The sequence below is a fragment of the Sagittula sp. SSi028 genome, assembly GCF_048553715.1.
GTDB lineage: Bacteria > Pseudomonadota > Alphaproteobacteria > Rhodobacterales > Rhodobacteraceae > Sagittula.
Genome location: NZ_JBLZNC010000007.1, coordinates 54,731 through 165,946 on the forward strand (window position 1 = coordinate 54,731; position 111,216 = coordinate 165,946).

Sequence of the window (111,216 nt, forward strand, 5' to 3'; positions counted from 1 at the left end):
ATGCCAGATCGGTGACGCCGGTTTCGGTCGCAACCAGCAGACCTTCGTGCACCAGCGAGATGGTGTAGCCGTCCGCATCGCGGCGCGACACTTCGCGCAGACCCACGGTGCCGCCCACGCCGGGCATATTGATGATCGGCATGTCCACGCCAAGGTAGGGCTCGATGTTGCCCGCCACCAGACGCATCAGCGTGTCGGACCCGCCACCGGGCGACCACGGCACGATGAATTCGACGGCGCGATCAGGATAATCCTGTGCGGCGGCAGGTGTGGCAATCGCCGTCGCAGCGGCAAAGAGGGCAGCGAGCCCGGTGCGGAATGTCATGGAATATCTCCCTGTAAGGAAAGGCGGTACGCCGCCCTGTTTGTGATTTCAAAACGCTACCACAAGAGTTTCCTACACAAAGCGCGAATTATTTGCCTTTAAAGTAAGATTTGCTTAACTTATGGTGATGGACACGCGACAACTCGAAACCTTTCTTGCGGTGGTGCAGCACGGTGGATTTGCCGCAGCGGCCCGCGCTGTGCATCTGACGCCCTCTGCGGTCAGCCAGCAGATCTCGGCTTTAGAGGCGGAGATGGGCGCCGAATTGTTCGACCGTTCCCGCCGTCCGCCCGCCCTGACCACGAAGGGGTCAGAGGTGCTGCGCGCGGCCACCGCCATCACCCGCATCGCCCGCGAGACAAAGGCCACCGTCGCCGGGGGCGAGGTGCGCGGTACGCTGGCCTTTGGCACGCTGCGCACCGGCGCCAGCAGCATCGTTCCGCGCGCCTTGGCCGATGTGAAATCGGGCTACCCCGAGCTCGATTTTCGCCTGCGCATCGGCATGTCCGAGGAACTGATGTCCGAGGTCGCATCAGGGCAGCTTGACGGGGCGCTGGTGGCCGATCACGTGGCGGTCCCGCCCAGCCTGCGCTGGACGCCGGTTGTGTCCGAGCCGCTGGTGGTGGTCATGCCGCCGGGCGTGTCGGGCAAGACGCTTGAGCAACTGGTGCGCCATGTGCCCTACATCCGCTACCGCACGCGTGTCCCCTTAGCGCGCCAGATCGATACAGAGATTGCACGGCTCGGCGTGACCCCGCGACAGGTCGTATCCGTCAACACAATGACGGCCGTGGTGGGCTGCGTGCGGGCGGGGCTGGGATTTGCAATCATTCCGTATGTGGCGTTGCAGGATGCGTTGACCTCATCGCTGGGATGGTTTCCCTTTGGCGCGCCGCCGCTGCATCGCAGGCTGGGCGTGGTCCAGCGCCCCGATTCTCGCCGCGCGGAGGTGCTCGCAACGCTCAGCGAAGCGTTGCACCGCGCGGGCCAACCCATTGACGACAACGACTGAAAGACCGCGCCATGACAAAAACCACCGCGACCACGCTGGATGATCTTGCGGCGCGCGCCATATCGCTCGCCGCTGAAGGACGGCGCACATTTATCGCCATCGCAGGCGCGCCCGGATCGGGAAAAAGCACCACGGTGGAGCGTCTCGCCCAACGCATACAGGCGCAAATGCCCGATGCGACCGCGATCCTGCCGATGGACGGCTTTCACTATGACGATGCGGTCCTGCACGCGCGCGGGCGCCATCCGTGGAAAGGCGCGCCCGATACCTTCGACACAGGCGGATTGCTCAGCGTTTTGCGCAGGTTGCGCGACGCGAATGAGGGCTCGGTCGCCGTTCCGGTTTTTGACCGCGATCTTGAAATTTCACGCGGGTCTGCCCGGCTGATTGCGCGCGACACCCCCATCATTCTGGTCGAAGGGAACTACCTGCTGCTGAACCAGCACCCGTGGACCGACCTGCACCCGATGTTCGATCTGACCGTGATGATCGACGTGCCGGAGGCAGAGCTTGCCCGCCGTTTGCGCGCCCGCTGGAACGGCTACGGCCTGAGCGCGGCAGACATCCAGACCAAGCTGGAACACAACGACCTGCCCAACGGACGTTTGGTTGCCACCCAAAGCATCCCCGCCGATCTGACACTGACCCAAAAATAAACCCCGCCCCGGCTGAACCGGAACGGGGCGATACCTAATCTGGCGGCAGATTATTCCGCAGGCGCCTCACCAAAGGTCGCAAGGTAGGCGATCACGTTGGTGCGCTCTTCCTCTTTGCGCAGACCGGCAAAGGCCATCTTTGTCCCCTTCGCGTAATCACGCGGCTTTTCCAGAAACGCTGCAAGCTCTTCGGGGGTCCAAGTCTTGCCCTCTGCGTTCATCTCCTGGAACACGTTGGAGTAGCGAAAATCCTCGACCGCGCCGACGGGGCCATTCACGATGCCGTTCAACACCGGGCCCACGCGGTTCTTGGCGTCTTCACCGACCTGATGGCAGGCTTTGCATTTGTTGAACACACGCTCGCCTGCCTCGGCGTCACCGGGCACGGCGTGGCTTTCGGCCAGACCCATCACGGGGAGGACGGCCAGAAAGCTGGCGGCGATTGCTTGCTTGATCATGACGTACCTTTCGGTTTCCTGTTTCTTCCGCACCTGTGGGACCGTCCGGCCGCCACGATTGCGCTGTCCTTGCACATCTAATGGCGCGGCGCGGAAAATCCACCGATGCACCTGCGCGACCAAACGGCAGGCTCGGACCAGACAATAAACCACGCGCCCGATTTGTCCGGTGGTTAGAACGTCGCAGGGGCGGCGCGGCATTTTACGGATGCGGCGCAGGTGTCCAGCCGCTAGGCTGCATGCACCCGCAAGATGGATTGGATGCCGATGATGTTGACCCGTGTTGTGTTCTGTCTGTGTCTGTGGATCTGCGCTCTGCCCGCCCATGCGCAAAACCGCGCAGCGGTTGAGGCGCAGTATCAGAACTGGCTTACCCAAACGGTCTGGCCGCGTGCGCGCCGCGCCGGTGTCTCGCAAGGCACGTTTCGCAACGCCTTTGACGGGGTGCGGCTGAACTGGGATCTGCCTGATCTGGTGCCCCCCGGTGCAGCCCCGCCCAAACAACAGCGCCAACGGCAGGCGGAATTCGGCAATCCTGCCAAGTATTTCAGCCGTGGCGGGCTGGATGGCGCGACCACGCAGGGGCGCCGCATGGCCGCGCGCCATGCGCAGGCCTTGGCACGCGCAGAACAGACCTATGGCGTGCCGGGGCGGATCATTCTGGGCATCTGGGGCCGTGAAAGCGCCTATGGCGCGGCGCCGATCCCGCACAACGCCTTTGAGGTACTGGGCACCAAGGGCTTCATGTCCACCCGCGCCCCTTATTTCACCGATGAGCTGATCGCCCTGCTGCAAATCGCCGAGGCCCGACACGCCCCCGCCGGTCAAATGCGCAGCAGCTGGGCGGGCGCATTGGGGCAGCCGCAGTTCATGCCCTCGAACTTTCTGAAATACGCCGCCGATGGCAATGGCGACGGACGGGCCGACATCTGGCAGTCCGAGGCCGACACCATCGCGTCGATTGCCCGCTACCTGCAGGCCCATGGCTGGCAAAGCGGGCGGGACTGGGGGTTCGAGGTCGAGGTCCCGAGTTCCGTCAGCTGCGCCATGGAAGGTCCCGACGGCATGCGCCCCATCGCGGATTGGGTCAAAATGGGCATCACCCGTGTGGGCGGAAAGACCTTTCCGGCGGCGGAATTGCGGGCCAAGGGGTCCCTGCTTATGCCCGCAGGTCGCTATGGTCCGGCCTTTATCGTCACGCCGAATTTCTATGTACTCAAGGATTACAACACCAGCGATCTCTATGCGCTGTTTGTTGGCCACGTGGGCGACCGCATCCAATACGGGATGGGTGATTTCAACGGATCTTGGCGGCAAACGGGCGCGCTGTTGCGGTCAGACGTGGCGCAGATGCAGCGCGCGCTGGAACGGATGGGCCATGACGTGGGCGGCGCGGACGGTTTGGCGGGGTTCAAAACCCGCCGGTCCATCGGCAAATGGCAACAGGCCAGCGGCCAGCCCGCCACCTGCTGGCCCACACCAGAGATGAGAAAGACGCTGCGATAGCTTGCACTTAGGGCGGCTTGGGGTTTGACTGCCTCCCATTCGGGAGGAAAAGCATGACAGAATCATCTATTGACAGCCAGTGGAACGGGCCGGTCCTGACCCTGACGATCAACGGCCCCCAAAGCCGCAATTCGATCAGCGGACCACAGTTTGACGCATTGCGCGCGACGGTTATCGACGCGCCTTTGCAGGGCGCGCGGGCCATCGTGATCACCGGCGCGGCGGGCTATTTCTGCTCCGGCGGCAACATCCATAAGCTCAAGGAAAGCGCTGCGCGCCCCCGTGCGCAGTCCGCTGCCGGTACGGATGCGCTGAACGCCATGATACGCGCGGTGCATGATGCGCCGGTGCCGGTGATCTGCGCGATGGAGGGGGGCGCGGCTGGTGCCGGGGCGTCGCTGGCGCTGGCCTGCGATATGATCGTCGCGGCGGAGGGGGCCTCGCTCGTGATTGCCTATGTCAAGGTGGGCCTGTCCCCCGATGGCGGCGCGACCCATTTCCTGCGCAGCGCCCTGCCCCGCCAACTGGCGATGGAGATGTGTCTGCTCGGGCGTCCGATGCCGGTGGAACGGCTGCATCAATTCGGCGTGGTCAACGAAGTGGTGGCCAAGGGCGCGGCATTGGCGCAGGCCACTGACTTGGCCGCCCGTCTCGCCCGCGGTCCTGCACAGGCCATCGCCACCATCAAACACGAGGTCAACACAGCCCCCCGCAACGATCTGCTGACCCATCTCGCGCTGGAGGCGGACGGCATCAACCGCGCGCGCTACGGCGCTGAAGCGGCCGAGGGGCTGGCGGCCTTTCTGGAAAAACGCAAACCGGACTTCCCCAGCGCATAATCTTGCATAATTTCCCTCACAGGTATTTTCGCCGGACAGCTTGTCCAAGCGTCGCTCTGCAATAGAACATGCTATGGACAAGCATTCCCTTGCAGAGAGCGCTCTGCCACAGGTAGTTTTGGCCCAAGGGAGACAGCCGAAAGGTCGGAGAATATGCAGGATTTCGGAGAGGCCTTCGCGCTTGCCTTTGGGCTGGTGCTGCGTCCTTCGGGCGATCTTCTGGAGATCGTCGGCCTGTCGTTGCAGGTCAGCCTGTCCGCCTGTCTGCTTGCTTGCCTGATCGGCCTGCCTTTGGGGGCCTGTCTGGCGGTCAGCCGGTTTCGCGGGCGCGGCGCGGCCTTGGTGTTGCTCAACGCGCTGATGGGATTGCCGCCGGTGGTGGTGGGGCTGCTGGTGTACCTCGCATTGTCGCGGGCAGGTCCGCTGGGGTTTCTTGGACTTCTCTATACCCCCGGCGCGATGATCCTTGCACAGACCATTCTGATCACGCCCATCGTAGCGGCCCTGTCGCGGCAGGTTCTGGAAACCCTGCATGCCGAATACGCCGACCAGTTCCGGTCGCTGTGCCTGACCCCGTGGCAAACCATGTCAGCGCTTTTGTGGGATGCGCGCGCCGCGCTTGTGACCGTCGCCTTGGCCGGGTTCGGGCGCGCTGTGGCCGAGGTCGGCGCGGTCATGATCGTTGGCGGCAATATCGACCATCTGACCCGCGTAATGACCACAGCCATTGCGCTGGAAACCTCCAAGGGGGAGTTGGCGCTCGCGCTCGCGCTGGGTGTGGTTTTGATGTTCATCGCGCTGGCCGTGAATGCCGCCGTCCAGTTGCTGCGACTGCGCGACACCACGCCGGAGGCCGCGCATGCGTGATCTCGGGATGCTCAGTGGCGTGGTCCAGCGGGGCAGCCCGCCTTTGCGGATGCGCGGTGTCGGCCTGACCCTTGGCGGTCGGCGGGTGCTACAGGATCTTGACCTTACGCTTGATACGCCCGGCATCACCGTGCTGATGGGGCCGAACGGCACGGGCAAAACGCAGGCGCTGCGGGTGATGCACGGACTGCAGGCCCCCGATCGCGGGCAGGTCCACTGGGGTGATACCCCCGCCGCGCAAGCCACAGCGCGCCAAGCGCTGGTGTTCCAGAAACCCGTCCTGCTGCGCCGCTCGGTCGCCGCCAATATTGATTTTGTCCTGAAGGCGCGGGGACGCGACCGCAGCCTTGGGCCCGCGCTGTTGGAACACGTAGGCCTTGCGGACAAGGCCCGCCAACCGGCGCGCGCCCTGTCCGGCGGAGAGGCACAGCGCCTTGCATTGGCGCGCGCGCTGGCCCTGTCGCCAGAGGCGCTGTTGCTGGATGAACCGACCGCCAGCCTTGATCCCGCATCGGTCATGGCCATCGAAGGCATCATCGCGCAGGCCAGTGCCAGCGGCGTGAAGGTCATCCTTGTGACCCATGACATCGGGCAGGCCCGACGACTGGCCGATGATGTGGTGTTCCTGCATCGCGGTCAGGTCATGGAACACAGCCCCGCCATTCAGTTTTTTCCCCGTCCCAGCAGCGCTGCGGCGCGGGATTTCATCAACGGCAGGATTGTCGTGTGACCCACTAACCGATTGGGAGACATCATGAAGCTTGTACAATTGACGCTGGCAGCCCTGCTGGCGACGCCCTCTGTTTGCCTTGCGGCAGAGGGGTCGATTATCGTGCAATCCACCACCTCGACCGCCAATTCCGGTCTGTATGACCACCTGCTGCCCGCCTTCACCGACGCCACCGGCATCACCGTGAATGTCGTGGCTGTCGGCACGGGTCAGGCAATCAAAAACGCGGCGAATTGTGATGGCGATCTGCTGCTGGTGCACGCCAAACCCGCCGAGGAAAGCTTTGTCGCGGATGGCTTTGGCACCCAGCGGACGGATCTGATGTACAACGATTTCGTCATTGTCGGCCCCGCCGATGACCCCGCAGGGATCGCAGGCAGCACGGATGTCACAGCGGCCCTGTCGACGTTGGCGGAAAGCGGCGCGCTCTTTGCCTCGCGCGGGGATGACAGCGGCACCCACAAGAAAGAGCTGGCGTTGTGGCAAGACGCGGGCGTCGACCCCGCTGCGGGGTCCGGCACATGGTACCGCGAGACCGGATCGGGCATGGGGGCTACGCTGAACGCCGGGCTGGGCATGGGCGCCTATGTGATGACCGACCGCGCCACTTGGATCAGCTTTGGCAACAAACAGGACTACCAGATCGCGGTGCAGGGCGATGACGCGATGTTCAACCAATACGGCGTCATTCCGGTCAACCCCGAGGCCTGCCCGCAGGTGAATTTCGACGCAGCCAGCGTCTTTGCCGATTGGCTGCTGTCACCGCCGGGCCAAGAGGCCATCGCCGCCTATCAGGTGGACGGACAACAGCTGTTCTTTCCCAACGCGCCCGAACAAGGTAGCTAGGTCGGCGGGCATGCCGGTCCCGACCGGGGTTAAGGAGGGCCAATGGCAGAGCATGAATTCCTGACAGTTCCGGAACTGGCCGAGCTGTTGCGCCTGAAGGATCGCAAGATCTACGACCTCGCCGCCACGGGCGAGGTCCCCTGCACCCGCGCCACGGGCAAGCTGTTGTTTCCGGTGGCAGGCATTCGGGCGTGGTTGGACACACATTCCAGCGGCGCGGTGTCGAAACCGCCGCGCCCTGCGGTGATGTTGGGCAGCCACGATCCCCTGCTGGATTGGGCGATCCGTGAATCCCGCTGTGGCCTTGCCACATACTTCGACGGCTCCTCTGACGGGATTGCCCGCTTTCGCCGCCGTGAAGGGGTGGCTGCGGGGCTGCATCTTCTCGACCCGGAGGGCCGCGAATGGAACACGCCGCGCGTGGCGCGGGATTGCGCGGGGCAGAACGCCGTTCTGGTGCGTTTTGCCACGCGGGCGCGGGGATTGGTTCTGGGCCGCGATGCGACGGGGATCACAGGCATGGGTGATCTTGCCGGACGGCGGATCGTGCCCCGACAGCCCGAATCCGGCAGCGACGTGCTGTTCGCACAGCTTGCCCGTGACGCGGGACTGTCGCTCGACAGCCTTGAACACACAGACATCGCGCGCACGGAAACCGAAGCGGTTCAGGCGCTGGCACGGGGCGAGGCCTGCGCCACGCTGGGACTGGAATCCGTGGCCCGCGATTTTGGTCTGCCCTTCGTCCCGCTGATCGAGGAACGCTATGATCTGATCGTAAACCGTCGCGCGTGGTTCGACACCCCATTGCAACGTCTGATGGTTTTCTGCCAATCAGAGGCCATGCAGGCACGGGCGGACCGGATGGGTGGATACGACCTGACCGGCTTGGGCACCGTGCGCTGGAACGCCTGAGGAGACCCCCAATGTTGCTTGCTTCGCCACAGGCCACGCGCTGGCTGGACGACGACACCCACCGTTTGTTTCTGGCCGAAGACGCCCGCCGTCAATTTGCGTTTTTCCGCCACAGCCTGCGCGCCGATGGCGGGTTTCATCAACTTGATGTCGATGGCACACCCCGTCCAACACAGGTGCAGGAACTGCACGCCACCACACGGATGATCCATTCCTTTGCCTTGGGCAAGCTGGCCGGTCTGGACAAGGGCGACGATATGATCGCCCACGGGCTGAGCTATCTGGGCGCGGGGCATCACGACGCGCAATATGGCGGCTATATCTGGGCGCGCGATGGCAAGGACATCAGCGACGGGCGCAAACTGGCCTATGGGCATGTCTTTGTCCTGCTCGCCGCTGCCAGCGCCCATGCCGCAGGGCATTCCACCGCTTTGGGTCTGTTGGATCAAGCCGATCAGGTGCTGACCCAACGGTTCTGGGAGGAAGACCACGGGCTGTTCGCGGACGAATGGAACCGCGACTGGACCCCGTTTTCCAGCTATCGCGGCATGAATGCCAATATGCACGGGGTGGAGGCCCTGCTTGCCGCGTTCGAGGCGACAGGCCGCAAGCATTTTCTTAAACGCGCAGGGCGCATCCTTTCGTTTTTTATGGACACCATCGCCCCACAGTATGATTGGCGCATTCCGGAACATTACACGGCGGACTGGCAGGTCGACCCCGCCTATGCGGGTGACCCGATGTTCCGACCGGCAGGCCACACGCCGGGACATTCGGTGGAATGGGCGCGGCTGTGGCTGCAATACGGGGCGCTGACCGGAACCGATGTCGAGGACGGCGCGCGCAAGATCGTGTATCGCGCCTTGCACGATGCATGGGACGAAAGCCGCGGCGGCGGTCTGATCTACACCTTGGACTTTGATGGCCAGCCCGCGATCCGAGACCGATACTGGTGGCCCGTGACTGAGGCCATCGGCGTTCTGGCCGCTTTGTTGAAAACCGGCGGCACCGCAGAGGACGAGGCATGGTACCACAAGATGTGGCAGTTTGCCGACGCGCATCTGATTGACCACAACCAAGGCGGCTGGTTCCCCGAGCTGGATGACGACAACCGCCCGAAGGCGCGGCAATTCGCGGGCAAGCCCGACATCTACCACGCGCTGCAGGCGGATATTCTGCCGCTCTTGCCGGAGCGGGCGAATATCTACGACGGTTTGCGGGCGCTCATTCCTCCCAAGCTGTGAGACGACGGTCGATGGTCTTGCGCGACACGCCCAAGCGTCGCGCAGCCTCGGCCCGGTTGCCCTCGCACAGGTCCAGAACATGCAGGATGTGGCGCTGCATCACCTGCTCCAGATTCTCGACAGCCCGCGCGCCAGTCACCTTTGAGTCGCCGGCAAATTCCGCTGGAAACCCGCCAAGGATCACCGAGCGTTCGATCAGGTTCTTGAGCTCGCGCACATTGCCGGGCCAGTGATAGCGGCTGAGCTTCAGCAAGGTATCTGCGGAAAGCTCCAACATCGGCAGGCCCAGCGTCGTCGACGACTGCTGCATGAACAGGGCGGAGAGTTCGGTGATATCCTCTAGCCGGTCCTTCAGGTCAGGCATATGGATGCGCACCACGTTCATGCGGTGATACAGATCGGCGCGGAAACGCCCCTTGGCCACGGCGGCGTCGAGATCGGCGTTGGTTGCAAACAGCAAACGCAGGTTCAGCGGGAATTCCCGCTCGGCCCCGATGGGCCGCACCCGCTGGTCTTCGAGCACACGCAGCAGCGCCGCCTGCACGACCTCAGGCATCTGCGCCACCTCGTCCAGAAACAGCGTCCCCCCGTCCGCGAGTAAGAACAGCCCCGGTTTCAGATCATCGCCCGGCCCGTTCACGCCGAACAGTTCCTGTGCGATGGTATCAGGCGCGATGGCCGCACAGTTGACAGGCACAAAGGGGCGTTCGGCACGATCAGACAGCCCATGCAGGGTGCGCGCGGCCAACTCCTTGCCCGTGCCGGACGCGCCGGTGAACAAGACCGGCGTCGGCAGGGGGGCGAGCGTTTTAAGCAGGCCGCGCACCTCTGTCAGCGCGGGCGATGTGCCCAGCAGCTTGCCCTGACCGTCGTGGTTCAGTTCGTGCCGCAGCAGCGTATTGTCCCGCCGCAGGTATTTGCGATCCAGCGTGCGCGCCACAGAGCCAAGGATCTGGTTGGCGCGAAACGGCTTGAGCACAAAATCCGAAACCCCCGCGCGCAACGCCGCAATGGCCGTTTCCAGATCGGCATAGGCGGTAATCAGGATGGTTTCCGCCATAAAGCCCAGCCGCCGCTGCTCTGCGACCCATTCCAGACCGGTCTTGCGCGGCATCACGTTGTCGAGGATCACCAGATCGAAATGGCATTCGTCCAGCTTGGCCGAGGCCTCGTCAGGTGAGGCGGCCAGTTCGACACGTTTGACCCGCGGCTGCAGCGTTTTGAACAGGAAGTTGCGCATGCCCGGCTCGTCATCGACGACCAGAACCTGCGCGCCTGCCAAATCGCTGCCGTAGTCCTCTGCCATCAGTCGATCCGGACGCTGCGATCATCCGCATGGGTTTGCGCCGTCGACAGGTTCAGCGCATTCAGACCGAACCAAGCCCCTGTCCCGATCACCGCCGCCGCCAGAATCCCAAGCAACACTGCCTTCATCTCTCACCTTCCTTTGTGGCCTGTTTCGGCCAACTCACCAAAAGTCGCGAAGGCCACAGCCCCACTGCATTGTCACAGCGGGGCGGTGGCGATCTGCCCGTCAGACGCCACAGCAAGCCCCTTGATGGGACCGCCGTGCCCTTTGGTTGGCATATTCCTGCGCGGTGGCGGGACAGGCCAACCAAAGCAAAACCATCGCCCGCCTGAGCGTGGCGGATCACTCCGCCGGTGTGTGGGACTTCAGCGCCTCGGGTGGGGCGGATGCCTCGCCCGCGGCCACCTTCTTTTCGTACCAGATCGAATGGTGCTGCACAGCCCAGTTCTCGTCCACCTGACCCGACCCCATGGCATCAAAGGCCCCTTCCATACCGACCGAGCCGATGTAGATATGGGCGATGATGATGGCCATCATGACAAAAGCGATGATCGCATGCCACAACTGGGCAAGCTGCATCTCTTCTTGCGGGGCAAGGTTCACCGGCAGCGGGTCCATCCCCAACAAGGACGGCACGCCGAGATCATTTGCCAGCAGGAACGATTTGGCAAACAGCGGCAGCTCCATCGGAAACAGCAGCGACAGGCCCGACACCGACACCGACGTCCCGAACAGCACCACCGACCAGAAGATGATCTTCTGGCCTGCGTTGAATTTCTCCGCAGGCGGGTGATTGTCACCCACGATGCCGCCGTATTGCTTGAACCAGATCAGGTCGAGCTTGTTGGGAATGTTGTGCCAGACCCACATAACGAACATCAAAACGATGCCCAGCATAAAGGCCCAGCTGACGTTGTTGTGGATGTATTTCGATCCGGTCAGCAGCCACGAATTCGCCTCATGGCCCATCAACGGGATCAGGAATTTCCGGCCGAACAGGGTGAACAGGCCGGTAAAGCCCAGCAGCACAAAGGACGAGGCCGTCATCCAATGCACCACACGTTCCAGCAGTTTGAACCGCTCGACCGTATGGCCGGTCTTGCCACCCTCGATCATGACCCGTCCACGCAGCACAAAGAACACCGCCAGCAGGCCGATGGTGCCCAACAACAGCCATCCGCCATAGGTGCGCAGCGGCCCCGCCCGGAATGTCAGCCACGGCATGCCGCCGTCCTGGATCATGACCTGGCCGACTTCGGTATTGGTGCTGACACGGGCATCGGGCAGTTTGTCATAGCGGATGGCACGCCACAGGTCCGAATCCGAGGCATTGCCCAGCGGCGACATCTCGCGCGGGGGCACGGCATCGCCGCCTGTGTTGCTGGACCGAAAGCTGTCGTCGATCTTTTGCCCTTCTTGACGGCGCAGAATATCCTCAAGCGTTTGCGCCCCGCCCGTTGCCTCCCGCGCGGCAGCCAGATCCAGCGCATCCTGCGGCGGGGCAGAAGGCGGTGCCAGCATGAATGAAAGCCCGGCCAGCACGGCCATGATCAGCAGGAGGCCCCAGACCCCGCGCGACCTTCCCTTGGAACGGTCTGTCATGTCGATCCCCACGAATTGCGTCACGGACCTGCGCCCGATTGGCGGTCCGTCAGTTTGGATGCAGGCCCTGCGGCCCACATGAAACATGATGTAGGCCGGGGATAATCCCCGGCCTACGGGAGCGTTACTGCCCCTTTTGGTCGTAGGCGGTGCCCCAGCCCCATGCGCCGGAGCCAAAGCCGCGCGCCACAACGCGTTCACGGTAGATGCCCGACACCACGTCGCCATCGCCCGCAAGAAGCGCCTTGGTAGAACACATCTCGGCACAGATCGGCAGTTTGCCTTCCGCGATGCGGTTACGGCCATACTTCTGGAACTCCTCTTGCGAGGTGTTCTCTTCGGGGCCACCGGCGCAAAAGGTGCATTTGTCCATCTTGCCGCGCGACCCGAAGTTGCCCGCCTGCGGATACTGCGGCGCACCAAAGGGGCACGCGTAAAAGCAGTAGCCGCAGCCGATGCACAGATCCTTGGAGTGCAGCACCACACCGTCATCGGTCTGGTAGAAACAATCCACCGGACAGACCGCCATGCAGGGCGCATCCGAGCAATGCATGCAGGCGACAGAGATCGAGCGTTCGCCCGGCTTGCCGTCCTGAATGGTCACCACGCGGCGGCGGTTGATGCCCCAAGGCACCTCGTGTTCATTCTTGCAGGCGGTGACGCAGGCGTTGCATTCAATGCAGCGTTCGGCGTCACAGAGAAACTTTGCTCTAGCCATATCAATCTCTCCTTATGCCGGCATGATCTTGCAGAGGGTGGCCTTGGTCTCTTGCATCTGAGTGACCGAGTCGTAGCCGTAGGTCTGCGCCGTATTGGTGGATTCCCCCAAAACGATGGGGTCCGCCCCTTCGGGGTATTTGGACCGCAGATCCTCGCCCTGAAAATGGCCGCCAAAGTGGAAGGGCATAAAGGCCACGCCTTCGCCCACACGTTCAGTGACCAGTGCCTTGACCTTGATCTTGCCGCCTTCGGGGCCTTCGACCCAGACCATACTCGCGTCGCGCACACCCAGATTGTTGGCATCACGGGTGTTGATTTCGATGAACATGTCCTGCTGCAACTCGGCCAGCCACGGGTTGGACCGGGTTTCATCGCCGCCGCCCTCGTATTCCACCAGACGGCCCGACGTCAGCACAATCGGATAGTCCTTGGAAAAGTCCTGCTTCTGGATCGACGCATACATCGTCGGCAGGCGGTAGAACTTGCGGTCGTCATAGGTCGGATAGTCTTCGACCAGATCGCGGCGGTTCGTGTACAGCGGCTCGCGGTGGACAGGGACCGGATCGGGGAAGGTCCAGACCACACAGCGTGCCTTGGCGTTGCCATAGGGCGCACAGCCGTGTTCGATCGCCACCCTCTGGATGCCGCCGGAAATATCCGTCTTCCAGTTGGTGTTCGGACCGGCCACGGCATCGATGGCCTCGCGTTCCTCTGCCGTCAGGTCGCCATCCCATCCCAGATCCATCAGCATTTGCATGGTGAACTCGGGGTAGCCGTCCTGCAGCTCTGCGCCGGGGTTCGACACCCCCTCGGCCAACAGGTTTTCCCCATTGCGTTCAACACCATAGCGCGCGCGGAACGGCAGACCGCCATCCTTTACGGGCAGATTGATGTTGTACAGGTTGGGCGAACCGGGGTGGTTCATCTCTGGCGTGCCCCAGCACGGCCATGGCAGACCGTAATAGTCCCCATCCGCCGGCCCACCATTGGCGCGCAGCGTGGTGCGGTCAAAGGTATGCTGGTTTTCCATGTGCATCTTCAGGCGTTCCGGCGACTGGCCGGTGTAGCCCACAGTCCACATGCCGCGGTTGTATTCGCGGGTTGTGTCCTCGATGTTCGGGGTCACCCCATCATCTTCGATGGCGATGTTGCGGAACAGGCGGTCGTGGAAGCCGAACTTTTTGGCAAACAGGCCGATGATCTCGTGATCGGGCTTGGATTCAAAGATCGGATCAACAACCTTCTGACGCCACTGGATCGACCGGTTCGACGCGGTGACCGATCCGGTGGTTTCAAACTGCGTACAGGCCGGCAGCAGATAGACGCCATCGGTGCGGTCATGCAGCACGGCAGAAACCGTGGGATACGGGTCGACAACGACCAGCATATCCAGCATTTCCATCGCCTTCTTCATCTCGACCATACGGGTCTGAGAGTTCGGCGCATGGCCCCAAAGCACCATCGCCCGCACATTGTTCGGCTGGTCGATGTTGTCCGCGTCTTCAAGGATACCGTCGATCCAACGCGACACCGGAATACCGGTCTCGTACATCAGATCCTTGTCCTTCCCATTGGCGCCTTTCATCTTGGCGAACTGACCGTTGAGCCAGTCAAAATCCTCGCCCCAAACGCGGCACCAGTGCTCCCACGATCCTTTGGCCAGACCGTAATAGCCCGCCAGCGTGTGCGACAGAACGCCAAGGTCGGTGGCCCCTTGCACGTTGTCGTGGCCACGGAAAATGTTGGTGCCGCCGCCCTCGACGCCCATGTTTCCCAGAGCCAGCTGAAGGATACAGTACGCGCGGGTGTTGTTGTTGCCGGTGGTGTGCTGCGTGCCACCCATACACCAGATCACGGTGCCGGGTCGGTTGTTGGCCAGCGTCCGCGCCACGCGGTGCATCTGCGATTCCGGCACACCGGTCACGCGCTCGACTTCGGCGGGGTTCCACTTAGCCACTTCCTCGCGGATCTGGTCCATGCCCCAGACACGGGTGCGGATGAATTCCTCATCCTCCCAACCGTTTTCAAAGATGTGCCACAGCAGACCCCAGACCACCGCCACGTCAGAGCCGGGGCGGATACGAACGAATTCATCCGCATGCGCCGCTGTCCGGGTAAAGCGCGGGTCGCAGACGATCATCGGTGCGTTGTTTTGCTCTTTCGCGCGCAAAACATGCAGCAAGGACACCGGGTGCGCCTCGGCTGGGTTGCCGCCGATGATAAAGATCGCACGGCTGTTGTGGATGTCATTGTAGCTGTTGGTCATGGCGCCGTAGCCCCATGTGTTCGCAACGCCCGCAACGGTGGTCGAGTGACAGATCCGCGCCTGATGGTCGACGTTGTTGGTGCCCCAATAGCGCGCGAATTTCTGGAACAGGTAGGCCTGTTCGTTGTTATGCTTGGCCGATCCCAGCCAATAGACAGAATCCGGTCCGCTTTCGTCGCGGATCGACATCATGCGGTCGCCGATCTCGGTGATGGCCTCTTCCCAAGAGATGCGCACCCATTCCCCGTCGACTTTCTTCATCGGGTATTTCAGGCGGCGTTCGCCGTGGGTGTGTTCACGCACCGATGCGCCCTTGGCGCAGTGGGAGCCAAGGTTGAACGGGCTGTCCCAGCCGGGCTCCTGCCCGGTCCAGACGCCGTTTTGCACCTCGGCCATGACGGTACATCCGACGGAACAATGGGTGCAGACCGATTTCTTGATTTCGACGTTGCCGGTGGCCGCTGTTGCGGCGGCTGCGGGCTGAACAGTGCCACCTGTCGCGGCAATCGCTGCCATTCCCCCGATCGCCAGACCCGATCCGCGCAAGAACCCGCGGCGGTCAACCGAGGTCTTGGAAACCTCGGACAGGATCGAAGTCCGCTGGGGGCGTCGCGCAACCCCGTTGGTCTTTTTCCTAAGCATGTGTCTCTCTCCCTTGCGCATCCGGACAGGGGTCCGGACTAGCTTGGTTGGCTCTTGACGTCGGGCAGTCGGGCCTCACGCAACCAGTCGCCTGTCGTCGGTTATCAGGTCCGCGTTGCTGCGGGCTCTGGGCTTTTTTGGCGCGCTCAGAAGCGTGCGGAGTCGAGATACGCGCGGGTGTGCGCGGTGTCCTGCATCCGGCTGGATGACAGATCGGGTGTGGCGGCTTCGGCCTGCGTTCCGGTGGTGGCAACCGCCACGGCAGCCGCAGGGGCCGCTGTGCCCGCCAGTTTCAGAAAGTCGCGGCGCGTGGCCTCTTTGTCCGACATTCTGCTCTCCCTTTGATGGATGTGCCTGCGGCACCTCCGGTTCCGACCCCTGCGGGCCGCTCGATGCGCAAGGGGGCGCCCCCTTGCAGGTTCAGCTCAGGTCAGGCGGAAGGCCTCCGCCTCGATCTCCATAAAGCTGCGGCCGATGCTGCCGACGGGGGCGTAGAACACCGACCCTTTCGCGGCTTCGAGATCGGCAAAGAAATGCCCCGCCCAAGGTGCGATATGCTTGGCAAAGAATTCCTTCTGCTGCGCCAGATCGGCCGCAGGGCCAAACCGGCCCACGATCAGGGCGCCCATCATCTCCATCAGCGAGGCTATATTGTCTTCGGGTTCGAACACCGTGTCGGCGCGGGCCAGACCACGGCGGGTCATGTCCAGACGCAACGCCGCCAGCGGCTTTTCGTTCAAAAATCCGGTCATGTAATAGGACGCGTAGGGCAGCAGTTCGCCCCGACCCAAACCGATGAAAAGCTTGTTATATTCGCTTTGGACGGTTTTGGGCTTTGTCACCTTGGCCATTTTGGCCAGCGTTGTGATCGCCTGCCCCAGATCGGTGGCGTCACCGGACAGGCTGGCGGTCTGCGCCAACAGCATCTCGTCGGGCGGGGCGGCAAGGATCAGGCCGAGGAAATTATAAAGATCCGCGCGCAGGCGGTCCTCTTCGGCGATTGTCGGGGCGGGTGCTGCGGTCATGCGCGTCCTTCCGTGTCCTCGAACCGGAACCGCATGCGCCGTGCGCCGGACGGCATGGGCGGTTCGTCGTCCTGTGGGGTATCACTTAGCGGAGTTTCTTCTGCGTCAATGGTTTGCGCCGCATCCGCCGTCATTTGGGTCGGTGGCTCGGGCAGGTCTTCGTCGGTGGCGGGTTCGCACGATGCCTGCTCTGCCTTGGCCTCTGCCGCGCGGGCGGCCTCGGCTGCCTTGTCGAACATGCCTTTGCCGACCTGATAGACGGTTTGCATACCTTCGACGACCAGCGCCGCGTCGGTGTAATCCTCGCCGTATTCCACCAGCCCGTCGAGATTGGCCAGAACGGGGTTGAGCCGCCACAACCGGCGCAAGGCCCGTGTTTTCAACCGCTGCGGCAGAGCGGTGCGCAAAAGCGCTTGCACCTCTTCGGGGCTGTCCATCTCGTCAGGGTCGCGCAGCCCTGCCTCGGCCAACAGCTCCGCGTCGTCGCGTTCGGCAAGCGCTTGCTCCGCCTCGGCAAGGCGCGCGTCCTCGGCAGCTTGCGCCTCTTGCAGCTGCTCCTCGGCGACGGCGGCCTTGCGGCGTTCCCAGAAACCGCCGCTCATTGCATCCGTCTCCGCTTCAGCGCGGGCGAGGCATAGATATCGCCCGCCTTATGAATGCGTGGATCGCCGATGCCGTCCTCGTGCAAATCAACGCGCGCATTGCGGCGCTTGCGTTTGACGAACACCTCTTCCTCGTAGAATTCCTCGATGAAGCTGCGCACCCACGCCACCAGCCCCTCGGGCATCGGCACCTTTTCCACCAGCTCGTCGCCGCTGTCGGTGTAATCCTGCGCCTCGTAGGGAGAGGCGGTCACGCGCAGAATTTCATAAGGGTGCTCGCCCGTCACCGGACGCATGATCACATAGATGCTGGGCACCGCATCGCTGAGGCCGGTCAGATAGGCCTCTGCCTCGGCGCCGTGCAGCTCCAGAACCGGCGTGTCGGCGTGATATTCTACCGCATCGCCTTCGCGGCGCAGTTCCCGCCAATCCGCAGGCGCAGCCCCCGGCAGAACCGCAACCGCCCGCCACGCCCATTTCGCCCAACGGGTGACACCGGGCGTCCGTCGCAGGACGACCCCCACCGGCATGGTGCGATAGGCCTTTGGGTTGTGGATCACGGTGTTCCTCCTTGGCTGCAAACGGTGGCGTATCCCGCCTGTGGGCAAAAGCGGTTTCCGAGCGATTTCAGCGCTTCACCGGTTTTCGGGTCAAATTGTCCAGCCCCTCCACCCCTCACATAGCGCGATGGACATTCTGTCCAACTTGATTAATTCGCTCAGTTTTCGGGCAGTTTGAAAACACCCGAATCACCCCGCCGCGAAACCCGCCGCACTGCAGAGGCCCCCGTGATGCACGCCCCTTGAAATCGGTTGTCGGCGACCGAGAATCATGTGTAGCTAACCGCTCGTCGGGCCGCAAAACCGGTGCCGACCGCGTCCAGAAAACAGGTGGGAAAAATGTCTAAGACACTGATTACATGTGACTGTCTGGGCAGCCAATCCATTGACGCAGCCGCCTTGGATCAGCAGTCGGACCTTGACGTGCGCCCCCCCTGTTCGGCCCTGTGCACCCGCGATATCGCCCTTGCACAGGAAGCGTTGACGCAAGGGGATGCAATTTTTGCCTGCACGCAGGAAGAGGCCACATTCACAGCCCTCGCAGAGGACATGGGCCTGACCCCGCCCCCCCTGCTGGACCTGCGTGATCGCGCCGGGTGGAGCGATGACCCCGCCCCGAAACTACCCAAAATGTCCGCCTTGCTGGCAGAGGCGCAATTGCCCGCAGCCCCGGAAAAGACATTCGACGTAATCTCGGAAGGGTTGTGCCTGATTGTCGGCGCGCCAGAGGTGGCGTTGATGGCGGCAGAACAGCTCAAGGATCATCTGGGTGTGACCGTGCTGCTGCCCGATGGCGCTGACGTGCCGGATACCCGCGCCTATGACGTGGTAACGGGCCGGTTGCGGCAGGCCAGCGGCGCGCTTGGCCGGTTCGAGGTCACGATTGATGCGCTGCGCATGATCGAGCCCGAAGGGCGCGGCCCCCTGACCCTGACGCCGCCGCAGGATGGCGGGCGGTCGGACTGCGACATTCTGCTGGATCTGCGCGGCGAGACCCCGTTGTTTCCCGCCCATGAAAAGCGCGACGGCTATCTGCGCGCCGAACCCGGGCACCCCGCAGGCGTGGCTGCCGCCATTCTTGCCGCCTCGCATTTGACCGGCACCTTTGAAAAGACGCTGCATGTGCGGATGGAGCCGCTGCTGTGCGCCCATTCCCGCGCCGAACAGGTGGGCTGTACCCGCTGCCTTGATCTGTGTCCGACCGGGGCAATCCTGCCCGCCGGGGAACATGTGTCTGTCGATCCGCTGATCTGTGCAGGCTGCGGGGCCTGTTCTGCAGCCTGTCCCTCCGGCGCGATCAGCTATGACGCCCCGCCCGTGGATGAGGTCATGCGCCGCGTGCAAACGCTGGCGAAGGCCTATCTGGATGCAGGCGGCAGCGCCCCACGGCTGCTGGTGCATGACGCCGAAGGGGCAGAGATGATCCGGCTCAGCGCACGCCACGGGAAGGGGCTGCCTGCCGATGTCATCCCTTTGGAGCTTCCCAAGGTCGGAGCCTTTGGTCATGCGGAAATGATTGCCGCGCTGGCGGCTGGCTTTGCGTCCGTGGCCATGCTTCCGTCCGCTGGGGGCGATGCGGCGGCGCTTGCGGCGCAGATGGCGCTGGCCACGGCCATCGGCGGGGACAATCGCATTGCCTTGATCGACACGCGCGACCCCGACGCCATGAGCGATGCGCTGTACGACACCGCCTCCCCTGCCCCCGTGGACCAGCCGGTGCGCCCCATGGGCACCCGTCGCCAGATCACCCGACAGGCTGCGCGGGCATTGCATCCCGACACCGACCAGATCCCCCTGCCCCAAGGCGCGCCCTATGGGGCCGTTCTGGTGGATCAGGACGCCTGCACCTTGTGTTTGTCTTGCGTGTCGCTGTGCCCCTCCGGCGCTTTGGGCGACAACCCCGACCGGCCCGAGCTGCGGTTTCAAGAGGACGCCTGCCTGCAATGCGGCATCTGCGCCACCGCCTGCCCCGAAACGGCCATCACGCTGGAACCGCGTCTGGATCTGACCAAAGGCGCGCTGGACCAGAAGATCCTGAAAGAGGAAGAGCCCTTTGCCTGCATCGAATGCGGATCGCTGTTTGGTGTCAAATCAACTGTCGAGCGCGTGATGCAAAAGCTTGAAGGGCACGCCATGTTCGGCGGCGACCGGCTGCGCATGATCCAGATGTGTGACGATTGCCGCGTGAATGCGCAGTATCACGCGGAAAACAATCCCCTCTCGGGCGGGGAACGCCCGCGCACCCGCACCACCGACGACTACCTGTCAACGCGGCGCGACCATTGAGCAGATCACTGGTTTTGCAGCGGCGCGCCCAGATCCGCCGCGCCGAGCGTCGCCACATAGGCGGCGACCGCCTCGACCTCGGGGAGGGTCATTTCGACCGGCACGATAGGGCTGGGATGCAGCGGATCAAAGGGCGGGGTGACGTCCTCGATCTGGGTAAAGGACGGGTGCGGGTTCAACGCGAAAAAACCGATAAACCGGTGCTCCCAATCCGCAAAGCCGCGCAGCAGCGCAAAGCTGGGCGTCGATCCGATGCCCGTGAGACGTGTCGCCTCGTCCACCGCATGGCAGCGCCCGCATTTCTGCACCGCGATGTCGTGACCCTGCTCAGCATCCCCCGTCAGGGTCGGGCGCACCTCTGGGGCAATCTCAGACACAGGTGCGGCGAACAGCGGGGCCCCATCGGGGGCAAAGGACAGAACAGTTTTCAACCCGATCTCGCTGCGCAGCCAATCGGCAAACCGCTCCGTCCATTGCGTCTGGTACCGGAGGCGCAGCCCCCACGCCCCACCGGCGCCAATGAACAGCGGGCTGCCCGCCTCATGGAAAACCGCCTGTGCGGTGTCAGCTTCTTGTACAAGCAGCACGGCGATCTGCGTCTTCAGCTTGAACCGGGGCAGGATGTGCTGCATCACTCCGGTCTCGACCAGCGCGGGCGGCGCGTACAACAGAACCTGCCGCTCTTGCTGGGCCACCGCCTTGAAGGGCAGCGCCACAAAGGCCAGTATCAGAACCAAGACACGCATAGCCGCCAGCCTAAGCGCCGCGCGCGCCATGCGTCAACGTCCACAGGAGTTCCCCGATGAGCGACGATTTCAACATGTCCATGCGCAAGTTCCTCAAGCAGGTTGGCGTGACCTCTCAGCAGGCCATCGAAGAGGCGATGCGCGCGGCCGAGACCTCGGGCCAGACATTCGCGGTCAAGGCCGTGATCACCATTCCCGAACTGGGCATGACCCATGAGGTCGACGGCGAGATCAAGGGACAGGAGTAAGACAGGTGGCCACCCGCGAAGAGGTTCTGGAGATCCTGAAAACCATCCCCGCCCCCAACGGCGGCGATATTGTGGCCGCCGGTGTGGTGCGCGCCCTTGGCGTGGCCGACAGCGGCGTGCGTTTTGTCCTGGAGGTGCCCCCCGGACAGGCCAAAACCTGGGAGCCGATCAAGGCGCAGGCAGAGGCGGCGCTTGAGAAGGCCGGTGTCGGCAGCGTCAACATCGCGCTCACCGCCGATGCGCCGCCTCCCGGACTGGGCGCAAAGCCCAAGCCAAAGCCGCAAGGCCCGCAAAAGATCCCGGGCGTGGATCATCTGATCGCCGTCGCCTCGGGCAAGGGCGGGGTCGGGAAATCGACCGTCTCCGCAAACCTTGCCTGTGCGCTGGCCGCACAAGGCCGCCGCGTGGGTCTGCTGGACGCTGATGTCTACGGCCCGTCGCAGCCCCGGATGCTGGGCGTGTCTGGGCGGCCCGCCTCCCCCGATGGCAAGACCATCCTGCCGCTGCGCAACCACGGCGTCACCATGATGTCGATGGGTTTGATGACCAACGAAGGTCAGGCGGTCGCATGGCGCGGCCCGATGCTGATGGGCGCGCTGCAGCAGATGATGATGCAGGTGCAATGGGGGGCGCTGGACGTGCTGATCGTCGATCTGCCACCCGGCACCGGCGATGTGCAGATGACATTGGCCCAAAAGGCCGAAGTTGACGGCGCCATCGTTGTGTCCACCCCGCAGGATGTGGCGCTTCTGGACGCGCGCAAAGGCATCGACATGTTCCAGCAGCTCAAAGTGCCTCTGCTTGGCATGATCGAGAACATGAGCACCCATATCTGTTCCAATTGCGGGCATGAGGAACACGTCTTTGGCCACGGCGGCGTCAAGGCCGAGGCGGAAAAGCTTGGCGTGCCCTTGCTGGCGGAAATTCCGCTGGATTTGCAGATCCGTCTGGCCGCAGACGGCGGTGCACCGATCGTGGTCAGCCAACCCGACAGCCCGCAAGCGCAGGCCTTTCACAAGGTGGCAAAAGCTCTGGTCGATCAGGGCGTGGCATGACGCTGGCCTTTCCTCCGGCGATGTATGGCGAGGCGGTGGGGGGCGATCCCGCCGAGACCGCCGTCATGCGTGCCATTCAGGGGGTGGATGCGGGGCTGGTCTGCCACCGCATCACCGCCGACCGCGCAGGCGCCGCTGTCGTTCTGACGCCCGAGGTGCCGCTGGCACAAGCGATGGCCATGCTGCCGCTCTGCGGGGTAGGGTTCCAGAACGCACTTGGCGCGCTGGCCCCGCCAGAGGTCGCGGTGCATCTGGAATGGCACGGGCCGCTGCGGGTGAACGGCGCGCGCTGCGGGCTCATGCGGGCCTTTGCATCGACCGATGATCCGCAAGCGATCCCCGATTGGATTGTCATCGCATGGGACATCGCGCTGCTGCCGCTGGACCCTGAAACCGGCCGTGATCCCGACCGCACCGCGCTGTTTGTCGAAGGCTGCGCCGATGTTGACCCCGCCCATCTGGTAGAGGCATGGGCCCGCCACAGCCTGCTGTGGATCGCCCGGTGGGAGGACGAAGGCACCGCTCCGCTGCATGCCGAGTGGCGCGGGCTGGTGCATGGCATGGGCGAAACTGTCACGCGCGGCGATATCTCGGGGACGTTTCTGGGCGTGGATGAGGATTTCGGCATGTTGATCCGAGACCATGACACCACCCATCTGATCCCGCTGACGACCCTATTGGAGGACCGACCATGAAGCTGGCACGCGCCATCCACTTCGACGAAAGCGACACATTGGTCTTTGCCAAACCGGCCCGCACCGGCGAATGGTGCATTCCCGGCGGGTTCGAGTTCTCTGACTGGACAGAGGACGACCTGACCGGAAAGGCACGTCAGGCCTTTGCCAACGGCTGGTTGGGGCTGGAGACGGGCGGGCGCGTGACCTTTGTCGCCGTCACCAGCATCGAGCCCACCGAACTGGCCACGCTGGAGGTCGCGCTGGCCGAGCATTTTGTGACCTACTATGGCGCGCCCTCGGTCGATGCCGCCCGCCCTGTGGCGCGTGAAGAGCTGTTCCACATGGCCGATCTGTGCGAGGATCACGACCCCAACACGCTGCTGACCGTGGCGCGCGAGCTTGCCGAAGGCGGCGTGCGCGAGGTGTTCCGCGTGATCGAGGCCCCCGACGCCGAGCTGGAACAATTCGCCATTCACGCGACGCCCGACACGTGACGCGGCCTCGCCGGAAACATCGGCTGTTGACCGGCGCGATCCGCGTCCGGCTGCTGTTTCTGGCGCTTGCCCCCTTGGTATTGTTGACGCCACTGCTGCTTTTGCTGGGGGCAGCCCGATGGTCAGCGGATTATGACAAGGTTCTGATCGCAAACGTGGAATCCGATCTGCGCATCGCCGAACAATATCTTGCACGCATTTTGCAGACCACCGGCGACGAGCTGACGGGCGTTGCAGAATCCGTCCAGTTTGCATCCATCCCGCAGGCCTCGCGAACCACGCAGAATGCGTTTTTCGCATCAAAGCGCGAAGCCTTGGGGCTCGATTTCCTCTATTATGCGCCGGTTGATCAGGCGGATGGCGATTGGCCCGTCATTGCCAGCGCCCTGTCCGGCCGTCCCGCCACGGCCATTGACGTCTTTGCCTCTGATGAACTGGCGGCTTTGTCGGAAGGGCTGGCCGCGCGGGCCAAGGTTGATCTGATCGACACCCGCGCAGCCCTGCCCACGGACCGGCAGACCGAAGACCGCGGCATGGTGGTCCATTCCGCAGCCCCCGTGCGCATCGACGGCGCGCGCGGCGTTCTGGTGGGCGGCGTGTTGCTGAACCGCAATCTGCAATTCATCGATACGATCAACGCGCTGGTGTACCTCAACGCAGTCACCGGCGGTGAGCGCCAAGGCACCACCACGCTGTTTCTCGACGATGTGCGGGTGTCCACCAATGTGCGCCTGTTCGAAGATGTCCGCGCCCTTGGCACCCGTGTCTCGGCAGAGGTGCGCGCCGCCGTTCTGGATCAGGGACAGACATGGCTGAACCGCGCCTTTGTGGTGAATGATTGGTATATCTCCGGCTACCTGCCACTGCGCGACAGTTTCGGGACAGCGGTGGGCATGCTCTATGTCGGCTTTCTCGAAGCGCCCTTCACCGCCGCCAAGCGCAACGCCTTTCTGGTCATGCTGGCGGCCTTTTGCGGCATTGTCGCGCTATCCGCGCCGATCTTTTTGTGGCTGGCCAAGGGGATCTTTGCGCCCTTGGAACGCATGACCGAAACCATGTCGCGGGTCAAACGGGGCAATCTGTCCGCGCGCATCGGGCCGGTGCGGTCCTCGGACGAGATCGGACAGGTCGCCGGTCATCTGGATGATCTGCTGGATCAGGTGCAGGACCGCGATGCCCGCCTGCGGGCCTGGGCCGATGAGCTGAACACACGCGTCGAAGAGCGCACCGCCGAGCTGCAAGAAGCCAATGCCAAGCTCGAAGACACTTGGCGGCAGTTGGTCATGAGCGAAAAGCTTGCCTCCATCGGGGAAATCACCGCAGGGGTCGCGCATGAGATCAACAACCCCGTCGCCGTGATACAAGGCAATCTGGATGTGTTGCGCGACAGTCTGGGCGATCACAGCGCGGATGTGAAAACCGAACTGGACCTGATTGACCAGCAAGTGGTGCGCATCAATGCCATCGTGGGCAAACTGCTGCAATTTGCGCGGCCCAACGACTTTGCCGGCGCGGAACAGGCGCTGCATCTGGGGCCGGTGGTGCGTGATTGTCTGGTTCTGGTGGACCACGTTCTGGCGCAATCGGGCATCACGGTCGAGACGGATCTGAGGGAGACCGCGCCCGTGGGCATCGGCACTGGCGAGATGCAGCAGGTGGTCATCAACCTGATCGTCAACGCGGCCCACGCGATGGAAGACACCGCCGACCGTCCCGCTGTGCTGACACTGGCGCTGCGCGAGGCGGATTATCACGACCGCGCGGGCGTCGAACTGGTGGTGGCCGATACCGGACCGGGCATCCCGGACAGTTTGTTGGACACGGTCTTTGACCCGTTCTTTACCACCAAACAGGCCGAGGGCACGGGGCTGGGCCTGTCGATCTCGCAGACCTTGATCCAACGGGCGGGGGGCCGCATCCGTTACCGCAACCGCGCCAAAGGCGGCGCTGAATTCACCGTCTGGCTGCCCGCACAGACCTGACCACAAGGACCACCGCGCATGTTGGGATACATCAGCGCCGAGGGGCGCGGCACCGGAGACAGGCTTCTGACCTGCGTCGCGCAACACCTGCGTGCGCAAAACGTGCCGCTTGCCGGGGCGATCCAGATCAACCGCGAAACCGATCCCGCGCGCAAATGCGATATGGATCTGCATATCCTGTCCGGTCAGGACGTGATCCGCATCAGCCAGAACCTTGGGGTCTTGTCGCGGGGCTGCCGGTTGGACCCGGCAGGACTGGAGCAGGCCGTGGGTCTGGTGGCCAAAGCGCTGGATCACGCACCGGCGCTGCTGATCGCCAACAAATACGGCAAGCAAGAGATCGACGGGCGCGGATTTCGCCCCGTGATCGCCGAGGCGCTATCGCGCGACATTCCGGTGATTCTGTCAGTGAACCCCAACAATGTCGCGGCATTTCTGCAATTCGCGGGCGCGTTGGCCGAACCTGTGGGTGACACGCTGGATGGCGCGCTGGACTGGGTCGCACGCCAGATCTAGTCCCGATGCCGCGCCTGCACGGTCGAGTTGCGGATTCCCGCCCCCTTATTCCACAGCGCTGCTCGACTGCGTCAAAGCGGTCTGCATGGCGCGCTATGCTTCCCTTGCGGCAATGCAGCGGGATTTCTGCAATCCCGTCGATGCACAGATATACGTGCTATCAGCATGCAACCCCTTGCCAGTTCGGGGGGTGCCGTGCGTACTATGTGAAATAGCGTTCCGCATAGTGGAATTCTAAGGGAGGAAACCATGAAACTTTTGAAAACAGCCGCCTTGGGCGCGCTGCTTGCATCCACGTACGCTGTTCAGGCAGAAACCACGCTGATCCTTGGTGAAGCCGGGCCGAACCGGGGCGCGCGCGCTGCGGCCACCACCTTTTTCACCGAGAAAGCCACCGAACTGTCTGGCGGCGATCTGCAATTCGACATCCAATGGGGGGGCGCCCTGTTCAAGGCCGGTGCGGCGCTGAACGGAATCGGCGACGGCGTCGCGGATCTGGGGACCATCATTTCGGTCTATTTCCCGCAGGAAATGGTGGCCTATGGCATCGCCGATCTGCCGCTGCAGAATGACGACGCCTGGGTTGGCATGAAGGCCACCGATGCGCTGTTGCGCAATAACGAAAGCATTCAAGCCAATCTGGCGGACATGAACCTTGTCTACCTTGGCACCTTTACCACCTCTGCGGTGCATATCGGCTGTAAAGGCACCGCCATCCGCTCCGTTGACGATATCGCAGGCAAAAAGGTCCGTGGCACCGGTGCCTATGGCGATACCTTCCGCGACATGGGGGCCAATATGGTGCCGATGTCGATCTACGACGCCTATCAGGGGCTGGATTCCGGGCTGCTGGATTGCTCGCAAGGCTACAGCTACGCCACTGCCGCGCTCAAGCAGCACGAGGTGATCGACAGCTATACCCTGATGAACTGGGGTCAGGTCGGGGGCCTCGGCATCCTGATGAACAAGGACATGTTCGACAGCCTGTCTGAAGAGAACCAGCAGGCGCTGTTGGATGCAGGCGAAGGCATGGCCGATGAACTGGGCCGCCTGATCACCGCCGACAACAACAAGGCCATCGAAACCATGAAGGCGGCCGGCGTCGAGATCATCACCCTGCCCGATGCGGACCGCGCAAAACTGGTCGAAGCGGGTGAACCCTACGTCGAGCAATGGGTGGAACGTGCCGGATCTGTCGGTCTGGATGGCCAAGCGCTGCTGGAGGAATACAAAGCCCTGCTGGCCGAATACGCCGCCAAGCGTGACGCACAAGGCTACCCCTGGGAGCGCTGATCCCATCGCCCGATCCCGCCGCCACCTGCCGCAGATGCGGGTGGCGGCCCCCTTCCCCATTCCAGAACGACAGGTGTCACCATGCTGCGCCGGATCGAGCGTTTGCTCGTCGATCTTTCCATATGCGCCGTCCTGGGGCTTGGCCTTGTGATTACGGCCAATGTCCTGCTGCGCGCGCTGTTCAATTCGGGCCTGCCAGACAGCACCGTCATCGTGGCAGAGCTGATGGTCGCCGCGGTGGTTCTGCCGCTGGCCGCCACAACCGCCGCACGCGCCCATATTGCGGTTGAATTCGTCTCTAACCGGCTGCCGCCAAGGGTGGCGGACGGGCTGATCGTGTTTGGCTCGCTCTTCGGGCTGATCGCCTTGGCCCCGCTGATCTGGGCGGGCTGGCGCGAGGCCTTTGGCGCCATTGAAAAGGGCTCTTTCTACTTTGGCGAGCTACAGCTGCCGAAATGGCCGGGACGTGTGATCTTTCTGGTGGGCATGGCCGTGTGCTGGCTGCGTCTTGCCGTGATGGTTGTGGCTGACATCCGCACCCTGCGATCCGGCGGACGGCTGACCGACGACCACCCCAAGGAGGCCGTGTGATGGACGGAACCGTTGTTGGCCTCGTGGCCTTTGCATCACTGCTGTTGCTGCTTGGCGCGCGGGTGCCGATTGCCTTTGCCCTTGCTGCAGTGGCGACTGTCGGCACCTTTGCGATGTTTGCCTTTCGCACCGGCGCATTCAATCCTGACCGGGCGATCCGGCCCACATCGTCATTGGTGTTCTCCAACTCCTTCGATCTGATCCACAGCTACGATCTGTCGATGATCCCGCTCTTCGTGGCCTTGGGGCACATCGCCTACAAAGCCGACATCACCACCAAGATTTACCATGCCGCGCGCGTCTGGCTGGCCAGTATTCCCGGCGGTGTGGCGATGGCGTCCGTTGTGGGCTGTGGCGGGTTTTCCGCAATCACCGGATCGTCGATTGCCTGCGCATCGACCATGGGGCGGATCTGCGCGCCCGAGATGCTGCGGATGGGTTACGACAAGCGTCTGGCCACCGCATCTGTGGCCGCAGGCGGTACGCTGGGCAGTCTGATCCCGCCCTCCGTGCTGTTCATCATCTACGGCATCTTTACCGAAACCTCGATCTCGGCGCTGTTTCTGGCGGGCATCATCCCCGGTCTGATCTCGCTTCTGGGCTTTGTCTTTGTGATCTGGCTGTGGGTCATGCGCGATCCTGCGGCGGCGCCTGCCTTTGACGGGACGATCACAGGCCGTGACCGGATGCAGGCCGCGCTGGAGGCATGGCCCGCCGTGCTGCTGTTCTTCATCATCGTCGGCGGCATCTATGGCGGCGTCTTTACCGCGACCGAGGCAGCCGCCGTCTGTGTGTCGGCCACGCTGCTGATCGGCTTTGCACAGCGCAAACTGTCGATCCGCGACGTGATCGAGGCGCTGCGCGAGACCGTGGTGCAGACGACGTCAATCTTTGTGATCGCTGCGGGGGCCAAGATCTTTGTGGCCTTTATCGCGCTGACCGGCGTGGCGGGCGATATCGTGACCGCTGTGCAGAACGCCGACCTCAATGTGGTGGTGCTGATGCTGGCCATTGCGCTGATCTATCTGGCCTTGGGCATGTTCCTTGACCCCATCGGGATCATGGTGCTGACGCTTCCGCTGCTGGTGCCACTGGTCGAAGGCTACGGGCTGGACCTGATCTGGTTCGGCGTGGTGGTGATCAAATTGCTCGAAATCGGGCTGATCACACCGCCTGTGGGTCTGAACGTCTTTGTCATCGGCTCCGTGGTCGGCAAGGAAGTCCCGATTGACCGGATCTTCTCTGGCATCGTGCGGTTTCTCAGCATCGATGTGATCGTTCTGGCGCTGATCATGGCCTTCCCGATCCTGTCGCTTTTGATCCCCAATTCTATGTGAGCGCCGCGCCATGATGACACCCAGCCCCGATACGACCGACCGCCGCTTTGCCACCACACTGGCCCGTGGTCTGATGGTCCTGCGCGCCTTTCGCGCGTCGGACGACGGTCTTGGCAATGCCGAGATCGCAGAGCGCACAGGTCTGCCCAAAAGCACCGTATCGCGGCTGACCTTTACACTGCGGTCGCTGGGGTATCTGACCCACAGCGGCCGCAACGACCGCTACCGCCCGGGGCCTGCGCTGCTGGCCCTTGGCAATGTGGCGCAGGCCTCGATTTCCTTTGTCGAGCTTGCAGGCCCGATCATGCAGGGGCTGGCGGACGCCACCGGCACGCTGTCGCTGTTGCTGGCACGGGACAACGCAAAGCTGTTGATCGTGCGCACGTGGCGGCCGCGCGGCGTGTCTTCGCTGTGGCTGGAAACCGGCCACCGCCTGCCGTTCAACGGCACCTCGTCGGGCCATACCATGCTGGCGGCCATGTCCGATGAGCTGTTCAAGACGACGGTTGCCAACGCCGAAGGCGACCGTGGACTGACCCCCGACACCGCCATCGCCGCGCGCCAGAGCGCCTACACACAACTGGTGACACGCGGCTTCGCGATCACCCCACCGGACCAGTATTTCGCCCGCGACATCCATGCCGTGTCCAAGCCGTTCCACGCCCGGGATCTGACCGAGCCGGTCGTTTTCACCTGCGGGGCCATGCCCAAGGATCTGTCGATGGACCGGATGGAACACGAGGTCGGCCCCCAGCTTAACGCGGCGGTCCAAGAGCTTGAGCGCATGATGGGACAGCCTGCGACGCTGACCTTACGCGACTGACCGCCAGACTTTCAGGAGACTAACATGACATCCCCCGTCCGATATTCCTCTGCCGATGGCATCGCTGTCATCACTATCGACAATCCGCCCGTCAACGCGCTGGGGCAGGCCGTCCGTCAGGGCCTGTGGGACGCGATTGACCGGCTTGCACAAGACGACAGCGCGCATATCGCCATTCTGCACGGCGCTGGATCGCTGTTTCTGGGCGGCGCGGATATTTCCGAGTTCGGCAAACCGCCCCAGCCCCCTGCCCTGCCCGATGTCTGCGCCCGTATCGAGGCAAGCGCCAAACCGGTCATCGCCGCCGTTCACGGACCCGCGCTTGGCGGCGGCTGCGAGGTCGCGCTTGGCTGTCATTTCCGCTTGGCCCAGACCGGCGCACGCTTCGGCTTTCCCGAGGTCAAACTGGGCCTTCTGCCCGGGGCGGGCGGCACCCAACGAATGCCACGGCTGACCGGCTATGCCGCAGCGTTGGACATGATCCCCGCAGGCGGGGCGGCCTCGGCCAAAGGCGCGTTGGAGATCGGTCTGATCGACCGCGTAACCGACGGTGATATTGTCGAGGCGGCAAAGGACTACGCGCGGGAATTGCTTACCGCAGGGACCGCCCCGCGCCGCGTGTCCGACCTGCCCAGCCCCGCGCCGGATGCACAGGCGTTTGACACAGCCCGCGCGCTTTGGGCCAAGAAATCCCGTGGCGAGGTCGCCCCCCTACAGGCCATCGACGCGGTGGCTGCAGCCGCCCTGCCCTTTGCCGACGGCATGGCCGAGGAACGCCGCCTGTTTCTTGAATTGATGGAGACCCCGCAGCGCGCCGGTCTGATCCACGCGTTCTTCAACGACCGCAAAGTGTCAAAATTGCCGGAGCTGAAGGGGGTTGCCCCGCGCGACGTGGCCCATGTGGGGGTCATCGGTGGCGGCACGATGGGCGCAGGCATCGCCACGGCCTGTCTGTTGTCCAGCTTGTCCGTCACGCTGATCGAACGCGACGATGCCAGCGCCGATAAGGCGCGCACCACCATCACGGCCAACCTCGACGCGGCGGTCAAACGCGGCAAGCTTAGGGACGCCGCCGCCGCCCTGTCACAGCTGACGACTGCCACGGATTACACCGCTCTATCGGACGTCAATCTGACCATCGAGGCGGTGTTCGAAGACATGACCGTCAAGAAGGAGGTCTTTGCCCAGCTCGACGCGGTGATGAAACCGGGTGCCATTCTGGCCACGAACACCTCTTATCTGGACGTGGCCGAGATCGCAGAGTCCACCAAACGCCCGCAGGATGTGATCGGGCTGCACTTTTTCTCACCCGCGCATGTGATGAAACTGCTCGAGGTGGTGGTGCCGGATGGGACAGCCACGGATGTGACCGCCACGGCCTTTGCGCTGGCAAAACGTTTGGGAAAGGTGGCGGTGCGCGCCGGCAACTGTGACGGCTTCATAGGCAACCGCATTCTGGCCACCTATCGCGGGGCGGCAGACCGGATGATCCTTGACGGCGCATCGCCGTTTGACATTGACGCCGCGATCAAGGGCTTTGGCCTGCCCATGGGGCCGTTCGAGATGGCCGATCTGGCCGGTCTGGACATCGGCTACATGACCCGCGCGCGCAAGGTCGCGACCCGCGATGCCCGCGACGTCACCCCCACATGGGCGGACGAGATGTATCACAAGGGCTGGCTCGGCCAGAAAACAGGTCAGGGGTATTACACCTACGAGGGGCGCAAAGGCACGCCCAACCCCGAAGTTGGCCCACTGATCATTGCTGCCCGTGGCGACCGCCCGCAGCAAAGCTTTGACGCCGAGCAGATCCAGCGCCGCTACATGGCCGCAATGGTGAACGAGGCCGCAAAGGTCGTGGGCGAAGGCATCGCCGCGCGCCCCTTGGACGTGGATGTGACGCTGCTCTACGGCTACGGATTTCCGCGTTGGCGCGGTGGCCCGATGCATTGGGCCGACAGCGTGGGCCTGCCTGCCCTGCTCGACGACATCCGCACATGGGCTGAGACCGACCCCTATTTCTGGCAACCCGCGCCGCTTCTGGAACAGCTTGTCTCCGACGGCCGCAGCTTTGCCGATCTCAACAAGGACAGCACAAAATGACCAAGGCCGTCATCGTATCGACCGCCCGCACCGCCATCGGCAAGGCCGCGCGCGGTGCCTTTAACCAGACCCACGGGGTGACCATGGCCGGTCACGTGGCCCGTCACGCCGTGGACCGTTCCGGCATTGATCCCGCGCTGATCGAGGACAGCATCTGGGGCACCGGCTATCCCGAACATGCCACAGGCGGCAATCTGGGGCGTCAGGCGGTCATTCGTGCAGGTCTGCCGGTGAGCGTCGCGGGCACCACGGTCAACCGTTTCTGCGCCTCGGGGCTGCAGGCCATCGCCATGGGGGGGCATATGATCGCCGGTGAAGGCGCCCGCGCGGTTCTGGTCGGCGGGGTCGAGAGCATCTCGCTCAACCAGCCGCCGCCGCGCCATTCGCGCGAGCCATGGATCGAGGCACACAAGCCCGAGCTATATATGACCATGATCGACACCGCCGATACGGTGGCTGCCCGCTATGGCATCAGCCGCGCCGATCAGGATGCCTTGGCCGTGGAATCGCAACGCCGCACCGCCGCCGCCCAACAGGCCGGTCTGTTTGCCGATGAGATCGTCCCGATGGACGTCACCAAAGCCGTCAAGGACAAGGAAACCGGCGAGATCTCCCAGCAAACGCTGACCATTGACGCCGATGAATGCAACCGCCCCGGCACCACGCTGGACGGGCTGTCGGGTCTGGAACCCGTGATGGGCGCGGACAAATTCATCACCGCAGGCAATGCCTCGCAATTGTCCGACGGGGCCGCGAGCCTTGTGATGATGCACGAGGACGAAGCCGCAGCCGCCGGTCTGGCCCCGCTGGGCCGCTATCTGGGCTTTGCCGTGGCAGGGTGCGAGCCTGACGAAATGGGCATCGGCCCGGTTTTTGCCGTGCCGCGCCTGTTGGAACGCCATGGGCTAAGTGTCGACGACATCGACCTTTGGGAACTCAACGAAGCCTTTGCCAGTCAGGTCATCTACTGCCGTGACCGTCTGGGCATCGATCCGGCGAAACTGAACGTCAACGGCGGGTCGATCTCGATCGGGCATCCGTTCGGCATGACGGGCGCGCGTATGACCGGCCACCTGCTGCTGCAAGGGCGGCGTCAGCGCGCCAAGCTGGGCGTGGTCACCATGTGCATCGGCGGCGGTCAAGGCGCAGCCGGCCTGTTTGAAATCTTTAACTAAGGAGGACCCCGATGGACCTCAGCTACAGCGACGACCAACAGGCGTTCCGCGAGGACGTGCGCGCCTTTCTTTCCGAAAACCTGCCCAAGCGCCTGTCCGACAAGGTCGCAAGCGGCAAGCGTCTGACCAAACAGGACCATGAGGAATGGCACGCCATCCTTAACGCGCGCGGCTGGCTGGGCGTGAACTGGCCCGTGGACCAGGGCGGCACCGGATGGGACGCCGTCCAGCGCCATATTTTCGAGGAAGAAACCACCGCCGCCCATGCGCCGCGCATCGTGCCCTTCGGGCTTGCCATGTTGGGGCCGGTGTTGATGGCCTTCGGCAATGACGCCCAAAAGGCGCATTACCTGCCGCGTATCCTGAACGGCGATGACTGGTGGTGTCAGGGCTATTCCGAACCCGGCGCGGGGTCGGATCTGGCCAATGTGCAGACCACCGCCGTGCGCGATGGCGATCACTACATCGTCAACGGGCAAAAGACCTGGACCACATTGGGCCAGCACGCGAACATGATCTTCTGCCTTGTGCGGACCTCGAAAGAAGGCAAACGCCAAGAAGGCATTTCGTTCCTGCTGGTGGACATGGACAGCCCCGGCGTCGAAGTCCGCCCCATCGTGCTGATCGACGGCGAGCCTGAGGTCAACGAGGTCTGGTTCAAGGACGTGCGCGTGCCTGCCGAAAACCTCGTGGGGGAGGAAAACAAGGGCTGGACCTACGCCAAATACCTGCTGACCCATGAGCGGACGAATATTGCGGGCGTGGGCTTTGCGCGGGCGGGTCTGGCGTCGCTGAAACGCATCGCGGGCGAGCAGAAGCAAGACGGCAAACCGCTGATCCAGAACCCGTTTTTTGCGGCCAAGATGGCGCAGGTGGAAATCGATCTGATGGCCATGGCCACCACCAACCTGCGCACCATCGCCGCCGCCGCAGCCGGTCAGGCACCGGGTGCCGAAAGCTCCATGCTCAAGGTCAAGGGCACCGTGATCCGTCAGGAAATCAACGCGCTGACCAAACAGGCCGTCGGCCCCTATGCGGCGCCCTTTGTGTCGGAATCGCTCGACGAGGGATCCAATGTCGAACCGGTCGGCCCGTCCTACGCGATGCCCGCAACGCAGGCTTATTTCAACAACCGCAAACTCTCGATCTACGGCGGCTCCAACGAGGTGCAGCGCGCGATCATTTCCAAAGCCATTCTGGAGCTCTGAGACATGGATTTCAAACTCACCGAAGAACGCCAGATGTTGCAGGACGGGCTGCGCCGCTTTCTGGCGGACAGCACCGATCACGAAAAGATCGCCGCCGCGACCGACAGCGACAGCGGACTGGATGCGGATCTGTGGTCCGGTCTGGCCGAGATGGGCCTGCCCGGCGCCATGTTCACCGAAGGTCAGGGCGGTTTCGGCGGTCATGGTTTCGACATCATGGTCGTGGCCGAGGAACTGGGCCGCGCCGGATTGCCCTCCCCCTTGATCGACAGCGCATTGCTGGCAGGCACCGTTATCGCCCAGACCCGTCCGGACGAGGTTGAGGAGATCACAGCCGGTCGCATTCTGGGCTTCGCCCATGGCGAGCCGGGCGCGCGCTATGACCTGTCTCATGTAGCCACCACAGCCACAAAGACCGATGCGGGATGGCAGATCACAGGGTCCAAGGCCGTGGTCCATTTCGCCACCGCAGCGGACGCTTTTATCATCTCGGCACGGGTGTCCGGCGATGTGGATGACGAAGGGGGCATCGCTCTGTTTATGGTACCTGCGGATCAGGTCAGCCTGCGGGATTACCCGCTGAACGGGGGCGGACGTGCGGCCGAGCTGCAGATCGACGCCACGCTGCCCGTTGATGCGCTGCTGGCCGAGGACGCCTTTGATCTGATCGAGACAGCGCAAGCGCGCGCCATCGCCGCCCAATGCGCCGAGGCGCTGGGGCTGATGGAGACGATCAAAACGCTCACCGTGGAATACCTGCAGCAGCGCAAACAGTTCGGCCAGCCCATCGGCAAATTTCAGGCGCTGCAGCACCGTATGGCCGATGTGTTGATCGAGATTGAACAGGCGCGTTCGGCTGTGATCAACCTGTGCGGCCATCTCGATCACGCGGACCGGGATCTTCACGTCAGCGCGGCCAAGAACCTGATTGGCCGCACCGCGCGTCTGGTGGCCGAAGAATCCATTCAGATGCACGGCGGCATCGGCATGACCATGGAATATGCGCTGGGGCATTTTGCCAAACGGCTGAGCATGGTGGACCATCGCTTTGGCGACACGGATTTCCATCTTGAACGCTTTATCCGGCTGTCGATGGACCGCGCCGCATGATCGAGACGATCCGCGATGAAACCGGCGCGCAGACCAGCTTGGGCTACGTGTTGGAGGTCGGCCATGCCGATGGGGGTGCGCGTTGTATGCTCGATGTATCCAACAAACATTCCAACCGGCACAATGTGTTACATGGCGGTATCGCCGCCACCATGCTGGACAATGCGATGGGCGCCACCGCGTCCCTGACCGTTGATCCCAGCGGGCGCACACCGTTTCTGACGGTGTCGATGACAACACAGTTTCTGGCGCCGGCCTTCGCGGGAAAACGGGTGACAGCCACAGGGCGTGTCACCGGCGGGGGGCGGTCATTGCTGTTCCTCGCCGCGCAGCTGGTGGATGAGGACGATCGACTGATCGCCACCGCAACCGGCGTGTTCAAACGCGCCAGATTGGACAAGGGAGGGGATGCATGATCCTGCAAACGGAATTTGCCCGTGACTGGGGGCTAAAACTGCCCATCGTTGCGGGCGGTCTGCAATGGCTGGCCAATGCGGATTACGTCGCAGCCGCAGCAAATGCCGGTGTTTTGCCGTTTCTGACGGCCGCCAGCCTGCCGGACGACGACAGCCTGCGCGCGGAAATCCGGCGCACAAAGACGCTGACGGACCGTCCTTTCGGGCTCAACGTCTCTATGCTGCCCAAGCTGGTGCCCGGCGATCGGACCGAGGGCATCTTTCAAATCGCCATCGATGAAGGGCTGAAAATTGTCGAGACTTCGGGCCGCAATCCCGAAGCCTACCTGCCGATGTTGCAGGATGCAGGCGTCAGAGTTCTGCACAAGGTGCCTTCTGTCCGCTATGCGGTTTCGGCACAGCGGTCCGGCGTGGATATGGTGTCGATTGTGGGCGCCGAATGTGGCGGGCATCCCGGGCTCGACCTGATTGGCAGCCTTGTGAACATGGGGCTGGCGGAGCGTCGTTTGACCATCCCCTTTCTGATCGGCGGCGGCATCGCCACCGGTGGCCAGATTGTATCGGCCCTCGCCAACGGGGCGCAGGGTGTCGTCATCGGGACCCGCTTTCTGGTCGCGGACGAAATTCCCGCCCATCCCGATTATAAACGCCGTCTCGCCGAGGCGGGCGAACGCGACACGGTGCTGACCATGGCATCGGTCCGCAATACGGTCCGCACGTTGAAGAACCTGACAACTGACGCGGTGCACGAGCTTGAGGCAGCCAAGCCAGATATCACGTTCGAGGATCTCCGTCCCCTCGTGGCAGGCACCATCGGGCGCCGCGCTTACGAGACAGGCGATACATCGCAAGGGCTGCTGTCCGCCGGGCAGGCGCTGGGTCTGACCGACACCCCTGCCCCGCTGGCGCAGATTGTCGACACACTGGCCCACGAGGCCGAGCGCGCCCTGTCGCGCCTGAACGCGCTCCAACCTGAACGAGAAAACGCATGACCCCCAGCCGCATCCATCACCTTGTTGACCGGAACGCGCAGGCGCGTCCGAACGCCCGTGCCATCATGGATTGCGACGGTCACGTCTATAGCTGGGGCGCCTATGCGAAACTCACCGTAGAGGCCGCTAACCTGCTGACGAAAAACGGTGTTTCCAAGGGCGACCGTGTTCTGATTGTCGGCGAGAACTGTCTGTCCATGCCGGTTCTGATCAATGCCGCATCGCGCATTGGGGCATGGGCTGTGCCTGTGAATGCCCGCATGTCTGCCGCCGAAATCGAACGGATCCGTGGCCATGCGAAACCGGCGTTGGTGGCCTACACCAGCCACGTGTCTGCTGAGGCCGCCGCGCATGCGGGTGATGCCACCCCCTGCCCCACCGGCTTTGGCGCGTTGCATCTGGCGCAAGGGTCGCCAGATCCCGAACCTGCCGAAGACACCGCGGAAGACCCGGCCATTTTGTTGTATACAACTGGTACAACAGGAGATCCCAAAGGCGTAATGCTGTCCCACGCCAATCTGCTTTTCGCGGCCAAAGCGTCCTGCGATCTGCGCGATTTGACCGATGCGGACCACATCTATGGCGGGCTGCCTTTGACCCATGTGTTTGGTGTGGCGTCGATGATGATGGCCGCCGCCCATTGTGGGGCGATGATCCAGCTTGCGACCCGCTTTGATCCTGCAAAACTGCTGGAGGCTTTGCAGTCCGGCACCACGGTTCTGCCTGCGGTACCACAAATGCATGCTCTGCTCATGGCGCATGCTGAAAAGCTTGGCTTGACGCGGTTGGACAATGCGCCGCTGCGCTATGTCTCTTCTGGCGCGGCACCTTTGGACCCTGCATGGAAGCGCAAGGCCGAAGCCTTTTACGGGCTTGCCCTGCAGAACGGTTACGGCATGACGGAAAGCTCTGCAGGCATCTGTGGAACACGCAACATGATCGGGGATCCCGATATCTCTGTCGGCCCGCCCCTGCCAGGGTGCGAGATCAAACTGGACCTGTCCTTGGGGGCGGATAGCGATGTGGGCGAAGTCCTGACACGCGGTCCACACGTGATGAAAGGGTATTTCCGCAATCCTGACGTCACCGCCCAAACGGTTCAGGACGGCTGGCTGCGCACCGGCGATTTGGGCCGCATCGACGAGCACGGGCATCTGCACATTGTAGGCCGTGCCAAAGAGCTGATCATTCGCGGCGGCTTTAATGTCTATCCGCCAGAGGTCGAAGCCGCGCTGAACGATCACCCGGACGTCGTGCAGTCGGCAGTCATCGGGCGCACGATCAATGGTGACGAGGAAGTGCTCGCCTTTGTGCAGCCGCGTGCCGTCGATGTGGTCACGCCAGAGGATCTTCGCGGTTTCGTGGCAGGCCGTCTGACCGGGTATAAGCGCCCTACCCGCATCTTCGTGGTCGACAGCCTTCCAGCCGCCGCGACCGGCAAAATCCTCAAGCATCGCTTCATCGAGCATTTTGCGGACTTGCTGTCTGAGACCGTCTGACGGTGCTCTGACTATCCTTCGGCCTCTAGGCGTCCGGTCTTTCGGGATCGGGCGCTTTTCTGCGTCACACATAGGCGTGGGTTTTGCGGTGGGGTTGCTTTGGACGTGCGAGGTCTGCCCATTTTAGCTGGCCACTTTCCAAATCTCTAAGCAAGGCAGTGGCATATGCTCGGGCGCTGCGCAATTTATGAATACGTTCAAGGACATAGCCCAAAATTATGAAGCTATGAAGCGGTCCGTTGGATGTCATCTGTGGCCACAGCGAAGAGATACCAATGCTTTTGGCCAATCCATGCATGATCTCGGTGCAATGTGACTGGTTTCTGGCGTGACGAAGCTCTGCACAGAGCAGGGGGAAAGCTGCGTTGATCTGAGCCTCGGTCAGTTCCGGTTGGTTTGGGATTTCTTGTGTTACTTCAGTATTAATTTTTGGTTCTTTGTGCCCCTCAGGTTTTATGTCGCTGCCCATCAATTTGACTGAATTATCTTTTTCTTCCACAGACATATGCTCGTTGAGGTCCGACAGCAGCATGTCGAGGTGATCTTCGTTCAATTTGCGCCGCAAAAGACGTGTCGCGTGCCTGTAGATTGGCATTTCCTTGAGATGTTCGCCGATGGTGTCGCGCAGTTGTCCCAGCGCGATAAGGCAGCGATCCCGCAAAACCTTGATGCGTTCCATGGTGTCGGCGTGTTGCTCTGCAAGGTTTAGCAATTCTTTATGCCGGTAAAGCACAGGCAGGACAGACAGCCCTGTGGCCAGAACCACCCTGCCCTGCCTGTCACGCCGCGCCCAGCGTTTGCCGTTTGCGCTGGCAACACGTTCGATCAGGCCCAGCTCGACGAGCCGCGCCACATGGCGTTCGATGGTCTGCACGCTGACATGGCACCGCTCAGCCAAGGCCGCATTCGATGCAAAGCAGATATGGGCATCTTGCGCGCGATCCGAGATTTGGTCGACGCGCATATAGGACAGCATTGCCCGCAACACGGACAGCGTTGTCGATTTCAACCCCAGGGGTTCACGGGCCGTTTCGACGCAGCGCAGCAGAAACCATTTGTCTGGCGGACATACGGAACCGTCAGACATGGCTGTCCCCTGCCCTGCAGCCTGTGCAAAGCACGACCCGGAGCGGGTCTCACCTATAATTTTCGTCATTTTATGCCAGCAGGCAAAGAAATACCCTCCGCACGGATGCGTTTGCTCTTGTTCGCCGAATCGAGTGCTGGTATCCTTTAGGTGTCAAGCTAAGGGCGCTTATGCGCTACAGCCCTCGAAGCCTCCGGTTTCGGGGGTTTTTCTTTACGGTGCTTCCTCCTTTCTGCTCGTTCTCAATGAAAGTTAATCCGCGTCGTTTACAGCTGTAAACGTGCGGTATTGCTCGCGGATGATCTGATCGATGTTGTCATCGAGCCATTTCCCAAACGCGGCATTTGTCCCGGCCTTGGAGATGTTGACGGACAGAGCCGCCTTGCCGGATTTAACGGTGATTCCCTCGACAGGCGTTGTCTCGCGTGATTGCGCCGGTCGGGCGCCCCGTCGTGTGATCTCTTTCAACAACTGATCGAGACGCTCGTCAGACCCCATAGAGGCGTCGAACCCGGCGAGAATACCAAGCGCGGCACTTGCGGTGATCTTCTGACCGGCAAAAGCATCCGCCAGCGCGGTCCATTTCGGGCGGCCTGATTTCGGGGCCGCACCGATCTGGTCTCCCACATCGTCAGGAACATTGTCGATGATCTTGTTCAGGTGGGACAGGCCAGACGCGCTGAGACCCAGAACCTGCCGCGCCGTTTTGCTGTCGTGACCCGCTGCGGCGATCATGGCAGCAAAACGCGCTTTCTCATAGAAAGAGAGGTTGCGTCGGGCTGCATTCTCCAGACCCTTGGCAAGCAGAGCCGCGTCATCGTCGAGATCCTGAACGTTGGCTTTAACCTTGATGCCCAGTTCACGACAGGCTGCCAAACGCCTCCGGCCATAGATAACTTCGAACCGGCCATCGGTCGGCGCGCGGCGCAGGAGGATCGGAACCTGTTGTCCGCCCTCACGGATGCTTTCGACCAGCGCGTCAAACCCCTCGCCCTCGTCGTCGGACTTTACAGCTGTAAACCCTTCCATCCGGTCGCGGGGGCCCCAGTCGTCGATCAGCGCGGGGTCAATCTCTCGGATCGCAGTGAGGGACCCTTGCAGCGCGCCCAAGGCCGGCGCACTGCTGCGTGCCGGTCGATCCTTTGCGGCCTGTGGGCCAGAGCGCGCGATGGTGCTGGCAATCCCCGACATGCCACCTAGTGTTTTCCGTGCCATCAGCTACGCCCCCACGCTTTTTGAATCATCACCTCGACCTCTTGGCCCACCGCGTCCATGGACTGTTTGGCGCGGTCGTATGTCGCCCGCGTCATGTCAGAGCGGACAACCTCGTAGATCGATTGTTTCAGCATTGTGGCATCGCTAATAGCGGTGGATTTCAATGCCGTGGCAGACATGACCCGATCCTGAAACAGCGCCCGCATGAACGATGTCAGCTGCTGCGATGGGACGTCTGTAGGTTCATCACGCGTGATGAGGAAGCGGAAGTTGTCGTAGTGCAACGTCGCGCCCGCGTCCTCGATCACGCCCATATAGGCGCCCACCAGTTCCATGAACTGCGCGGTAGACGACACATCGAGCATCGACGGGGTGAGCGGGACGATCAGCGATGTCGCCGCCGCCATGCCAGAGATGGTGAGGAAGCCAAGCTGCGGTGGGCTGTCCATCAACACGATGTCGTAATCTGCCTCAACCTGCTCCAAAGCGCCGCGAATGCGGGTGAAGAACGGCTGATCCGGGGCGGAGTGTACGGCGGATTCAGTCTCGAACTCTGACAGCAACAGCCGCGACGGGGCGAGAGAGATGCCGGGGAAATAGGTCTGCTTGATGACATCAGCGAAGGGGACCGGATCGTCGTAGCGGATCGCGTCATAGACGGTCAGCCCGTCGAATTCGATCTCGGGCGAGATGCCGCACATCGATGTCAGCGAACCCTGCGGGTCGAGATCCACGACCAGAACCTTATAACCGCGCAGCGCGAGGTAATGGGCAAGGTGGACTGTTGTCGTCGATTTGGACGACCCGCCTTTGAAATTCATAAGTTGCCAGACTTGCAGCTTGTCACCTTCGCGCCGTCCGGGAAGGTAGCGGCCTTTCTTGCGCGACCCGGCTTCCAGCGTCTGACGGGCGTGGCGAAGTTCGGTCACGGAGTAGTACCGGCGGCCTCCGCGTACGTCAGACGGTTCGGGCAATGTGCCCTCGGCGTGCGCTTTGCGCAGGAATTGTCCCGAAACACCCAGAAGGTCGGCGACCTCGGGTGCAGAAAAACTGCGGAGAGATTTTGTATTGTCTGGCGCGAAAGCCGACAGTAGGTGTTCGCGGATCGCACTGGTCAGCCGCTCGGAAATATCCGTCGCCAGTTCCGATGGTCGGTCCGCTTCGATCGGTGTTACCGGAATCATGTGGTTGCCCCAAATTCTGAAATGTAGCCGTTTTCGCGCCACTTGGGGATAACTGGTTCGATTCACCGGCCTAAGTCAATGGTTTTCTTTTTGCGGCCACATTGTTTCTGTATGGCTTCAATGACTTCCGTGAGGGTGTTCAGGTTTACAGCTGTAAAAAGTCTGCGCCAATTTACAGCTGTAAACTTGTAGGTTCGGGTCAGGGGCGTCGGAGATTCGCCTTGCCCGCAGACCCGGGGAGGGCGCAGAGCATCTCGAAAAGGTAGTTCGCCGCGATGACAGCCGTATTACCGGATGTGTCGTAGGGGGGTGACACTTCGACCAGGTCTCCGCCAACCAGATTCAGACCGGCGCAGCCGCGGATGATCTCCAGCCCTTGAATGGTCGTCAGCCCGCCGACCTCGACGGTTCCCGTTCCGGGCGCAAAAGCAGGGTCGAGGCTGTCGATGTCATAGCTGAGGTAAACAGGCGCATCCCCGACCTGCGACCGGATCTGATCCATCAGTGGCGCGAGCGATTTGTGCCAACAGTCTTCCGCCGGAATGACGGTCCAGCCCTGATCACGCCCCCAGTCAAAATCATCGGGACTGTAGCCACTGCCGCGCAGGCCGATCTGGAACACCTTGTCGTTCAGCAATAGCCCATCCTCATGGGCGCGTCGGAAAGGACAGCCATGCGCGACGGACTCGCCAAACATCTGGTCGTTGGTGTCAGAGTGCGCGTCCACATGGATCAGCGCGACCGGCCCGTGCGTCTCGGCCATCGCGCGCAGGATCGGCCAGGTCAGCGTGTGATCCCCGCCAAGCGTCAGCGGGATGCATCCATGGGACAGGATCGCGCGATATGTGTCGGTGATGATGTCGACGGATTTTTTTAGATCAAAGGTGTTGATCGGCACGTCGCCGATGTCCGCCACTTGCATATGGTCAAACGGCGCGGCGCGGGTCGCCATATTATAGGGGCGGATCATCCGGCTTTCGTCGCGGATCTGGCGCGGACCCAAACGGGTCCCAGAGCGGTTCGATGTGCCGATGTCCATCGGAATGCCGACAAAGCAAGCATCCAGCCCCTCGGCACTGTCTTGGGTGGGCAGGCGCATCATTGTGGCGGGGCCGCCCATGCGCGGCATGGTGTTGCCGCCAAGCGGTTGGTTGAGATCGGGCATCGGGCCTCTCGTATCATGTTGCGGGTCATCCGCAGCATGCGTCGAGAAGCGGGCGCTTTGCCAGCGCGTTCTGTGTTAGCCCTGCGCCAGGCGCCCCAGCTCGTCGGCGAGGTCGTCACACAGTTCCGTCATCTGCTGCGGATCGGTTTCGCGTTGCGCCTGCACCTTCAGGCCAAAGATATAGGTCTGGATGCGGCGGGCCACCCGACGGGTGTCGCAGGTGGCGGGCAGTTCCGATGTTTCCTGCGCGCGGTCCAAGGCGCGGGCGATCAGCCCTTCGATCCGGTCAAGCTGTTCGACGATCAGCGCGCGCAGCGCGCTGTCTTGTTGAACTTCGAGCAGGGATTTCACCAACATGCAGGCGGTCGACGGACGATCGCAGGGCGACAGAACCGACAGGCTGCGCAGGTGCGCCTGCAGTGCGGCAAGCGGGGCAGGGCTGGTGTCGATCATCCGCTCCATATCGCCTGCCATGCGGTCGGCATAGCGTCCGATGGTCGCGCGGAACAGGGCTTCCTTGCTTTGGAACGCCGCATAGATCGAGCCGGGCTTCATCGAGAGCGCATGTTCGAGATCCTTCAGGGACGTGGCGTGATAGCCTTTCGTCCAGAAAAGGTTCATCGCGGCCTCAAGGGCGGTGTCGCGGTCGTATGTTGCGTGGCGTGCCATGGCGGGTGTTGTACCGCATGGCGGGGCAGGGGGGCAATGTGCTCACAAAGATGTGTTGAGTGATCGTTCAAGAAAGGTGTTGAGCAATCACTCAAGAATTGTCAGGTAGGGGGCATCCGAAACGACGCCCAGAGAGGATTACCCCATGGCAAAGTTCGAAAAGCTCGACGAAACCAACGCACCCGAAGCATCCCAGCCGCTGATCGCGAAATCCAAAGCCGCCTTTGGCCGCCTGCCAGGTCTGCACGCTGTGATGGCGCGCGCGCCGTCGCTGCTGGACGGCTATCAGGTTCTGCACCGCCTGTTTGCGGAAGAGACCTCTTTCGACGCGGATGAGAAGACCGTCGTTTGGCAGACCATCAACGTCTACCACGAATGCCACTACTGCGTTCCCGCGCACACCGGCATTGCAAAGATGATGAAGGTCGACGACGCGATTTCCAACGCGCTGCGTGACGAAACCCCGCTGCCCAGCGAAAAGCTGGAAGCGCTGCGCACCTTCACGCTGAAAATGACCGACAGCCGCGGTAACCCGACCGACGCTGACCTCGAGGCGTTCTATGCCGCAGGCTACGGCGAGCAGCAGGTGCTGGAAATCGTTCTGGGCATCGCTCAGAAAGTGATGTCCAACTACACCAACCACTTGGCGGAAACGCCTGTGGACGCGCCGATGCAGCAGTTCGCATGGACGCCGAAGTCCAAGCGCTAAGCTTATGACAGGGCAGGGGGCTTTAGGCCCCCTGTTCGATTTTCAGCATATGCCCCAAGGTGTTGAGGGCCTCTATCGCGTGCGGGCCTGCGCTGAATGCGGACAGATGATGACCGGCGACACGCCAAATGCGGCCCGTGGTCCCGGATAGTTTGTCACTTGGCCTGTGTGCTTTCATCACCTCCGCCGTGATGTGCCCATCGTCGATGCGCAGCACCACATCCCGAAACTCCAAAAATACATCCGTCACAGGGTGCCACAATTTGTAAAACGCCTCTTTCGCGCAGAACAGCTCGGTCAGGGTCAGCTGTGGGTCGTCATCAGGGTGGCAGACAACGTCTGACAGTGCGGCCTCGACCGATTTTTCCTCAGCCAGATCTACGCCAATCCCCGGTACATTCTCCGCCCGTCCCGCAATGGCCGCGCAAAGCTGATCGCTGTGGCTGATCGACCCACAAAACCCATCCGGCCAAATCGGCGCGCGATTGTCACCCCGCGCGACGTAGGTTTCCGAGGCACCTTGCGCCGTCAGACACTGTTCCGCCAAGGCGCGGCCCGTCAGAAATTCCAGCTGGCGTTTCGGCACGCCCGTGGCACTGTATCGAGAGGGCAGGGGCCGGACCCCACCCAAGGGGGCGATCCGACAACTGAAAAGCGGCGTGTCGCAAGAGAACATCATGCCGCAATCTTAGGTTTGCCAGAACAGGGATCACAAGGGCTGTCCAAGGCAAATCATTGCCCTAAACTTGGTGCGAACGGGTTTGAAGCTGTCTTCGATCAGCGATACAGTCACCAGGAGAGTAAGTGCCGGAATTGGAATGCAAAATGACGCTGCCGACACCGATTGCCGATCTTTTGGGACGCAGCTCTATTGCGGTGACCATCGGCGATCTGACACAGGCGGATTGTCCCCTGGTCGGGGCGAGCGAGCGTTTCCTGACCATGACTGGATATGATCGCGACGAGGTCATTGGCCGCAATTGCCGCTTTTTACAGCCAAACGATGGCGCGGGACCGGTGCGGGATCGGATGCGCGAATTTATCTATTCCGACGGGGCCGCCGACGACCAGTTTCTGATCCCGAACGAGCGTAAAGACGGCACGCCGTTCATTAACCTTGTGTACATGTCGAAGCTGCTGCGCAACGGCGCGCCTTGGCTGATCCTTGCATCGCAATTCGACGTCACGCGGGCCACGGCGCAATCGGCGGCGGCCTATGCGGAAACGCTGGCGCGCGATGTTCAGGCCTTGCGCGATGTGTTGAGCCCTGATCAGATCGAGATCATGGGAAGCTATACGATCATGGCGAATACAACCGCGCTCGTGGCGCGCACGCGATTGGATTACTGAACAGATGAAAAATGCGTTTCCCGTCGTCGGTGTTGGCGCCTCTGCCGGAGGGCTGGAGGCGCTGCGCGAGCTGTTTTCTGGGCCTGCGGGCGACGTCAAGCTGGGCATGTCCTTTGTCGTGATCCAGCATCTCGATCCGAACCATGAATCGCTTATGGCGCAGTTGATCGAACGCTATACGTCGATGACCGTGACGCAGGCTGCAGGCGGCGAAGTGTTGGAGCAGGACCATATCTATGTGATCCCGCCGGGGCACGGGCTGTCCATCCAAGCGGGGCGGCTGCATCTGACAGAGTTCACCGATCCGCGCGGGTTGCGCCGCCCGATCGACGATTTCTTTGAAACACTGGCGCGGGACTGCGGGCCGCTGTCGGCCTGTGTGATTTTGTCGGGCACCGGCGCGGATGGCACGCGCGGTTTGCGCGCGATCAAGGAATACGGCGGGGTCTGCGTGGTCCAGGATCCCGAAAGCGCGAGCTATGACGGGATGCCGACCTCTGCCATCGGAACCGGTCTGGCGGATTACGTAGCGCATCCGTCTGACATTCTGAACATCCTCAACCGGTTCTTTGATTTCTCGGAGACACAAAAGCAGGCGGATGTGTCCACCGAGATTTTCGATTTCATCAAGGACATCTGCGACACGATCCAGCACCGGCTGGGCCATGATTTCACCAAATACAAACGATCGACGCTGTCGCGCAGGATTGCGCGCCGCATGCAGGTGCGCGGTCTGGAATCCCCGCGCGACTATCTGACAATCGTGCGCTCCGATGATGAGGAATGCGCAGCCCTGTTCCAGGACCTGTTGATCAACGTCACGCGGTTTTTCCGTGATCCGGTGGAATTCGGTCATCTTGACGAGATGGTGGTGCGTCCCTTGGTCGACAGTTGCGATCCTGACGGGGAAATCCGCGTGTGGGTGGCGGGATGTTCCAGCGGCGAGGAGGCCTATTCCATTGCGATGCTGTTGCACCGCGCGATGCTGATGGCTGGCAAGAAACCTTTGGTGCAGGTCTTTGCCACGGATATTGACCCGAAAATGCTGGATATTGCGCGGGCAGGGGCCTATCCGCTGTCCGCCTTGCCCGACATCCCCGAGGATCTGCGCAACCGGTACACGGTGGCGGGCAGCAACAGCTTTACCATCACGCAGAATATCCGCGATATGGTGCGGTTCAGCCTGCATAGCGTGATCAAGGACCCGCCGTTTTCCAAAATTGATCTGGTGTCCTGCCGGAACCTGTTGATCTATTTCGACGAGAGCCTTCAGCGTGACGTGGTGCCTTTGCTGCATTTCTCGCTGCGCGAGGATGGCTATCTTTTCCTTGGCGCATCCGAGGCGATCAGCCGCTACGAGGACATGTTCCGCATTGTCAGCCAATCCGCGCGATTGTTCCGGCGACAAAAGGGGGCCGCCCGCTACAGCCTGCGTTTGCCGCAACAAAATCGGCCCAATTTGCCGACCCCGCAGCCCTTTTCGGTGCAAACAACGCGCCGTCCGAACCAGAACTCCGCCGAGCAGACCGCTTTGCGGCGACTGGCAGAGGCGTATGCGCCGGCCAGCATGTTGGTGGATTCCGGGGGCAATCTGCTGCACAGGTACGGGAATCTGTCTAAGTTCCTTGATTTTCCTGACGGGCGGGAACGGTCATTGCACGTGCCCAGTCTGGCCAAACACGGCCTGCGCGAGGTGATCGGTGGCCAGATCCGCGACGCCTCGTCCAAGCAGCGCAAGCTGTTGGTGCGCGACGTGCAGGTGGACACGGGCCTTGGGAAACTGGGCTGTGACGTGATGTGCGAACCGCTGGAGGACGGAACCGTTCTGGTGATTCTGCGCGAGACCGGCGTGCTGGTGCCTTCAGTGCCTGACGGGTTTGAGGAAATCGAGCCCGGCGATGGTCATCTGCGCTATCTCGAACTGGAGTTGCAAAGCACGCGCCACCGGCTCGACACCACCGTCGAGGAGTTGGAAACCACCAACGAAGAGCTCAAAAGCTCGAACGAAGAAATGTTGTCGATGAACGAAGAGCTTCAGTCGACCAACGAAGAGCTGACCACAGTTAACGATGAGCTGAAAAGCAAGGTTGATGAATTGGTCGTGGCCAACACGGATCTGTCGAACTTCTTCAATTCCACAGAGCTTGCGGTGGTTGTGGTTGATCAGGATCTGCGCGTGCGCAGCTTCACCGAAGCGGCAGGCCAGCTGTTCGGTCTGGAAAAGGGCAGCGTGGGTCACCGCTTTGGCGATGTGTCCGGCGGGTTGAGCGGCACGGATTTCGTGGGACCCTTGGCGCAGGCCGCGGGAGAGGCGAGCGCGCAGGAATTCCGCGTGCATTCCGAAGACACGGATCAGGATTTTGTCGCGCGGGCGCTGCCGTACAAACGCAATGACGGAACGTACGCCGGGGCGACGCTGGTTCTGGCGGATGTGACGGATACGCTGAAACTTGAACGCAATCTCGAAGAGGAACGCCACCGCCTGCAACTGGCGTTGAAGGTCGCGCGGATCGGCGTTTGGGAATATGAACCCGTCTCTGACCAGACCCGCATCGACGAGACGGAACGGGAATTGCTGGACGTTGACCCCGAAGAGGGCGCGCAGATGGAAACCATTCTGGCCCGTCTCGAACCCGAGGCTCGCGATAGGGTGAACGGTGCCCTGCGACAGGCAATGGACGGCACGCGCGATTTCAACGAGATCTTTGCCTTGCCGTTGCGCGATGGCGGGCGTCGCTGGCTGCACGGCATGGGGCGGCGCTATGGTGACAGTCTGGACAACAAATTTATCGGGGTGACTTATGACGTCACCGCCGAGCGTGATCTGCTGGATCAGCGGGAACTGATGATCCGCGAGATGAACCATCGGGTGAAAAACCTGTTCGCGATCATCTCGGCGCTGATCTCGATTTCCGCGCGCGAGGCGTCGGATGTGTCGGAATTTGCGATGGGGCTTCGCGCGCGCATCCGGTCGCTGGCCGAAAGCCACGGGCTGACCAACAATGGCGCCGATGTTCGTCCTGCACCTGTGCGCGAGGTGATCGAGACGGTGCTGCGCCCGTCGCTGTCATCGCAGACGGTCGAGATTACCGGCGACGCTGCGCCGGTGAGGATCGATCAGATGACCTCGATTGCGCTGATCCTGCACGAATGGGGGACGAATTCGACGAAATACGGCGCGCTGTCGGTGGATGACGGGCGCATCGACGTGTCGATTTCCGTAGCAGATGGCATGGCGCATGTGGATTGGCGCGAAACCGGCGGCAACGGGGCTGCGACCACAGGCAACGGGTTTGGCACCGCGTTGGTGGATGCGACGGCCAAACAGCTTGGCGCCACCGTCAATGCCGGCCCGATTGACGGGGGGTTCCAGCGTAAACTGGCATTCCCCTGCGACGGCTAGGGTCAGGCGGTGCGGCGCTGTGGTTCCTGCGCCAATGCGTTCTGGATGTGATCGGGCATGGCGGGTTTGTGGATCTGCGGCGCATCGCGGAATTCAGCCTGCAGGTTGCCTTCGCTCAGGTCGCCGGAGATAAACACCAGTCGGGTGCCGCGCGCGCGCAGGGCGCGGGCCAGCGGCCAGACTTGCTTGCGCCCGATATTAATGTCCAGAAGGGCCGCCTCGGGCGTGACGTCTTCGATCAGATCGAATGCCTGATCCAGATTGTGCGCGGGCCCGATGACCGTGCGACCGCTCTCTTCGACGCTCGCCGCCAGATCGAGCGCAATCAGCGCCTCGTCATCCAGCACCAAAACAGTGCCGGTTTCCATCTCTGGCGTGGTCGAAGTATTGCTCACAGTCTTTCCTTCCGTCACGGAGTACGCAGGATAAACAGCCGATTGCCGGGTTCGTTCCAGAGCATGGCGGGGAAATTCGGATAGTTGTGCGCATTTTATCACGCATAAGGGGTGTTTTTGCCAAAAAATGATCTGGCCGAAACATGCCTGCGCGATATTTTTAATGGCTCCCTGTCTTTGCCAAGCTGAGATCGTCCCCCATATATTTTGGCAAAGAGATTGCTGAGAGCGGGCTATGGGATACGTAAAGACCGGAATTTTGATGGCTGCCATGACGGCGTTGTTCATGGGCGTCGGGTATCTTCTGGGCGGCAGCGGCGGCGCGTTGATCGCGCTTGTGGTCGCTGCGGGCATGAACCTTTATGCATGGTACGGGTCTGACACGGCGGTGCTGCGGATGCACAACGCCCAGCCGGTGACGCGCGGCGACCGCTATGGGCTGACCGATATGGTGGCGCAATTGTCGGCCAATGCGCAGCTTCCGATGCCTGCGGTCTACATCATAAACGAGGCGCAGCCCAATGCCTTTGCCACTGGGCGCAATCCCGAAAACGCCGCCGTCGCGGTGACCACTGGCCTGATACAAACGCTCAGCCGCGAGGAGCTTGCAGGCGTTGTGGCGCATGAATTGGCGCATATTCAGAACCGCGACACGCTGATCATGACGATCACCGCCACCTTTGCCGGTGCGATCACGATGCTGGCCAATTTCGCCATGTTCTTTGGTGGGCGGGACAACCGGATGGGGTTGATCGGGACCTTGGCGATGATGTTCCTTGCGCCTTTCGCGGCGATGCTGGTGCAAATGGCGATCTCGCGCACCCGCGAATATGCGGCGGATAAGGCAGGGGCCGAGATATGTGGCAATCCGATGTGGCTTGCCTCAGCCTTGGAGCGGATTCAACAGGGGGCGGCGCGCATCGACAACGATGTGGCCGAACGCCATCCGGCTTCGGCGCATATGTTCATTATCAACCCGTTGCACGCCCACAAACGCGACAATCTGTTTGCGACCCACCCCGCGACCGAGAACCGGATTGCGGCGCTGCGACAGATGGCGGGGGCTACGGCACCGCGCAAACCACTGCGGCCAAGACCCACGCGGCAAAATCGCGGCGGCAACGGCCCGTGGGGGTGATCAATGCGTTCCGCGCAGAACAACCCTGGGGTGGGTGTGGCGCATCTCGGCGGGTTTGTCGGTTTGCGCGAGCCTGCGTTCCAGAAGATCCACGATATGTGAGACAGCCGCGTCAATCGGGTTGCGCACCGTGGTCAGGTTGAATGTCGGCCATTTCGCCATACCGATATCGTCGAACCCGATGACCGACAGGGCCTTGGGCACGTCGATCCCCATGTCGCGCGCGGCGGTCAGCGCACCAATCGCAGTGGCATCATTGGCGCAGATCAAGCCGTCAATCTGATGCGCCGCCAGCATTGTGCGGGCAGCAGAATACCCGCTGTCGACCGTGTAATCGCCATGGGAACAGGCCTGTAGGGAAAGCCCTGTGGTGTCGAGCGTTTCGGTCACACCGCGCAGCCGCTCGCCCGACGAATAAAATCCCGACGGCCCGCCGATAAACCCGATCCGGCGGCGGCCGCGCTCCAGCAACACTCGGGTGGCCTGCGCCGTGCCGTCGGCATTCAGGCAACAGACATTGTCCACATGGGCGGCGCTGATCGGTCGCCCCGAAGAGATCATGGGCACGCCCAGACGGGTGCATTGCGCGACAATGCCTTCGGTCATGCTGCCGCCGCGCAGGATCATGGCGTCCAGCGGATAGCGCAACAAAGCCTCCATTGCCGTCTTTGCGCCCTCGTCACTGCCGTCGATGAGAATCGGCCATTTGTTTAACGTGTTCAGTGCGCGCACCAGATGATTGGTGAATTCCGTGTCGTAGGTGCTGCGCATGTTGCCGACAAAAATGGCGACAAGCCCGCTTTGTCCCGCCTGTAATCCAGCGGCGAGGGCATTGGGCTGATACCCCAGTTCGGCGGCCACCTGTTTGATCCGCTTGCGCTTTTCCGCATCAAGATAAGATCCGTCCGTAAAGGCACGCGAGACGGCAGAGCGCGAAACGCCTGCGGCCTCGGCCACGGTTTTGGCGGTGACACGGCGGGGCCGTGACGGGGGAACGGGGCAATCGGAACTCATGGCGTAGCTGTCGCTGCATGACCCGCTTCTTGTCAAGAATGTTGGAAAACCGTCACGCAAGTGTCACGGACGCTCCGTATGTGAACACGTGTGCACATCTGTGCGACGTGAGAAGGACGGCCCAAGGGCGCGTTGTTCACATGCCGTTCAGGCAGTGCCTCAGACCGCATCAGCGGTTCGGGGAAAACGTCCCGAACAGGGCGAAAAACGGAGAGACGAGATGACACACCTCAAGCTTGCAACGGCCACGGCCGCGTTTGCATTCTCGGCGACCGCAGTGTTTGCCGAAACCGAAATCACGTGGTGGCATGCCATGGGCGGCGCCCTTGGCGAGACCGTCAACAAGATCGCCGAAGATTTCAACGCGTCGCAGGATGACTACACCATCACGCCCGTGTTCAAAGGCACCTACGAAGAGGCGCTGACCGCTGGCATCGCGGCCTTCCGCGCGGGCGAACAGCCCAACGTGCTGCAGGTGTTCGACGCCGGCGCGGCCACCGTGATCGGCGCGCAGGGCGCGACCGTTCCGGTGCAGGATCTGCTTGAGAGCAACGGTGTCGAGTTCGACATCAACGACTATATCTCGGGCGTGCGTTACTTCTACGCCGATGGCGAAGGAAAAATGATCGGCATGCCGTTCAACTCCTCCTCGCCGATCATGTACTACAACGTCGACGCGCTTGAAGCGGCTGGCGTGACCCCGCCGAAAACCTGGGAAGAGTTCCAGGAGACCACCGCACCTGCGTTGAAAGAAGCCGGATACACCGCGCTGGCGCAGTCGCACCTGCCGTGGATCTTTACCGAGAACTTCATGTCCCGCCATGATCTGCCGTTTGCCACGAACGACAACGGCTATGACGGCGCCGAAGGCACCGAGATCCTCGTGAACAACGACGCGATCAAGGCACACTTCGAGGCGGTCACCGACTGGCAGGAGCAGGGCTATTTCGAATGGTTCGGCACCGGCTGGGGCGACAACCAGACCCCGTTCGAAGAAGGCAAGGTCGCGATCTGGCTGGGTTCCTCCGGCTCCTTCGGCGGTCTGGCGAAAAAAGACCTGCCGTTTGAATTCTCCGCCACCTATCTGCCCTATTGGGAAGCGGTCACGACCGAGCCCAAGCAGACCTTCATCGGCGGTGCGGCCCTGTTCGCCATGGCGGGCAAGTCCGACGAGGAAAACAAGGCAACGGCTGCGTTCTTTGAATTCCTGACCAAGCCGGAAACCCAGGTGTTCTGGCACAAGGACACCGGCTACGTTCCGATCACCACTGCCGCCTACGACATGGCAAAGGCCGAAGGCTACTACGACGAGCAGCCCGCCGCCGAGGTTGGCATCCAGCAGCTGTCCCTGCCCGCAGGTGAGAACACCAAAGGCTACCGCATGGGCTTTTACGTCCAGATCCGTGACGTGATGAACCGCGAATACGGCCGCATCCTGACCGGTGAAACCTCGGTCGATGACGCATTCGCCAACATCGAAACCGAAGCGAACGCCCTGCTGGCCCGTTTCGCCAAGACCCAGAACTAAGCCACCCGCTGTTCTGACAGACAGGAACGGTCGCAGCACGCTGCGGCCGTTCTCCCCACTTCGGAGGTCTCATGAAACGCGCAGGTTTCACCACCCGATGGCTGCCGATCCTGCTGCTTTTGCCGCAGTTGATCATCATCGCTGTCTTCTTTTACTGGCCCGCCGCCCATGCGGTGCAGTCGTCCTTTTATCTCCAGGACCCGTTCGGGTTCGGATCAACCTTTGTTGGTCTGGACAACTACAAGGATCTCGCGGGGAATTCGGAATACTTGCGCATTGCCAAGTTTACAGTCGTCTTCTCGATCCTTGTGACGTTCTTTTCGCTGGCGCTGGCCTTGTTGCTGGCGGTCAAGGCGGACAAGGTTCTGCGTGGTGCCAAAACCTATCGCACCTTGTTGATGTGGGTCTATGCGGTCGCACCGCCGGTCGCCGGTTTCATCGGTGTGCTGATGTTCAACCAAAGCTGGGGCCCGCTGACCGAACTGGCGCGCTCCATCGGGTGGGATTTCAAACTTGGCGTGAATTTCAACGACACGGCCTTTGCGATGGTGCTGGTGTCGGTGTGGAAACAGGTGCCGGTGAATTTCATCTTCTTCCTGTCCGGCCTGCAGTCCATCCCGAAATCCGTGCGCGAGGCGGCGCTGATCGACAACGGATCTGCGGCGGGGCGGTTTTGGGATGTGACATTCCCACTGCTGGCACCGACGGGGTTCTTCTTGTTGATCATCAACATCACCTATTCGCTGTTCGACACCTTCGGCATCGTGGACACGCTGGTCAAAGGCGAGCCGGGCAACAACCCGATGACCCTTGTCTACAAGGTCTACGTCGACGGCTTCCGCGGCAACGATCTGGGCGGAAGCTCGGCGCAGTCGGTCGTGTTGATGGTCCTTGTCCTTGCGCTGACGGTCTTTCAGTTCCGGCTGATCGAACGCCGCATCCACTATACCTGAGGGGCGACAGATGTCCGAAGCAAACGCTGCGGCGCTGGCCGCAACCACTCTACAGCCCGCCAAGACCGTGCGCCGGTTCAAGATGGCCAATCTGCTGGATCATGGGATCTTGATCCTTGGCAGCCTGTTCATGCTGCTGCCGATCTACATCGTGCTGCAAACCACATCGACCACCGATCTGGAGACGATGAAAAACGGCCCCGGCCTGCTGCTGGGCGATCAACTGGACGAGAATTTCACCAAAGCCATGTTCGAAGCCTCTGGCTTTTCCGGTGAAAACACCGGCCTGTCGATGCTGAAAAACAGCATGATCCTCGGCATCGGTTTTGCGGTCGGCAAAATCGTGATCGGCATGATGGCGGCCTATGCGCTGGTCTATTTCCGGCTGCGGTTTGCCACCTTCGCGTTCTGGCTGATCTTTACCACGCTGCTGTTGCCGCTGGAGGTCCGCATTCTGCCGTCCTACGAGATCGCGCAGAAGCTGGGATTGCTTAATAGCTACACCGGCCTGATCGTGCCTTTGATCGCTTCGGCGACGGCCACGTTCTTCTTTCGCCAGTTCTTCCGCTCCATCCCCGAAGAGCTGGTCGAAGCCGCGCGCATAGACGGGGCAGGGCCGGTAAAGTTCTTTGTCGATATCCTTGTGCCGCTCAGCCAGACCATGATCGCGGCCATGTTTATCATCATGTTTGTGTACGGCTGGAACCAGTATCTCTGGCCGACGATGGTCACCACCGAAGAGCACATGTTCACCCTCGTGCGCGGGATCAAACAGATCACGCAGGTTCTGGAGGGCAACAACGTCCCCGAATACGGCCGCGCCAATATGCTGGCGCTGGTGGCGATCCTGCCGCCGGTTCTGGTCGTGCTTTTCTTCCAACGCTGGTTCGTCAAGGGCCTCACCGAGTCGGACAAATAAGGACAGCCCCATGGCACAAATGTCTCTGAACAACATTCGCAAGGTCTACCCCAACGGGTTCGAGGCCGTGACACCCACTTCGTTCTCTATCGAGGATGGCGAGTTTCTGGTTCTGGTCGGCCCGTCGGGTTGTGGGAAATCCACCCTGCTGCGCATGATCGCGGGGCTAGAGGACATCACCGAAGGCGAGCTGCGCATCGGTGATCGCGTGGTCAACCACGTCGACCCCGCCGATCGCGACATCGCGATGGTGTTCCAGAATTACGCGCTGTACCCGCATATGACGGTGCGCAAGAACATCGGCTACGGTCTGAAGAACCGCAAAATCGCTGCCGATGTGATCGAACAAAAGGTGCAGGAGGCAGCGAAAATGCTGAACCTCACCGACTATCTGGACCGCAAGCCGTCGCAGCTGTCCGGTGGGCAACGTCAGCGTGTGGCCATGGGCCGTGCGGTGGTGCGGGATCCGGCGCTGTTCTTGTTCGACGAGCCGCTGTCAAATCTCGACGCCAAGCTGCGCCATCAGATGCGGATCGAGATCAAAGCGCTGCAGCGGCGTCTTGGGGTGACGTCAGTCTATGTCACCCACGATCAGGTCGAGGCGATGACCATGGCCGACAAGATCATCGTGCTGAACGCCGGTAAGATCGAACAGATCGGCACCCCGTACGAGATCTATCACCATCCGGCGTCCACCTTTGTGGCCAGCTTCATGGGTGCGCCGCCGATGAACCTGCTGGATGCGCGCATTGAACAGGGTCAGGTGATGGTCAACGGCGGCACGGCTTTGGCCGCATCCGGGGCAGGGCAGGGGGCCATCACCATGGGCATCCGCCCCGAGGATGTATCGCTGGATGCGCAAGGGGCCGTGGCCTTTGACATCGACATCGTCGAGGAACTGGGCGCGCACCGGTTGTTGCACGGGCGTCTTGCGGATCAGGACTTTACCATTCACGTGGACAAGGAAACACAGGCCGCCCCCGGTCCTGCGCGGATCTCGCTGAAACAAGATGCGATCCGGCTGTTTGATCCGCAGACGGGGCGCGCGCTGTGATCAGCCAGACTGTCACGGCCTTGCCGCTGGTCGAGGACGAGATGCGCGCGCGCATCCTGTCCTCGCCAAAAACCGCCGCCGCGCATCGTGACCTGCTGGCCGAGGTGCCCGCCATGAACGCGGTCCAGCTTGGTGGCACCGCGCGCGCCACTGTGTTGCCCGCTGACCTTACGGTGGCGGCGTGGAATGTGGAACGCTGCTTGTTTCCCGAAGACACCGCCGCGCATCTGGCGGGCATTGCCCCTGACATCGTGTTGCTGTCAGAGGTCGATCACGGGATGGCGCGCACCAGCCAGCGCCACACCACCGAGGTCATGGCCGCAGAGTTGGGCATGACCTATGCCTTCGGGGTCGAGTTCCTCGAGCTCGACCTTGGTGGCCCGACAGAGCGGGAGTTCTGCTCGGATGATTTCAACGCGCGGGGCTGGCACGGGAATGCGATCCTGTCATCGGTGCCATTCGTGAAAACCGCCATGTTGCGGCTGAACGATCACGGGCATTGGTTTGCCGCCGATGAAGGGGCCGCAGATCCGCAGCAGCCGCGTCTGGGTGACCGGATGGCGCTGCTGGCTGTGGTGGATGGGGCAGGGGGTCCGCTGTGCGTGGTCTCGACCCATTTGGAAAGCAACGGCACGGCCGCGCACCGGCACGCGCAATTTGACCGGCTGCTGCAGGCCATTGACCGGTTCGCGCCGGATATGCCCGTGCTGATTGGCGGGGATCTGAACACCGGCAACCATTTGCCGCCGGATTTCGATTGGCGGCGCGAGACGCTTTTCGCATTGGCCGAACAGCAGGGCTATGACTGGGGCAATACTGCTGATGGCCCGACCACGCGCCCCAGCCTGATCACCCCGCACCCTGACCGCGTGATGAAGCTTGACTGGTTCGCAGCTAGGGGTCTGAGCGGCACGGCAAAGGGGGTTCTGTCATCGGTGGACGCAAATGGGCGTCCGCTGTCCGATCATGACTGCGTGTGGTGCAGTATTCGGATGTGAGGCATGGCGGCCCGCGATGGGCCGCCAGACCTTTAGCCAATAGGGGGCAAGGTGCTGCGCAGATAGGCGAAGTGCTTTTCCGCCATGCCGCGATAGGCGCGCCAGCCGTCAGCCGTGTCCTGTGCCACGCGGTCCGACAAAACCGCCAAGGGTTCATTGCTCGACCGTGCAAGGATCAGCGTCTGCGCTGCCTTTTCAAAGAAATACAGGTCCTCAAAGGCATCTGCCACGGTTTCGCCCACTATGGTGACACCGTGATTACCCATGACCAGAACCGACTTGTTGCCAAGCGTTTCGGCCAGCCGCTCGCCCTCTTCGGTCGCGTCCGCAATCCCGCCAAAGGCCAGATCATAGGCGGTGCGCCCGTAAAACCGCGCGGTGTTGTTGTCGATGGGAACCATGGTGGGGTTCTTCAGACAGGCCAGCGCGGTGGCGTAGGGCGTATGGGCGTGCAACACCACCCGCGCATCCGGCAGGCGGCGGTGCACAGTGCCATGCACACACCACGCCGATGCATCGGGCGCATTCGGCCCCTCGGCGGCGGATGGGTCGCGGCTGTCGAGCAGCAGCAGATCCTGCGGCGCGATGGTCGCGAAATGTTGCCACTTCGGGTTCAGCAGGAACTGATGCCCGTCGGCAGAGACTGCAGCGCTGAAATGGTTGCCGACGCTCTCGCTCCACCCCAGCATGTGGCAGATCCGAAAGGCGTCTGACAGGTCACGGCGCAGCGTGGTCTCTGTGTCGGTGGGGGTGACGGGGGCGTTCATGCCTTGAACCGTCCCTCGCTAACCAGCGCACGATAGGTCGACCGCATTTCAGAGCGATCCACATAGCAGCCGCGCAGATAACGGTCGCCGCTGGTGGCGGTGTAGGCTGCGCGCCCGTGCACGATGCGATGGTTGTCAAAGACCATGCATTCGCCGCCCTTCATCAAGAAGCGCATCATGAACTGTTCTTCCTGCAGCATCCGGCCAAAGCGGCAGAAGGCGGGGTAGTAGTCGTCCAACAGCTTCTGGTCGAGATCGAAGATATCCGCCATGTGCTGGCTGATCGTCAGGCCGGACACCTCGCCGTGCTGGTCGAGCTCGATCACATACTGGCGCGACCGCGCATCATAGGTGTCGTGTTCGCAGTAGAACGGGATCGCCACCTCGGAGAGCAGTTTGAACCCTTCGGGGTCACGCTCGCGGAAGGCATTGGCCACCGCCACGCCATCGGCATAGAGGCTTTCACCGCCATCAACCGTGTTCGCGCGGCAGTGCAGGAACTGGATGCCGGGGGCGAATTCCTCGGCCGGAGTGTCTGTGTGCAGTTCCAGCGCGCCTGCGGTGTAGGCGGTGTTGGTCGGGTTGATATGGGTGCGCACATCGAAATAGGTGCCAAAGAACGTGGGCCGGACAAAGCCCATCAGCTCGGCGGTCTGGGTCAGCCCCTCGTCGCTGTCGGGCATGTCGGTCACGATGGTGAACCCGTGCACCAGCATGGCTTCGATCCATTTGGCGCGCGTCGCATCGTCAGACACCAGCTCGGGCTGCGAGAAACGCGGAACGGACGGATAATGGTCGCCAAACCATGCCTTGCGCGGCAGATCGGACGGATCGTGGCGACGCTTGCCACCGGCAAAGGTTTCCAGCCAGTCCAGCGGCATCTGCGTGACGTGGTCCTCATGCGCCCAGATGATTTCCAGTGCGTCGCCTTTGACCTCGGCGGCTTTGGCGACGGGCGCGGTGTCGAGGTGGAAGATATCAAAGCTGCGTTCGCGCGTGGTCGCGTTGAACGAGGTGGGGCAGTTGTCGCGCAGCCAGTAGTAGTTGAAATAGTGGGTCTGCCCATCACGCAAGGTGACGTTCAGGCCGCTGTCGGTGAAGGAGGCAACCGATCCGGGGGTCTGCATCGGGCTGAGATCGTTCATCTGTCTATCTCCACAAGGGACGAGGGATTGCTGTTTCTGCCATGCAGCATTTCACGAAGCCGGGGCTTGACGACAGATCGATTCATGTGATGCTTACTTAACCGATAGCTTATGTTGTGAGACATGGACCATTTTCCCCCTCTGCGCCTGCTGGTCACCTTCGAGGCGCTGTCGCGCCACGGTTCCATGCGAGAGGCCGCCGCGCGTTTGAACGTGACCCAGCCTGCGGTCAGTCAGGCGCTGCGCGCGTTGGAGGATCATGTTGGCGTGCCGCTGTTGGATCGTTCGACGCGGCCCACGCGATTGACCGAAGCGGGCGAGCTTTTGGCCCGCGCGGTGCGCGAGGGGCTGGGACGGATCAGCGCCACGCTTGAGGACATCCGCGCGCTGCATGCCAGCGGCGAGCGTCAGGTCACGGTCTCCTGCACGCTGGGCATGGCGACCTACTGGCTGATGCCGCGGCTGCCGGAATTCTACGCCGCCCATCCGGAGGTGACGGTCAACGTGCAGGCCCCCGCCACCGATCTGCCGGTGATGACGCCGGGGGTAGACGTGGCTTTGCGCTATGGCAGCGGCGGGTGGCGCGAGGGGCGGTCCGAGAAACTGTTCGACGAGGAAATCTGCCCCGTGGGTGCGCCTGCCTTGGTGGAACGGCTGCTGGCCGAAGGCACCGGGCTGGACCGGGCGCATCTGATCCACGTGCGCAGCCCGCACAACCAGCATTGGGCGGGGTGGGAGGACTATTTTCAGGCGCGTGATATTTCCCGCCCCAAGGGCGGCGGGCAGGTGTTCAACAATTACGTGCAGGCCGCGCAGGCGGTCTATGACGGGCGGGGGCTGATGCTGGGCTGGCAATCCATCACCGCACGCGCCGAGCGTGAAGGCGCGTTACAGCGCTGGCCCGACGGGGCGATCAGCCTTGGCACCGCCTACTATGTCACCACACCCACGGTGCCGTCGCAGGACACGCGCAGTTTCACCGACTGGCTCAAGACGCAGGCCGTCTAGATATGCTGCGCGCAGAGCCAGTCGACGAAGGTTTTTACATCCCGCCTGCCGCGCAGATCATCGCGTTCGACCAGCGTGAAATTGGCCGCCATGGGCAGGGTCAGGTCATAGGGGGCGACCAGTCGCCCGGCTTCCAGATCACGGCGGGCAAAGCTGCGCGAGATGATGGCGCAGCCTTGGCCCGCTGACAGTATCTGTAGCGCGATGACCGAGGAATCGGCCTTCAGCCAGTAGTCGATGCGCGTATCGTCAAAGCCGCATTGCACGAACAGCCTGTCCCAATCATGCTCTGACCCGACGATCTGGACGATGTCCGCCGCGGCAAGGCTTTGCGCATCGGGTGTCGATCCCAGCCGTTCCGCATAATCGGGATGACAGACGATGGTGGCGCCTTGGACGGTCAGCGGGTGGATGCGGTGTTCGGGCCAGTCGGTCTCGCCATAGCGAATGTCGAGATCGATGCCTTCGCCGTCGATGCGATCGGACCAGACGGCGGTGGACAGCTCGACGTCGATGTCTGGATGGGCCTGCGTGAAATCGCGCAACAAGGGCGCAAGGATCAGCGCCGCAAAAGAGATCGAACAGCGCACACGCACGATGGATTTGCTGGGCAGGCTGAACAGCCCGTCGGTGGCGATCTGCATGTCCTGAAAGGATTTTCGCACCGGCGCCGCATAGGCCAGCCCCACATCCGTCAGGTGCACGCCCTTGGCCTTGCGGGTGAACAGTTGCACACCGAGGTGCTGTTCGAGCAGGCGGATCTGCTGGCTGACCGCAGCGGGGGTCAGGTTCAACTCGCCTGCGGCGGCGCTGAACGAACTGTGGCGGGCGGCGGCCTCGAAGGACCGCAACCAGGTGACATGGGGCAGCCTGCGCATGGAGACCTCTTTGGCGTTGCCGCGCAATCATGGGCAAGCGCGCAGGCGGGTGCAAGCGCGATTGGGTAACCTGTCTTGGGTCTTTGCGGTCATAACCGTTGTTTGAGCCTTGCTGCCCCAAAGGGTCATTTGTGACCCCGAAAGCACGAGACAGCAGGCGACAAGACAAATGGCCGAAACATATGACTATGTGATCGTGGGTGCGGGCTCGGCAGGCTGCGTTCTGGCCGAACGTCTGTCCGCGTCGGGGCGTTTTAGTGTGCTCGTGCTCGAAGCGGGCGGCAGCGATCGCCGGTTCTGGATCAAGGTGCCGGTGGGCTATGCCATCACGCACCGCGACCCTGCGCTCAACTGGGGTGATCACACGCAAGCCGATGCGGCGTTGCAGGGGCGCAGCGGCTTCTGGCCGCGCGGCAAGGTTGTTGGCGGCTCCGGCTCGATCAACGCGATGGCCTATGTGCGCGGTCTGCCGCAGGATTTCGACGATTGGCAGGCGGCGGGCGCCGAAGGCTGGAACTGGCAGGCGGTGCGCGAGACCTATGACCGGATCGAGACGCAATCGGATGCGGAGACCCCCGGCGGGCCGGTCTGGGTGCAGGATCTGAGCGACCAGATGCACCCGTTTTCGCGCCGTTTTCTGGAGGCTGCCCGTGATGCGGGGTTTGCCACGCCGCACAACATGAACGGTGAAGGGGCCGAAGGGATCACCCCCTACCGCAGTACGGTGCGTCGCGGCGTGCGCTGGTCCTCGGCGGATGCGTTTCTGCGGCCTGCGCTGAAACGGGACAAGGTCCGCCTGATCAATCGCGCCCATGTCACGGGGCTGAATTTTGACGGGCGGCGGGTGACCGGCCTGAGCTATGAGCGCAAAGGCGTGCCCCATCAGGTTTATGCGCGCCAAGAGGTCATCCTGAGCGCGGGGGCCATCAATTCGCCGCAGATCTTGCAGATGTCCGGGGTCGGCCCGGCCAGCCTGCTGCGTGATCTGGGGATCGAGGTGCGCCACGATCTGCCCCATGTGGGGGCCAACCTGCAGGACCATCTGGCGGTTTCCTACCAGTTCCGCGCCACGACGCCCACGTTGAACAATGTGTTGGGGCGCCAAATACCACGCATGTTGGCAGGGCTGCGCTATCTGGCGACGCGACGCGGGCCGCTGGCGGTGCCGGTGAACCAGATGGGCGGCTTTGTCCGCAGCCACGACGGGGCTGCTGCGCCGGACATGCAGTTGTTCTGCAATCCTGCGTCTTACGATATCTCTGCGCGCGGCGAGGTTGTTCTGGACCGCACGCCGGGCTATCTGTTGTCGGCTCAACCGTGCCGGCCAACGTCGCGCGGGTCGGTCATGATCCGCAGCGCTGATCCTTACACGCGGCCCGCAATCGATGCCAATTCGCTGGCGACAGAACAGGACCGCGCGGCGGCGGTGCGCGGTGTGAAACTCCTGCGGCGGCTGGCGGACAGCGCCACGCTGCAGGCGGTGACGCGCGACTGCAAAACACCGGGGTTTGCGGATATGGACGACGACGCATTGCTAGAGGACTTCCGCGCCCGGTCATCGACCGTGTTCCACCCGACCTGCACCTGCCGGATGGGCCGGGATGCCAGCGGTTCGGTCATTGACGGGCGTATGCGCGTGCATGGGCTGGCGGGCGTGCGCGTGGTCGATGCCTCGGCCTTTCCGAATATCACGTCAGGCAATACCAATGCGCCCACGATGATGCTGGCGCTGCGGGCGGCTGATCTGATCCTTCAGGATGCATCCTGAGACACCAATCTAGAAAGGAGGAGCTGATGCGCCTCGAAAAACTGGAAACCTTTGTTGTCGGCAACCCGCCGCCGCGCCACGGCGGGCGGTATTTCATCTTTGTCCGGCTGACCACGGCCTGCGGCATCACCGGCGTGGGCGAGATCTACAACGCCACCTTTGGCCCTGACGTCTGCTGCGCCATGGCGCATGACATGTTCGGGCGACATTTTGACGGCACAGACCCGCAGCGGATCGAATGGCTGTTCCGGCAGGTTTACGGTGCGGGCTTCACCCATCGTCCCGATGTCAGCGTCATGGGCGTGTTCAGCGCGCTGGAAATGGCCTGCTGGGACATTCTCGGCAAGGCGGCCGACAAACCGGTAGCGGATCTGCTGGGCGGTCCGGTGCATGACCGGCTGCGCAGCTACTCCTACATCTACCCCGCCGACGGCGACGTCTACCCCGACCCCGACCAGCCCAACGCCTATAACGATGCCCATATCGCGGCGGAAATCGCAGCCAATATGGTCGATCAGGGCTTTACCGCGCTGAAATTCGACCCCGCCGGTCCCTATAGCGTCTTCGACGGCCACCAGCCACGGCTGGAGGATATCTCGCTCAGCGTGGCTTTCTGCCGCGAGATCCGCGCCGCCGTAGGCGACCGCGCCGATCTGTTGTTTGGCACCCATGGCCAGTTCACGGTCAGCGGCGCGCGGCGTATGGCCCGCGCGCTGGAGCCCTTTGACCCGCTGTGGTTCGAGGAACCCGTGCCGCCCGAAAGCCCGGAGGCCATGGCAGAGGTGGCGCGCTTTACCTCTATCCCCGTGGCGGCGGGTGAACGGCTGTGCACCAAATATGAATTCGCACGCCTGCTGGACACCGGGGCCGCGTCGATCCTGCAGATGAACCTTGGCCGTGTCGGTGGCCTCTGGGAGGCGAAAAAGATCGCCGCCATGGCGGAGGTCAAACAGGCGCAGGTTGCCCCGCATCTGTACTGCGGCCCGATTGTGGCTGCGGCGAATATCCAGCTTGCGGCGAGCACGCCGAACTTCCTTGTGCTGGAAAGCATCGGCACCTTTGATGGCCCCTACATGAAGGGCGTCAAAGGCGAGATCACTTGGGAAGACGGCTACATCATCCCGTCGCGCGCGCCGGGTCTGGGGTTGGAGCTGGATGACGCGGCGATTGCGGCCATGCCCTACACCGATAATGAGCTGCACCTGACCATGACGAAAACCCACGTAACCCCGTAAGAGGCACAGATGAAAAATCTCGAAAAATTCTATATCGGCGGACAATGGGTTGCGCCCGCAAAGGCGCGCAGCATGCCGATCCTGACCCCCGCCACCGGCGCGCAGATCGGCAGCGTGGCCCTTGGGTCCGAGGCGGATGTCGACGCGGCAGTGGCTGCAGCCACGCGCGCATTTGCCAGCTATAGCCAGACCAGCAAGGGCGAACGTCTGTCCTTGCTCAAACGGCTGGCGGATCAGACCCGAAACCGGATGGAGGATCTGGCGCAGGCGATGACGTTGGAGATGGGCGCCCCGATCACCATGTCGCGCGCCGATCAGGCCGCCGCCGGTCTGGGCCATCTCGAGGCTTTCATCACAGCCTTCGAGGCGCATGAGGCCGAAGAGACCCTGCCCAACGGGGATATCGTCAGCTATGAACCTATCGGCGTCTGCGGGTTGATCACCCCGTGGAACTGGCCGATCAACCAGATCGCGTTGAAGGTGGTTCCGGCGCTGGCCGTGGGCTGTACCTGCGTGCTCAAACCCTCTGAGCATACGCCGCTGTCTGCACAGATCTATGCCGAGATGATCCACGACGCGGGCTTCCCTGCGGGTGTGTTCAACTTGGTCTACGGCGATGGCCCATCGGTCGGCTCGGCGCTCTCGCGCCACGAGGATGTGGCGATGATGTCCTTTACCGGATCGACCCGCGCGGGCAGCGCGGTGTCGCGCGATGCCGCTGCAACGGTCAAACGCGTCACGCTGGAACTGGGCGGGAAATCCCCCAACGTGATTTTTGCCGATGCGGATGTCGACGCCCGCGTGGCCGAAGGCGTGACCGAGTGTTTCTACAACACGGGCCAGTCCTGCAATGCGCCGACACGGATGCTGGTGGAGCGGGACGCCTATGACCGCGCATTGGAGGTTGCCCGCGCGACGGCAGAGGCGCAGGCCGTTGGCGATCCTGCCGCAGAGGGTGACCATCTTGGGCCGCTTTTTGACGAGATCCAGTACGAGCGTGTGCAGGCGATGATCCAGACAGGGATCGACGAGCAGACGCCGCTGCTGACCGGTGGCTTGGGCCTGCCTGACGGCTTGCCCGAACATCTGCAAACCGGATGGTTTGTGCGGCCCACGATCTTTTTCGACGTCACGCCGGAGATGACCCTGTGGAAAGAGGAGATCTTTGGCCCGGTTCTGGTCATGACCCCCTTCGACACCGAAGAAGAGGCGATCGCGCTGGCCAATGACACGCCCTACGGTCTGGATGCCTTTGTTTCGACCGGGGATGAGGCGCGTGCCACGCGGATGGCGCGGGCAATGCGCGCAGGCGGGATTCACATCAACGGTCGCGCCGCTGATTATGGATCACCCTTTGGCGGGTTCAAGCAATCCGGCAACGGGCGCGAGGGTGGCCGTTTCGGTCTGGAAGATTACCTAGAGGTTAAGGTGCGCCCGCCGTTCACAAAGTAACGGCAGGCGGTTTCTGCGATGCAGAAAGGGCGCGAGGGATAATCACCCTCGCGCCCTTTTTTGGTCGTGCCTTTGTGGCTTATTCCGCCGGTTCCTGCGCGGCCAGCAAGGTGGCCAAAGGTGCGGAGAGACCGGTCGGGATCACCTCGTAACCCGGTTCCTCGGGTTCGTCGTCGGTCATTTCCGCAGGGAAACCCGGTGCGGTGATCGACAGGCCGGTGGCTTCTTCGAGACGTTTGATGATGTTCGGCGACAGTTCGCGATCACCGAAGCGTGCGATCCCGTCGTTGAAGATGTCCACCATCAGCGGGCTGATTTCCAAGGGCACATTGTTCATCTCGGCAATTTTCTGGAACAGGCCGATGTCCTTTTTCACCAGATCCATGGTGAAGGAGATATCGCGCGACCCGTTCAGGATGACCTGGCTTTCGGTTTCATGCACAAAGGACGTGCCGGAGGAGATCTTCATCGCCTCGTAGGTCGTGTTCATGTCCATGCCCGCAGCCTTCATGGTGACCAAAGCCTCGCAGCAGGTCAGAAGGTTCGCGGTCGCCAGATAGTTTGTCATCACCTTCAGGATCGACGCGCTGCCGATCTCTCCACAATGCAGGACGCGGCGGCCCAGCGTTGTCAGCGTGGGCAGCATGCGTTCAAATGTCGCCCGGTCACAGCCCGCAAAGATCGAGATATTGCCGGTGTCGGCGCGGTGACAGCCGCCGGACACGGGGCATTCCATGGCCGAGCCGCCTTTGGCGATAACCAGTTCCGACAGGCGTTTGATTTCGCCCGCATCGGTTGTCGACATTTCCATCCAGATTTTGGTGTTATCGACGGCGGGCAGCATTTCCTCGACCACAGCGGCAGAGGCCGCAGGGGAGGGCAGGCAGGTGATGACCGCATCGCAATCCTGCATCAACGCCAGCGGGCCGGTGGTGGATTTCGCACCGCGCGCGACAAATGTTGCCACCAACGCGGGGTTGAGGTCATGCACCGTCAGGTCAAACCCGTTGCGCAGCAGGCTGCCCGCCAGTTTACCACCAACATTCCCAAGCCCGACAAAGCCGATTTTCATGAGGATCGCTCCTTAAATATCCGTTTCGCGTATGGTGACGCAAACAGCCTGCGGCGCAAAGCAAAGCCTTTTCACCCTATGGGGTCAGGTGTGTTGCGGCTCTTAACAGCTGTCGGGAAAATACCGAGAATGCGAAAGGCTCAAATTGTAGATGTTATGGGGCCATTAAGGCGTGAGCGCTCTAATGGGCTCAACCCACGGAGCGATGACAATGCATGGCCTGATCCTTAAAACCTTTCAGGTTTTTGTGCAGGATACTTATGGAACGGAGGCATGGACATCCGTTGCCCAAGCGGCGGACCTCGAATTTGCTGAGTTCGAGGCGATGCTTAGCTATGCACCGGACGTATATGATACGCTGATTGCCGCCACAGAACAGGTCATGCACAAGCCGCGAGAGGTTTTTCTGGAGGATGTAGGGACCTATCTGGTGTCGCATCCAAACAGCGAAGGATTGCGTCGCCTGCTGCGTTTCGGCGGTGTCGATTACATCGAATTCCTGCATTCCCTAGACGATCTGCCGGATCGTGCACGCCTTGTGGTCGCAGACCTGCCTTTGCCGGATTTACAGCTGCACGATGACGGGAAAAACCAGTTCAGGCTGGTCGTCGGCGCGGGTTTGGCCGGGTTCGGCTACGTCATGGTCGGTGTGTTGCGGGCTTTGGCCGATGACTACGGCGCTTTGGTGATGCTCGATACCGCGCCCCCCCGCGACAGCGGTCACCAAGTGGTGGACATCAGCCTGTTTGAAACCGCCTTTTCCGAAGGCCGTGAATTCGCTCTGGCGTCCGGAGGGGAGGATTCCAGATGACCCTAGCCGATGAGATGTTGCACACGCTTTGCCCCTTGCATGCGGTTATCAATCATAGCGGTCATGTGCGTCAGGCGGGTCCGACATTGCATAAGCTGGTGAACGGACCGCTCGAAGGGCAGGTGTTTTTCGACCTGTTCTCCGTCTATCGCCCTCGTGTGATTGAATCCGTACCGGATTTGTTAAGGGCACAGGGTCGAAAATTATCCCTCAAATTGAATGGCCCCCCTGAGTTAGAGCTTAAGGCCGCTGTTGCGGCCACATCGGATGGCGGCGCAGTGATCAATTGCGGCTTCGGGATCGGGCTGCTGGATGCTGTCCGTCGTTATCAACTGACCAGCACAGATTTTGCGGCAACCGATCTGGCGATTGAAATGCTCTGGCTGATGGAGGCGAAATCGCTCGCCATTGACGCATCACGCAGCCTGAACACCCGCCTGCAGGACGCCGTGGTCCAAGCGGAAGAGCGCGCATTCACCGATACGTTGACGGGTCTGGGCAATCGCCGTGCGCTGGACGCGCAATTGGACCGGATCAGCCGTCAGGGCACGCCATTTTCACTGATGCACATCGATCTCGACCTGTTCAAACAGGTGAACGATACGCTGGGGCACGCGGCAGGGGACGCTGTCCTGCGCCATGCCGCCCGCATCATGGTGGATGAAACGCGCAAAGACGATCTGGTCGCCCGCGTCGGCGGAGATGAATTCATCATCGTGGTTCCGCATCTGGTGGGCCGAAACCGTTTGGCCGACCTCGCGCGGCTTCTGATCGCACGGATTGAGGAACCAGTGCCCTTTGCGGATCAAGTGGCGCAGATTTCTGCAAGCATCGGAATTGCCGTCTCTGAGGGGGGGCAAGTTGATCCCGAGGCCTTGATCGACGCGGCCGACACGGCTCTTTACGCCTCCAAACGTGCGGGCCGCGCACAGTTTAGTTTTTATGAAAGCGGGTTGGCGGTGACGTCGAAGGTATGAGTGAAAAAGTTTTGAAATTTTTAGCCAAAGAGGGGTTGCGCCCTCCCGAAACCCACAGTAGATACCCCGCCACGGTTGGGGTGTAGCCAAGTGGTAAGGCACCGGTTTTTGGTACCGCGCACCGTAGGTTCGAATCCTACCACCCCAGCCAAATTCACAAAAGTGCCAACGATATCAAAGCCCTTGCAGGGCAGAACCAGGCCTGTGTCACACCCCCCCGCGCGTGCTGTAACACATCCTGTAGCACACGCTGTGTCACACGGCCCTTCCCGGCGCCCGCGTCGCAGCTACGATTCCCACCTGTCCGTTCGCGGAATCGCCATGCCCTACCTCTCGAGGCGCGGCAGCATCTTCTACTTCCGAAAACGCCTCCCCCGAGCGCTCTCCGCGCCCGGATCAAACCCGTTTCTCTGTCTTTCTTTGCGAACCGATTTCCTCCTCGACGCCGTTAGACGCGCTTCCGTGCTCGTCCCGGCTCTTGAAGAGCGAGAAAGACAAATGATGAAAGACACCGGCCGCACGCACTTCTGCCCCGAGCTCTGCAAGTCCATCCTGCAAGAGTTTCTGCGCGCGGAACTGATCCGGCTGATCAAATTCGAAGAGCAGATCGCAAGGCAGGAAGAAGAGGCGCTGGAGGCGCGCCTTGACGCGCTGGAAGCGGAAAATCGGCAATTGCGCGCCGCTGCCCGCAAGGGCGACTGGACGGTTCTCCAGGAACCGCTGGAGCAGGCTGCTGCGCTGATGAAAGCTGAAGAGGCCGACAGTGCGGTCCCCGCGCTTGGCCGAAAGGCTGCGGCGCTCAAACGGCAAGTGAACGACGTCGAAGCCATCGCCTTCTTCGGCGATGTGCCGATCACCGCTGTCACGAAAGAAAGACAGAGAGAATTCTTCGCGTGGATGAGCCGGTTGCCGAAGATTCATGGCAAAGGTCATGGACGGAACCGTTACACGAGCAAATCGCGCGCGCAGACCAGAAAGATGCTGCGATCATCGAGGCGCTGCGGGGCACCACCAAAATTTCGCGCGCAGAAAAGCGCGCTGTGCTGGCTGAGAAGCTCACACCGCGTCTGACGTTGACGACCCTGCGCCGTGATCGCGATGCCTTGAACAGGATGTTCAAGGCGGCCGTGGAACTTGGCGTTCCGAAGGTCGACGCGCTGACGTACAAGGACGTCGATCGCGTGCTGCACTGCGAAGTACCCGACGACGATCTCTACGTACGGGTCACGAAAGCGAAATCACGCAAGCCATGGTCGCAAGAGCGTCTGGCGGCGCTGCTGACCTCACCGCTCTACACTGGCTCGGCCTCCAAGCATCGGCGCTGGCAGCGCGGGAAAGTGGTCACGCGGGACGCAGTCTATTGGGTGCCGCTGTTCGTCATGTCGCTCGGCACGCGGATCGAAGAAATCCTGTTTTTGAAGCGGAAGGATATTCTGTTCCGTAACGGGGTCTTCTGCGTCTCGATCAATTCGACGGCCGACAGCCCGGGCAAGACAACAGATGCAAAACGTATCCTGCCGCTGCCGCAAGTCATGCTGGACTTGGGGTTCGTCGACTGGTGGAAGTCGCTGCCGGACAGCCATGGGGTACTGCTGTTCCCGGAGGTCGCGCGCAGAACAGAGTCCGGCGACGTGTCCAGCGCCTTTGGCAAGAGCCTGTCGCGCATTCTGAACCATCTCGATTTGAACCGCTCCGGGTTTGCCGGAGGCTCCAACTCTTGAGTAGGATGGAGCATCATGAGCAAAACCACGAACAAGTTTTCCCCTGAGGTGCGCGAACGCGCCGTGCGGATGGTTCTCGGCAACGAGGGCGGGCATGGCTCTCGTTGGCAGGCTATCACGTCGATCTCTGCCAAGATCGGATGTTCGGCGAACACGCTGAACGACTGGGTCCAGAAGGCTGAGGTGGACAGCGGCCATTGGCCGAAGTGGCCCACGGTTGGTTATACCGCCGCGGGCATGACCAGCTTCGGCAACCAAAGCGTCAGTTCGGGGATCAGCATCACCAGCAACAGCACGATCAGCATGGGGATCAGGATGATCACCACATCGCGCAGCACCTGCGTCACGTTCAACCCACCGATTGCCGAGGCGATCAGCAGGCATAACCCGTAGGGCGGCGTGACCAGCCCAAAAGCCAGCGAGATGATCCCGATCATGGCAAAGACCATTGGATGCATGCCCGCGTCTGCTGCCACGGGCATCAGTACCGTGCCAAGGATGATGATGGTCGGGATGGCGTCGATGAACAACCCGAACAGCAAAAACAGGGCTGCGATGATCAAAGCCGTGCCGAAGAGTCCGACGTCGTGATAGGTCAATGTTTCCACGATCAACGTCGGCACTTTGAAGAAAGCCAGAAGCCAGCCAAAGGCGGTAGCCGTGCCGATAGCAAACAGCGAGATCGAGGCGAACCGCCCGGTGTCATAGAAGATCCGGCCCAGATCCCGAAAACTGACAGTACGGTAGACGAACAGCCCAAGGATCATGGCGTACCCTGCGGCGATGATGGCGCTTTCCGTTGGTGTCACCACGCCCAGCACGATGCCGCCCACCACAAAGACCGGTGTCAGCAGCGCAAGGATTGACCGGGAAAAGGCGCGCCAGCCCTCACGCATAGTGGGCCGTCCGGTCGTGGGATAGCCACGGCGCTTGGCGTAGACGTAAACCGTCAGCAACAGCGAACCGCCGATCATCAGGCCCGGGATCGCGCCAGCCAGAAACAGCGCGCCCACAGAGATCTGCATGACGCCACCCCAAACCACCATCAGGATGCTGGGCGGGATCACCACTCCCATCACCGATGAACAGGCGGTGATCGCCACGGCAAAGCGCGTGTCGAACCCTTCGCGCTGCATCGCGGGGATCAGGATTTTGCCGCAGCCTGCGGCATCCGCCGTGGATGATCCGGAAATCCCGGCAAACAGCATGGAGACCATGACATTCACATGGCCAAGCCCGCCGGGCAGCCAGCCGGTCAGCACGCGGGCGAGGTCTATTAAACGGTCGGTGATGCGGCCCGAATTCATCAGGTTTGCCGCCAACAGAAAGAACGGCACCGCCAGCAGGATGAATGAATTGTAGCTTTGGAACATCCGGTCGATCAGGATGAAGGGCGTCAGCCGCAGGTCCATGACCACCAGTGGCAGCGTTGCCAAGCCCAAGGCAAAGGCCACGGGCACCCTCAAAAGAACCAGCAAAAGAAAGCCGCCGACAAGGATCGTGCAGGCAAGTCCGGTCGAGACGATCATTTCACGACCTCCGGGCCAGCACGATATTCTGCCACGGCCTCATACAGCCGCCAGCCGGCAAAGGCGGCCCAGCTGATCCCGGCGACAGGCACCGCGACATGGGTGATGGCCATGTTCATACGCATCATCACCGAATTCTGGATCGCGCCAAAACGGGTGTATTCCACGCCGTACCACGCAAAAAGCAGCCCGAAGACAATCAGCAGGACGAGGACAAAGCCCTTTTGCAGCAGGCGGGCGAAGGGCGCGCGGGCTTCGGGCAGGACTTCGACGTTGAAATGTGTGCCGTCCCAAACAGCCACCATCGACCCGATCATGACCACCCAGACAAACAGGAACGTGGCCAGTTCTTCGGTCCAAAGATAGACGGGAATGATCCCGGTGTAGCGGGCTATGATCTGTGCGGCCACGGGCAGGGCCAATAGAAATGTGAGCGCGCCCAAGCACAGGCGCAATAAGAAGCAATATCGATCCAACAGGTGGCCGATCATCGTGGTCTCCGGTCTAGTCAGCAAAATCAGGGATGCCGCCCCTGCACCGGGCAAGGGCGGCGGAGCGCGGTCACTCCATATCGCGGATCGCAGCCAGCAGGTCGGTCGCGCCCAGCTCGGCAGCATAAGCGTCCTGTACCGGCACGACGAGATCAAGCAGCTTTTCCCGACCGGCAAATTCGGCGACCTGCACCTGACCGGCATCTGCCATCTGCTGCAGCTTCATCGCGTCTTCGCTGCTTTCGACCTCGCGCCCCAGCGCACCGGCCTTGGCACCTGCGTCCAAGACGATCTGCTGCAGCTCTGGAGACAGCTTCTGGAAGGTCTTGTTGGCCATGACCAACGGGCGCACGGTGATCGCGTGCTTGGTCAACGTGATGTTGGGCGCGACCTCGTAGAATTTTAGGTTCTGAATGGCGGCGGCCTCGTTTTCAAAGCCTGCGATCACGCCGGTCTGGATGGCGTTGTAGACCTCGTTATAGGCGATGACCGACGGTGCCGCATCAAGGGCCGAGAAGACCTGCGCCTGAATGGGCGCACCCATCACGCGCATCTTGTGTCCGCTCAGCTCGTCCATATTGGTCACTGGCGCGGATGAGGCAAGGTTGCGTGTGCCGCCTCCGGCATAGCCGATGATCTTGATGTCGGCCTTTTCCAGCAGTTGCTCTTCCAGCGGGGCCAGCACGTCCGAGGACAAAACCGCGTTCCAGTGGTCTAGGTCGCGGAACAAAAACGGCATGTCCATCAGCGGGATCGACGGTGCAAAGACGGCCATGTTGGACGGCGCCATCACCGCATAGTCAATTGCGACGCCCTGCTGAAGGAAGGTCACGAAATCGCTTTCGTCCCCCAGCTCACCGTTCAGGTGCAGTTCGAATGCGACCGCGCCATCTGTCGCCTCGGACACCAACCGTTCAAATTCGCGCAGTGTCTTGGTGTAGGCGTGGTCTTCGTCGAAGAGGCTCGCGCCGCGCAGGGTCATGTCCTGGGCAATCGCGCCTTGCGCGACGAGCGCCAGACCTGCGGCGGTGCCGATGGTGCGGGTGAAATGCATGAATTTTGTAAAGGTCACTGTCTGGTTCCTCCCTCTGGACCTGTCAGGTGATGTTACGACCGGGCGGTTCCTCCCCGAACGGCGTCGGTCGCAGGCGGGCAGGTCGAATTCTCCATTCGGATGATTCGTTTGAGCCGCCACAAGCATCAGTGGATCTGATCTAAGAAGATTTTGAACTAGTATACTAGAATTTTTTCCGGTCATATGGATCCTGAGGGCGCCCAAACATCGCAAGATGTTGATAGGTAAACTAAATTTAGGGAGGAAGCATGTCTGTGTTGAAAGTCCTGATTGCGGGAACGGGTTTCGCGGCCGAAGGCCATGTCGCGGCGTTCCGCGCCGCAGGGGCCGAGGTGGTGGGGATTGTCGGGCGGACGCCGGATGTTCTTGCGCAAGTGGCCGCGCGCCACGGAATTTCATGGTCCGGCACCGATTGGCTGACCGCACTTGAGGTCTGCCAGCCCGATATCGTGAGCATTGCCACACCCGGTGGGGCGCATGCGGTTCCGATCCGGCAGGCGTTGGACCACGGCTGCCACGTTTTTTGCGAAAAGCCGCTGGCCCCGGATGCGCCCACCGCGCGGGCGCTGTGGGATCAGGCGCGCAAGGCGCAGGTCAAAACCGCCTTTGCCGCGAGTTTTCGCTACACGCCGGGGGTGCGTCATGCGGCCCGTCTGGTGGCAGAGGGGGCCATTGGACATCCGACAGAGGTCGAATGTGTGTCGCACTTCAATCTCGAACGCGGCATTCCCTTTGGCTGGTCACATCGCGCCGAAGAGGGTGGCGGGCGATTGGCGAACAATTTCACGCATACCTTGGGCATCGTCGAGGCGGTTCTGGGCGGGCGGGTCACATCTGTCTGTGGTGACCTGCGTGATGATCTGAAGCGCGCGCCGATCGTTTCGGGTGTCCACAACTTTGCCACGCGCCGCGCCCATATCCCTGACAATCTGGACGATCCCGATCTGGAATGGGGCGCGTCCAACGTCGAATGGTCCTACAGCGTACTTGGGCGGTTGCGCAGCCCGTTGGCGTCGGACAGCGTATCGGTGCTGTTTCGCCACGGCGGTCTGATCCCGCGGTTCAACAAAGACTACATCGCCTTTTACGGGGATCGGGGGGCGATCCATCTGGGGGGGCATTACGGCAGCGGGCCACTGAACCTGCACGACGGCACCGGCTGGCGCGAGATCGACACACCCCGCGACATTGCCGAGGCCGCGCAGGGCATCAGCGGCGAGACCGAACAGTGCTGGCACCACCTCGCAGGGCTTTTCGTGTCCGATATCCTCGGGGCAGGGGCGGACCCCTATCCCACCTTTGCCGACGGCTATCATGCGCAAAATATCATCGACACTCTGCGCGCCGGCACCGCATGGACCACGCTTGATCTGCCGGAGGGCCTCGCATGAAAATCACCGGAGGCAAGGTCTTTGTCGGCGGGCCGGGGCGCAACTACGTCACCCTGAAGCTTATGACAGACGAGGGGGTTTACGGGTTGGGGGATGCAACGCTCAACAACCGCGAAACCCTGCCCGCGCAGTATCTGTCGGACTATCTGCTGCCAGCGCTCGAAGGGATGGACCCGCGCAACAGCGAGGACATCTGGCAATTTCTGTATCGCGGGGCCTATTTCCGCCGTGGTCCCATCGCCATGGCCGCATTCGGTGCCATCGACATGGCGCTATGGGACATCAAGGGCAAGCTGGCGAACATGCCGGTCTATCAGTTGCTGGGCGGGCGCAGCCGTCAGGGCGCAATGGCCTACGCCCATGCCACCGGCGCCGATCTTGAGGAACTGTGCGATCAGGTCGCGGGATATGTGGCGCAAGGCTATAAGGCCGTCCGCGTGCAGTGCGGCATTCCCGGCATGCCCTCTGCCAGCTATGCCGTGCCCGAAACCAAAGGCGACAACCGGCACTACATGACGGACTTCTCGGGGGTGCGCCCAAAGGTCGAGACATGGGACAGCGGGCGATATCTGCGATATATGCCCGACGCATTGGCCGAACTGCGGGCGCGTTTTGGGCCAGAGCTGCATCTGTTGCACGACGTGCATCACCGGCTGACCCCGCGCGAGGCGGCGGGCTTTGCCAAGGCGGTCGAACCCGCCGATCTGTTCTGGCTGGAGGATCCCACCCCGGCGGAGGATCAAGACGCGCTGCGGCTGATCCGTCATCACGCGACCACGCCAATTGCCATCGGTGAGGTGTTCAACTCCTTATGGGACTGCAACCGCCTGATCGAAGACGAATTGATCGACTTCATCCGCGTCGCGGTGACCTATGCCGGTGGCATCACACCGGTTCGCCGCATCGTGGATCTGGCGGGCATGCATCATGTCCGCACGGGCTTTCACGGCGCGCCGAGCCATTCACCGATTTCCATGGCCGCGCAGGCGCATTTGAACGTTTGGGCGCCGAACTTTGGCATCCAAGAATATCTGGTGCTGGGCACGCCCGCCTGCGACGCGCTGTTTCCCAGCGATCACCGGATGGAGGACGGCATGATCCACGTCAGTGAGGCACCGGGCCTTGGCGTCCACTTCGATGAGCGTGAGGCGGAGCGCTATGACTGGGTGCCCGGCAGTCACCCCGTTGTCCGGCTGGAGGATGGCACGATGTGGAACTACTAAGCGGACCTTTCGATCAGCGGTCTTCGCCGTCGAAGAATTCGGGGTGCCGTGCAAAGATTGCGTCGATGGTGCCATCCAGCCGCGCCAGATGCGCTCTGAGCGCGGCAACCGCCTCGTCTGCCGCCCCGGCCTTTACGGCTTCCGCGATCTTGGCGTGGTCGTCCACCAGATCCGGCATCCGGTCCTCCCGCGCGAGGCCTAACATGCAAAGCCTATCCACCTTGGCTTTTTCAGTCTGGATCACATCGAATGCGTCGTCTGCCTCGGCGATGTGGCAAAGGGTTTTGTGGAACGCATAGTCGAGTTTCGAGAAAGACGGGTAATCGCCGCAGGCCAGCAGATCGCGCTGATCGGCCAAGGCGCGGTCCAGCGACCGGGCTTGGGGCAGTGTACAGCGCTCAGCGGCACGGCGCAGCATTTCGGCCTCGACGGCAAGGCGGATAAGCCGCGCATGGGCGATCGCCCGCATGGAAAATTTGCGCACTTCCGTCGCCTTTTGCGGGCGGATCAACAGCAGGTCGAGGTTCGCCAGTCGCGTGAAGGCATCGCGCACAGGCTGACGCGAGACGCCGAACCGTTGCGCGACGTCGGCCTCCGAGATTTTCGCCCCCGGTAACAACTTCAGCGTCAGTATCTCGTGATACAGCGCATGTGTAATGCGGTCGACGCTGCCGCGACGGGTCCATGTGGGGCTTGGCTTCAGCATAATGTCTTCTCCACTTCAGCAGAGATAGCCCGTAAGAAGCCGCCGCGCTACGGTGCTGCGAAAATAAGATAAGGCCGTAACGCCGCAGCATGCATCCATCGACAAAAGCGTTCAGGCGCGCGGCAAGTCCAGTTGGACCGTCAGCCCCGCGGAGCTGCCCTTCAGTCTCACAGTGCCATTGTGCCGGTGTATCACCTGTTCCACGATGGCCAGACCCAGCCCCGACCCCTCGCCATTGCGCAATTGAGAAAACCGGCGAAAGGCGGCGTTTGTCTCGTTTGCGGGGATGCCCACGCCATCGTCCTTGATCAGAACGACGCAACTGTCGCCTTCGGTCAGTGTTCGCACGGCAATGCTGCGCAGGTCTTGTCCGCCGTGGGTCAACGCGTTTTCCAGCAGATTGACCAACGCCTCGCCCAAAAGGAGCGCATTCCCCATGATCATCTGAGGGTCGGGTGAGGTGTCCATGACAAATTCGAGATCTCTGGACAAGGCCTTCGGCGCGAAGCTGCGACAGGTCTCTTCGACAAGCCTGTTGAGATCCAAAGGTTGCATCGGCGTCGCGGTATCGTAGCGCAACCGTTCCAGAGACAGCAATTGTTCTGACAGCCGCGCCGACCACCGGGCAGCCTTGACCAGTTCGTGTTGACGTGCGGTGCGCGCCGCAGGGTCGCCCACATCAGGGAGGCTTTCGGCCAAGGCCAGCACCGCCGCCGCAGGATTGCGAAGCTGATGAGCGGCATCCGAGATGAAGGCTTGGTGCGTTTCAATGCTGTCTTGCACCTGTCCAAACAGGCGGTTGAGCGTGGAGACGATGCCTGAGACTTCTGTCGGGACAGCGCGGCGGATCGGGCCCAGATCGTCCGGCGAACGCTGTCGGATAGCATCCTGCAAATCGTTGAGCGGGCGCAGCCCGATTTGCACGCCGAACCAGATCACCAATGCAAGCGCTGCCATCAGACCTGCCATGAGTGCCGCAGCCCGTAGTGCAAGTTCCCGCGCAAAGGCCCGACGGTCGCTGACGTGTTGCCAGACCGTGACGACCGTGTCGCCCGACAGGTTGCCGATGGTGCGGCTTTCGATCAGGCGCAACACGCGCATTTCTTCGCCGCGGTAGTCGGCGACGTAGTAAAAGGGGACGTCGCGCTCGACGTCTGTTTCGGGACGCGGAGGGTAGGCGTAACCGGTGACGTAGATGCCGCCCGGGCCGGTGACGTGATAGAACAGCTCGCCACCGCCCGCGTCCGAGATCACACGCCGCGTGCCCGGCGACAGTGCATCCCCTTCAGAGATCGCCACGTCGCGCGAAATCGCCAGCGCTGCGGACAGCAGGCTTCGGTCGAAAAGTTCCTCTGAGGTGCGCTGTGCCACCTCGAACCGCCACCAGCCCAACAAAATGGATACCAGAAGCAGCGGCGGCAGGATCACGAGGACCAGCCGCATGCGCAGCGACAGCGCCTTCATATGGCAACGATCTCAAGCATGTATCCCAGACCGCGCGCTGTCTTGATCTTGATCCCGAAGGGGTCGAGCCGCTTGCGCAGTCGGGAGATATGCGGCTCCATCGCGCTTTCTTCGGCATCCGATCCGGTGCCGTAAACATGGGTGATCAGCTGCGCCTTGGAGACGATGCGCCCGCGCCGCTCCAGCAGGCATTCCAGCGTGGCGATTTCTCTGCGCGGGATGTCCAATGGCTGATCGTTCTGCATCAGCTGGCGTGACGTCCGGTCGAACACAAGCGGCCCGATGGTATCGCGCGCGCTAAATTCGAGGTTCTTACGCCGCGCCATGGCCCGCAACCGCGCCTCGAGCTCGTCCATCTCGAAGGGTTTGGTCAGGTAGTCATCGGCACCGGCGTCCAGACCCGCCACCCGTTCGGCGGTCTCCGATCGCGCGGTCAACAAGATCACCGGTGTGCCGTCCCCCCTGCGGCGCAGCGCGCGCAAGACATCAATCCCGTCCATCCCCGGCAAATTCAGGTCCAGCACGACGATATCTGCGCCCTCTTGCGACAAAAAACGGTCCGCCTCGGCCCCGTTGTGCAGTAGGTCCACCGCATGCCCGCGGTCCCGCAGGCGAAAAGCGATTCCTTGGGCAAGGGCCTCATTATCTTCGATGACGGCAATGCGCATGGTTACTTCTTTGTCATAATGCGCAAGTTTCGCGCAAGGTTGGAACGGCACAGTGCCGCTGTTGGAGGAGGGAATCATTCCCTTGAGAAGATAATTTCAATGGTGCCGGAAAGTTTTCGGCGCCTGCAAGGTCTACGGGAGGACACCAATGACCATCAAGCAACTCGCAACCTCGGTTGCAGCAGCCACTCTGATCGCAGCCCCGGCACTGGCCGAGGTCGACATGTCCGGCAAGACAATCGAATGGGTCATTCCCTTCTCGGAAACCGGCGGCTCGGCGAAATGGGCCAACTTTTTTGCGCCGCTTTTGTCCGAAGAGCTGCCCGGCAACCCCACTGTTGTGGTGAAATTCATGCCGGGCGCCGGTTCCACCAAAGGCGCGAACTGGTTTCAGGAACAAGAGCACGAGGACGGCACCGTCCTGTTCGGCACCTCCGGGTCGACGCAATTCCCCTACCTGCTGGGCGATCCGCGCGTGCGTTACGAATACAGCGACTGGGTGCCGGTCATGGCATCGGGCACCGGCGGTGTGGCGTATCTGAACGCCGAAGATGGTGCGAAATTCGACGGCACCGCCAACAATCTGCAAGACATCGATTTCATCTATGGCTCGCAGGGGGCAACGCGTCTGGATCTGGTGCCGCTGCTGGCATGGGAAATGCTGGGCATGAATGTCGAGCCGGTGTTCGGCATCAAGGGTCGCGGCGATGGGCGTCTGATGTTTGAACGCGGCGAAGCCACCATCGATTACCAGACCTCGTCTGGCTATCTGGGCGGCTCCACCGATCTGGTCGACGCGGGCAAAGCCGTTCCGATGATGACATGGGGCGCACTGGACGCTGACGGCAACATCGTGCGCGACCCGACATTCCCGGACATCCCGACCTTCAAGGAAGTCTGCGAAGCGACCGACGGCTGCGAGACCTCGGGAGAGGCATGGGACGCGTGGAAGGCCTTCTTTGTCGCAGGTTTCCCGGTTCAAAAGATCGCCTTCCTGCCCGCTGGCACACCTGACGACGTGCGCGACACCTATGCTGCTGCTTTTGACGCGGTGCGCAATCGCGACGATTTCGCCACCATCGCGGCCAAGCGTGTGGGCAAATATGACGTGTTCGTCGGTGAAGGCGCGCAAGCCGCGACCACCGCAGGCACGACCGTCTCGGACGAGGCGAAAGCTTTTGTGACCAACTGGTTGCAGGACGCCTACGGCGTTTCGCTGAACTAAGCGGGCGCCCATCGCCCCCGCGCGGTTTGCTGCGGGGGCGCACTTACACTCCCTGAAATTCCTGAATGAAAGCCGGTGCGATGGACCTTTTCGCCACCGCCCTGCCTGCGCTTGGCCAGGCATGGGCCATGATTTTGCAACCTGTTGTCCTTGGCTATCTTGTGCTGGGCGTTGTGATGGGCCTTGCGGTCGGTGTCTTCCCCGGCCTTGGCGGCATCGCGGGTCTGTCGCTGCTTTTGCCATTCATGTTCGGTATGGACCCGCTTTTGGGTTTGGCGCTTATGGTGGGGATGGTGGCCGTGGTGCCGACCTCTGACACCTTCGCCTCGGTCCTGATGGGCATCCCCGGCAGTTCCGCGTCACAGGCGACGGTGCTCGACGGCTTCCCCTTGGCCAAAAAGGGGCAGGCGGCGCGGGCGTTGTCGGCGGCCTTTACCTCGTCTTTGTTTGGCGGGCTGGTGGGGGCGGCCTTCCTGACCATGTTCATCGTGGTGGCGCGGCCCCTAGTGCTGGCCTTCGGCCTGCCGGAAATGTTGATGATCTCGATCCTCGGCCTGTCGATGGTGGCTGTGCTGGCTGGGCGCGTGGCGTTGAAAGGGCTCGCCGCCGCGGGGCTGGGCATGCTGATCGGCACGATTGGCGAGGCGGACGCGGGCGGCAGCCTGCGCATGGCCACTTACGACATCCCCTATCTGACGGACGGGCTGAAACTGGTGATCGTGGGCCTTGGCATCTTTGCCGTGCCGGAAATCGTCAGCCTGCTGCGCCAAGACCGTGCCATCGCCAAGAACGCTGAACTGGGCGCTGGCTGGGGCGACGGTGTGCGTGACTGGGTGGCCAACAAATGGCTGTCCCTGCGCTGTTCGCTGATCGGTGTGGTGGTGGGTGTGATCCCCGGGCTTGGTGGCTCGGTCGTGGACTGGATCGCCTATGGCCACGCGGTGCAGACCACCAAGGACAAGTCGAACTTTGGCAAGGGCGAGATCCGCGGCGTCGTGGGCCCCGAAAGCTCGAACAATGCCAAGGAAGGCGGTGGGCTGGTGCCAACGCTGCTGTTCGGTATCCCGGGATCGGGGTCGATGGCCATCTTTATCGGGGCGATTGCCCTGCTGGGGTCGGGCGATATCGAAGTCGGCCCGTCCATGCTGCGCGACAATCTCGATATCACCTATTCCATCGTTTGGTTGCTGGCGCTGGCCAATGTGGTTGGCACATTGCTGTGCATTGCGGCCTCTGGCGGGATCGCGCGCCTGACGACGATCCGGTTCACCTACCTCGCGCCGTTCTTGTTCATGCTGATCAGCTTTGCCGCGTTCCAGTCGGGCCAGAATTTCGAGGACATCCTTGCGCTGTTTGCCATCGGCCTGATCGGCATTTTCCTGCGCCGGTTTGACTGGTCGCGCCCCGCCTTCCTGATTGGCTTCGTGCTGTCCAACCCGGTGGAGAAATTCTCTAACCAAGCGTTTCAGATCGCCTCCTTCCGGTTCCGTAAGTCGTTCGAGGACGGCATGGACTACCTGTTCTCGCCCATCGTGATCGTGTTGTTGATCATCACGGTGCTGTCGGTGGTTCTGGGTCTGCGTCAGGCGAAATCCATCATGGCCGAGGGCGACGTCCAGTCCGGGTCGAAGCGCGCGCCGCTGGTGTTTTTGCTGGTCATCATGGCCTATGTCGTGGCCGCGCTGATCAACGCCAACATGATCCCCGACTACAATATGACGGACAAGATCGTGCCGCTGGTCATCGGGGGCATCACGCTGGCCGCTTTGTTGATCCTGCTGGTGCAGATGATCCTGCGCCCCGAGACCGACACCGTCTTTGCCGACAAGGAACGCGCAGGCGAGGACGCAGATGCGCCCTATGGCCTGTGGGGCACCCTCGCGTGGTTCGCGGGCCTCATCCTTGCGACGTATTTCGTGGGTTTCATCCTCGCACTGCTCGGCTTCTTGATCGCCTTCCTGCGGGTGCGCGCACAGGCCCCGTGGCCCAAGACGCTGATCCTGACTGCCGCAGGCATCGCGCTGATGTGTGTGATGGCCGGATCGCTGAATCGCGATTTCCCGCCGGGGCTGCTGCAGGACGCGGTCGATATGCCCTGGCCGCTGAAATAATCCAACGGAGCGAATGACATGACACAGACAGGCATTCCCTATGTCTTCATGCGTGGTGGGACGTCCCGTGGGCCGTATTTCAACCGCGCCGACCTTCCCGAAGACCTCGACACGCTGGCCGAGGTGCTGCTGGCGGTTGTGGGATCGGGGCACAAGATCAACATAGATGGCATCGGCGGCGGCGTGGCGGTCACCACCAAGGTGGCTATGCTGTCGCCATCGGACGACGACTGGGCCGATGTGGACTACTTCTTTGCCCAAGTGTCGGTGGAGGATCGCTTGGTGGATTTCAAACCCACCTGCGGCAACATCCTGTCGGGCGTGGGCCCTGCGGCGATCGAAATGGGTCTTGTGACCCCCACAGGTGAGGAAACCGAGGTCAAGATCCGGTCGGTCAACACCGGCGCACAGGTTCTGGCGCGGGTCCAGACCCCGAATGGTAAAATGCGCTATGACGGAGATGCGGCGATCGCCGGTGTTCCCGGAACGGCGGCACCGATTGCGCTGAACTTCATGGGGGTTGTGGGATCGTCGACGGGCGCGTTCCTGCCCACCGGCAATCTGCGCGACACCTTCGACGGGATCGAGGTCACCTGCATGGACGTGGCCATGCCAATGGTGATCGCACGCGCGTCGGACTTTGGCCTGACAGGCTATGAGAGCGTCGAGACGCTGAACGCGAACACGGACCTTTTTGCCCGGATGGAGGCGATCCGCCTGCAGGCGGGCGCGGCCATGGGAATGGGGGATGTGACCAAATCCGTGACGCCGAAATTCGGCCTGCTGGCCCCGCCCAAGGACGGCGGCACGATCTGTACCCGGTATTTCATGCCGTGGACCACGCACCCGTCGATGGCTGTGACGGGGTCGCAGTGTCTCGCTTCCTGCGCGCTGACACCGGGTACCGTGGCGGACGGTCTGCTTGATCGTCCAGATACCAGCCCAGCCAACGTGGTTCTGGAACACGCCTCCGGCACAATCGAGGTGCTGGTGGATTTCGAGATGAACAACAGTTTCTCGCTGAACTCCGCCGGTCTGCTGCGCACAGCGCGCAAATTGGCCGATGGAATGGTCTATGTGCCAGGCAGCGTGTGGAAGGGGCACTGACATGCCGATGATGAACCTTTTGGTGGCGTTCAACGGATCTGACGGCGCGGTGGCCGCATTGCGCTATGCGGCAGCGCTTGCACGTCGGTTCGACGCCCATGTCACGGCGATGCTCGCCCACACCGGCCACGAAGTCATCGACCGCCGCTCACGCTGGATCCCGCAAGAGGCCCGCAGCCTGCTGGAGGCGGCGAATGCCGATATCATCCAAGAGATCGCTGACCGGTTCGAGGCAGAGCGCGCAGCACTTGGGCTGGCCAATGCCCTTCAGTTGAAGGAAGTGACCGGACGCGTTGACAATGTTTTGTCACAGGCGGCGCGGCACTACGATATGCTGATTGTTGGCAGTCGGGCAGACACCGATGACGAGCACGTCACCTTGCATCCCGACCGCATTGCCTTGATGTCGGGACGGCCCGTTGTGGTCGTTCCTGCGGGATATGATGCCGGTGCCGATCACAGCCACGCCGCGCTGGTCTGGGACGGCGGACGCGCCGCCGCGCGGGCGTTGTCGGACAGCCTCCGGCTTCTCGAAGATGAGGGCCGTGTGAGCGTTCTGACCGTCGGCCCCCGCAGCGACTGGCCGGTGGATGACCTGCTGACGCATCTTGACCGTCACGGGGTCGCGGCCGTGCATGAAGACTGGCCCGACACCCATCCCGTCGCAGAGACCCTGCTGACGTGGTGCGGCAAACATGACCCCTCTCTTTTGGTGCTTGGCGCCTATGAGCATTCCAAATTCCGCGAGGATTTCTTTGGCGGGGTCACCTCGGACATTCTGACCCATAGCAAAATCCCCGTTCTTCTTTCGCACTGACCCTGATTGGACACGCCATGACCGATTACGAAAAACTCAGCAATGCGCGCCGTGACCTCGAAGCGATCCGCGCCGATCTGTGCGCGCGCATGGACAAAACCGAAAGCCCGTCGGGCGATCTGAGCGTGCTGCACGAGCGTGTCAGCCGCGCGATCAAAGCGCTCGCGGGTCAGGGCTGAGGGGGACGCATGAAAATCCATATCCTTGACGACTGGTTCGACACCCTGCGGGGGCTTCCCTGTTTCGACCTGCTCAGCGGCCATGACGTCACCGTCTGGACCGATCATGAACCCGATCCGGTCAAACTGGCCGGTCGTGTCAAAGACGCGGACTGTGTCGTTTTGTTCCGCGAACGCACAAAGGTCACGCGCGCGCTGCTGGATCATCTCCCGAACCTGCGGCTGATTTCGCAGCGCGGGGCTTATCCCCATGTGGATGTGGAGGCCTGTACCAACGCGGGCGTTCTGCTGTGCTCGAACAAGGGCGCGGATGGCGCGAATTATGCCGCAGCAGAGCTTACCTTTGCGCTGATCCTGTCTGCGATGCGACAGCTTCCGCAGCAGATGGCCAGCGCCAAAGCGGGCGGCTGGCAGATGGGGGTGGGGCGTACCTTACGCGGGCGGCGTCTGGGCCTGTATGGCTACGGGCGGATCGGTCGCGCGGTGGCGGACTATGCGCGTGCCTTCGGCATGGATGTGGTCTGGTGGGCGTCCGAGGAGGGCCGCGCCCGTGCAACCGCCGATGGCCAAGAGGTGGCGCCAAGCCGCGCGGCGTTTTTCGCGGACAGCGATGTGGTCTCGCTCCATTTGCGGCTGAACGCGCAAACGCGTGGCATCGTCACCGCCGAGGATCTGGCCCACATGGGGCCGAAATCCGTGCTGGTGAACACATCCCGCGCGGGGCTGATCGCGCCCGGTGCGTTGCTGGATGGGCTGAATGCCGGTCGCCCCGGTGTCGCCGCCGTGGATGTCTTCGACAGCGAACCCTTGCGCGATGCGGCGGACCCGCTGCTGGCACATCCCAATCTGATCGCCACGCCGCACATCGGTTTCGTGACCGAAGACGAGTTCGACAAACAATTTGCCGACATTTTTGAACAGGTGAAGGCTTATGCGGATGGCGCGCCGATCCACATGATCAACCCGTCCGTCTACGTGCCATAAGACGTGCCACCACCGGCGCGCCGACGATCACGATCACGATGCGCGTCAGGTGGTGGGTGATGACAAAACCCAAATCCGCCCCCGTTACGATGGCCAGAACCGTCATCTCTGCCTGTCCACCGGGGGCGAAGGCCAGAAACGTAGGGACCGGTGCGCCCAGCCCCAAGGCGGTGACCAGCGCGGTAAAGCCCGCCGCCAACGCGGCCAAAACCACAACATAGGCGATACCCGCTGCCACCACGCGGGTCAGCTCGGCCCATGTGACGCCGAGAAAATGGATACCGATGCCGCATCCGATCAGGAACTGCGCCGCAAGGATCGCCTCGGCCGGGGGGCGAAAGTGGATGATCCCGCTGAGCGACAAAACAGCCGTGACGATCATCGGACCAAGGATCGAGGCGCCGAACAGACCCAGACGCGCGCCCCCCTTCCACCCGATCAGCGCCGCCGCGGCCATGATCGCCAGCTCATGCACCGGCAGGTCGGATACGGGCGCACCAATGGGGTTGGTCAGCGCCGCGCCGTAGACGTGGGACAAAAAGAACGGGGCCAGCGTGACAATGATCAGAACCCGCGTGGCATGTACCAGCGACAAGGCGCGCGGGTTGCCGCCTGCTTCGGTGCCGAAAATCACCATGTCCTGCAACCCACCGGGCATCGCCGCATAATAGGCCGTCGGCGCGTCAAAGCCCCAGATTCTGCGAAAGAACGGGACACCCACAACGGCGATGAGCGCTATGAACACAGGGATCAGGGCCACGGACAGCGCCATGCGCGGCAGCTGGGCGATGACCTCTGGCGTGATAGAGGCCCCCACCGCCACGCCCAGAATCGTGCGCGCCGCCACGGAGACCTCGCCAAAGCCCTTCATCGGCAGATGCGCCAACGCTCCGATCAGGCAGAACGCCATCGGCCCGAACAGGAAGGGCAGCGGCAGATCAAGCCACCAGAACAACGCGGTGCCTACGCCGGCCAGTGCCAGCGTGGTTCCGCGTGCCTTCAGATGCGAGGGGTGCATAGGGCTCATTTTGACCTCCTGAGTGGCTTGACCCCTGTGTGCATACGCTTGTATCCAATTGCATACAAGATGATTCCGGGAGGTCCCATGACCAGCACAGACGACAGCGCCCCGCAGGGAAACAGCGCCTACGCCCGCCTGTTGACAGAACTGCGCGAAGGCCGGTTGAACCCCGGCGACCGCTTGCGCGAGACCGAACTGGCCGAACGGCTTGGCATGTCGCGCACCCCTGTGCGCGAGGCGATCCGCCAGCTCGAAGGGGACGGGATCGTCACCCATGTGCCGCGTCAGGGCGCCAGCATCCGAACGCTGGACTACGCCGAGGTGATGGAGCTTTACGAAATGCGCGCCGTCTTGGAGGGGACCGCTGCAAGGCTGGCCGCGCGCGCAGCGTCAGACATTGAAATCGAAGAGTTGTTCGAGATGAACCGTCAGATGGCGGCGCTGGGGAATGACCCCGAGGCTTTTATCCTGAACCGGCAGTTTCACGCCGCACTTCTGGATGCGGCAAAGAACCGGTTCCTGACGCGGTCCATTCAAACCCTGCAAAAGGCGCTGATGATCCTTGGGCCGACCACATTGACCGACAGCGACAGAGGGCGTCAGGCGGTGGAGGAGCACTTTGGCGTGCTGGAGGCCATAAAGGCGCGGGACACCGCATTGGCAGAGGCGGCGATGCGCGCCCATATCGAGGCGGCACAACGCGTTCGGGTCCGCGCCCTGCGCGCCCGCCCCGATCAGGCGCCGAGCTTTGACGGGGACCTGCTATGACCCATCCTTCGCCTGACATTGCCATCATCGGGGGCGGCAACGCCGCGCTTTGTGCGGCGATCACTGCGGCCAAAACCGGGGCGCATGTGCTGATCCTTGAGGCCGCGCCAAAGCCCTATCGTGGTGGTAACTCGCGCCATACACGCAACTTTCGCTGCATGCATCACGGGCCGCTAGGGCCGTTGGTCGACAGCTACACCGAGGACGAATACCTTGCCGATCTGATGAAGGTCACAGCTGGCAAGACCGACGAAGGGCTGGCCCGTCTGGCCATCCGCTGCTCCGAGGAGTGCCTGCCGTGGATGCAGGAACACGGCGTCCGGTTTCAACCCTCGCTGTCGGGCACCCTGTCACTGGCCCGAACGAATGCCTTCTTCCTCGGCGGCGGCAAAGGTCTGGTCAACGCCTATTATCGCACGGCCAAGGCGCTTGGCGTGCAGGTGCTGTACAAGGCGCAGGTCACCCATCTGGAGATGGAAGATGACCGCGTGACACGCGTAGACTACACCCACGATGGTGCCCAGCATCGTATCACACCCAAGGCTGTGGTGGCAGCCTCTGGCGGGTTTCAGGCGGATACCGATTGGCTGGCGCGGGCATGGGGGCCTGCGGCCAAGAACTTTTTGATCCGTGGCACGGCCTACAACCGTGGCGTGGTCCTTGCCGATCTGTTGGATCAGGGCGTTGAGCAGGTGGGGGATCCGACACAATGCCATGCGGTCGCCATCGACGGGCGCGCCCCGAAATTCGACGGCGGCATTGTCACGCGGCTGGACTGCGTGCCCTTCTCCATCGTGGTCAACAAAGATGCCCAGCGGTTCTATGACGAGGGCGAAGACGTCTGGCCCAAGCGATACGCCATTTGGGGGCGGCTGGTTGCGGCCCAGCCCGATCAGGTGGGCTATGCCATTATCGACGCAAAATCCCTGAACCTGTTCATGCCGTCGGTTTTCCCGCCGATCAAAGCGGACACGCTGGAAGAACTGGCGCAGAAGATGGGCCTGCCGCCTGAAGCGTTGCTGCAGACGGTGCGTGAATTCAACAACTGCTGCGGTGATACCACAGGGTTTCAGCCGACCGAACTGGACGGGGTCGCCACGACGGGCCTGAACCCGCCCAAAACCAACTGGGCCCGCCCGATCACCGACCCGCCGTTTTACGGCTACGCGCTGCGCACCGGCGTCACCTTTACCTATCTGGGCCTGAAGGTCGACGAAAACGCGCAATGCGCCATCGGCAACCGCCCCGTCAGGAACCTTTGGGCCGCCGGGGAAACCATGGCCGGGTCGATTTTGGGCCAAGGGTATCTTGCCGGTTTTGGCATGACCATCGGAACCGTTTTCGGACGTATCGCAGGCAAGGAGGCCGCCGCCCATGCAAATGCAAGCTGATCTTTTGCAAGAAGCCCGCCGTCAAGCCGAAATCTGCAACGCCTGCCGCTACTGCGAAGGCTACTGTTCGGTCTTTCCAGCGCTGCATGCGGAACGCGCCTTTGCCGACGGGGATCTGATACAGCTGGCCAACCTGTGCCATAACTGTCGCGGCTGTTACTACGCGTGCCAATACACCGCCCCGCATGAATTCGACCTGAACCTGCCGCAGGCGCTGGCCAATGTGCGGCAGGACAGTTGGGAGACATTCGCCTTTCCCCAAGCCGCCGGTCGCGCATTCCAGAAAAATGGCCTGCTGATCACACTTGTGACTGTCGTGGGATTTGCCCTGTTGTTCTGGGCGGCACGCGCCTTGGCCGCGTCCGGCGGCGAAGGGTTCTATGCCGTTCTGTCGCACAACGCGATGTTGGCAATTTTCTTGCCCGCCTTTGTCTTTCCCTTGATCAGCATCGCGATCAGCCTGCGCCGGTACTGGCGACATGTAGGGGCCGGGCCGTTTCGGCCACGCCACCTGATCGCAGCCGTGGGACAAGCCGCCAATATGAAAAACCTCAAAGGCGGTCATGGTGACGGCTGTAACTTCGAGGACGAAGACCGCTTCACCCACGCCCGCCGCGCCGTGCATCAGGCGGTGATGTACGGCTTCTTGTTGTGCTTTGCTGCGACCAGTGTCGCAACAATCATGCATTACGTCTTTGACATGCCCGCGCCTTATGGGCTGTTCTCCCTGCCGAAACTGCTGGGACTCGCAGGTGGTCTGCTTCTGACCGTTGGCTGTGTCGAGATGATCCGGTTGAAGCTGCGCGCGGACCGTCTGCTGGGGGCCGCCCGCGCCTTTGGCGGCGAACTTGCGTTCATCGGGTTGCTGGGTTTCGTGGCCTTCAGCGGGCTGGGGCTTTATGTACTTGGCCAGACGCCTGCGATGCCGGCGCTTCTGATGCTGCACCTTGGTGCGGTGCTCGCTTTTTTTCTGCTGATGCCCTTCACCAAGATGGCGCACGGTTTCTATCGTCTTGCCGCCCTGACGGTCGATGCGCAGCGCAAAGGGTGACTATCATCCGGTCCGTTTGGTCCGGACGTGCAACGGAGCGTAAGGCCACTGCGTGGCAATACGTTGAAGGTGCATGATAAAAGAGGAACAGCCGCATCTGGGGTTGGGCACCAACGGCAGGCCCCGAATGACCGAAGGATGTCGGTCCGGGGTGCGCGGTGTGCGCATCGCCCTGGCCAGAAGCGACGGAAGTCTCACCCTTCAGATTTTGACCGGTGAGCCGTGCCGTTGTGCCAAGACCACCAGGCCCTTATCCGCGCGTGGTATTCCGTGGCAACCCGTAGACAGCGCTTAGAATTAACCAATTGGTAATGACATGTTTGACCTTGGGTAAGCCCGACCTATCGTTCAATTACTCTGACTTATTCAAAAGGTGTCCCATGCCGCGTCACGTCGATCTTTTGTCCAGTGCGGCCGCGCTGGTGTTGGTTTGCTCTACGGCCTTTGCCCAAGGGCAGGGGGATGGCCCGCCCGCCGATGGTGGCCCGCCGAAAATGTCTGAAGAAGATCAGGCGTTGAGCGATGCATTGCAGGCGCGGATGGGGGATACCAGCACGCTCATGGAATCCGTGCCGATCCCCGAAAGTGCCGCTGATTGTGACCAGTCTGCCAGCTATGATCGCATGCTATGCCTGATCGAGCTGCTAAAAACCGATGTCTCGGACGAGGTGATGGAGCACCTTCAGGTGGACTATTCCCGCACAGAGGCGGAGTACTGGAGCAACCTGCCCGCAGGCGCCTTTCCCAAGCGTCCCGGCGTGCTGTTGGGTGAGCTCAACATCAAACAGCGCGGGCTTGTGAAGGCGATCATGCTCGAGGCCACCAGCGGCGACGTCGATGAGGGCTGGGACGAGATGGTCCAGACCTTGAACGCGGACGACTACATCAACACGGTCAGCACCGATTACAAAGCGGGCTATTCGTCGTTCAACACCAAATTCGCTTTCCTTGGCACGCCGGGCACAACCGGAGTGTGGGAGCTGTATTACGGTGGACATCACATGGCCTTTGCCAACACCTATGTGGATGGTGCCCTGGCCGGTGCAACGCCGTCGTTCCGTGGGGTCGAACCCTTTCCCTACTTCGAGATGAATGGCCGCGTGAATGAACCGCTGACGCAGGAGCGGGATGCCTTTGCCGCTCTGCTATCGGCGCTGTCGGACGATCAGCGCGAAGCCGCCACGTTGGAGGGGACATACCGAGATATTCTTGCCGGTCCGCAGTCGGATGACGCCATTCCCGACAGTTTCGAGGGGATGCCGGTCTCCGAGCTGGACAGCGACCAGACGGAGCTGCTTCTGGCGGCGATCAAGACCTATGTGGGCGATATTTCGCAGGCAGAAGCGGACGCCTACATGGAGAAATACACCGACGAGCTGTCGGAAACCTACCTTGGTTTCACAGGCACGCCGCAGCTGAGTGCAGAGGACGATTATGTCCGCGTGCATGGCCCGTCTTTGTGGATCGAGTTCTCGCTGCAGTCGAACAAATCCACCGACAAGGTTGGCAACCACCCGCATTCGGTCTGGCGTGACCAGACGGATGATTACGGTGGGCAAACCGAATGATCCTGCGCGCGGCCCTGATTGCTTGCGCCGGCCTGTTGGCCGGTACGGGCACGGTGTTGGCGCATGCCTTGCCGGGAAGCGCCCTTGTCCTGCGTCAGAATGATGATGTGGTGCAGTTGCGTGTTCAGTTCCCGGTCGAGGAATTGATCGCTGCGGCCCCCGACCTGATCGCGCTCGAAGACGTGCCTGAGGGCGAGGCGCTGCCGGATGATCTGGCCCAAGCGCTTGCAGCCTATATGGCGTCGCATCTGCAGATCATGGACGGCGCTTTGGCGGTGCCCTTGGCCTTCGAGGGGGCGCGGGTGCAATCGGCGTTTCACGATCACGTCGGGCAGTTCGCCATGATCGTGACGGACTGGACCTTTGTCAGCACGGCGTTTGATCCCGCCGATCTGGTTCTGCGCTATGATGCGATCATGCATGAGGTGCGCAACCATCGCGCCACGGTACAGTGGGCCACGGCAGATGGCGCGCTGCGCCGGGTCGGGGCCTACGGGTATTTCGATGCGGGCGAAGGGCTCCGCCTCGGCACACCTTGATCAGCCTATGACAATCGCCCTGTCCCCGAGACGGGACCGGGCCTTTGCTATCAATAGAACTGCTGTTGTTAGTTTGACGATGCCGCCGCGCCAAACATCGCGACAGTCATCAGCGCCAGAACGAACATGGCAGACGGCGCGGAGCTGCTGGCGGCTTCTTCTGCGATGACTGCAGGTGCCATGACCGGCGGATCGGCTGGCGCGTCAAGGCTGCCTGCAGTGGCGGCGCTAGCAGCGCCCAAGATAACGGCGGCGATGGCGAAATGCTTCATTTTTGTCCCCTAAGCATTGATTTCACGCCAAAATTGCAAAGCCTCGGGCCGGTTCGTCAACCCGGCACTGGATCGTTTGCCTGATTTAAGTTAACCTTTGTGCAGAAAATCACACGACCGTGGTCCACCACGGCGCGCAATCGAGCAGAGTTAGATATCATGGCAACCAAACGCAAAACCACGACAACCCGTAAAACGACGACGCCCAAATCGGCACCGACCACGGCCAACGTCACGCTGGACGAGACAATTGACGCCAACGAAGACGTGCTTCACGCCACCACAGATGGTGGTGATGCGGTGCAGGTCGAGGACATCCCCGTCATCCCGCAGCCGGAAATGAAGAAAAAGGAATTGGTCGATCTGGCGGTCGAACGCTCCGGCATCAAGAAACGTGATGCGAAACCGGCGATCGAAGCCGCCTTGGCCGTCTTGGGCGAGGCGCTGGCCGAAGGGCGCGAGCTGAACCTTGTTCCGCTTGGCAAGCTGAAGGTCACGCGCATGAAAAAGGGCGGCAATGGCCAGATCATCAACGCCCGTGTGCGCCAGCCCGAGGGCAGCGAAAATTCTCTGGACGACCCCCTTGCACAGGCTGCTGAGTAAAGCTAAAAGCCGCGCTACCGGGTGATTAGCTCAGTGGTAGAGCGCTTCGTTCACATCGAAGATGTCAGGAGTTCAAATCTCTTATCACCCACCAGAATTTACAGCATGCCGCTTGGGACACGATAGATCCTGAGCGGCATGTTTGCGTTTGGTCCCGGATTTTGTTGGCCACAGGGTGTGCCCGGCTCGGTGGATGTCACCGTTTACCGGACCGCGCCGACCTGACAGCGGGGATGCGGCTGCGTTGGTATATCGCCTCCGGGTGCGGTGGTCGTCCCAGGGTGCGCGACCAGAACCGAACCCCGCCGAGCTTCAGGAAGGTTGGCACCGTCAGGATCACGCCTGCGGCAAACCCACCTGCATGGGCCCAATAGGCCACGCCGCCCTCGTCGGGGTTGGCCCCCAATCCGCCAAAGATCTGCATGACAAACCATACCGCCAGCGCGATCCATGCCGGGACCGGGATCACCTTGAAGATCACGATCAGGATCAGCAGGATATCGACGCGGGCGCGCGGGAACAGCAACAGATAGCCCCCCATCACGCCCGCGATTGCCCCCGACGCCCCGACTGTCGGGACCATGCTATAAGGGGCCGCAAGGTAGTGGACCAAACCGGCGGCGACACCGGCGGAGAGATAGAACAGCAAAAACCCGACATGGCCCATCTTGTCCTCTAGGTTGTCACCAAAGATGAACAGATACAGCATGTTGCCCGCGATATGCAGCCAGCCGCCATGTAGAAACATCGAGGTAAACAGACCCGACAGCCCGTAGCCCTCGCTGACAAAGGCAGGCACCAGCGCATAGTCTGCATAGTAGGCCAGCAGCGCACGGTCATCACTGTACAGATGCAGCGTCGACAAAAAGACATACACGTTGATCGCGATCAGCGCGTAGGTGACGACAGGCCTGCGCCCTGAGGGGTTGTGATCGCGGATCGGAAACATAGCCTACAGGTAGGCGGGACGGGGCGCGCCGTCCAGTGCGCGCCCGCGTTTGTCGACATGCGGGGTCAGGCGTGTCCCGCCAAAAGGGTTGTATTGCCCCCGGCTGCGGTGGTGTCGATGCAGATGTGGCGTTCCATCAGCGCATGGGCGGGATCGGGCAGACCGGTGATCAGCGGCAGGATCGGTCCTGAGCGGGTGGCCAGCGCTTGGCGCAGGCGACGGGCGTGGTCTTCCTCCCCCCACCAGATGACGCCGGAGAACCCGTTCAGCGTTTGCAGCAACTCTGGGTCCACGGGCCCTGTGGGTGCAAGGGCGGTGCCGCCAAGGCTCTGGATCGCCTCAACCTGCTGTTGGGCCGCGCGCTTTCCGGGGCCGAGACACAGCACAGGTGCGCGCGCGCTGGTTGTCAGGCGGTTTGCTTCGCCCGTGGGGCCGGGCAGCAGCCTGTCTTGGGTCTGCGGCGGGTGCTGTGCTGCTTGTGTCAGACTGTGGTCCAGCCCCTCTCGTGTGGCGGGCAGGCTGTCTGTTTCAGCGCAAGTGATGCGATCCACCGGCTGTTGGCTGAAGCGCGGCAGGTAGTGGGGGCCGCCCGCCTTGGGTCCCGTGCCGGAAAGCCCCTCTCCGCCAAAGGGTTGGCTGCCGACGATGGCGCCGATCTGGTTGCGGTTCACATAGATGTTGCCCGCGTGGATGCGGTCGGTGACATGCTGCACGCGGTCGTCGATCCGTGTTTGTAGCCCGAAGGTCAGCCCGTAGCCGGTGGCATTGATCGCATCGATCACCTGATCAAGGTCGCCGGATTTGAAGGGCGCAATGTGCAAGACAGGGCCAAAGATCTCGCGCGTCAGGTCCTGGATGCCGGCCACGCGGATCAGGCAGGGACGCACGAAATGTCCCGTCGCGGGGGTGGGCAGCGCGTGGATCAGCCGTCCCTCTGCTTCAGCGGCGTCGGTGTAGGCGGAAATGCTCGCGGCGGCCTCCGCGTCGATCGCCGGGCCCGCATCGGTGGCGGGCTGCCACGGGTCACCCAGAACCAAAGCATCCATCGCGCCGGTCAGCATGGTGACAAAATCGTCGTAGATGTCGTCCTGAACATAAAGACAGCGCAGGGCCGAGCAGCGTTGACCCGACGACTGGAAAGCGCTTTCGATGATGGCCTGAACCGCCTGCTCGGGCAGGGCGGTGGAATCCACGATCATCGCGTTCAACCCGCCGGTTTCCGCGATCAGCGGCGCGCTGGGGGGCAGATGATCGGCCATGCTGCGATGGATCAGCTGGGCGGTCTCGGTCGATCCGGTGAAGGCAACACCTGCCACCTGTGCGCAGGCGGTCATGGCGGCCCCCACCTGCCCGTCGCCCGGCAACAGATGCAGCGCATGGGCCGGCACGCCTGCCTCGATCAAAAGCTGGGCGGCGCGGTGTCCGATCAGCGGTGTTTGTTCCGCAGGTTTGGCCAGCACCGCATTGCCCGCAGCCAAAGCCGCCGCGATCTGGCCGGTAAAGATGGCCAGCGGAAAGTTCCACGGGGAGATGCAGGCAAAGGTGCCATGGGGCGCGGCATCCGTGATCTGCGTGGCATAGTAGCGCAGGAAATCCACCGCCTCGCGCAGCTCTGCCACCACATCGTTCATGGTTTTGCCCGCCTCGCGGTGCAGCAGGGCAAAAAGCTCGCCATAATGCGCCTCGTACAGATCGGCCGCGCGGTTGAGCACGCGGGCGCGCTCTTGCGGCGGGGCGTCCCAGATGCGCGCATCAGTTGCGGCGGCTTGCACATCGTCGGGTGTGGCCCAAACCACCTGACCGACCATGTCCTGCGGGTCAGTTGGCGAGACGCGAGGTTCTGCGGCACCGGGCGCGGTTGCGGCCGTGGTCAAAGGGGCCGCCTGCCATTGCGTATCGCGAAACGGGGCGCGTGCGGTGTCGATGGCTTGCAATGTCGGGCGGTGCCGCAGATCCCATCCGCGCGCGTTTTGCCGGTCTGCGAACAGCTCTGTGCCCCGGCGCAGAGGTTTGACATCGGTCATATCAAACGGGTCAGCAGCCACGGTTTCGGGTGCGACGTCCTCGTCCACGATCTGGTTGACGAAGGACGAATTGGCCCCGTTTTCCAACAAACGCCGCACGAGATAGGCAAGCAGATCGCGGTGCGCACCCACGGGGGCATAGATGCGGCAGGCGGTGCCGTTCTGATCCTTCAGCAACCCGTGCAGCGTCTCGCCCATGCCGTGCAGGCGTTGGAACTCAAACCGGTCCTTTGGCACATCACGCGCCATGTGCAAAATCGCGGCGGTCGTATGGGCGTTATGGGTGGCGAATTGCGGGTAGATGCGATCTGTCATGCCCAGAAGGCGGCGGGCATTGGCGATATAGCTGATATCGGTGTGCGCCTTGGCGGTGAAAACGGGGAAGGCGTCTAGCCCCATAACCTGCGCTTTCTTGATCTCGGAATCCCAATAGGCCCCTTTGACCAACCGCACCATGATGCGCCGGTCCAGCCGCTCCGCCGTGGCCTGCAGCCAATCGATCACCGCGCCTGCCCGCTGGCCATAGGCCTGCACGACCACGCCAAAACCGTCCCAGCCCGCCAGTGCGGGATTGGCCAGAACCTGCTCGACAATATCAAGCGAGATCGACAAGCGGTCGGCCTCTTCCGCGTCGACGTTCAGGCCGATCCCCGCGGATTTTGCCAGCCCGCACAGGGCTGTCAGTCGTGGCACCAATGTGTCCATGGCGTCCTTGGCCTGCAGCTCGTCATAGCGGGCATAGAGCGCGGACAGTTTGACCGAAATTCCGGGATTGCGGCGGATGTCTTTGTGCGTGGCCGCCTTAGCAATGGCGGTGATGGCGCGGGAGTAGGCAAGGTGGTAGCGCGCGGCGTCGGCCTCTGTTCGCGCGGCCTCTCCCAGCATGTCGTAGGAGTAGGTGTAGCCTGCAGCCTCCATCTTGGCGCCGCGTTGCATTGCGGCCTCGATGGTCTCGCCTAGGACGAATTGCGCGCCCATTTCCTTCATCGCGCGGCTGACTGCGGTGCGAATGACCGGCTCGCCCAGCCGTTTGACTGCATTGCGCAGATGACCCGCAGGCCCGGGCCGGTGGGTGTCATCCAGCACCTTGCCCGTCAGCACCAGCGCCCATGTCGACGCATTCACCAAGGGTGAAGAGGAGTGCCCGATATGGCGCGACCAGTCAGACGGTGCGATCTTGTCTTCGATCAGCGCATCAACGGTGTCGGCGTCAGGCACGCGCAGCAGGGCCTCTGCCAGACACATCAGGGCGATGCCCTCGTCCGTGGACAGCCCGTATTCTGCAAGGAACACTTCCATCAGACCGGGGCGGGTGCTGCCGCGAATGTCACGCACAAGGCGGGCGGCCTGCTGCGAGATACTGTCCCGTTCCGCCTGCGACAGGTTGGCAAAGCGGCGCAGTGCCTGCACGGTGTCGTCCTCGGGCGCGTAGGTCGTGGCGTCGATAAGTTGGCGCAGGTCAGATGGCATGTTCATGTGGACCTCTGGGGTGATTTTCCACATTCTACCCTTGAACCAAAAGTCGCTTTGCCCGATAGCGGGCGCACAGGCGGTCATTTTGACTTTTGATGAGGTGCTTTGCGATGCAAGACGATGTGGCTGATATGGACCGCTTTGATCGCGCCATTCTGCGCGAACTGGCGGGAGAGGCGCGAATCTCTGTCACCGAACTCGCACGTAGGGTGGGGCTGTCCAAAAGCCCGGTGCAGGCGCGGCTGAAAAAGCTTGAAGAGAACGGCACGATCAAGGGCTATCGCGCCCTGCTGGACCCGATCGCGCTGGGGCTGGCGCATGTGACCTTCGTCGAGGTGCGTATGGTCGACACCCGCGAGCCCACATTGGCGAAATTCAATGCAGCCGTGGCCAAGATCCCCGAAATCGAACAAGCCCATCTGATCGCAGGCAATTTTGACTATCTGCTCAAGGTGCGCACCGCCGATATGCCCTCCTATCGGCAGGTGCTGGCCGACAAGGTGTCCGTGCTGCCGGGCGTGTCATCTACATCGACGTTTGTCGCGATGGAGGCCATCAAGGACGAAACCGTCAGCGACGTCGGGTGATGTCTTGCGCCGCGTGACCGGCTGTTTTCGCGACGGCGGCTAACGCCATCTTTACCCTGCCTGTGGTTCCTGTGTCTCGCGCGGCGGTGCAGCCGCTTGGGGCACATATGGCATTTGTTTTTCAAGACACCGATCATCTGTATCAGGGGTCATCCTTCCGAATGAGCAACGGCGACACCGTGTTTGTCACCGACGGCACAATCATCGCGAATGATGAAAACTACACCGTGCTGATGAGCGGCGGCAATCTGCGCAGCCTGCTTGTCAGCTATGGCCAGATCATCGGCCACGGCTTTGCGACCCTGTATATGGGGGCGGGGTCCTCTGTCCTCGAAAACCATGGTCTGATCCGCAACAACGACGATTCCCTGAACGAACGGCCCGCCGTCCTGATCGGGACAGAGGGCACGCATCGCATCGTCAACAACGGCGATATCAGCAGCGCGGGCCGCGTTCTGCAAATCTCGACCGTTGGGCCGGTCAGCCTGTCGTTGCAGAACCACGGGCTGATGCAGGCGCTTTATGGTCATGACATGCTGCGCGATGCGGGGTATCTGAACGATGTGACCGTCGAGAACAGCGGTATCCTGCGTGGCGGGGCCATGGCGCTGTCAGGATCGGGAGAGACCTATCTAGACAATTCCGGCGTCATGGAGATCACAAGCATCACGGCAGCCGCCGCTTATGGGCTGACCCTGCTGAACACCGGCACGATCGAGGGGTGGGAAACCAGTTTCGACTACCTCGCCGATCCCGGCGCGATCTGGATCGCAGGCAGCGTGACGGCGGATCAGATCCGCAACGAGGGCAGCATTCGCGGCGATCTCGATGTGGGGGAGGGGGACGATGTCGTCCACAACAGCGGCCAATGGGTCGGGGATCTGCTGCTTGGCTACGGCAATGACACCCTCAATGGCTTTGGGGGGCGCTTTGACGGGGTGATCGATGGCGGTCCGGGCGATGACCGTATCGCGGTGGACGATAGCACGGTCGCCCTGCGAGGCGGGGATGGCAGCGACACGGTGATTGCGCGGGCGGATGTGCTGGACGTGGATGGGGTGGAGCTGATCTGGCTGCTGGGTGCCGATGATCTGGAGGTTGCCGGATCCGGCGAGGCAGAACAGATCACCGGCAATTTCGGCGGCAATTACCTGTCCGGTGCAGGAGGCGATGACACGATCAACGGCGGGCCGGGCGATGATGTCATTCTTGGCGGTGACGGGGCGGACAGCCTGATCGGAGGCTCTGGCCGGGATGAGCTGACAGGCGATGCCGGGGCCGACCGGATCACCGGAGGGGCGGGAAATGATCTGCTGTACGGCGGGGCGGGGGATGACGTTCTGTCGGGCGAAGACGGTGCCGATTACATCGAGGGCGGCGATGGCGAGGATATCCTCAGCGGCGCCTTCGGCAATGACACGCTGCTGGGTGGTGGCGAAAACGACTATATCGTGGGTCAAGGAAATGATGACTACATCGACGCGGGCGAAGGCGATGATGTGGGTCTTGGCGGTGACGGGGCTGACACGATCCTTGGTGGCGCGGGCCGCGACACGCTGTCGGGCGACGCCGGGGCGGATGTGATCCAGGGCGGCACCGGCTATGATATTCTGATCGGCAAATCCGGGGCGGATACATTTGTCTTTGATTCGGTTGCCGAAATCGATGACGGCATTTCCGACCGGATCAAGGATTTCGAGCCGGGGCTGGACGTGATTGATGTCTCCGGCATCGATGAAGAGGCCAGCTTTGACTTTCTGGGCACAGCCGGTTTCACCGGCGGCGGCGGTATGGAAATTCGCTATGTCATGAACAGTTTTGGCGCGGCGTTGGTCTATTTCGATGAGGACGGGGATGCCACGTCCGATGGCCGGCTGATCCTTTTGAATGTGCCGAACGGTGTGGTGGCCGATGACTTCTTGCTATAGGCGAGAAAGACGGTTTACACCGTCGGCGCGGCGACTATTGTCGCGCAACACCCGACCTTCGGGTCGGGCGGGCCCGCGTGGTGGAATGGTAGACACAGGAGACTTAAAATCTCCAGGCCTTAGTGCCGTGCCGGTTCGAGCCCGGCCGCGGGTACCACCGAAAAACAGCGAAAAATCAGTTATTTACGACGCAACCGGATCACGACGTCGACCGATGCGATCTCTGCCCCTTCGGGGAGATCGGGCAGGCGCGAAATCACCAGCTGATCGGCAGGTGCGTCGGTCAGATGGGTTTCGTCTTCCCAGAAGAAATGCGGATGCTCGTGTATATTGGTGTCGAAATAGCTGCGCGAGCCATCCACGGTCACCTCTTGCATCAGACCCGCGTCGCAGAAGGCCTTGAGCGTGTTGTAGACCGTGGCAAGCGACACGCTCTCGCCCTGATCCTTGGCGGCTGCAAACAAGCTTTCTGCGGTGACATGGCGGTTCTGGCCATCACCGACCAACAACGCCGCCAGCGCAACGCGCTGCCTGGTTGGCCGCAGGTCGCTGCCCGCCAGCCAAGTCTTGCCGCGGTCGATCGCCTCTTTGGGCGGAATGGGGGCGTCGTGTTTCATCATCATGTGCAATATAGGGTCGGATGCGCGGGGATTTCAAACGGTTTCACTACGATAATGGCGTACCCCTGCCGATTGTGTCGTCGCAGCAAGGGTGGTAGACGATCCGCAAACGAGCCAATGGAATTTACGAGGGGGCCGAGCGATGTCCGACTATCCCACCAGCTTTGACAAGGAAGACCTGTTGAAATGCGCCCGGGGCGAGCTGTTTGGCGAGGGCAATGCCCAGCTGCCCGCGCCGCCGATGCTGATGATGGACCGTATCACCGATGTGTCCGCAGACGGGGGCGCCCACGGCAAGGGGCACATCACGGCTGAGTTCGATATCACGCCGGACCTGTGGTTCTTTGACTGCCATTTCCCGGGTAACCCGATCATGCCGGGCTGCTTGGGGCTGGACGGTCTGTGGCAGCTGACCGGCTTCAACCTTGGCTGGCGCGGCTGGAAAGGGCGCGGATACGCATTGGGCGTGGGTGAGGTCAAGCTGACCGGCATGGTGCGCCCCGACCGCAAGATGCTGACCTATAAGGTGGATTTCACCAAGGCTGTGCAGACCCGTCGTCTGACCATGGGCGTGGCCGATGGCATCGTCGAGGCTGACGGCGAAGTGATCTATCAGGTCACCGGCATGAAGGTCGCGCTGAGCGAAAGCTGATCTTTGCAAGATCGAGAATTAAGAAGCCCGGGCCGTTTGGTTCGGGCTTTTGCGTTGTGCGGGCTGCCCCACGCGTCATGTAAAGTTTACAATTCCTTTACCAAGTTTTTGCAGCCTGTCCCTAGACCCTCGACCACTTGGAGCGCCGCTCCGCAAGCATGGTTGCCAGCGAGGGAATGACAGCATGACCGATAAAACATTGATCGATTTGTCCTGGGACGATTTCGACGAACACCGCGATCCGCGCCCTGACAGCAATGAATTTGACGCGGTCGTCGAACGGGCCGTATCGCGTCGCGGCTTTCTGGGTGGTGCGCTGGCCTTTGGTTCGGGGGCGGCCGTGTTCGGCACCGGATTGCTGTCCTCGACCACCGCGTCGCGCGCGGCGGCCCACGGCGGTTTTGCCTTCACACCGATCGATATTGCCACCGACCACGAGATCCACGTCCCGGAGGGCTATCAGCACAAGGTTCTGGTGCGTTGGGGCGACGCCCTGTGGTCGGAGGCGGATGGCGCCTATGACAACGGTGTCTCGGTCGAGATGTCCGACAAGGTGTTCGGCGAGAACACCGACGGGATGGAGCTGTTCGATGTGGATGGCCGCGAAGTGATCGCCGTCAACTCTGAATATGTGAACCCCAAGATCAACCTGCCCGAGGCCTCCGAAGGCGTGCCGCAATCCGCCGAAGAGGTTGCCCTGCTGAAGAACCTGCAGGGTGTGACGATCATGGAGATCGCCAAATCCGAAGACGGATATCAGGTGGTCAAGGACAGCCCGCTGAATCGCCGTATCACCCATGAGACGGAAATGGTTCTCGAAGGGCCGCTGGCGGGTCATGATCTGGTCAAAACCAACGCCGACCCCGAGGGGCGCACCGTCAAAGGCACCATGAACAACTGTGGCTCGGGCCGCACGCTGTGGGGCACGTATCTCACCTGCGAAGAGAACTTTAACGGCTACTTCGGCACCACCGGAGCCGAGCCCGAGGGCGAAGGCTACAGCCGTTACGGGATCGGCGGCGAGGGGCGCTACGCCTACGAGAAATTCGACGCGCGCTTCGATCTGTCCAAGGAGCCCAACGAGCCGCACCGCCATGGCTATGTCACGGAAATCGATCCGGCAAACCCCGACAGCACGCCGGTCAAACGCACGGCTCTGGGCCGGATCAAGCATGAAAATGCCGCAATGGTGCATGCGTCGGACGGTCGTGTCGTGGTCTACATGGGCGATGATGAGCGTGGCGAATTCCTGTACAAATACGTCTCCAACGGCACATGGGCCGAAGGGCAGGACGGTGGCGATCTGCTCAATGACGGCACGCTGTATGCGGCAAAATTCAATGACGACATGACGGGCGAATGGCTGGCGCTGACGCCAGAGACCACCGGCATGGACGCGGCAGAGATCCTTGTCTTCACCCGCATGGCGGCTTCTGCCGTGGGCGCGACCACCATGGACCGCCCCGAATGGGTTGCCGTCAACCCGCTGAAGGCCGAGGCCTATGTGGCGCTGACCAACAACCGCAATCGTGGGGTCAAGCCCAACGCGGGCGGGGATGAAACCCCGGTCAACGGGCCCAACCCGCGCGAGACCAACAACTTTGGCCAGATCGCGCGCTGGCGTCCCGAAGGCGACAACCACGCCGCCGATGGCTTTGCGTGGGATCTGTATGTCATGGCGGGCAACCCGACGGTGTATGACAACGCCTATGGCGGGTCCGACAACATCAACGAGGGCAACATGTTCAACTCGCCCGACGGGATGGTGTTTTCCTCGGACGGGATGTTGTGGATCCAGACCGATGGCGACGACGACAACGAAGGCGAATTCGCGGGCATGGGGAACAACCAGATGCTGGTGGGCAACCCTGAGACCGGCGAGATTGCGCGCTTTATGACCGTGCCCAATGGTGCCGAAGTCACCGGCCTGTGCTGGTCGCTGGACAAGACTGTGGCCTTTGTCGGTGTGCAGCACCCCGGTGGCCAGTGGCCCGACAATGCGGGCAAGCCGCGGTCGTCCGTGGTTGCGGTCTGGCGCGAAGACGGCGCCACCATCGGTTGATCGCCAATATAAGTGACCTAACGAAAGCCCCGCCCGCGCTGGCGGGGCTTTTTCGTATGGGGAAAATCCGTGAAAACGCCCGATATTGGGGTGATGTTGGTGCTGCGCCTTGCACGTCCCCCCTGTCGTCGCCTACATAGCGACCAACCAAACGCAAGGGAGGCCGTATGCGCCGCGTCGTCGTTACAGGGCTGGGGGTCGTCTCCAGCATCGGGAACAATGCCGAGGAAGTCCTCGCCTCATTGAAGGCCGGGAAATCCGGGATCTCCGCATCCGAGCAGATGAAAGAACACGGGTTCCGCAGCCAGATCGCGGGCCAGTTGGATATCGATGTCAGCGAACACATCGACAAGCGCACGCTGCGCTTTATGGGGCCGGGTGCGGCCTATGCCCATATCGCGATGCAGCAGGCGATTGCCGATTCCGGACTGGAGCAAAGCGATATCGTCAATCCGCGCACAGGTCTGGTCGCAGGCTCGGGCGGGCCGTCCACCAGCGCGCTTTTGACCGCGCATCAGACGGTTCTGAAAACCGGCGCGACGAAACGTGTTGGCCCCTTTGCTGTGCCAAAGGCCATGTGCTCGACCGTGTCCGCGAACCTGTCGACCGCCTTCCAGATCAAGGGCATCAACTATTCCATCACCTCGGCGTGCTCGACTTCGCTGCATTGCATCGGCAACGCGGCAGAGCAGATCATGATGGGCAAGCAGGACGTGATGTTTGCTGGTGGCGGTGAAGAGCTCGACTGGACCCTGTCGTGCCTGTTCGACGCGATGGGCGCGATGTCGTCCAAGTACAATGACACACCGGAAAAGGCCTCGCGTGCCTTTGATGCGGGCCGCGACGGGTTCGTGATCTCTGGCGGGGGCGGCATTGTCGTGCTCGAAGATCTGGAGCACGCCAAGGCGCGTGGGGCCAAGATCTACGCCGAGGTCACCGGCCTTGGCGCGACCTCGGATGGTGCCGACATGGTGGCCCCCTCGGGTGAGGGTGGCGAACGGGCGATGCGTCTGGCGCTGTCGACCCTGCCGGAAGGCCGCAAGGTCAGCTATATCAACGCGCACGGGACATCGACGCCAGTCGGTGACGTGGGAGAGATCGAGGCGGTCCGCCGCGTCTTTGGTGACGGCAGCACGCCGCCTGTGTCCTCGACCAAATCGATGACGGGCCACAGCCAAGGGGCCACAGGCGCGCAAGAGGCGATCTATTGCCTGCTGGCGCTGGAGCATGATTTCATCATCCCGTCGATCAACGTGGAAACGCTGGATCCGGCGCTGAAACCTGCCGAGATTGCCACATCCTTGGTGGAAAACGCAGGTCTTGATTCCGTGATGACCAACTCCTTCGGCTTTGGGGGCACCAACGGCTCCATGGTCTTGTCCAAATTTGTCGAGTAAGGCGGAACTGCGCAGATGACGATTTCCTTGAAAGGCAAGCGTGGGCTTGTCATGGGTGTGGCGAACGAACGTTCGATCGCTTGGGGCATTGCAAAGGCATGCGCCGACGCCGGGGCCGAACTGGCGTTCACCTATCAGGGCGAGGCATTCGGCAAGCGGCTTGAGCCGCTGGCCGCCTCGGTCGGGTCCGATTTCATGGTCGATGTGGATGTGACGGACGAGGCATCGCTGGATGCGGCGTTCACCGCGTTGCAGTCCCGCTGGGACAAGCTGGATTTTGTGGTTCATGCGATTGCCTATTCGGACAAATCCGAACTAACGGGCCGTATCCTCAACACCTCGCGCGAGAACTTCAAAAACTCGATGGATATCTCGGTCTACTCTTTCATCGATGTGGCCAAGCGCGCGCATCCGATGATGGCCGAGGGTGGCACCTTGCTGACGCTGACCTACATGGGGTCGACCCGCGTTACGCCGAATTACAACGTGATGGGTGTGGCCAAAGCTGCGTTGGAATCGACCACGCGCTATCTGGCCAATGATCTGGGCCCCGATGGCATTCGCGTGAATGCGATCAGCCCCGGACCGATGAAAACGCTGGCGGGCGCGGCCATTGGTGGGGCGCGCAAGACCTACAAGCACACCGACCAGAACGCGCCGCTTGGCTCCAACGCAACGTTGGAGGCCGTGGGCGGCACTGCTGTCTATCTGATCTCCGACGCGGGGGCCTGCACGACGGGTGAAATCATTCGCGTGGACGGCGGGTATCACGTCTTGGGCATGCCGCAATACGATAACCTGTGATCTGAAGTTTTGTAAAAGTTGTCAGAAAAAGGCCCGAGGCATGCCATGCTTCGGGCCTTTTTTGCGTCGAGTGTTGATGAAGCGTTAACGCCCGCACACCGACGGGCACCTTCAGGGGACAGGATGATGACGCCGGATCAACAACTGCAACGCTCGATCATGTCAGACGGCAGCGCCGCAACGAAGCCGTCCAATGTGCCCAATCCGCGCGATGCCAAACGCACCGAGCGGCGCAATCGCGCAGCCCGTTTCGGCTGGAAACTGCGCTTGGGGATCATGCTGGTCAGCCTGTCTGCCTCTGCGGCGATGATCTTTACCGAACAGGGGCGCGCAGCGCGGGCCGAGTTTCAGACCGCCATTCTGGACGTGATCAAAACCGAGCTTGAGGCGCGCCGCCCGCAACAGGCCGTGGCCGCTGCACCAGATGCCGGTGGTGATCCCGAACCCGCGCCGTCGGGGCCCACATGGATCAAGACAGACACCGGCGCTGCAGACACCCGCCCCAAAGTCAGCGCCATGCCGGAAAGCCGCGTCACCGTGCGCAGGTTGGGGCAAGACGGCTAAACCCTTGGCCCTGCAAGGGGTCGCGTGTTACCGATGACCCGTAAGCGGGCAAAGGGACACAGCATGCGGGCACATTCAATGATGATCGGGGCGTTCTGTCTGTCCGGCTGCATGGCCACGACGCCGTCGGTGCAAGCGCCGCGTGACGATGGTGTGGCGCAACGGCTGGCGCTTGGCGCATCGCGGGCAGAGGCAGATCTGGCCTTCGGCACCGAGGCGGGATTTGAACGCAACCCGCAAAACTACGACGAATCCTGCGTCAGCAACGCTTACGGGGACGGGGCGGCCGGCCCGCGCTACGTGCACGCGCGGTTTCGCGGTGATGCTTTGGTGGCGCGGTCGGACGGCCACGGCGCCATCTGCACCTACGGGCTGTTGATCTAGGCGGAACGCCTGCGCGCAGGCTGCGTTGAGTGATCAAAGGAGAGCTTTGATGACCCATACGCTGACGCTGCAATCGATTTCACCCGTGACCCATGACACCTATCATCTGGTGTTCGACAAGCCGGACGGTTTCGATTTCACGCCGGGCCAAGCCACGGACATGGCGCTGGACCGCGATGGCTGGCGCGATGAAAAGCGCCCCTTTACCTTCACCAGCCTGCCCTCCGAGGACACGCTGCAATTTGTTATCAAATCCTATCCGGATCATGACGGCGTCACCGAGCAGATTGCCGGGTTGAAGCCGGGCGATCAGGTGCTGGTGGATGACCCTTGGGGCGCGATCGAGGATAAGGGCGACGGTGTCTTTGTCGCCGGTGGGGCGGGGGTGACGCCCTTTATCGCGGTCCTGCGCCAGAAACTGCAGCAGACCGGTTCGCTGTCCGGCAACACCTTGGTGTTCTCCAACCAGACTGAAAAGGACATCATCCTGCGCGAGGATTTCGACGCGATGCCGGGCCTCAAGGTGGTGTATACGGTCACGGATCAAGACGACAGCGATCTGGCGCGCGGCCGAATTGATGCCGAGTTCCTGAAATCTCACGTCGATGTGACAAGCGGCATGATTTACGTCTGCGGACCGGACGCGATGGTCGATGCCATCCCGCAAGAGCTTGCGAAGCTCGATGTTGCCGCCGACCGGATCGTAACTGAAGATCTGGACTGATCCCGCGCGCGACCGCCTAGAACCACTGGCCGGGTTCCATCAGACCAAGATCCAGCAACTGGCGCGAGTGCCATTCAAACGGCACGGAATTGTGCCAGTGAAAGGTGCGAATATCAAAGGTGGAGCCCGGATTGCGCTTTAGCGCCTTCGCCGTGCGGAACGACGCCACAGCCGCCGTCAGGTTGTTGTGCCACGGACAGGCGAAGGTGTTGTATTCCTCGTCCGAGAACGTGTGATCGTCGCGCAGCTGCAGGCCCGCTTTGGCGCGGAACAGCGAGATACGGTCGATCTTGCGCCGTTCGGGGGGGATGTGTTCCTCGTACCGCCAGCGCAGGCCGCCGTAGAAATCAAGCTGGCGGTCTTTGGGATGGTTGTCGTTTTCGGGGTCCGTGCGCGCCAGCGCATAGTAGCCCGACCGGTCAAGATGCGCGTCGTCCAGATCAACCGCCGTGGGTGTGGTGTCCAGATTGCTGGCATACAGGTCCACGACATAGGTCAGCATCGCATCTCGCCGCTCTTCGGTGTGGTAGCTGAGCATCTCCCCGATAGAGCGCGTCTCGCAGAACGGATAGAACAGATATTCGGCGTTGTAGCAGTAGAACATCCACTGCCCGACGGCGGCGGCGCTGATCGCATCGACAGCCCGCGGCACCGCGCCGTCGGCGGTGGGGTCATATGTGATGCGGATAACCTTGCCCACCAGATCGCCGGGCATATCGTAGCGGTCGTTCACAAAGCACAAAACCTGCTTGAACCCGCAGTGGCGATGATGCCGCAGGGTGGTGGCCAGTTCGATCTCGTCCTCGGCAAAGATCAGGGCGATGGGCCCTTTGGCCAAGGCGTCGCGGCCGGTCTTGAGGAAGTCTTGTAAGCTGTTGTACTGCATCGGCCCGTTTCTTCTGCGGCTTTGGTAAAGAATCGATCAAAACGCCGCCCATTGCAAGCGGGGTAGGTTTTGCGCTATTGCCCGCCCTTGTTCCCCCGATCGGAGTCGTGTGATGACCGCCAAGAAGCTCTACATCAAGACCTATGGCTGCCAGATGAACGTCTATGACAGCGAGCGCATGGCCGAAGCCATGGGCGGCGAGGGCTATGTCACCACCGACAGCCCCAATGATGCGGACATGATCCTGTTGAACACCTGCCACATCCGCGAGAAAGCGGCAGAGAAAGTGTATTCGGAACTTGGCCGCTACAAGGGATTGAAGGCGGATAAGCCCGAACTGAAAATCGGCGTCGCGGGCTGTGTGGCCCAGGCCGAGGGGGCAGAGATCATGCGCCGTCAGCCGATGGTCGATCTGGTCGTCGGGCCGCAGAGCTATCACAAGCTGCCGCAGCTGACCGCCCGTACCCACAACGGGGCCAAGGCGCTGGACACGGATTTCCCCGAAGAGGACAAGTTCGAACACCTCAAGGGGCGTCCCAAGGCAAAGCGTGGTCCGACTGCATTCCTGACGGTGCAGGAAGGCTGCGACAAGTTCTGCGCCTTTTGCGTTGTCCCCTACACGCGCGGTGCCGAAGTGTCCCGCCCTGCCGAGCGTGTTGTGCGCGAAGCGCAGGATCTGGTGGAGCGCGGCGTGCGCGAAATCACCCTGCTGGGTCAGAACGTCAACGCCTACCACGGGCATGATCGCGGCCTCGCTGGGTTGATCCGCGAATTGTCCAAGATCGACGAGCTCAAGCGCATCCGTTTTACCACGTCGCATCCCAACGACATGGATGACGATCTGATCGCCGCGCATGGCGAATGCGAAAAGCTGATGCCCTATCTGCATCTGCCGGTGCAGGCGGGGTCTGACAAGATCCTCAAGCGCATGAACCGCCAGCACACCGCCGAAGAATACCTGAAGCTGATCGAACGTCTGCGCGCGGCGCGCCCCGACCTGCATATGTCTGGCGACTTTATCGTGGGCTTCCCCGAAGAGACCGAAGAGGATTTTCAGGCCACGATGGATCTGGTGACAGCGGTGGAATACGGCTCGGCGTTTTCGTTCAAGTATTCCGAGCGCCCCGGCACACCGGCAGCAGAGCGCCCGCAGGTTCCCGAGGATGAGAAAGACGACCGTTTGCAGCGCTTGCAGGCCTTGTTGGTCAAGCAACAGCGCGCCTTGCAGGACGCGATGGTCGGGCGTGACGTGCATGTGTTGTTCGAGAAAAGCGGCAGGCTTCCGGGCCAGATGGTCGGGAAATCCGAATACCTGCACGCGGTCCACGTACAGGCGGAGGGCATCAGCGCGGGCGATCTGCGCGCCGTGCGAATCGAATCCAGTGGTCCGAACAGCCTCAAAGGTGTTCTTCTGCCGTCTTAACAGTGGCAGAGAAGCCTTTGTTGCCAAAGAAAATCGCGTTCAACGGGAATAAACACTACATCTAGTGGGAACTGTTTCCGAAAACGGTACAAAGACTGTGGATTTCTCCTTCCCTTAACGAATGGAATCCTTAAACTGTTGTTTATAGTAAGTTTGCACGGTCCGCTGCCATTGGGCCGCTGCATGGGGGAAACACCAGTTTAAGGGACAGAGGCTGTGGCGACACGCATCACCAAGGCCCTCGGCGCGGTTGCGCTGACAGCTCTCGCATGTTTGACAGTTGCCACACCGGCAGCTGCGGCAGGGGCCGAGTATAATAACGCATTCATTTCTACACAGAACACCCGCACTGTTACGGGTGAACAGTATATTCCCGGCATTTGGGTTGATCCCGACGGTTGTGAACACTGGGTCATGGACGATGGTGTCGAGGGCTATATGAGCCCCCACGTCGACCGCAAAGGCATTCCGAAATGTCACCGCGCCAACACCTGCGGCGTGATGAACACCGACCAGTTCTTTGCCACCGACAGCTACCGGATTTCCAAGGCCGGTCGCGCCCGTATCGCTGAATTCTTTCAGTCGGCAACGGCGGTTGGCTATGTGATCGCAGGTCACACCGACAGCCGCGCCAGCGACGAATACAACATGAAGCTGTCCTACAACCGTGCTTTGGCCGTGGCCAAAGTGGCGCGCTCGGTCGGCGCAAACATCACCGACATTCGCGGTTTTGGTGAACGCATGCCCGTGGCCTCCAATGCGACCACAACCGGCATGGCGAAAAACCGTCGCGTCGAAATCATCTGCTTTCAGTAAGGGGACAGGATCATGAAACTTGCGAAACTTGTCCTTGCGCTGTCTGCGGGCGTGATGGTTGCGGGCTGTGAATTCGGCGAAGGGCTCCGCGAATACGGCCCCGACAAATCGGTGGACCGCGGCATTGACGCCGACGATCTGTCCGGTCTGCGCGCCGGGATCTGGGTTGACCCGAACGGCTGCGATCACTGGATCATCGACGACGGTGTCGAGGGATACCTGTCCCAGCGGCTTGATAAATTCGGCAAGCCGGTGTGTTCCGGTGTCGCACCGCCGACAGTCGCTGTGGGCGATTTCAAACAAGGCTCCACCAGCATCATCGGCGATCCGCTCTGATCTGAATGGGCCACAAGGTTCAAGGACGGCTGCCCCTATCGGGTCGCCGTCTTTTTTATGCGCAAATGCGTGTCGATCCGATGACAAATGCAGCATCACCCTTGCGTTGCATCTGCCAAACCGTCACCCTATCTGAGTAGGGAGCGAAGGCCCCACCGGTCTTTGCAGCACGGCGCAGGAGAGCGTATTGACCACTGGCCTTTTGACCGAAGCCATCTTGGAATTTCCCGACAACCGTTTGCTGATCGACCTCTGTGGCGAGTTCGACCGCAACCTGACAGACATAGAGGCCCGCACAGGGGTGCAGATTCTGCGCCGTGGCAACCAGCTTGCCGTGCATGGTCCCGAAGACACTGTCGCCCATGCGCGCGAGGTGCTTCAGGCGCTTTATGAGCGATTGGAAAACGGGCGCGAGGTGAATCGCGCCGACATCGACCGTGAATTCCGCCTGCAGGACCACGAAGAGCCTGACGAACAGCTTGAAATGTTCACCGGCGGCAAGGTCGAGATCAAGACCCGCAAAAAGCTGATCGAGCCGCGCACCGACGCGCAAAAGGCCTATGTCCGCTCCTTGTTCGAGAACGAGATGGCCTTTGGCATCGGTCCTGCGGGGACGGGTAAGACCTATCTCGCGGTGGCCGTGGGTGTGAACATGCTGATCACCGGTGCCGTGGACAAGATCATCCTGTGTCGTCCCGCCGTGGAGGCGGGCGAACGGCTGGGCTTTTTGCCCGGTACGCAGGAGGAAAAGGTCGACCCCTACATGCAGCCCTTGCTGGATGCGCTGAATGACTTCCTGCCGGGCAAACAGCAGGCGAAAATGCGCGAGGAAAAGACCATCGAGATCGCGCCGCTGGCCTTTATGCGCGGGCGCACGCTGTCCAATGCCTTTGTCGTTCTGGACGAGGCGCAGAACGCGACCACCATGCAGATGAAGATGTTCCTGACCCGTCTGGGCGAGGGGTCTCGTATGGTGATCACCGGCGACCGCACGCAGATTGACCTGCCGCGGGGCGTGCCCTCGGGGCTTGCGGATGCGGAACGGCTGCTCGATCACGTGCCGGGCATTTCGTTCAACTATTTCACCGGCAAGGATGTGGTGCGGCACCCGTTGGTC

General features: G+C 62.0%; 107 protein-coding genes, 3 tRNA genes and 2 pseudogenes (2 of these 112 only partly in view). 76 read left to right on the forward strand and 36 right to left on the reverse strand.

All coding sequences use genetic code 11. From position 1 onward, the window contains the following. Positions 1-325, reverse strand: partial view of a Bug family tripartite tricarboxylate transporter substrate binding protein gene (locus ACN5AZ_RS14075; RefSeq protein WP_419429532.1) — the 5' end (the start) only. The gene continues 623 nt to the left of window position 1, outside the view; only the first 325 of its 948 coding nucleotides appear in the window; the start codon lies at positions 323-325; the stop codon falls past the left edge of the window. Between the two features lie 127 nt (positions 326-452). Here ACN5AZ_RS14075 and ACN5AZ_RS14080 point away from each other — a divergent pair, with 127 nt between their 5' ends. Together ACN5AZ_RS14080 and ACN5AZ_RS14085 are read left to right on the forward strand one after the other, a co-directional pair. Then, positions 453-1,337, forward strand: a complete 885-nt coding sequence (locus ACN5AZ_RS14080) for a LysR family transcriptional regulator (RefSeq protein WP_419429533.1) — start codon at positions 453-455, stop codon at positions 1,335-1,337. Positions 1,338-1,348: 11 nt separating this feature from the next. Continuing rightward, positions 1,349-1,993 carry a nucleoside triphosphate hydrolase gene (locus ACN5AZ_RS14085; protein WP_419429534.1) on the forward strand — a complete coding sequence of 215 codons (645 nt, stop codon included), beginning with the start codon at positions 1,349-1,351 and terminating at the stop codon, positions 1,991-1,993. Positions 1,994-2,043: 50 nt separating this feature from the next. On the opposite strand, the gene ACN5AZ_RS14090 is transcribed toward ACN5AZ_RS14085, so the two are convergent. Beyond that, positions 2,044-2,451 carry a c-type cytochrome gene (locus ACN5AZ_RS14090; protein ID WP_419429535.1) on the reverse strand — a complete coding sequence of 136 codons (408 nt, stop codon included), beginning with the start codon at positions 2,449-2,451 and terminating at the stop codon, positions 2,044-2,046. A 270-nt stretch (positions 2,452-2,721) separates the two neighbouring features. On the opposite strand from ACN5AZ_RS14090, the gene ACN5AZ_RS14095 reads away from it, so the two are divergent. The 7 genes from ACN5AZ_RS14095 to ACN5AZ_RS14125 all read left to right on the forward strand — a co-directional run bounded on the left by ACN5AZ_RS14095 (position 2,722) and on the right by ACN5AZ_RS14125 (position 9,395). Continuing rightward, positions 2,722-3,957: a lytic murein transglycosylase gene (locus tag ACN5AZ_RS14095; RefSeq protein WP_419429683.1), complete on the forward strand. Its 1,236-nt coding sequence runs from the start codon at positions 2,722-2,724 to the stop codon at positions 3,955-3,957. Between the two features lie 53 nt (positions 3,958-4,010). Next, positions 4,011-4,796, forward strand: coding sequence for an oxepin-CoA hydrolase, alternative type (locus tag ACN5AZ_RS14100; RefSeq protein ID WP_419429536.1), 786 nt, complete (start codon positions 4,011-4,013; stop codon positions 4,794-4,796). Between the two features lie 153 nt (positions 4,797-4,949). Then, on the forward strand, positions 4,950-5,663 hold the full coding sequence (locus ACN5AZ_RS14105; protein WP_419429537.1) for an ABC transporter permease: 714 nt from the start codon (positions 4,950-4,952) through the stop codon (positions 5,661-5,663). Continuing rightward, positions 5,656-6,393 carry an ATP-binding cassette domain-containing protein gene (locus tag ACN5AZ_RS14110; RefSeq protein WP_419429538.1) on the forward strand — a complete coding sequence of 246 codons (738 nt, stop codon included), beginning with the start codon at positions 5,656-5,658 and terminating at the stop codon, positions 6,391-6,393. The genes ACN5AZ_RS14105 and ACN5AZ_RS14110 overlap by 8 nt, the downstream gene beginning before the upstream one ends. Before the next feature lie 24 nt (positions 6,394-6,417). Further along, positions 6,418-7,239 (forward strand): substrate-binding domain-containing protein, encoded by an 822-nt coding sequence (locus ACN5AZ_RS14115; RefSeq protein WP_419429539.1) that lies wholly within the window; start codon positions 6,418-6,420, stop codon positions 7,237-7,239. A 42-nt stretch (positions 7,240-7,281) separates the two neighbouring features. Further along, complete coding sequence (locus tag ACN5AZ_RS14120; protein WP_419429540.1) at positions 7,282-8,151, forward strand: substrate-binding domain-containing protein; 870 nt, start codon at positions 7,282-7,284, stop codon at positions 8,149-8,151. Positions 8,152-8,162: 11 nt separating this feature from the next. Continuing rightward, complete coding sequence (locus ACN5AZ_RS14125; RefSeq protein ID WP_419429541.1) at positions 8,163-9,395, forward strand: AGE family epimerase/isomerase; 1,233 nt, start codon at positions 8,163-8,165, stop codon at positions 9,393-9,395. Here the strand turns inward: ACN5AZ_RS14125 and ACN5AZ_RS14130 are convergent. The 9 genes from ACN5AZ_RS14130 to ACN5AZ_RS14170 form a co-directional block, all read right to left on the reverse strand. Continuing rightward, positions 9,376-10,701 carry a sigma-54-dependent transcriptional regulator gene (locus tag ACN5AZ_RS14130; protein WP_419429542.1) on the reverse strand — a complete coding sequence of 442 codons (1,326 nt, stop codon included), beginning with the start codon at positions 10,699-10,701 and terminating at the stop codon, positions 9,376-9,378. The genes ACN5AZ_RS14125 and ACN5AZ_RS14130 overlap by 20 nt on opposite strands. Next, the gene (locus ACN5AZ_RS14135; protein WP_419429543.1) at positions 10,701-10,829 is read right to left on the reverse strand and encodes a hypothetical protein; all 129 of its coding nucleotides are present in this window, start codon (positions 10,827-10,829) and stop codon (positions 10,701-10,703) included. The genes ACN5AZ_RS14130 and ACN5AZ_RS14135 overlap by 1 nt, the downstream gene beginning before the upstream one ends. Positions 10,830-11,046: 217 nt before the next feature. Next, positions 11,047-12,306, reverse strand: coding sequence for a formate dehydrogenase subunit gamma (locus ACN5AZ_RS14140; RefSeq protein ID WP_419429684.1), 1,260 nt, complete (start codon positions 12,304-12,306; stop codon positions 11,047-11,049). Positions 12,307-12,430: 124 nt separating this feature from the next. Beyond that, a complete protein-coding gene (fdh3B, locus tag ACN5AZ_RS14145; protein ID WP_419429544.1) occupies positions 12,431-13,024 on the reverse strand; it encodes a formate dehydrogenase FDH3 subunit beta in 594 nt (197 codons plus the stop codon). Positions 13,025-13,036: 12 nt separating this feature from the next. Next, a complete protein-coding gene (locus tag ACN5AZ_RS14150; protein ID WP_419429545.1) occupies positions 13,037-15,934 on the reverse strand; it encodes a formate dehydrogenase subunit alpha in 2,898 nt (965 codons plus the stop codon). Between the two features lie 146 nt (positions 15,935-16,080). After that, positions 16,081-16,263 (reverse strand): twin-arginine translocation signal domain-containing protein, encoded by a 183-nt coding sequence (locus tag ACN5AZ_RS14155; RefSeq protein WP_419429546.1) that lies wholly within the window; start codon positions 16,261-16,263, stop codon positions 16,081-16,083. A gap of 96 nt (positions 16,264-16,359) precedes the next feature. Further along, entirely contained in the window at positions 16,360-16,959 is a 600-nt protein-coding gene (locus ACN5AZ_RS14160; protein ID WP_419429547.1) for a TorD/DmsD family molecular chaperone, read from the reverse strand. After that, positions 16,956-17,561 carry a DUF3306 domain-containing protein gene (locus tag ACN5AZ_RS14165; RefSeq protein WP_419429548.1) on the reverse strand — a complete coding sequence of 202 codons (606 nt, stop codon included), beginning with the start codon at positions 17,559-17,561 and terminating at the stop codon, positions 16,956-16,958. The genes ACN5AZ_RS14160 and ACN5AZ_RS14165 overlap by 4 nt, the downstream gene beginning before the upstream one ends. Further along, complete coding sequence (locus ACN5AZ_RS14170) at positions 17,558-18,091, reverse strand: DUF3305 domain-containing protein (protein WP_419429685.1); 534 nt, start codon at positions 18,089-18,091, stop codon at positions 17,558-17,560. Before ACN5AZ_RS14170 ends, ACN5AZ_RS14165 begins: the two co-directional genes overlap by 4 nt. Before the next feature lie 369 nt (positions 18,092-18,460). Here ACN5AZ_RS14170 and ACN5AZ_RS14175 point away from each other — a divergent pair, with 369 nt between their 5' ends. Then, complete coding sequence (locus tag ACN5AZ_RS14175; RefSeq protein ID WP_419429549.1) at positions 18,461-20,407, forward strand: 4Fe-4S binding protein; 1,947 nt, start codon at positions 18,461-18,463, stop codon at positions 20,405-20,407. A 5-nt stretch (positions 20,408-20,412) separates the two neighbouring features. Here ACN5AZ_RS14175 and ACN5AZ_RS14180 read toward each other — a convergent pair whose 3' ends face one another. Further along, complete coding sequence (locus ACN5AZ_RS14180; protein WP_419429550.1) at positions 20,413-21,153, reverse strand: hypothetical protein; 741 nt, start codon at positions 21,151-21,153, stop codon at positions 20,413-20,415. A gap of 56 nt (positions 21,154-21,209) precedes the next feature. On the opposite strand from ACN5AZ_RS14180, the gene ACN5AZ_RS14185 reads away from it, so the two are divergent. From ACN5AZ_RS14185 to ACN5AZ_RS14265, 17 genes are all read left to right on the forward strand, one after another. Next, complete coding sequence (locus ACN5AZ_RS14185) at positions 21,210-21,401, forward strand: DUF6494 family protein (protein ID WP_419429551.1); 192 nt, start codon at positions 21,210-21,212, stop codon at positions 21,399-21,401. A gap of 5 nt (positions 21,402-21,406) precedes the next feature. Then, positions 21,407-22,456, forward strand: a complete 1,050-nt coding sequence (locus tag ACN5AZ_RS14190) for an Mrp/NBP35 family ATP-binding protein (protein WP_419429552.1) — start codon at positions 21,407-21,409, stop codon at positions 22,454-22,456. Continuing rightward, positions 22,453-23,151 carry a DUF4444 domain-containing protein gene (locus tag ACN5AZ_RS14195; protein WP_419429553.1) on the forward strand — a complete coding sequence of 233 codons (699 nt, stop codon included), beginning with the start codon at positions 22,453-22,455 and terminating at the stop codon, positions 23,149-23,151. The genes ACN5AZ_RS14190 and ACN5AZ_RS14195 overlap by 4 nt, the downstream gene beginning before the upstream one ends. Continuing rightward, positions 23,148-23,627, forward strand: a complete 480-nt coding sequence (locus ACN5AZ_RS14200; protein ID WP_419429554.1) for a DUF6505 family protein — start codon at positions 23,148-23,150, stop codon at positions 23,625-23,627. The genes ACN5AZ_RS14195 and ACN5AZ_RS14200 overlap by 4 nt, the downstream gene beginning before the upstream one ends. Continuing rightward, positions 23,624-25,609, forward strand: a complete 1,986-nt coding sequence (locus ACN5AZ_RS14205; protein ID WP_419429555.1) for a sensor histidine kinase — start codon at positions 23,624-23,626, stop codon at positions 25,607-25,609. Before ACN5AZ_RS14200 ends, ACN5AZ_RS14205 begins: the two co-directional genes overlap by 4 nt. An 18-nt stretch (positions 25,610-25,627) precedes the next feature. Continuing rightward, complete coding sequence (locus tag ACN5AZ_RS14210; RefSeq protein ID WP_419429556.1) at positions 25,628-26,125, forward strand: DUF2478 domain-containing protein; 498 nt, start codon at positions 25,628-25,630, stop codon at positions 26,123-26,125. A 249-nt stretch (positions 26,126-26,374) separates the two neighbouring features. Continuing rightward, positions 26,375-27,418 (forward strand): C4-dicarboxylate TRAP transporter substrate-binding protein, encoded by a 1,044-nt coding sequence (locus tag ACN5AZ_RS14215; RefSeq protein WP_419429557.1) that lies wholly within the window; start codon positions 26,375-26,377, stop codon positions 27,416-27,418. Between the two features lie 81 nt (positions 27,419-27,499). Then, a complete protein-coding gene (locus tag ACN5AZ_RS14220; RefSeq protein WP_419429558.1) occupies positions 27,500-28,009 on the forward strand; it encodes a TRAP transporter small permease in 510 nt (169 codons plus the stop codon). Beyond that, positions 28,009-29,346, forward strand: coding sequence for a TRAP transporter large permease (locus ACN5AZ_RS14225; protein ID WP_419429559.1), 1,338 nt, complete (start codon positions 28,009-28,011; stop codon positions 29,344-29,346). Before ACN5AZ_RS14220 ends, ACN5AZ_RS14225 begins: the two co-directional genes overlap by 1 nt. A gap of 10 nt (positions 29,347-29,356) precedes the next feature. Continuing rightward, complete coding sequence (locus ACN5AZ_RS14230; protein WP_419429560.1) at positions 29,357-30,169, forward strand: IclR family transcriptional regulator; 813 nt, start codon at positions 29,357-29,359, stop codon at positions 30,167-30,169. Positions 30,170-30,193: 24 nt separating this feature from the next. Next, positions 30,194-32,272: a 3-hydroxyacyl-CoA dehydrogenase NAD-binding domain-containing protein gene (locus ACN5AZ_RS14235; RefSeq protein WP_419429561.1), complete on the forward strand. Its 2,079-nt coding sequence runs from the start codon at positions 30,194-30,196 to the stop codon at positions 32,270-32,272. Then, positions 32,269-33,447, forward strand: coding sequence for an acetyl-CoA C-acyltransferase (locus tag ACN5AZ_RS14240; protein WP_419429562.1), 1,179 nt, complete (start codon positions 32,269-32,271; stop codon positions 33,445-33,447). Before ACN5AZ_RS14235 ends, ACN5AZ_RS14240 begins: the two co-directional genes overlap by 4 nt. Before the next feature lie 11 nt (positions 33,448-33,458). Further along, positions 33,459-34,655: an acyl-CoA dehydrogenase family protein gene (locus tag ACN5AZ_RS14245; RefSeq protein ID WP_419429563.1), complete on the forward strand. Its 1,197-nt coding sequence runs from the start codon at positions 33,459-33,461 to the stop codon at positions 34,653-34,655. Between the two features lie 3 nt (positions 34,656-34,658). Then, positions 34,659-35,765 carry an acyl-CoA dehydrogenase family protein gene (locus ACN5AZ_RS14250; RefSeq protein WP_419429564.1) on the forward strand — a complete coding sequence of 369 codons (1,107 nt, stop codon included), beginning with the start codon at positions 34,659-34,661 and terminating at the stop codon, positions 35,763-35,765. Then, entirely contained in the window at positions 35,762-36,181 is a 420-nt protein-coding gene (locus ACN5AZ_RS14255; protein WP_419429565.1) for a PaaI family thioesterase, read from the forward strand. Before ACN5AZ_RS14250 ends, ACN5AZ_RS14255 begins: the two co-directional genes overlap by 4 nt. Beyond that, entirely contained in the window at positions 36,178-37,173 is a 996-nt protein-coding gene (locus ACN5AZ_RS14260; RefSeq protein WP_419429566.1) for an NAD(P)H-dependent flavin oxidoreductase, read from the forward strand. Before ACN5AZ_RS14255 ends, ACN5AZ_RS14260 begins: the two co-directional genes overlap by 4 nt. Then, positions 37,170-38,672 carry a class I adenylate-forming enzyme family protein gene (locus tag ACN5AZ_RS14265; protein ID WP_419429567.1) on the forward strand — a complete coding sequence of 501 codons (1,503 nt, stop codon included), beginning with the start codon at positions 37,170-37,172 and terminating at the stop codon, positions 38,670-38,672. Before ACN5AZ_RS14260 ends, ACN5AZ_RS14265 begins: the two co-directional genes overlap by 4 nt. A gap of 64 nt (positions 38,673-38,736) precedes the next feature. Here the strand turns inward: ACN5AZ_RS14265 and ACN5AZ_RS14270 are convergent, their stop codons facing one another. From ACN5AZ_RS14270 to ACN5AZ_RS14290, 5 genes are all read right to left on the reverse strand, one after another. Further along, positions 38,737-39,759 (reverse strand): helix-turn-helix domain-containing protein, encoded by a 1,023-nt coding sequence (locus ACN5AZ_RS14270; protein ID WP_419429568.1) that lies wholly within the window; start codon positions 39,757-39,759, stop codon positions 38,737-38,739. A gap of 252 nt (positions 39,760-40,011) precedes the next feature. Next, positions 40,012-40,974, reverse strand: a complete 963-nt coding sequence (gene repB / locus ACN5AZ_RS14275; RefSeq protein WP_419429569.1) for a plasmid partitioning protein RepB — start codon at positions 40,972-40,974, stop codon at positions 40,012-40,014. Beyond that, a complete protein-coding gene (gene repA / locus ACN5AZ_RS14280; protein ID WP_419429570.1) occupies positions 40,974-42,158 on the reverse strand; it encodes a plasmid partitioning protein RepA in 1,185 nt (394 codons plus the stop codon). The genes repB and repA overlap by 1 nt, the downstream gene beginning before the upstream one ends. A 199-nt stretch (positions 42,159-42,357) precedes the next feature. Beyond that, positions 42,358-43,323: an agmatinase gene (speB, locus tag ACN5AZ_RS14285; protein WP_419429571.1), complete on the reverse strand. Its 966-nt coding sequence runs from the start codon at positions 43,321-43,323 to the stop codon at positions 42,358-42,360. Positions 43,324-43,398: 75 nt separating this feature from the next. Further along, complete coding sequence (locus ACN5AZ_RS14290; protein WP_419429572.1) at positions 43,399-43,992, reverse strand: TetR/AcrR family transcriptional regulator; 594 nt, start codon at positions 43,990-43,992, stop codon at positions 43,399-43,401. Between the two features lie 145 nt (positions 43,993-44,137). Between ACN5AZ_RS14290 and ACN5AZ_RS14295 the strand changes: the two genes are divergently transcribed. Beyond that, positions 44,138-44,701, forward strand: a complete 564-nt coding sequence (locus tag ACN5AZ_RS14295; RefSeq protein ID WP_419429573.1) for a carboxymuconolactone decarboxylase family protein — start codon at positions 44,138-44,140, stop codon at positions 44,699-44,701. 22 nt (positions 44,702-44,723) lie between these two features. On the opposite strand, the gene ACN5AZ_RS14300 is transcribed toward ACN5AZ_RS14295, so the two are convergent. Then, a complete protein-coding gene (locus ACN5AZ_RS14300) occupies positions 44,724-45,380 on the reverse strand; it encodes a 4'-phosphopantetheinyl transferase family protein (RefSeq protein WP_419429574.1) in 657 nt (218 codons plus the stop codon). 146 nt (positions 45,381-45,526) lie between these two features. Between ACN5AZ_RS14300 and ACN5AZ_RS14305 the strand changes: the two genes are divergently transcribed. Then, positions 45,527-46,051, forward strand: coding sequence for a PAS domain-containing protein (locus tag ACN5AZ_RS14305; protein WP_419429575.1), 525 nt, complete (start codon positions 45,527-45,529; stop codon positions 46,049-46,051). Positions 46,052-46,055: 4 nt separating this feature from the next. Continuing rightward, on the forward strand, positions 46,056-49,454 hold the full coding sequence (locus ACN5AZ_RS14310) for a CheR family methyltransferase (RefSeq protein ID WP_419429576.1): 3,399 nt from the start codon (positions 46,056-46,058) through the stop codon (positions 49,452-49,454). Between the two features lie 2 nt (positions 49,455-49,456). On the opposite strand, the gene ACN5AZ_RS14315 is transcribed toward ACN5AZ_RS14310, so the two are convergent. Further along, positions 49,457-49,849 carry a hypothetical protein gene (locus ACN5AZ_RS14315; RefSeq protein WP_419429577.1) on the reverse strand — a complete coding sequence of 131 codons (393 nt, stop codon included), beginning with the start codon at positions 49,847-49,849 and terminating at the stop codon, positions 49,457-49,459. Positions 49,850-50,084: 235 nt separating this feature from the next. On the opposite strand from ACN5AZ_RS14315, the gene htpX reads away from it, so the two are divergent. After that, positions 50,085-50,987 carry a zinc metalloprotease HtpX gene (gene htpX, locus ACN5AZ_RS14320; RefSeq protein ID WP_419429578.1) on the forward strand — a complete coding sequence of 301 codons (903 nt, stop codon included), beginning with the start codon at positions 50,085-50,087 and terminating at the stop codon, positions 50,985-50,987. On the opposite strand, the gene ACN5AZ_RS14325 is transcribed toward htpX, so the two are convergent. After that, positions 50,988-52,001 carry a LacI family DNA-binding transcriptional regulator gene (locus tag ACN5AZ_RS14325; RefSeq protein ID WP_419429579.1) on the reverse strand — a complete coding sequence of 338 codons (1,014 nt, stop codon included), beginning with the start codon at positions 51,999-52,001 and terminating at the stop codon, positions 50,988-50,990. Between the two features lie 220 nt (positions 52,002-52,221). Between ACN5AZ_RS14325 and ACN5AZ_RS14330 the strand changes: the two genes are divergently transcribed. The 5 genes from ACN5AZ_RS14330 (at position 52,222) to ACN5AZ_RS14350 (ending at position 57,453) form a co-directional block, all read left to right on the forward strand. Next, on the forward strand, positions 52,222-53,529 hold the full coding sequence (locus tag ACN5AZ_RS14330) for an extracellular solute-binding protein (protein WP_419429580.1): 1,308 nt from the start codon (positions 52,222-52,224) through the stop codon (positions 53,527-53,529). Positions 53,530-53,600: 71 nt separating this feature from the next. Further along, the gene (locus ACN5AZ_RS14335; RefSeq protein WP_419429581.1) at positions 53,601-54,482 is read left to right on the forward strand and encodes an ABC transporter permease subunit; all 882 of its coding nucleotides are present in this window, start codon (positions 53,601-53,603) and stop codon (positions 54,480-54,482) included. 82 nt (positions 54,483-54,564) lie between these two features. After that, positions 54,565-55,401: an ABC transporter permease subunit gene (locus tag ACN5AZ_RS14340; RefSeq protein ID WP_419429686.1), complete on the forward strand. Its 837-nt coding sequence runs from the start codon at positions 54,565-54,567 to the stop codon at positions 55,399-55,401. A 10-nt stretch (positions 55,402-55,411) separates the two neighbouring features. Then, entirely contained in the window at positions 55,412-56,455 is a 1,044-nt protein-coding gene (locus tag ACN5AZ_RS14345) for an ABC transporter ATP-binding protein (RefSeq protein ID WP_419429582.1), read from the forward strand. Continuing rightward, a complete protein-coding gene (locus tag ACN5AZ_RS14350) occupies positions 56,455-57,453 on the forward strand; it encodes an endonuclease/exonuclease/phosphatase family protein (RefSeq protein WP_419429687.1) in 999 nt (332 codons plus the stop codon). The genes ACN5AZ_RS14345 and ACN5AZ_RS14350 overlap by 1 nt, the downstream gene beginning before the upstream one ends. A gap of 32 nt (positions 57,454-57,485) precedes the next feature. Here ACN5AZ_RS14350 and ACN5AZ_RS14355 read toward each other — a convergent pair whose 3' ends face one another. Together ACN5AZ_RS14355 and ACN5AZ_RS14360 are read right to left on the reverse strand one after the other, a co-directional pair. Further along, positions 57,486-58,220 (reverse strand): class II aldolase/adducin family protein, encoded by a 735-nt coding sequence (locus ACN5AZ_RS14355; protein ID WP_419429583.1) that lies wholly within the window; start codon positions 58,218-58,220, stop codon positions 57,486-57,488. Further along, on the reverse strand, positions 58,217-59,365 hold the full coding sequence (locus ACN5AZ_RS14360) for a TauD/TfdA family dioxygenase (RefSeq protein WP_419429584.1): 1,149 nt from the start codon (positions 59,363-59,365) through the stop codon (positions 58,217-58,219). Before ACN5AZ_RS14360 ends, ACN5AZ_RS14355 begins: the two co-directional genes overlap by 4 nt. Before the next feature lie 123 nt (positions 59,366-59,488). Between ACN5AZ_RS14360 and ACN5AZ_RS14365 the strand changes: the two genes are divergently transcribed. Further along, positions 59,489-60,373 (forward strand): LysR family transcriptional regulator, encoded by an 885-nt coding sequence (locus tag ACN5AZ_RS14365; protein WP_419429585.1) that lies wholly within the window; start codon positions 59,489-59,491, stop codon positions 60,371-60,373. Here the strand turns inward: ACN5AZ_RS14365 and ACN5AZ_RS14370 are convergent. Next, a complete protein-coding gene (locus ACN5AZ_RS14370) occupies positions 60,370-61,251 on the reverse strand; it encodes a LysR substrate-binding domain-containing protein (protein ID WP_419429586.1) in 882 nt (293 codons plus the stop codon). The two genes, ACN5AZ_RS14365 and ACN5AZ_RS14370, sit on opposite strands and share 4 nt — an antisense overlap. Before the next feature lie 169 nt (positions 61,252-61,420). Here ACN5AZ_RS14370 and ACN5AZ_RS14375 point away from each other — a divergent pair, with 169 nt between their 5' ends. From ACN5AZ_RS14375 to ACN5AZ_RS14385, 3 genes are read left to right on the forward strand one after another with little or no spacing between them, the layout of a single operon-like run. Further along, positions 61,421-63,019: a GMC family oxidoreductase gene (locus ACN5AZ_RS14375; protein ID WP_419429587.1), complete on the forward strand. Its 1,599-nt coding sequence runs from the start codon at positions 61,421-61,423 to the stop codon at positions 63,017-63,019. Positions 63,020-63,045: 26 nt separating this feature from the next. Continuing rightward, positions 63,046-64,254: a mandelate racemase/muconate lactonizing enzyme family protein gene (locus ACN5AZ_RS14380; RefSeq protein ID WP_419429588.1), complete on the forward strand. Its 1,209-nt coding sequence runs from the start codon at positions 63,046-63,048 to the stop codon at positions 64,252-64,254. Between the two features lie 9 nt (positions 64,255-64,263). Beyond that, the gene (locus ACN5AZ_RS14385) at positions 64,264-65,706 is read left to right on the forward strand and encodes an aldehyde dehydrogenase family protein (RefSeq protein ID WP_419429589.1); all 1,443 of its coding nucleotides are present in this window, start codon (positions 64,264-64,266) and stop codon (positions 65,704-65,706) included. 79 nt (positions 65,707-65,785) lie between these two features. Here the strand turns inward: ACN5AZ_RS14385 and ACN5AZ_RS14390 are convergent, their stop codons facing one another. After that, positions 65,786-66,778 (reverse strand): NAD(P)-dependent oxidoreductase, encoded by a 993-nt coding sequence (locus tag ACN5AZ_RS14390; RefSeq protein WP_419429590.1) that lies wholly within the window; start codon positions 66,776-66,778, stop codon positions 65,786-65,788. A gap of 211 nt (positions 66,779-66,989) precedes the next feature. On the opposite strand from ACN5AZ_RS14390, the gene ACN5AZ_RS14395 reads away from it, so the two are divergent. From ACN5AZ_RS14395 to ACN5AZ_RS14425, 7 genes and pseudogenes are all read left to right on the forward strand, one after another. Next, positions 66,990-67,589, forward strand: coding sequence for a heme NO-binding domain-containing protein (locus tag ACN5AZ_RS14395; RefSeq protein ID WP_419429591.1), 600 nt, complete (start codon positions 66,990-66,992; stop codon positions 67,587-67,589). Further along, the gene (locus ACN5AZ_RS14400; protein WP_419429592.1) at positions 67,586-68,566 is read left to right on the forward strand and encodes a diguanylate cyclase domain-containing protein; all 981 of its coding nucleotides are present in this window, start codon (positions 67,586-67,588) and stop codon (positions 68,564-68,566) included. The genes ACN5AZ_RS14395 and ACN5AZ_RS14400 overlap by 4 nt, the downstream gene beginning before the upstream one ends. Before the next feature lie 76 nt (positions 68,567-68,642). Next, a tRNA-Gln gene (locus ACN5AZ_RS14405) sits at positions 68,643-68,717 on the forward strand. Between the two features lie 170 nt (positions 68,718-68,887). Then, positions 68,888-69,043, forward strand: a pseudogene (locus ACN5AZ_RS14410) (DUF6538 domain-containing protein); the annotation flags it as partial. 21 nt (positions 69,044-69,064) lie between these two features. Continuing rightward, a complete protein-coding gene (locus tag ACN5AZ_RS14415) occupies positions 69,065-69,637 on the forward strand; it encodes a hypothetical protein (RefSeq protein WP_419429693.1) in 573 nt (190 codons plus the stop codon). Further along, positions 69,607-70,287: a hypothetical protein gene (locus ACN5AZ_RS14420; RefSeq protein WP_419429593.1), complete on the forward strand. Its 681-nt coding sequence runs from the start codon at positions 69,607-69,609 to the stop codon at positions 70,285-70,287. The genes ACN5AZ_RS14415 and ACN5AZ_RS14420 overlap by 31 nt, the downstream gene beginning before the upstream one ends. Before the next feature lie 15 nt (positions 70,288-70,302). After that, positions 70,303-70,482 (forward strand): annotated as a pseudogene (locus tag ACN5AZ_RS14425) (transposase); the annotation flags it as partial. A gap of 26 nt (positions 70,483-70,508) precedes the next feature. Here ACN5AZ_RS14425 and ACN5AZ_RS14430 read toward each other — a convergent pair. From ACN5AZ_RS14430 to ACN5AZ_RS14440, 3 genes are all read right to left on the reverse strand, one after another. Continuing rightward, entirely contained in the window at positions 70,509-71,816 is a 1,308-nt protein-coding gene (locus ACN5AZ_RS14430; RefSeq protein ID WP_419429594.1) for a TRAP transporter large permease, read from the reverse strand. Further along, positions 71,813-72,307, reverse strand: a complete 495-nt coding sequence (locus tag ACN5AZ_RS14435; protein WP_419429595.1) for a TRAP transporter small permease — start codon at positions 72,305-72,307, stop codon at positions 71,813-71,815. Before ACN5AZ_RS14435 ends, ACN5AZ_RS14430 begins: the two co-directional genes overlap by 4 nt. A 70-nt stretch (positions 72,308-72,377) precedes the next feature. Then, positions 72,378-73,379: a TRAP transporter substrate-binding protein gene (locus tag ACN5AZ_RS14440; RefSeq protein WP_419429596.1), complete on the reverse strand. Its 1,002-nt coding sequence runs from the start codon at positions 73,377-73,379 to the stop codon at positions 72,378-72,380. 251 nt (positions 73,380-73,630) lie between these two features. On the opposite strand from ACN5AZ_RS14440, the gene ACN5AZ_RS14445 reads away from it, so the two are divergent. Together ACN5AZ_RS14445 and manD are read left to right on the forward strand one after the other, a co-directional pair. Beyond that, a complete protein-coding gene (locus ACN5AZ_RS14445) occupies positions 73,631-74,773 on the forward strand; it encodes a Gfo/Idh/MocA family protein (RefSeq protein ID WP_419429597.1) in 1,143 nt (380 codons plus the stop codon). Next, on the forward strand, positions 74,770-75,996 hold the full coding sequence (manD, locus tag ACN5AZ_RS14450) for a D-mannonate dehydratase ManD (RefSeq protein WP_419429598.1): 1,227 nt from the start codon (positions 74,770-74,772) through the stop codon (positions 75,994-75,996). Before ACN5AZ_RS14445 ends, manD begins: the two co-directional genes overlap by 4 nt. Before the next feature lie 13 nt (positions 75,997-76,009). Here manD and ACN5AZ_RS14455 read toward each other — a convergent pair whose 3' ends face one another. From ACN5AZ_RS14455 to ACN5AZ_RS14465, 3 genes are all read right to left on the reverse strand, one after another. Further along, positions 76,010-76,702, reverse strand: a complete 693-nt coding sequence (locus ACN5AZ_RS14455) for a GntR family transcriptional regulator (protein WP_419429599.1) — start codon at positions 76,700-76,702, stop codon at positions 76,010-76,012. 111 nt (positions 76,703-76,813) lie between these two features. Beyond that, positions 76,814-78,166 carry a sensor histidine kinase gene (locus tag ACN5AZ_RS14460; RefSeq protein ID WP_419429600.1) on the reverse strand — a complete coding sequence of 451 codons (1,353 nt, stop codon included), beginning with the start codon at positions 78,164-78,166 and terminating at the stop codon, positions 76,814-76,816. Beyond that, positions 78,163-78,834 carry a response regulator transcription factor gene (locus ACN5AZ_RS14465; RefSeq protein WP_419429601.1) on the reverse strand — a complete coding sequence of 224 codons (672 nt, stop codon included), beginning with the start codon at positions 78,832-78,834 and terminating at the stop codon, positions 78,163-78,165. The genes ACN5AZ_RS14460 and ACN5AZ_RS14465 overlap by 4 nt, the downstream gene beginning before the upstream one ends. 148 nt (positions 78,835-78,982) lie before the next feature. Here ACN5AZ_RS14465 and ACN5AZ_RS14470 point away from each other — a divergent pair, with 148 nt between their 5' ends. The 6 genes from ACN5AZ_RS14470 to ACN5AZ_RS14495 all read left to right on the forward strand — a co-directional run bounded on the left by ACN5AZ_RS14470 (position 78,983) and on the right by ACN5AZ_RS14495 (position 85,257). Then, positions 78,983-80,059, forward strand: a complete 1,077-nt coding sequence (locus ACN5AZ_RS14470; protein ID WP_419429602.1) for a tricarboxylate transporter — start codon at positions 78,983-78,985, stop codon at positions 80,057-80,059. An 80-nt stretch (positions 80,060-80,139) separates the two neighbouring features. Next, positions 80,140-82,170: a tripartite tricarboxylate transporter permease gene (locus tag ACN5AZ_RS14475; RefSeq protein ID WP_419429688.1), complete on the forward strand. Its 2,031-nt coding sequence runs from the start codon at positions 80,140-80,142 to the stop codon at positions 82,168-82,170. Between the two features lie 18 nt (positions 82,171-82,188). Beyond that, positions 82,189-83,277, forward strand: a complete 1,089-nt coding sequence (locus ACN5AZ_RS14480; protein WP_419429603.1) for a 4-oxalomesaconate tautomerase — start codon at positions 82,189-82,191, stop codon at positions 83,275-83,277. 1 nt (position 83,278) lies between these two features. After that, positions 83,279-84,094: a universal stress protein gene (locus tag ACN5AZ_RS14485; protein ID WP_419429604.1), complete on the forward strand. Its 816-nt coding sequence runs from the start codon at positions 83,279-83,281 to the stop codon at positions 84,092-84,094. A 17-nt stretch (positions 84,095-84,111) separates the two neighbouring features. After that, a complete protein-coding gene (locus ACN5AZ_RS14490) occupies positions 84,112-84,273 on the forward strand; it encodes a hypothetical protein (RefSeq protein ID WP_419429605.1) in 162 nt (53 codons plus the stop codon). A 9-nt stretch (positions 84,274-84,282) separates the two neighbouring features. Continuing rightward, complete coding sequence (locus tag ACN5AZ_RS14495) at positions 84,283-85,257, forward strand: D-2-hydroxyacid dehydrogenase family protein (RefSeq protein ID WP_419429606.1); 975 nt, start codon at positions 84,283-84,285, stop codon at positions 85,255-85,257. Here ACN5AZ_RS14495 and ACN5AZ_RS14500 read toward each other — a convergent pair. Further along, on the reverse strand, positions 85,232-86,284 hold the full coding sequence (locus ACN5AZ_RS14500) for an AbrB family transcriptional regulator (protein ID WP_419429607.1): 1,053 nt from the start codon (positions 86,282-86,284) through the stop codon (positions 85,232-85,234). The two genes, ACN5AZ_RS14495 and ACN5AZ_RS14500, sit on opposite strands and share 26 nt — an antisense overlap. Positions 86,285-86,362: 78 nt before the next feature. On the opposite strand from ACN5AZ_RS14500, the gene ACN5AZ_RS14505 reads away from it, so the two are divergent. The 5 genes from ACN5AZ_RS14505 (at position 86,363) to ACN5AZ_RS14525 (ending at position 91,595) form a co-directional block, all read left to right on the forward strand. Further along, on the forward strand, positions 86,363-87,046 hold the full coding sequence (locus tag ACN5AZ_RS14505; RefSeq protein ID WP_419429608.1) for a GntR family transcriptional regulator: 684 nt from the start codon (positions 86,363-86,365) through the stop codon (positions 87,044-87,046). Beyond that, complete coding sequence (gene tcuA / locus ACN5AZ_RS14510) at positions 87,043-88,437, forward strand: FAD-dependent tricarballylate dehydrogenase TcuA (protein ID WP_419429609.1); 1,395 nt, start codon at positions 87,043-87,045, stop codon at positions 88,435-88,437. The genes ACN5AZ_RS14505 and tcuA overlap by 4 nt, the downstream gene beginning before the upstream one ends. Beyond that, on the forward strand, positions 88,427-89,488 hold the full coding sequence (gene tcuB, locus ACN5AZ_RS14515) for a tricarballylate utilization 4Fe-4S protein TcuB (protein WP_419429689.1): 1,062 nt from the start codon (positions 88,427-88,429) through the stop codon (positions 89,486-89,488). The genes tcuA and tcuB overlap by 11 nt, the downstream gene beginning before the upstream one ends. Before the next feature lie 380 nt (positions 89,489-89,868). After that, a complete protein-coding gene (locus ACN5AZ_RS14520) occupies positions 89,869-91,056 on the forward strand; it encodes a DUF3500 domain-containing protein (protein WP_419429610.1) in 1,188 nt (395 codons plus the stop codon). Then, complete coding sequence (locus ACN5AZ_RS14525) at positions 91,053-91,595, forward strand: hypothetical protein (protein ID WP_419429611.1); 543 nt, start codon at positions 91,053-91,055, stop codon at positions 91,593-91,595. The genes ACN5AZ_RS14520 and ACN5AZ_RS14525 overlap by 4 nt, the downstream gene beginning before the upstream one ends. A 68-nt stretch (positions 91,596-91,663) precedes the next feature. Here ACN5AZ_RS14525 and ACN5AZ_RS14530 read toward each other — a convergent pair whose 3' ends face one another. Next, entirely contained in the window at positions 91,664-91,867 is a 204-nt protein-coding gene (locus ACN5AZ_RS14530) for a hypothetical protein (RefSeq protein ID WP_419429612.1), read from the reverse strand. 159 nt (positions 91,868-92,026) lie between these two features. Here ACN5AZ_RS14530 and ACN5AZ_RS14535 point away from each other — a divergent pair, with 159 nt between their 5' ends. Together ACN5AZ_RS14535 and ACN5AZ_RS14540 are read left to right on the forward strand one after the other, a co-directional pair. Further along, a complete protein-coding gene (locus tag ACN5AZ_RS14535) occupies positions 92,027-92,470 on the forward strand; it encodes an HU family DNA-binding protein (RefSeq protein WP_419429613.1) in 444 nt (147 codons plus the stop codon). Positions 92,471-92,489: 19 nt separating this feature from the next. Next, positions 92,490-92,564 (forward strand) — tRNA-Val (locus ACN5AZ_RS14540). Between the two features lie 102 nt (positions 92,565-92,666). Here the strand turns inward: ACN5AZ_RS14540 and ACN5AZ_RS14545 are convergent. Together ACN5AZ_RS14545 and putA are read right to left on the reverse strand one after the other, a co-directional pair. After that, positions 92,667-93,419, reverse strand: a complete 753-nt coding sequence (locus tag ACN5AZ_RS14545; protein ID WP_419429614.1) for a rhomboid family intramembrane serine protease — start codon at positions 93,417-93,419, stop codon at positions 92,667-92,669. A gap of 65 nt (positions 93,420-93,484) precedes the next feature. After that, positions 93,485-96,919 carry a bifunctional proline dehydrogenase/L-glutamate gamma-semialdehyde dehydrogenase PutA gene (putA, locus tag ACN5AZ_RS14550; RefSeq protein ID WP_419429615.1) on the reverse strand — a complete coding sequence of 1,145 codons (3,435 nt, stop codon included), beginning with the start codon at positions 96,917-96,919 and terminating at the stop codon, positions 93,485-93,487. Between the two features lie 107 nt (positions 96,920-97,026). Here putA and ACN5AZ_RS14555 point away from each other — a divergent pair, with 107 nt between their 5' ends. The 3 genes from ACN5AZ_RS14555 to ACN5AZ_RS14565 all read left to right on the forward strand — a co-directional run bounded on the left by ACN5AZ_RS14555 (position 97,027) and on the right by ACN5AZ_RS14565 (position 99,588). Next, positions 97,027-97,503 (forward strand): Lrp/AsnC family transcriptional regulator, encoded by a 477-nt coding sequence (locus tag ACN5AZ_RS14555; RefSeq protein ID WP_419429616.1) that lies wholly within the window; start codon positions 97,027-97,029, stop codon positions 97,501-97,503. 107 nt (positions 97,504-97,610) lie between these two features. Next, positions 97,611-99,431 (forward strand): calcium-binding protein, encoded by a 1,821-nt coding sequence (locus ACN5AZ_RS14560; protein WP_419429617.1) that lies wholly within the window; start codon positions 97,611-97,613, stop codon positions 99,429-99,431. Between the two features lie 71 nt (positions 99,432-99,502). Continuing rightward, positions 99,503-99,588, forward strand: a tRNA-Leu gene (locus ACN5AZ_RS14565). A 22-nt stretch (positions 99,589-99,610) separates the two neighbouring features. Here ACN5AZ_RS14565 and irr read toward each other — a convergent pair. Next, on the reverse strand, positions 99,611-100,051 hold the full coding sequence (gene irr / locus ACN5AZ_RS14570) for a Fur family transcriptional regulator Irr (RefSeq protein ID WP_419429690.1): 441 nt from the start codon (positions 100,049-100,051) through the stop codon (positions 99,611-99,613). A 142-nt stretch (positions 100,052-100,193) separates the two neighbouring features. Here irr and fabA point away from each other — a divergent pair, with 142 nt between their 5' ends. The 7 genes from fabA to ACN5AZ_RS14605 all read left to right on the forward strand — a co-directional run bounded on the left by fabA (position 100,194) and on the right by ACN5AZ_RS14605 (position 106,638). Next, positions 100,194-100,703, forward strand: coding sequence for a bifunctional 3-hydroxydecanoyl-ACP dehydratase/trans-2-decenoyl-ACP isomerase (gene fabA, locus ACN5AZ_RS14575; RefSeq protein ID WP_419429618.1), 510 nt, complete (start codon positions 100,194-100,196; stop codon positions 100,701-100,703). A gap of 184 nt (positions 100,704-100,887) precedes the next feature. Then, positions 100,888-102,765 (forward strand): PhoX family protein, encoded by a 1,878-nt coding sequence (locus tag ACN5AZ_RS14580; protein ID WP_419429619.1) that lies wholly within the window; start codon positions 100,888-100,890, stop codon positions 102,763-102,765. Between the two features lie 167 nt (positions 102,766-102,932). Further along, entirely contained in the window at positions 102,933-104,162 is a 1,230-nt protein-coding gene (fabB, locus tag ACN5AZ_RS14585; protein ID WP_419429620.1) for a beta-ketoacyl-ACP synthase I, read from the forward strand. Between the two features lie 15 nt (positions 104,163-104,177). After that, positions 104,178-104,966, forward strand: coding sequence for an enoyl-ACP reductase FabI (locus ACN5AZ_RS14590; RefSeq protein ID WP_419429621.1), 789 nt, complete (start codon positions 104,178-104,180; stop codon positions 104,964-104,966). A gap of 126 nt (positions 104,967-105,092) precedes the next feature. Then, entirely contained in the window at positions 105,093-105,530 is a 438-nt protein-coding gene (locus ACN5AZ_RS14595; RefSeq protein WP_419429622.1) for a hypothetical protein, read from the forward strand. 63 nt (positions 105,531-105,593) lie between these two features. After that, the gene (locus tag ACN5AZ_RS14600; protein ID WP_419429623.1) at positions 105,594-105,914 is read left to right on the forward strand and encodes a hypothetical protein; all 321 of its coding nucleotides are present in this window, start codon (positions 105,594-105,596) and stop codon (positions 105,912-105,914) included. 49 nt (positions 105,915-105,963) lie between these two features. After that, a complete protein-coding gene (locus tag ACN5AZ_RS14605) occupies positions 105,964-106,638 on the forward strand; it encodes an FAD-binding oxidoreductase (protein ID WP_419429624.1) in 675 nt (224 codons plus the stop codon). A 16-nt stretch (positions 106,639-106,654) separates the two neighbouring features. Here ACN5AZ_RS14605 and ACN5AZ_RS14610 read toward each other — a convergent pair whose 3' ends face one another. Further along, positions 106,655-107,524, reverse strand: coding sequence for a glycosyltransferase family 2 protein (locus tag ACN5AZ_RS14610; RefSeq protein ID WP_419429625.1), 870 nt, complete (start codon positions 107,522-107,524; stop codon positions 106,655-106,657). Between the two features lie 109 nt (positions 107,525-107,633). On the opposite strand from ACN5AZ_RS14610, the gene miaB reads away from it, so the two are divergent. The 4 genes from miaB to ACN5AZ_RS14630 all read left to right on the forward strand — a co-directional run. Next, positions 107,634-108,947, forward strand: coding sequence for a tRNA (N6-isopentenyl adenosine(37)-C2)-methylthiotransferase MiaB (gene miaB / locus ACN5AZ_RS14615; protein ID WP_419429626.1), 1,314 nt, complete (start codon positions 107,634-107,636; stop codon positions 108,945-108,947). Positions 108,948-109,163: 216 nt separating this feature from the next. Then, a complete protein-coding gene (locus tag ACN5AZ_RS14620; RefSeq protein WP_419429627.1) occupies positions 109,164-109,763 on the forward strand; it encodes an OmpA family protein in 600 nt (199 codons plus the stop codon). Positions 109,764-109,775: 12 nt separating this feature from the next. Continuing rightward, positions 109,776-110,099 carry a hypothetical protein gene (locus tag ACN5AZ_RS14625; RefSeq protein ID WP_419429628.1) on the forward strand — a complete coding sequence of 108 codons (324 nt, stop codon included), beginning with the start codon at positions 109,776-109,778 and terminating at the stop codon, positions 110,097-110,099. Between the two features lie 187 nt (positions 110,100-110,286). Then, positions 110,287-111,216 carry the 5' portion of a PhoH family protein gene (locus tag ACN5AZ_RS14630; protein WP_419429629.1) on the forward strand. Its footprint extends 42 nt past the window's final position, so only the first 930 of its 972 coding nucleotides appear in the window; its start codon is at positions 110,287-110,289; its stop codon lies beyond the right edge, outside the window.

What these genes read in the sequence shown, in the direction of transcription:
- ACN5AZ_RS14080 (WP_419429533.1), top strand. Translation starts at nt 453, where the DNA reads ATGGACACGCGACAACTCGAAACCTTTCTTGCGGTGGTGCAGCACGGT.
- ACN5AZ_RS14085 (WP_419429534.1), top strand. Translation starts at nt 1,349, where the DNA reads ATGACAAAAACCACCGCGACCACGCTGGATGATCTTGCGGCGCGCGCC.
- ACN5AZ_RS14090 (WP_419429535.1), bottom strand. Translation starts at nt 2,451, where the DNA reads ATGATCAAGCAAGCAATCGCCGCCAGCTTTCTGGCCGTCCTCCCCGTG.
- ACN5AZ_RS14095 (WP_419429683.1), top strand. Translation starts at nt 2,722, where the DNA reads ATGTTGACCCGTGTTGTGTTCTGTCTGTGTCTGTGGATCTGCGCTCTG.
- ACN5AZ_RS14100 (WP_419429536.1), top strand. Translation starts at nt 4,011, where the DNA reads ATGACAGAATCATCTATTGACAGCCAGTGGAACGGGCCGGTCCTGACC.
- ACN5AZ_RS14105 (WP_419429537.1), top strand. Translation starts at nt 4,950, where the DNA reads ATGCAGGATTTCGGAGAGGCCTTCGCGCTTGCCTTTGGGCTGGTGCTG.
- ACN5AZ_RS14110 (WP_419429538.1), top strand. Translation starts at nt 5,656, where the DNA reads ATGCGTGATCTCGGGATGCTCAGTGGCGTGGTCCAGCGGGGCAGCCCG.
- ACN5AZ_RS14115 (WP_419429539.1), top strand. Translation starts at nt 6,418, where the DNA reads ATGAAGCTTGTACAATTGACGCTGGCAGCCCTGCTGGCGACGCCCTCT.
- ACN5AZ_RS14120 (WP_419429540.1), top strand. Translation starts at nt 7,282, where the DNA reads ATGGCAGAGCATGAATTCCTGACAGTTCCGGAACTGGCCGAGCTGTTG.
- ACN5AZ_RS14125 (WP_419429541.1), top strand. Translation starts at nt 8,163, where the DNA reads ATGTTGCTTGCTTCGCCACAGGCCACGCGCTGGCTGGACGACGACACC.
- ACN5AZ_RS14130 (WP_419429542.1), bottom strand. Translation starts at nt 10,701, where the DNA reads ATGGCAGAGGACTACGGCAGCGATTTGGCAGGCGCGCAGGTTCTGGTC.
- ACN5AZ_RS14135 (WP_419429543.1), bottom strand. Translation starts at nt 10,829, where the DNA reads ATGAAGGCAGTGTTGCTTGGGATTCTGGCGGCGGCGGTGATCGGGACA.
- ACN5AZ_RS14140 (WP_419429684.1), bottom strand. Translation starts at nt 12,306, where the DNA reads ATGACAGACCGTTCCAAGGGAAGGTCGCGCGGGGTCTGGGGCCTCCTG.
- fdh3B (WP_419429544.1), bottom strand. Translation starts at nt 13,024, where the DNA reads ATGGCTAGAGCAAAGTTTCTCTGTGACGCCGAACGCTGCATTGAATGC.
- ACN5AZ_RS14150 (WP_419429545.1), bottom strand. Translation starts at nt 15,934, where the DNA reads ATGCTTAGGAAAAAGACCAACGGGGTTGCGCGACGCCCCCAGCGGACT.
- ACN5AZ_RS14155 (WP_419429546.1), bottom strand. Translation starts at nt 16,263, where the DNA reads ATGTCGGACAAAGAGGCCACGCGCCGCGACTTTCTGAAACTGGCGGGC.
- ACN5AZ_RS14160 (WP_419429547.1), bottom strand. Translation starts at nt 16,959, where the DNA reads ATGACCGCAGCACCCGCCCCGACAATCGCCGAAGAGGACCGCCTGCGC.
- ACN5AZ_RS14165 (WP_419429548.1), bottom strand. Translation starts at nt 17,561, where the DNA reads ATGAGCGGCGGTTTCTGGGAACGCCGCAAGGCCGCCGTCGCCGAGGAG.
- ACN5AZ_RS14170 (WP_419429685.1), bottom strand. Translation starts at nt 18,091, where the DNA reads ATGCCGGTGGGGGTCGTCCTGCGACGGACGCCCGGTGTCACCCGTTGG.
- ACN5AZ_RS14175 (WP_419429549.1), top strand. Translation starts at nt 18,461, where the DNA reads ATGTCTAAGACACTGATTACATGTGACTGTCTGGGCAGCCAATCCATT.
- ACN5AZ_RS14180 (WP_419429550.1), bottom strand. Translation starts at nt 21,153, where the DNA reads ATGCGTGTCTTGGTTCTGATACTGGCCTTTGTGGCGCTGCCCTTCAAG.
- ACN5AZ_RS14185 (WP_419429551.1), top strand. Translation starts at nt 21,210, where the DNA reads ATGAGCGACGATTTCAACATGTCCATGCGCAAGTTCCTCAAGCAGGTT.
- ACN5AZ_RS14195 (WP_419429553.1), top strand. Translation starts at nt 22,453, where the DNA reads ATGACGCTGGCCTTTCCTCCGGCGATGTATGGCGAGGCGGTGGGGGGC.
- ACN5AZ_RS14200 (WP_419429554.1), top strand. Translation starts at nt 23,148, where the DNA reads ATGAAGCTGGCACGCGCCATCCACTTCGACGAAAGCGACACATTGGTC.
- ACN5AZ_RS14210 (WP_419429556.1), top strand. Translation starts at nt 25,628, where the DNA reads ATGTTGGGATACATCAGCGCCGAGGGGCGCGGCACCGGAGACAGGCTT.
- ACN5AZ_RS14215 (WP_419429557.1), top strand. Translation starts at nt 26,375, where the DNA reads ATGAAACTTTTGAAAACAGCCGCCTTGGGCGCGCTGCTTGCATCCACG.
- ACN5AZ_RS14220 (WP_419429558.1), top strand. Translation starts at nt 27,500, where the DNA reads ATGCTGCGCCGGATCGAGCGTTTGCTCGTCGATCTTTCCATATGCGCC.
- ACN5AZ_RS14225 (WP_419429559.1), top strand. Translation starts at nt 28,009, where the DNA reads ATGGACGGAACCGTTGTTGGCCTCGTGGCCTTTGCATCACTGCTGTTG.
- ACN5AZ_RS14230 (WP_419429560.1), top strand. Translation starts at nt 29,357, where the DNA reads ATGATGACACCCAGCCCCGATACGACCGACCGCCGCTTTGCCACCACA.
- ACN5AZ_RS14235 (WP_419429561.1), top strand. Translation starts at nt 30,194, where the DNA reads ATGACATCCCCCGTCCGATATTCCTCTGCCGATGGCATCGCTGTCATC.
- ACN5AZ_RS14240 (WP_419429562.1), top strand. Translation starts at nt 32,269, where the DNA reads ATGACCAAGGCCGTCATCGTATCGACCGCCCGCACCGCCATCGGCAAG.
- ACN5AZ_RS14245 (WP_419429563.1), top strand. Translation starts at nt 33,459, where the DNA reads ATGGACCTCAGCTACAGCGACGACCAACAGGCGTTCCGCGAGGACGTG.
- ACN5AZ_RS14250 (WP_419429564.1), top strand. Translation starts at nt 34,659, where the DNA reads ATGGATTTCAAACTCACCGAAGAACGCCAGATGTTGCAGGACGGGCTG.
- ACN5AZ_RS14255 (WP_419429565.1), top strand. Translation starts at nt 35,762, where the DNA reads ATGATCGAGACGATCCGCGATGAAACCGGCGCGCAGACCAGCTTGGGC.
- ACN5AZ_RS14260 (WP_419429566.1), top strand. Translation starts at nt 36,178, where the DNA reads ATGATCCTGCAAACGGAATTTGCCCGTGACTGGGGGCTAAAACTGCCC.
- ACN5AZ_RS14265 (WP_419429567.1), top strand. Translation starts at nt 37,170, where the DNA reads ATGACCCCCAGCCGCATCCATCACCTTGTTGACCGGAACGCGCAGGCG.
- ACN5AZ_RS14270 (WP_419429568.1), bottom strand. Translation starts at nt 39,759, where the DNA reads ATGTCTGACGGTTCCGTATGTCCGCCAGACAAATGGTTTCTGCTGCGC.
- repB (WP_419429569.1), bottom strand. Translation starts at nt 40,974, where the DNA reads ATGGCACGGAAAACACTAGGTGGCATGTCGGGGATTGCCAGCACCATC.
- repA (WP_419429570.1), bottom strand. Translation starts at nt 42,158, where the DNA reads ATGATTCCGGTAACACCGATCGAAGCGGACCGACCATCGGAACTGGCG.
- speB (WP_419429571.1), bottom strand. Translation starts at nt 43,323, where the DNA reads ATGCCCGATCTCAACCAACCGCTTGGCGGCAACACCATGCCGCGCATG.
- ACN5AZ_RS14290 (WP_419429572.1), bottom strand. Translation starts at nt 43,992, where the DNA reads ATGGCACGCCACGCAACATACGACCGCGACACCGCCCTTGAGGCCGCG.
- ACN5AZ_RS14295 (WP_419429573.1), top strand. Translation starts at nt 44,138, where the DNA reads ATGGCAAAGTTCGAAAAGCTCGACGAAACCAACGCACCCGAAGCATCC.
- ACN5AZ_RS14300 (WP_419429574.1), bottom strand. Translation starts at nt 45,380, where the DNA reads ATGATGTTCTCTTGCGACACGCCGCTTTTCAGTTGTCGGATCGCCCCC.
- ACN5AZ_RS14305 (WP_419429575.1), top strand. Translation starts at nt 45,527, where the DNA reads ATGACGCTGCCGACACCGATTGCCGATCTTTTGGGACGCAGCTCTATT.
- ACN5AZ_RS14310 (WP_419429576.1), top strand. Translation starts at nt 46,056, where the DNA reads ATGAAAAATGCGTTTCCCGTCGTCGGTGTTGGCGCCTCTGCCGGAGGG.
- htpX (WP_419429578.1), top strand. Translation starts at nt 50,085, where the DNA reads ATGGGATACGTAAAGACCGGAATTTTGATGGCTGCCATGACGGCGTTG.
- ACN5AZ_RS14325 (WP_419429579.1), bottom strand. Translation starts at nt 52,001, where the DNA reads ATGAGTTCCGATTGCCCCGTTCCCCCGTCACGGCCCCGCCGTGTCACC.
- ACN5AZ_RS14330 (WP_419429580.1), top strand. Translation starts at nt 52,222, where the DNA reads ATGACACACCTCAAGCTTGCAACGGCCACGGCCGCGTTTGCATTCTCG.
- ACN5AZ_RS14335 (WP_419429581.1), top strand. Translation starts at nt 53,601, where the DNA reads ATGAAACGCGCAGGTTTCACCACCCGATGGCTGCCGATCCTGCTGCTT.
- ACN5AZ_RS14340 (WP_419429686.1), top strand. Translation starts at nt 54,565, where the DNA reads ATGGCCAATCTGCTGGATCATGGGATCTTGATCCTTGGCAGCCTGTTC.
- ACN5AZ_RS14345 (WP_419429582.1), top strand. Translation starts at nt 55,412, where the DNA reads ATGGCACAAATGTCTCTGAACAACATTCGCAAGGTCTACCCCAACGGG.
- ACN5AZ_RS14355 (WP_419429583.1), bottom strand. Translation starts at nt 58,220, where the DNA reads ATGAACGCCCCCGTCACCCCCACCGACACAGAGACCACGCTGCGCCGT.
- ACN5AZ_RS14360 (WP_419429584.1), bottom strand. Translation starts at nt 59,365, where the DNA reads ATGAACGATCTCAGCCCGATGCAGACCCCCGGATCGGTTGCCTCCTTC.
- ACN5AZ_RS14365 (WP_419429585.1), top strand. Translation starts at nt 59,489, where the DNA reads ATGGACCATTTTCCCCCTCTGCGCCTGCTGGTCACCTTCGAGGCGCTG.
- ACN5AZ_RS14370 (WP_419429586.1), bottom strand. Translation starts at nt 61,251, where the DNA reads ATGCGCAGGCTGCCCCATGTCACCTGGTTGCGGTCCTTCGAGGCCGCC.
- ACN5AZ_RS14375 (WP_419429587.1), top strand. Translation starts at nt 61,421, where the DNA reads ATGGCCGAAACATATGACTATGTGATCGTGGGTGCGGGCTCGGCAGGC.
- ACN5AZ_RS14380 (WP_419429588.1), top strand. Translation starts at nt 63,046, where the DNA reads ATGCGCCTCGAAAAACTGGAAACCTTTGTTGTCGGCAACCCGCCGCCG.
- ACN5AZ_RS14385 (WP_419429589.1), top strand. Translation starts at nt 64,264, where the DNA reads ATGAAAAATCTCGAAAAATTCTATATCGGCGGACAATGGGTTGCGCCC.
- ACN5AZ_RS14390 (WP_419429590.1), bottom strand. Translation starts at nt 66,778, where the DNA reads ATGAAAATCGGCTTTGTCGGGCTTGGGAATGTTGGTGGTAAACTGGCG.
- ACN5AZ_RS14395 (WP_419429591.1), top strand. Translation starts at nt 66,990, where the DNA reads ATGCATGGCCTGATCCTTAAAACCTTTCAGGTTTTTGTGCAGGATACT.
- ACN5AZ_RS14400 (WP_419429592.1), top strand. Translation starts at nt 67,586, where the DNA reads ATGACCCTAGCCGATGAGATGTTGCACACGCTTTGCCCCTTGCATGCG.
- ACN5AZ_RS14415 (WP_419429693.1), top strand. Translation starts at nt 69,065, where the DNA reads ATGATGAAAGACACCGGCCGCACGCACTTCTGCCCCGAGCTCTGCAAG.
- ACN5AZ_RS14430 (WP_419429594.1), bottom strand. Translation starts at nt 71,816, where the DNA reads ATGATCGTCTCGACCGGACTTGCCTGCACGATCCTTGTCGGCGGCTTT.
- ACN5AZ_RS14435 (WP_419429595.1), bottom strand. Translation starts at nt 72,307, where the DNA reads ATGATCGGCCACCTGTTGGATCGATATTGCTTCTTATTGCGCCTGTGC.
- ACN5AZ_RS14445 (WP_419429597.1), top strand. Translation starts at nt 73,631, where the DNA reads ATGTCTGTGTTGAAAGTCCTGATTGCGGGAACGGGTTTCGCGGCCGAA.
- manD (WP_419429598.1), top strand. Translation starts at nt 74,770, where the DNA reads ATGAAAATCACCGGAGGCAAGGTCTTTGTCGGCGGGCCGGGGCGCAAC.
- ACN5AZ_RS14455 (WP_419429599.1), bottom strand. Translation starts at nt 76,702, where the DNA reads ATGCTGAAGCCAAGCCCCACATGGACCCGTCGCGGCAGCGTCGACCGC.
- ACN5AZ_RS14460 (WP_419429600.1), bottom strand. Translation starts at nt 78,166, where the DNA reads ATGAAGGCGCTGTCGCTGCGCATGCGGCTGGTCCTCGTGATCCTGCCG.
- ACN5AZ_RS14465 (WP_419429601.1), bottom strand. Translation starts at nt 78,834, where the DNA reads ATGCGCATTGCCGTCATCGAAGATAATGAGGCCCTTGCCCAAGGAATC.
- ACN5AZ_RS14470 (WP_419429602.1), top strand. Translation starts at nt 78,983, where the DNA reads ATGACCATCAAGCAACTCGCAACCTCGGTTGCAGCAGCCACTCTGATC.
- ACN5AZ_RS14475 (WP_419429688.1), top strand. Translation starts at nt 80,140, where the DNA reads ATGGACCTTTTCGCCACCGCCCTGCCTGCGCTTGGCCAGGCATGGGCC.
- ACN5AZ_RS14480 (WP_419429603.1), top strand. Translation starts at nt 82,189, where the DNA reads ATGACACAGACAGGCATTCCCTATGTCTTCATGCGTGGTGGGACGTCC.
- ACN5AZ_RS14485 (WP_419429604.1), top strand. Translation starts at nt 83,279, where the DNA reads ATGCCGATGATGAACCTTTTGGTGGCGTTCAACGGATCTGACGGCGCG.
- ACN5AZ_RS14490 (WP_419429605.1), top strand. Translation starts at nt 84,112, where the DNA reads ATGACCGATTACGAAAAACTCAGCAATGCGCGCCGTGACCTCGAAGCG.
- ACN5AZ_RS14495 (WP_419429606.1), top strand. Translation starts at nt 84,283, where the DNA reads ATGAAAATCCATATCCTTGACGACTGGTTCGACACCCTGCGGGGGCTT.
- ACN5AZ_RS14500 (WP_419429607.1), bottom strand. Translation starts at nt 86,284, where the DNA reads ATGAGCCCTATGCACCCCTCGCATCTGAAGGCACGCGGAACCACGCTG.
- ACN5AZ_RS14505 (WP_419429608.1), top strand. Translation starts at nt 86,363, where the DNA reads ATGACCAGCACAGACGACAGCGCCCCGCAGGGAAACAGCGCCTACGCC.
- tcuA (WP_419429609.1), top strand. Translation starts at nt 87,043, where the DNA reads ATGACCCATCCTTCGCCTGACATTGCCATCATCGGGGGCGGCAACGCC.
- tcuB (WP_419429689.1), top strand. Translation starts at nt 88,427, where the DNA reads ATGCAAGCTGATCTTTTGCAAGAAGCCCGCCGTCAAGCCGAAATCTGC.
- ACN5AZ_RS14520 (WP_419429610.1), top strand. Translation starts at nt 89,869, where the DNA reads ATGCCGCGTCACGTCGATCTTTTGTCCAGTGCGGCCGCGCTGGTGTTG.
- ACN5AZ_RS14525 (WP_419429611.1), top strand. Translation starts at nt 91,053, where the DNA reads ATGATCCTGCGCGCGGCCCTGATTGCTTGCGCCGGCCTGTTGGCCGGT.
- ACN5AZ_RS14530 (WP_419429612.1), bottom strand. Translation starts at nt 91,867, where the DNA reads ATGAAGCATTTCGCCATCGCCGCCGTTATCTTGGGCGCTGCTAGCGCC.
- ACN5AZ_RS14535 (WP_419429613.1), top strand. Translation starts at nt 92,027, where the DNA reads ATGGCAACCAAACGCAAAACCACGACAACCCGTAAAACGACGACGCCC.
- ACN5AZ_RS14545 (WP_419429614.1), bottom strand. Translation starts at nt 93,419, where the DNA reads ATGTTTCCGATCCGCGATCACAACCCCTCAGGGCGCAGGCCTGTCGTC.
- putA (WP_419429615.1), bottom strand. Translation starts at nt 96,919, where the DNA reads ATGAACATGCCATCTGACCTGCGCCAACTTATCGACGCCACGACCTAC.
- ACN5AZ_RS14555 (WP_419429616.1), top strand. Translation starts at nt 97,027, where the DNA reads ATGCAAGACGATGTGGCTGATATGGACCGCTTTGATCGCGCCATTCTG.
- ACN5AZ_RS14560 (WP_419429617.1), top strand. Translation starts at nt 97,611, where the DNA reads ATGGCATTTGTTTTTCAAGACACCGATCATCTGTATCAGGGGTCATCC.
- irr (WP_419429690.1), bottom strand. Translation starts at nt 100,051, where the DNA reads ATGATGAAACACGACGCCCCCATTCCGCCCAAAGAGGCGATCGACCGC.
- fabA (WP_419429618.1), top strand. Translation starts at nt 100,194, where the DNA reads ATGTCCGACTATCCCACCAGCTTTGACAAGGAAGACCTGTTGAAATGC.
- ACN5AZ_RS14580 (WP_419429619.1), top strand. Translation starts at nt 100,888, where the DNA reads ATGACCGATAAAACATTGATCGATTTGTCCTGGGACGATTTCGACGAA.
- fabB (WP_419429620.1), top strand. Translation starts at nt 102,933, where the DNA reads ATGCGCCGCGTCGTCGTTACAGGGCTGGGGGTCGTCTCCAGCATCGGG.
- ACN5AZ_RS14590 (WP_419429621.1), top strand. Translation starts at nt 104,178, where the DNA reads ATGACGATTTCCTTGAAAGGCAAGCGTGGGCTTGTCATGGGTGTGGCG.
- ACN5AZ_RS14595 (WP_419429622.1), top strand. Translation starts at nt 105,093, where the DNA reads ATGACGCCGGATCAACAACTGCAACGCTCGATCATGTCAGACGGCAGC.
- ACN5AZ_RS14600 (WP_419429623.1), top strand. Translation starts at nt 105,594, where the DNA reads ATGCGGGCACATTCAATGATGATCGGGGCGTTCTGTCTGTCCGGCTGC.
- ACN5AZ_RS14605 (WP_419429624.1), top strand. Translation starts at nt 105,964, where the DNA reads ATGACCCATACGCTGACGCTGCAATCGATTTCACCCGTGACCCATGAC.
- ACN5AZ_RS14610 (WP_419429625.1), bottom strand. Translation starts at nt 107,524, where the DNA reads ATGCAGTACAACAGCTTACAAGACTTCCTCAAGACCGGCCGCGACGCC.
- ACN5AZ_RS14625 (WP_419429628.1), top strand. Translation starts at nt 109,776, where the DNA reads ATGAAACTTGCGAAACTTGTCCTTGCGCTGTCTGCGGGCGTGATGGTT.